Consider the following 115,343-nt stretch of genomic DNA (forward strand, 5'->3'; position numbering starts at 1 on the left):
TTAATTCGGCACCCGCAATTTTTAAACGAATCTGATGTGTGGTCTTATTTGAAAAGATACTCACACGACGCACAGAATTTAAAAACTGTGTTCTGTCAATATTTAATTTATTCGGATTTTCTTTCGGAATAACAGCCTCGTAATTAGGATATTTTCCGTCGATTAAGCGACATATTAATACAGAGTTTTCAAAAGTAAACTTAGCATTAGAATCATTGTATTCTATGGTTACAGCATCATCATTAGCAGCTAAAATTCCTTTTAATAAATTTAAAGGTTTCTTTGGCATAATAAATTCTGCCACCTGATCGGCTTTTACGTCTTCACGAGTATATTTTACCAATTTGTGAGCATCAGTTGCTACAAAAGTTAAACCTTGTGTCGAAAACTGAAAAAATACACCACTCATTACCGGACGTAAATCATCGTTTCCAGCAGCAAAAATCGTTTTGCTAATCGCTGTTGCTAAAATATCGCCAGCAATTGTAGTTGTACTTGGATTATCTAATTCTACAGCACTAGGAAATTCTGCACCATCAGCATACGCTAAGGCATATTTACCATGATTAGAGCTAATTTCTACAGTGTTATTTTCTTCAACAACAAAAGTTAAAGGTTGCTCTGGGAATGTCTTTAATGTATCTAATAATAAACGTGCAGGTAAAGCGATACTCCCATCGTTATCACTTTCAACATCTAGGGTTGAAGACATGGTAGTTTCTAGATCACTTGCCGAAACAGTTAACTTAGAGTCTTTTAACTCGAATAAGAAATTATCTAAAATAGGCAAGGTGTTTGAACTGTTGATTACACCACCTAACACTTGTAATTGTTTAAGTAAATATGTACTGGATACTATAAATTTCATCTCTATTCTTAATTGGTTTTTATAAACGAGACGCACCAAATTGCGTCCTACAAATATATCTTAAAGGGATTGTTTTATAAAACAAACTTATTAACATTTATTCTTATGAAAAGAAGCCGCTTTTTTATAAGGTTTCAGTACTATTTTGTGTAGCGCTTTCGTCTTAAATAGCCAAATGCGATACCAAAAAGACCGAGTATTACAAGTGGTACTGCAATATTAATAATTTGCCATTTCGATTTTTGAGCTTCTATTTTTTCTGAATCTAAAAACGCCAGTTTCACCTCTTTTGTTCGAATGTTTATAAGTCCGTCATCATTCAACAAGTAGTTCACCGCATTTTCCAGAAACTCTTTATTTCCAAATTTACGCTTGGTTAAAAATTCAAAACCTAATTCTTGAGGTTGATTTCTAATCACTTCATTTTTTATCACATCACCATCGGCAATCACAATCATTTTTGTTGGTACACTTTGGGTTTTATCATCGCTTATTTTAAAAGGTTTAATCCGCTTATCATAAACCGAAGTAAATGTACCTTCAAGTAAAACGGCTAAGCTTTGATGAGGCGTTTTGTAGGTTTCGGGATTGGGTTCTTGGGTGACAATCTCTAAACTTATTTCTTTAGGAATACCTTCTAATTTTGTAAGCTGTGAACTTCGTAATAAAATGGTTTTGTCGACTTCATTTTTGAGTGTATCAATCTGGCTGGCAAAATCAAATTTTACAGGATCAAGGTTGGTGGTGATAGGATGATTTGGGTTGCTGGCAGCTAGTGGAGAATATGGCCACTGTAACCTTTGAAGTTGAGCATTACTGCCTTCTCCCATAGATAAAACGATTGGCGCCGAGTAGAGGTCGTTAACAATAACGGGGTTAATTCTTACGCCATATTTGAAAAAGAAATCATTAAGATTAAGGTCATTAATTACCGCAATACCTTTCCCAGAATCATTCATTAAACTATCTCTGTCCATGATAATACTTTCGGTAAGCCACAGACTTTTACCGCCATTCATAGTGAATTGATCGAGCACATATTTTTCTTTTTCGGAAAAGGCCTCACTTGGTTTTGCAGAAATCACCAAATCATAATTCTTAATATCTTGTAAAGTTTTCTCTGGACTTTTTGCAACACTATCTAAGGTAAAAGGCGCTAAGTAATAATGCTCACCTAGTTTTTTCAGCAAGTCGGCAACATACACATCACGTAATTGTCCGTTACCACGTAACACTGCAATTTTTTTCTCTTTTGGATTTATCAACTTTTTAAAAGCTTCAGCGAAAGCATATTCCAAATTTTGAATAGATCCGTTGACTAATTCTTGATCGGTAGCGCCAATTTTGTTTTTTATAAGCGGAATAATTACCGTTTGCTCATTATAACTTGCTAATGCCCACGGAATGATAAGTTCTTGTGATGCTTTTCCGTTTTCCTGAATATTAATCTGAAATGGCTGTAATCCACGTTGTACCAGTTGCTGAAGTGTTTGGTCTCTGTTTTTTTCATCGGCTAAGGGATTGATAAAACCAAATTTCACCTGACGGTTTGAAACTGAAAATTCTTCTAAAAGTTGCTGAGTTTCATCGCGTAACCGTCTAAATTCAGTAGGAAATTCACCTTCTAAAAACACATCAATAATCAATGGAGAATCAATGTCTTCAACAGTCTGCAAAGCCTCATTTGAGAGTGTGTATCGTTTGTCTTGAGTTAAATCAAAACGCTTGAATACCTGATTAGAAATAAGGTTAATAGCAACGATAGCTACTAAAGTAATTACTATGGTAATGATATTTTTTTTAGTCTTCAGCATCAAATTTTATGGCTTCTTTATAAGGTGTTATACTTACAACGTTATCGTTTTTAAAAACAATTTCAATACATTCTTTTTCGGTATTAAAGGCTCCAGGCTCAATTCCTAAACTATAATTCCATCGGTTGTGATCATGCGCTTTTTTTTCATCATCCCAGGATAACCATTCGTAGGTGCCCAATTGGACTTCTACATCGTGTTTTGTCATGCCTATTAAAATTTCAGAATCCAGCATATCATCAGCTAATTCATAGCGTAATGACGGTTTTTCTTTCCACAACTCTGAAGAAAAATACTTTTGGTGATGGTAATTACTAAAAATATTAATCATAGGGTAAACCGCATAAAAATAAACCAACGGCGTTAATGCTAAACTGACTAATAAGGTAAGCCATTTGCGTCGGTCTATAGTTTTGACGAACAAAAACACTAGGACAAAAACCAAGCACATTATTATAATCAACGGTATGGTGATAATCATTTGTTGGCGCGTTTAATGTTTAATTTGGTCAATATAATAAACAAGGCTGTCAGACTTAAAAAGTAAATAATATCTCTGGTATCTAAAACACCACGACTCATACTTTTAAAATGAGCTTCCATGCCTAACTTTTCAATATAGAAAGCATCTCCAAATAGATTGTAATTGGATAAGCCTTCAAATCCGAAATAAAAAAAGAAACATATAAAAACGGCAATAATAAAAGCGACAATTTGATTATCGGAAAGACTCGATGCAAAAACACCAATAGCAGTATAAGCAGCCACAAGAAATAAGAGTCCGAAATACGACCCCATAATACTTCCAGTATCTAAATTACCTTCAGGGTTTCCTAGTTTTGATAGGGTATATACATATAAAAGCGTAGGAATAAGTGCAATAACAATAAGAACTAGGGCACCAAAATATTTACCTAAAACGATATGTAGGTGACTAATCGGTTTTGTGAGTAAAAGTTCGAGTGTGCCTTGTTTCTTTTCATCGGCAAAACTTCGCATTGTCACTGCTGGAACTAAGAAAATAAGAATCCATGGCGCCAATAAAAAAAAGGCGGATAAATCGGCAAAGCCATTATCAAGAATATTAAACTCACCTTTAAATAGCCAAAGAAACAAACCATTGAGTAATAAAAATACAGCAATCACCAGGTAACCAATAGGTGAGGCGAAAAAGGTGTTGATTTCTTTTTTAAGAATAGCTAGCATTAATTTTAGTTAAAAGATTAAAGAGGTTCCTCAGTGTGTTCAGAAAGTTAAACGGATGAGGATATTATACATTTTCAAAGTTAAAAGATTTTTGAACAACATTAGTCATTAATTCTCTATTCAATTTAGTGAAGCCAGTTTATCGACACTCCAAGCTTCAGGTTTTGCATTAAACATGGGTTTTGTTTTAGCCCAAATACCTTTAAATAAATCAGAATGCCTATATAGATCTAAATCGGTTTCACTCTGCCAATAACTATACGTAAAAAATAAGTTTGTATTGTGCTTATCGCGATAAAGCTCTAGAAATTCACAACCATTAAAGGCTCTAATTTTTTCTTTTTGATGCTCAAAATTATTCAAAAACTCTTTAATTCTTGACGGCTCCAAACTTAACTTAACGATACGGACAATCATATTCTAGGTTTTTGAAAAATTAATAGTTACTGTATCCATCACCTTTAATCCCATTAACGTAGACGCACTGCCCACAGTCGCATTATCACTTTTGTAAACCGCAATTTCTAAATAGCCCGAAGAGTTAAATACAACTAATCCTTTGCCTTCATCATAACGTTTCTCTTCAGGAATATCAAAATTGATAGCATCACTATATTTATCATAGATTGTTTTAAACTTATAACTTCGCGCCGAAATTTCATAATCTCGTGTCTTTTGTACACCTTCAAAAAATTGACGTTTGATATTGGTAATCACATTGCCATAGTTATCAATATAAATAACACTTCCAATAATTTGATTTTTTTCGTCGTTTACAAAAGGAATCAGATATTTAATCGGTTTAATCGTGTTAATCACTTTTCCTATAACTTCTAGAGTTCCACCACGAGCAATATGACAAGCCACATTTACAAAAACATCAAGCACAGGAAAACTGGTGGCGATGCGATCGTGAATATTTATTTCAACAATTTTTTGTGGCGCAATTTCAGAGCAAATCATACTCATGATGCCGTTATTGGCACAAATAAAATAATGATCGTCTAATTGTACTGCGATGTGTTTGTTTTCTGGATTGAGTTCAGAATCAATCCCAATCATATGAATGGTTCCCTTTGGAAAGCTACTATAAGCATTCTGAATGATATAAGCCGCTTCAGGTACGTTAAACGGAGCTACAGAATGTGAGATATCAACAATTCTCACATCAGGTAATTCACTATAAATAGCACCTTTAATGGCACCAGCAAAGTGGTCTTTTTCTCCAAAATCGGTTGTTAATGTGATGATTGCCATGCGCTAAGCAAAAGAATTTTATAGTTGATTTGTGCCTTTTTAAAACCTCAAACAAAACTGTTAAAAACTAATCATATTTTAACCTTATGGAAACCTTAAGAATAAAATAGTTTAATTATTTTTGATTTGAATGAGCCTCATTTTGTCTCATCACAAAGCTAATAAAACAAAACAGATTAATTTATAATTCCAGTCGCTTTTGAACGAACTTATTTTAGAACTAGAAGAAATTACTCCCAAAGAATTTTTCGGAGCTCAAAATGCCAATATTGTACTGCTAAAAAAATACTTTCCAAAACTTAAAATTGTTGCCAGAGGTAATAAAATTAAAGCTTATGGCGATGAAGATTTACTCGAAGAATTTGATCGGCGAATGAACATGCTCATGACGCATTTTGGGACGTATAATAAAATAGATGAAAATGTTATAGAACGCGTTCTTACGAGTCAGAGTAGCGACGACTACACCACCTCTGAGCAAAGCGGAGAAACCATCGTTCATGGCGTCAATGGAAAAATTATAAAAGCCCAAACGGTCAACCAGCGCAAATTGGTGGAGAGCATGCGAAAAAATGATATGGTATTTGCCATTGGTCCTGCTGGAACAGGTAAAACCTATACTGGAGTTGCTTTGGCTGTAAGAGCCTTAAAAGCCAAAGAGGTAAAGCGTATTATTTTAACTCGTCCAGCTGTTGAAGCTGGAGAGAATTTAGGCTTTCTTCCGGGCGACTTAAAAGAAAAGCTCGATCCGTATATGCAACCGCTTTACGATGCACTTCGCGATATGATTCCAGCTGAAAAATTGGCACATTTTATAGAAAACGGAACCATTCAAATTGCGCCTCTGGCTTTTATGCGTGGGCGAACTTTGGATAATGCCTTTGTGATTTTAGATGAAGGTCAAAACACGACCCATGCGCAAATGAAAATGTTCCTGACACGTATGGGGAAAAATGCTAAGTTTTTGCTTACAGGTGATCCTGGTCAAGTCGATTTACCGCGTCGTACCATTTCGGGATTAAAAGAAGCCTTACTCGTGCTTAAAAATGTTGAAGGCATTGGCATGATTTATTTAGACGACAAAGATGTGATTCGCCATAAATTGGTGAAAAAGGTGATTGAGGCCTATAAAAGTATAGAAAACAGAGATTAATTTTTTTAGGAGCTATTCCAGCTTTCGGCAGTCGCAATCTGCAAGGAGTTTCAACAAATGCCTCAAATGAGAAGCATTCACTGAAGACCAATAGATGTAAATGTGAACTGAAGTAATCTGGACTAGGATTTAGATAACAACACAACAAATTATTTATTCGTGGCAAATCAGAACCATACCATAACGCAATCCAATTTTAATTTTCCGAAGCAAAAAAGCGTCTACAAAGGAAAAGTAAGAGAAGTTTATAATATCAATGACGAAGAGCTGGTCATGATTGCAACCGATCGCTTATCTGCTTTTGATGTGGTGATGCCTAAAGGGATTCCGTATAAAGGACAAATCCTAAATCAAATTGCAACCAGCATGATGAAGGCTACCGAAGATTTGGTACCTAACTGGTTAACAGCAACACCAGATCCTAATGTGGCGGTTGGGCATCTCTGCGAACCGTTTAAAGTTGAAATGGTCATTCGTGGCTATATGTCTGGGCATGCAGCACGTGAATATAAAGCGGGACGTCGAGTACTTTGTGGCGTCGCTATGCCAGAAGGAATGAAAGAAAATGATAAATTCCCAGAACCGATTATCACACCTGCGACCAAAGCCGAAATGGGTGACCACGACGAAGATATTTCTCGTGAGGACATCTTAAAACGTGGGATTGTTTCCGAAGAGGATTATATTATTCTCGAAGATTATACACGTAAGCTCTTTCAACGTGGTACTGAGATTGCAGCCTCCAGAGGTTTAATTTTAGTGGATACGAAATACGAATTTGGAAAAACTAAAGACGGTAAAATTGTGTTGATTGATGAAATTCATACACCAGATTCATCACGATACTTCTATGCAGATGGCTATCAGGAGCGTCAGAATAACAACGAACCACAAAAGCAATTGTCTAAAGAGTTTGTACGCCAATGGCTCATTTCTAATAATTTTCAAGGTCTCGAAGGGCAAACAGTTCCAGAGATGAGTGATGCCTATATTGAAACAGTTAGTGAGCGATATATCGAACTTTACGAGAATATTATGGGAGAATCGTTTGTAAAGGCTGATGTGTCTGATATTCAAAACAGAATTGAAAAAAATGTTTTAGCATATTTAGATAAATAAGCATTAATACATTGTATTGGGATTCTTAGTCTTTTTAGGAATTTGCTGAATGCTATCCCAATGCTCGCAAATTTTTCCGTTATTATCAAATCTGAAAAAATCCATTGTGATATACTGGTCGTTTCCTGGCCATATTTGATGTGTATGTAAAGCGACTAAATCGTCTTCAGCAATACAACGTACAAATTCAATAGATTTATCGGGATATTCATTTTGCATACGTTCAAAATAGGCAATAAAACCTTCTGTACCATCAGCAACCTCTGGATTGTGCTGTATATATTCATTACCTACGTACATTTCCACAGCTTTTGTTGGGTTCCCTTCATACGCCATTTTATAAAACGCAATGGCCTTAGTTTTGTGGTCTTCTAAATTCATATTAGTTTTTAATTTTCCGAATTAACTTTCTTACATTTTTATAAATAAACGCATTGGTTTTTACATAGTGGAATGCTATTAAGCAAACCACAATCATAAATGCTATGGCACCTAGTATCGCTTCTGTTGGATTCAGTGATTTTGCAAAGAAATGTTTGAGTCCGAGTCCCGTAAAACTCCCAAAAATAATAATGAAATGAATCACATAAATCGATAGTGTTTTTTGTCCGATTTTTCCAATGAGAGATCCTTTTAAAAAAGGCTCAGCGGCATAAAATACGCCAAACAGCAACAGTACATTTCCGAAGCGTGTAAAGAGATAATTATAGTAAGCCGAAGATTTAAATAATGCGATGTCGGTCCAGTAATACAACTTCATCAAGAACCACGACGAACATTCAATAAGTAAGATGCCGCTAATAAAAAAAGACAAAACCGTAATTAACCGGAACTTATTTTTATGAGCATGGGAAAAGAAAACCGTAGCGAGAAATCCGCCAAAAGCAGTAAATCCAAACCAAGGTAAAATCGTAAAAACAGAACCGTTCGCTTTAGTCATATAATTGGCAAAAAACTTCGGGATATGATGCAGGTCTAATGTTCGGTACAGTGGTTCTGTTAAAAAGCATAGACATCCTAATACCAGTAGTAATAATGATAGAAGTTGGAGGTGTTTCCGAAGCAAAACATAGCATCCAATTAATAATATCAATGACAAACCTATGCATTGCAAGACATCAATAACAAAAATGTAAGTATTAAAATCACCGCGTAACCATCCAAAAATATCGACACGTAATGCATAGCCAATTCCTATTAATAGTAAACCGCGATATAATCCTTTTTTAATACGTGGTTGGTCATCGCCTTTAGCTTTTGCTCTTAAGAGTAAATATAGAAATACCAATCCGGAAATGGCAAAAAAAGTAGGAGCAGTGATCCCTCTAAAGTAAGACCATATTTGAAAAATCATATTGGATTTGTCTCTGTAAATAGGGTCGAGGAGTGTGTCGATAAAATGGCCTTGAAGCATCATTAAGATCGCGAAGGCACGCACAGCATCAATAAAAAAGAGTCGGTTGGTTTTCAAAAAAAGAGTTTTAAAATTTAAAGATAACTTTAATTTTTAAGGTGTACTAAATCGAAAGTAATATCTTAGAAGTCCAATTTAAAAAGTGCCAATGGAACAACTAAATGCTATTTCTGAAAAATTTTCTTCACTCGCTTGGGGAATTCCATTACTGGTTTTACTTATTGGTGGCGGACTTTATTTACTGGTGGCGTCAAGGTTTTTGCCATTTCGGCTTTTTGGTCATGCGATTCAAGTGCTTCGTGGTAAATATGATGACCCAAACGATCCAGGGGAAATCAGCCATTTTAAAGCCTTGACAACAGCCTTGTCATCAACCATTGGCATGGGGAATATAGCAGGTGTCGCTTTGGCAATTTCTGTTGGAGGTCCTGGTGCCATGTTCTGGATGTGGATAAGTGCTATTGTAGGTATGAGCACCAAATTTTTCACCTCAACTTTAGCGATTATGTACCGCGGAAAAGATACGAATGGTGACTTACAAGGCGGACCAATGTATTTTATCACGGAAGGACTCGGGAAAAACTGGAAGTTTTTAGCAGTGATGTTTTCGGTATTTGGCATGTTAGGCGCTTTACCTGTTGTTAATGTCAATCAATTAAAACAAGCTGTAAATGATATAATTTTAATACCCAACGGCATTGAAGTCAGTCTTAATACTAACCTGATTATTGCTGCTGTTTTAGTGATTTTAACGACTGTGGTAATTCTTGGCGGACTCAAACGAATTAGTACCATTGCGTCTAAAATGGTGCCTTCGATGGTGATTTTGTATTTTGTATTGGTGCTTATTATTCTCGGTATTAATTACGCAGATGTTCCTAAATATATAGCTCTAATTTTTACTGATGCTTTTGAAGCTAACTTTATTAAAGGCGATGCTGTTTTTGGTGGCATGTTAGGTGCTTTAATTTTATTAGGTATTAAGCGAGGTGCTTTTTCAAATGAAGCCGGAATTGGAACTGCGCCAATGGCTCATGGTGCAGCAAAAACTGACGAACCAGTTCGTGAAGGTCTGGTCGCTATGTTAGGCCCTGTGATTGATACACTAATCGTTTGTACGCTAACAGCTTTAGCTATTTTGGTGACTGGTGTTTGGGAAACTACATCAAATAATGGTGTGACCTTAACGGCTTCAGCGTTTCAAGATGCTATGCCAGGATTTGGACAATACCTATTGATGATATGTGTGTTCATTTTTAGTATTTCGTCGTTGTTTTCGTATGCTTATTACGGCACAAAATGTATGTCGTTTCTTATTGGAGCCAAACGAAAACACTATTACAACTACCTTTACATTTTAAGTATTATTCTTGCAGCGACGACACCCTTTAGTACCATGATTAATTTTATTGACGGTATTTTTGCGTTTATGGCAATTCCTACAATGCTAGCAACCATCTTAATGGCTCCAAGAGTTGTAAAAGAAATAAAAGCTTATAGAAAGCGTTTGAAGTCGACTAAACTTTAGTGATGGAGTTTTTAAACTGTTGTGGTGTCATCAGTTCCATTTTTTTAAACTGACGATTGAAATAACTCGTATTATTAAACCCAGATTTAAAGGCAATTTCAGACATCCTGAAATCTTTAGACTCTTTTATGAGCTTTTTTGAAAATTTAATTTTTTCAGAATTGATATAATCAATAGGGGAAATGCCCAAGGTGTTTTTAAACTGCTTATGAAAATGAGAGGTACTCATATACGCCTTTTTAGCTAATTGATCTACTGTAATGTCTTTATTGGTAAGGTTGTCTTTAATAAACTTTATAACTGTTCCTATTCTGGTATCATTAAAAACCTGATCTTGATCGGTTAATATTAACGACTTTGCTTTAGTTTGTAATAATCTTACAACCAGCTCTTGTATCATTAGATCCAACAAGACATCTTTAGACGTATTTTCATTAGTAGTAAACGTATGAGTTAGACGTTCGACAAGATGATTTACAGCTTCATTATTAATTAGATGGGATGCTGTTTCATCGAGCTTCCAGGTATTGTTTTCACGTTCAATAGCAACCTGATGATTAAATTTTTCTACAACTTCATTTATTTTATTGGTGTCAATACCCAATGCTAAACATTGAGTGGGAGCATTTTCCGTAGCTAAAGGAAAATCGATAACCATTTCTTTTTGAGTAGGCATTACTACCGATTCACCTGGAAAAAAATCAAACGAAGGTATCCCATCAATATGCATCACCTTTTTTCCTGTAAGCATACTGGCTATTACAGGAAAGTCAAATATTAAAGAGACTTGTTCAGCAAATGTATGGGTTTCGTAAATGTTGAGTTCGGCATATTCTGCACTATAAGTCGTTCTGTTCTCAACTAAAGTTGACAGTTTTCTATGACTTTTATGATGCTTTAATAAATGACTCATATACAATATTACAAAAAAAAATAGCCTAACTATAAGATATAATAGATATGTTCAAGATTATGATAAATATGTTCAATTGATTTGGAATTTGATAAAATATCTTTATGAAAATTATTTATACCATAAAATAAAGCATAAAAAAATAGGAATTTAACAGATTCTGATTTTTGCTTTTAATGTTTGATTTCGTGGTGAATATAAATATAATCATTAAAAATAATTAGCATATGAGTTATTCAAAACCACAATTTAAAGAGACTTATTCCAATTTTATTAACGGACAATTTGTTGCGCCTATTGGAGGTCAGTATTTTGAAAATAAGTCACCTATCGACAATAGTTTAATTGCCAAATACCCAAGGTCTCAAAAAGAAGATGTTGAGGCGGCTGTGGATGCCGCTAATGCCGCAAAAGAAGCATGGGGAAATACGTCTGCTACCCTGCGCGCTACCTTATTAAATAAAGTCGCCGATATTATTGAAGACAATCTGGAAGAATTTGCTTTAGTGGAAACCTGTGACAACGGTAAACCTATTCGTGAAACGCTTAACGCTGATATTCCGCTATGTGTTGATCATTGGCGCTATTTTGCAGCTTGTATTAGAGCTGAAGAAGGAAGCGCTACCGAACTCGATCAAAACACTTTATCTATGAATATTAAGGAGCCATTAGGTGTGGTTGGACAAATCATTCCGTGGAATTTCCCCTTACTCATGCTCTCCTGGAAATTACCTCCAGCACTAGCAACAGGAAATTGCGTGGTGTTAAAACCTGCGGAACAAACACCTTCATCAGCTACTTTACTCATGGAAAAAATTGCAGATGTCTTTCCTCCAGGTGTGATTAATATTATTCATGGCTTCGGACCAGAAGCAGGAAAACCTTTAGCTTCCAGTTCAAAAGTAGATAAAGTTGCCTTTACTGGTGAGACGACTACCGGACAATTAATTATGCAATATGCGTCTAAAAATCTTAATCCGGTAACGATGGAATTAGGCGGAAAATCACCAAATATTTTCTTTAATTCTGTAATGGATGAAGATGATGCCTTTTTAGATAAAGCCATCGAAGGTGCAGTACTTTTTGCGTTTAATCAAGGTGAAGTCTGTACGTGTCCGTCAAGAATCCTAGTACAAGAAGATATTTACGACCAATTTATGGAACGTGTGATTGCCCGAACGGAAGCGATTGTCCAGGATAATCCTTACGATGTGAATACGATGGTTGGTGCTCAGGCTTCAAACGATCAATATGAAAAAATCCAGTCCTATTTCAAAATTGGTAAAGACGAAGGTGCGAAAGTACTAACTGGTGGTGAAGCTAATCGATTGGAAGGGGATTTAGCCAACGGTTTTTACATCAAACCCACCTTATTAGAAGGTCACAATAAAATGCGTGTGTTTCAGGAAGAAATTTTTGGTCCTGTAGCCTGTGTGACCAAATTTAAAGATGAAGCCGAAGCTTTAGAAATAGCAAACGATACGCTTTATGGTTTAGGTGCTGGTGTATGGACACGTGATGCGCACCAACTATATCAAATTCCGAGAGCAATTAAAGCAGGTCGTGTATGGGTTAATTGCTATCACGCTTATCCTGCACATGCGCCTTTTGGTGGTTATAAAAAATCAGGTTTCGGACGAGAAAATCATGTGATGATGATGAGTCATTACCGACAAACAAAAAACATGTTAATCTCTTATGATAAAAATAAATTAGGGTTCTTTTAGGACATGAATTAATAGCAGATAAAGGCTGAATTATTAGTAGTTCAGCCTTTTCAATATATATAGATATGAAACGCGTAGAAATAACTGAAAAAGCGAGTAAAATTGTTAAGCAATTAAAAACGAAACATGGTGCATTGATTTTTCATCAAAGTGGCGGCTGTTGCGATGGTTCTGCTCCAATGATTTTTGAAAAAGAGGATATGTATCTCGATGAAAGTGATGTGCATCTTGGCGATGTAGAAGGCGTGCCCTTTTATATGAATCAAGATCAATTCAATTACTGGAAACATACACATTTAACGATTGATGTTACTGAAGGTCGTGGCGCTAGTTTTTCGTTAGAAATTCCTCTGGGACTCCGATTTTTGATCCATTCCAGATTGTTAACTAAAGATGAAGAAGCATTTTTTAATTCAAAATAGTTGCATTAACTTGCTAATGAAAAATAGAATATAATGAGTAATTACCATATAAAACATTTAGAAGAATACTATCAGGTCTATAGAAAATCGGTAAGAGAACCCCAAAATTTCTGGGAAGAAATTGCCGAAGAACATTTCCTCTGGCGAAAAAAATGGAATCGGGTATTACACTGGGATTTTTCTAAACCTGAAATCAAATGGTTTGAAGGTGCACAACTCAATATCACTGAAAACTGTATCGATAGACATTTGGCTACTCGTGGTGATAAAACAGCTATTCTTTTCGAACCTAATAATCCTAAGGAAGGTGCAGAACATATTTCTTACAGACAATTATACCATCGTGTCAACCAGTTTGCCAATGTGTTAAAAGCAAAAGGAGTCAAAAAAGGCGATCGTGTTTGTATTTATGTGCCTATGATTCCTGAATTGGCTATCTCTGTATTGGCTTGTGCGAGAATAGGCGCTATCCATTCTGTGGTGTTTGCCGGTTTTTCTTCAACAGCATTGGCTACTAGAATGAATGATTGCGATTGTAAAGTCGTAATTACGGCAGATGGTTCTTATCGTGGTGCTAAAACTATAGATTTAAAGGGTATTGTTGATGAAGCCTTAGAACAATGTGATGGTGTACAAACCGTTTTAGTCGCCAAGCGAATTAACTCTGAAGTTGCTATGAAATCAGGTCGTGATTATTGGTTGCAGCCTTTGTTAGATGCGGCTTCTGATCAATGTAATGCCGAAGTGATGGATGCTGAAGATCCACTGTTTATACTCTATACTTCTGGTTCTACGGGAAAACCTAAAGGCATGGTGCATACCACAGCTGGCTATATGGTATATTCGGCATATACTTTTAAAAATGCGTTTCAGTATAAAGAGGATGATGTTTATTGGTGTACTGCAGATATAGGCTGGATTACCGGACACTCATATATTGTTTACGGACCGCTAGCAAATGGTGCTACAACGTTGATGTTTGAAGGAGTACCGAGTTATCCGGATTTCGGACGCTTTTGGGATATCGTAGAAAAGCATAAAGTCAATCAGTTTTACACTGCGCCAACAGCGATTAGAGCTTTGGCAAAACAAGGTGTTGAACTCGTGGAAAAGTACGATTTATCATCGCTTAAAGTCTTAGGAAGTGTAGGCGAACCCATTAATGAAGAAGCTTGGCATTGGTATAATGATAACATTGGAAAAAATAAGAGTCCGATTATCGATTCATGGTGGCAGACAGAAACAGGTGGTATTATGATAACACCAATTCCGTATGTGACACCAACAAAGCCTACCTATGCGACCTTACCTTTTATTGGAATTCAGCCCTGTTTAATGGATGAAGATGGCGAAGAGCTTAAAGGAAATCAGGTCAACGGTCGTTTATGTATTAAATTCCCTTGGCCAAGTATTGCACGTACCATTTGGGGTAATCATCAGCGTTATAAAGATACTTATTTTTCAACCTATAAGAACAAATATTTTACAGGTGATGGCGCTTTGCGTGATGAAGTTGGATACTACCGAATTACAGGTCGTGTAGATGATGTCATTATTGTCTCAGGACATAATTTAGGAACAGCTCCCATTGAAGATGCTATTAATGAGCATCCTGCTATTGCTGAAAGCGCTATTGTTGGTTTTCCTCATGACGTAAAAGGAAGTGCCTTGTATGGATATGTGACTTTAAAAGATGCAGGCGAAACTAGAAATCATGATAATCTTCGTAAAGAAATCAATCAACTTATTGCGGATAGAATCGGACCAATAGCTAAGCTTGATAAGATTCAGTTTACTGAAGGCTTGCCAAAAACGAGAAGTGGTAAAATCATGCGACGTATTTTACGTAAAATTGCTGAAAAAGACACCAGTAATTTAGGCGATATTAGTACACTCTTAAATCCGGAATGCGTTCAGGATATTATGGATAATGCATTATAGACTTAAAAGAAAAGCATGCCAAAACCAAAAGGTCAAAAAAACGGAAAGAACAAAGCCAAACACTCTAAGTTAATGGCTCAAAAAAAGAATAAAATCAAAGCTGAAAAGGAAACCAGAAAAGAGCGTTTAAAAGCGATTATAAAAAAGGCAAAAGATGTTTAATCTTGCTCAATTGTAGTGATGTCTACAATGAAAAGCAGGTAAATTTACCTATTGTCAGGCGGTTAATTTATTTAGATATTTATACAAATTATAAAGTCAAATAGTATGGCTACAGATGGAAGTGCTCAAAGTGCTGTATGGCCTATGCCAAAGTTTAGATTTGAAGTCGATTTAGGCGATGGACTCAATAATGTGGCATTTCAAGAAGTCTCAGGGTTGGATGTAGAATCTCAAATCATAGAATATAGAAACAGCAACAGTAAATTGTTTTCTATTGAAAAGATGCCAGGACTTGCAAAGTATGGAAATGTCACAATGAAGGGAGGTGTTTTTGTTAATGATAATACCTTTTGGAATTGGCATAAACAAATCTCTATAAATACTATTAAAAGACGTACAGTTATTATCAAATTACTTGATGAAACTGGTCAGGTAACCATGCAATGGCTGCTTCATAATGCTTGGCCTACTAAAATTACATCTACCGATTTAAAATCTGATGGAAATGAAATTGCCGTAGATACTATAGAAATTGCGCATGAACAAATCGTTATTACTAATGGTTCGTAGGTGTTAAGCGTGTAGTAATTCGCGTCTGCGTTTCATCCATAAAAAGACAAGCATAGACAACACTCCAAAAATTGAGAACCCGATAAATAATGGTAATACCGAAGTTTTTACAAAGCTTCCAATATAGTTGGCAATTGGTACAGCCATAACTGTAGAGACAAAACCATTAATAGCTGCTCCAATACCTGCAATATGTCCTAAAGGCTCCATGGCTAATGATCTTAAATTTCCGAAGAGAAATCCAACAGCAAAAAACTGTAACAAGAAGAAGGTTACTAAAACATGTATACTCGGATTGTTTCCTGTATGAAATAATACAACATAAAGTACAGACACTACAACATAGGCAATAGTTGCAACATAAGCAATGTTAAATGAACCAAACCTAATCACAAGTCGGCTATTCGTAAACGTCGCAAACCCTACTGAAAATGCCGTGCTTGCAAAAATATAAGGAAATAGTTCACCTAGTTGGTATTGCTCCTGAAAGATTTGCTGCGATGTACTTAAATAGACCATAAATGATCCAGTAATAAAACCAGAAACCAGAGTAAAGGCAACCGCTTCTTTGTGTTTTAAAAACTCAACGGTTCCTGTAATAAAAATGGAAGGTGAAAATTTTATACGGTTTTTAGCTTCTAAGGTTTCGGGTTGCCGTTTCCAAAACCAGAGCACGATTAAAAGTCCTATAATTAAATTGACATTAAAGATGGCTTTCCAATCAAAAAAATCTAAGAGCAGTTGCCCAAAAGTTGGTGCCACAATAGGCACCAAAATAAAAAACATAACAATGATCGATAAAATCTTCGCCATAAAATCACCGCTATAGGTATCACGTGTCATGGCTATCGCTATGGTTCTTGGTGAGGAAAGCCCGATGCCTTGAAAAATACGTCCGGCAATCATCACGTTAAAATCATCGGTAGTCACACAAACAATACTGGCTATGACAAAAATGGCAAACCCGAAATACACCATAGGTTTTCTTCCGAAGCTATCAGATAAAGGGCCAAAAATCAACTGTCCAAAACCTAAACCTAAAAAGATCATGGTGATTAACTTTTGATTATCACTAGCTTTAAGCACATTTAAATCCTGTCCAATTTCTGGTAAAGCGGGAAGTAACGCATCAATTGAAAGTGCAACTATCGACATCAACGATGCCATGAGGACTACAAATTCAATTTTGAAGGTTGGTTTGTTTTGCATGCCGCAAAGGTAATTCGATTCCTGAAAAAATATGGGCTTACATGTTATAAAGTATTCTTAAAAGGGCATAAAAAAACTCCTGTAAAACAGAAGCCCTTTTATAATAAGTTCAATTGTATTATTTTTTTCGTGTATAGGTAATTTCCATCGTTTTAAATTCTTCTCCATTAGCAGTCATATACATTTCAAATAGATGTTTGTCATCGGTAATGTAAGTGAGTACTTGTTTTACTTTTATGGTCTCACCAGTCATTGGATCATCCATGGTTCCAGTAGTTGTTAGAATTTTTCCGTCTTTATCTACGTTGCCATCCATAATCATGATACCGCTTCCCATATTATCTATCCAAGTACTGATGAAGATTTTTTTTGAGTTGTCGTAACCAATTAATCCCTGACCTTTGAAGGGCCTGCCCATCATGATTCCTTCATGGGTAGATTTTTGATACAACCCATTCATTATCATCGTGTTTGTTGTACTCATCTTTGATGCTTGAGGTGGTTGTGAAGGATCCATCCACATTTTTACATCACCTGTCCAATCACCATCAAATGAGGCTAACCATTTGTGATACTTTCCAGGAGTCATATTGTCTTGCCACGCTTTCATCTGTTCTTGTGTCTGAGAAAACCCATAACTACAAAACATTGCAATAGCTATTAATAAGAGTAATTTTTTCATGTTAATTGAATTAAAATTAATGCTATTAAAGATACAAATTTTAAAGCAAAACAGGAGCGCTGCTCAAATCTTAAATATTAATATGCGTTTTTTGACGCTCAAAGTATAGTTGACATGCGAACTTGATAATTATTGATTAACTTTATAACGACTTAATTTGCCGAATTCGAATCACGCCCAAACCTAAAAATTAATATGCTAACAACGACATTAATCACTTTATTTACAAGAGATTTAAACAAGTTAAAACAAGAAATTAATGCCTATCAAAATGAAGAGCATCTTTGGATTTCTACCGGAACCATAACCAATTCTGCCGGAAATTTATGTCTGCATCTCGTAGGTAACCTCAATCATTTTATAGGTGCGACCATTGGTAATACCGATTATATAAGACAACGGGATTTAGAGTTTTCTCAAAAACATGTCCCAAGAGCAGAATTAATTAAACAGGTAGATGACACTATTGCAGTGGTTGAATCTACGCTGAAAAATTTAACAGCTGCCGATTTACAAACAGAATATAAACGTCGTGTTTTTGAAGATACCATGACAACCGAATACTTTCTGGTGCATTTGACGATGCATTTGGCGTATCATCTCGGACAAATAAATTATCACAGACGTATATTAGATGTTTAGCTTATGACGACTTTTGATCATTTTAATATTAACTTGCTGCAAGCTCATGAAGGTGATGCTTTCTATGAATTAATCAATTCGAATAGAGCACGACTCGAAGATTTTTTTGCAGGAACCGTTGCAAAGACTCAAACACGAGACGATACCTTAAAGTATTGTGAAGAGATTCAAGAGCGTATCAAAGCTAAAAGCTATTTTCCGTATATAATTACAGACACAAAAACTGATACTTTTGTCGGTTTGGTCGACCTTAAAAATATCGATTGGAATGTGCCGAAAGCTGAATTGGGTTATTTTATCGATTCCAATTATTCAGGAAAAGGCATTACATCTAAGGCTGTTAGCTTGATAATTGATATGCTCATTGAAACCTTTCAGTTTAAAAAACTATTGTGTAGGGTCGGAAGCAAAAATCTAGGAAGTATTAATGTGGCTTTAAAAAACAAGTTTGAATTAGAAGGCACCATTCGTAACGATTACCGAACAACAAAAGGTGAAATCGTTGATTTGAATTACTACGGACGCATATTTGACTAAAATGTTAAACAGCTATTAAATATAAGGACAAATTGCTACTGATGTGTAACTTTAAACTGTAAACACTAAACTATGAAACTTAAATCACCTATTCTCTTAGTATTGCTCACTTGTATGACTTTTTCATTAGTAGCACAAGACTTAACTTTTGAAGAATATAATCCAACATCAACTCTGGTTGTTCCCGGAAAAGTTATCAAACGTGCTAAATTCCCTTTTATCGATATACATGGGCACCAATACCAAATGCCAACACAAGATTTAACATCTGTTATTGCAGCTATGGATACCTTAAATATGGGAATCATGGTCAATTTAAGTGGAAGAACTGGAGATGATCTTATAAAATCGGTAGCTAATATTGACAAAAATTTTCCGAATCGTTTTGTGGTGTTTTGTAATATTAATTTTGAAGGTGCTGGAGCTGAAGGTTGGATCGAGGAGAAGGTAGCACAATTAAAAGCAGATGTAAAAAATGGGGCTCGCGGACTCAAAGTCTACAAGAGTTTAGGTTTACGGAATAAGGATGTCGACGGAAAACGTCTGGCAATTGATGATACGCGCTTGAACCCTATTTGGAAAACATGTGGCGAATTAGGTATTCCTGTGTTGATTCACGCTGCAGACCCGAAGTCGTTTTGGGATGATTTTGACGCCGATAATGAGCGATGGCTAGAATTAAAAACACATCCACGACGCAAACGCGATGCTGATAATCCTGCGCCTTGGGAGCAAATTATACAAGAGCAACACAATATGTTTAAAGCCCATCCCAATACGACTTTTATCAATGCACATATGGGCTGGTATGCTAATGACCTTGGTAAATTAGGTACGCTATTAGACGAGATGCCGAATATGAATGTGGGAATAGGGGCAATTATTGCTGAACTTGGTAGACAGCCACGTTTTGCTAAAGCGTTTTTTATCAAGTATCAGGATCGCATTCTCTTCGGAAAAGATAGCTGGAAACCAGAAGAATTTCCTACCTATTTTAGAGTCTTAGAAAGTGCAGATGAGTATTTTCCGTATCACAAAAAATACCATGCCTTCTGGCCTATGTATGGTTTAGATTTGCCAGATGAAGTCCTTAAAAAAGTATACTATAAAAATGCCCTACGGATAGTACCAGGTTTGGATAAAAGTAAATTTCCAGACTAATTACAACGGAATATTCCCGTGCTTTCGTTTGGGAGTGTCAATAACTTTATCTTCTAACATTGCAAAAGCCTTGATGAGTTTTCTACGTGTATCCTTCGGAAGAATAACTTCGTCAATAAATCCACGTTCGGCAGCACTATAAGGATTGGCAAACAATTGCGCATATTCGGCTTCTTTTTCTTTCCATTTTGCCTCCTTGTCCTCCGCAGCTTTAATGTCTTTTTTGAAGATAATTTCCGCAGCACCTTTAGCACCCATTACGGCAATTTCGGCACTCGGCCAGGCAAAGTTCATATCGCTACCAATATGTTTTGAATTCATTACATCGTAAGCGCCTCCGTAGGCTTTTCGTGTAATGACAGTGACTCTGGGTACAGTAGCTTCGCTGAAGGCGTACAATAGTTTCGCGCCATGAACAATAATCCCATTCCATTCTTGATCGGTTCCTGGTAAAAAGCCCGGGACATCTTCTAATACAAGCAACGGAATATTGAAACAGTCGCAAAAACGGACAAAACGAGCTGCTTTTTTGGAGCTGTTAACATCTAAAACACCTGCTAAAAATATAGGTTGATTGGCTACAATTCCGATGCTTCTTCCGCCTAAACGCGCAAAACCGCAAATGATATTTTCGGCGTGATCTTTATGAATTTCATAAAACGAATCTTCATCAATAATACCTTTAATAACTTCATGCATATCGTAAGGTTTATTCGCATTATCGGGTACGATATCGGATAAGCTATCTCTAACTTCGTCTTCCAATTTATATGCTAATAATTCAGGCGATTCTGTATTGTTTTGTGGTAAATAACTCAGCAAAGTCTTGACATCTTCTAAGCATTCTACATCATTTGATGAGGTTTTGTGAGCCACACCAGATTTTGTAGAATGTGTACTGGCGCCACCAAGTTCTTCACTAGTAACTTCTTCATTGGTGACTGTTTTTACAACATTCGGACCTGTAACAAACATATAGCTGGTGTCTTCTACCATAATCGTAAAATCGGTCATAGCAGGCGAATAAACGGCACCTCCAGCACATGGTCCCATGATGGCTGAAATTTGCGGAATCACACCTGAAGCTTGTACATTGCGATAAAAAATATCGGCATAACCACCAAGCGAACGCACACCTTCCTGAATTCTGGCACCACCAGAATCGTTCAATCCAATCACAGGCGCACCAACTTTAACTGCCAAATCCATGATTTTACAAATCTTTTCAGCATGAGTTTCTGAAAGCGAACCTCCAAAAACGGTAAAATCCTGAGCAAAAACGTACACGAGGCGACCGTCAATTGTTCCGTAACCTGTCACGACACCATCACCATAAAACTTCTGATTTTCCATACCAAAGTCTTTGGTTCTATGTGTTACCAAGGCGCCAATTTCTTCAAATGATTGGTCGTCTAAAAGATACATGACGCGTTCTCTTGCAGTGAGTTTTTTCTTTTGATGCTGTTTGTCAATTCTCGCTTGTCCGCCACCTAAGTAGGCCTGTTCCAGTTTGTCGTTTAGCGTTTTAATTTTTGAATCCATACGTTGTTTTTCGGATTTTATGACTCTGATTATAAATCAGAATGGATGTCTTAGTTTTATGATTCCGTGTCGCTTTCTATTACGTTTTTTGATACGGAATACCTGTTGTTTTTCTTAATTTAATTAGGAATGCGAAGTATTTTTTGTTCTTCTAAATACCGTTGCACAGCAATTAATGCTGCAATCTTAGCTTCATTTTGCTGCTGTTCTAATAACTTTTCAGCTGAATAATACTTCTTCACAAAATGCGTATCGAAATTTCCACTTCGAAAGGCGTCATGCTCACAAACATAAGTTCCAAAAGGTAAGGTGGTTTGGATACCTTCAATGTGATAATCATCAATTGCTTTCAGCATTAAGGCAATGGCTTCATCTCTGGTGTTTCCGTAGGTAATTAATTTCGAAATCATCGGGTCGTAATAAATCGGAATTTCCATGCCTTCTTCAAATCCGTTATCTACACGAATTCCATCGCCTTCGGGTAGTTTGTAAGTGTTTAATGTGCCGACGCTTGGTAGAAAATCATTTAAAGGATCTTCAGCATACACACGTAATTCCAGTGCATGACCATGAATTTTTAAATCGTCTTGCTTGTAAGGTAATACCTCACCACGAGCCACACGAATTTGCAATTCGACCAAATCGGTATTCGTGATAATTTCAGATACAGGATGCTCAACCTGGAGACGCGTATTCATTTCAAGGAAGTAGAAATTATGGTCGTCATCAAGTAAAAATTCGACGGTACCAGCACCAACATAATCACAAGCTTTGGCAACTCTAACGGCTGCTTCACCCATTTTAGAACGCAATTCGGGTGTTAATACGCTCGATGGTGCTTCTTCAACAACTTTTTGGTGGCGACGCTGGATACTGCATTCGCGTTCAAATAAGTGAATACTATTACCATGGGTGTCGGCCATAACCTGAATTTCTATATGACGTGGTGAAGTGACATATTTTTCAATAAATACAGAACCATCACCAAAGGCATTTACAGCTTCACTGATAGCACGATCCATTTGCGATTCAAATTCACTTTCTTTATCTACAATACGCATGCCTTTTCCACCACCACCAGCAGAGGCTTTTATCAATATTGGGAATCCAATGTCTTTAGCTATACTTTTGGCTTCAGCGATATCTGTTATGGCTTCATCTGTACCAGGAACCATAGGGATATCATAAGCTTTAACCGCTTCTTTTGCAGCTAATTTGCTTCCCATAATTCGGATGGCATGAGATTTCGGACCAATAAATGTGATGTTATTACTTTCGCATAATTCAGCAAAATCAGCATTTTCACTCAAGAATCCGTATCCTGGATGAATTGCATCGACATTTAAGTTTTTAGCAACCTCAATAATTTTATCACCTAATAAATACGATTGATTAGAAGGTGCTTCACCAATAAGAACAGCTTCATCTGCATATTTTACATGCGGTGATTGTCTGTCGATTGTTGAATAAACAGCAACCGTTTTAATTCCCATTTTTTTTGCCGTTCGCATAACACGAATGGCTATTTCTCCACGATTTGCAACTAATATTTTTTTCATGTTATTCAAACTCAATTAATAGTTGGTTTTTTTCTACAGCATTTCCTTTTTCAACAGAAATAGATTTAATGACACCTGTTCTAGGTGAGGTTAAAACGTTTTCCATTTTCATGGCTTCTAAGATTAAAAGCGGATCATTTTCATTGACTTCTTGTCCTGTTTTGACATTTATTTCAAGGATAAGACCAGGCATTGGCGCTTTGATGTTATTGACAATTTTTGAGCTTCCTATTTCAAATCCCATGTCTTTTATTAAAGAATCTAAAGCATTAAAAATGTTGACATTATAAGTGTTGTTGTTAACTTTTACTTCATATGATTTTTTATTAACATCTGAAGCGGTTATTTCAGCTTTATAAGATGTGTCGTCATGCAAAACATGATAGGTGTTAGCTGAAGTTTTTATGCTATTGAGTTTAGAACTGTCGGTTTCTGAAATATCAAAATCGAATGATGTATTGACATTTACTTTAAACGATTGACGCATTTAAATGAATTTTAAATTTTGGTAAAGGTAACGAATTATAACGTTTTCGTAAATGTGAATTTACGACCTCATATTTAGAAACTCATGACTTGTTTATTGATTATTATCTGGATTGAAATGTGAATCGTCCTGATGTTTTTTGATGGCTTTATGTGATAAAATAATACCAAGAATTAGAGATATGATGGCGCCTGTCCAGATGCCTGGAATAAAATCTATAAATAAGAAAAAGTCATAAAATCCATGAAATATTACTGCTAGGAGTAAGCCTAATAGATTAAGTCGGATTCTAGACTTAGAAAACTTTGCTTTCCCCATAAAATAGCCCATTAAAATTCCAAAGGTAGCATGAGCAGGAACCGCAGTAAATGCTCTTAAAAACCCAGTAATATAGCCGCTTTCTAAAACATAAAACACATTTTCTGTAGCCGCAAACCCCATCGATACCATGACGGCATACATAATACCATCAAAAGGCTCATTAAATGCTTTTTTAGGTTGAGCAAAAAACCTCACAATTATATATTTACTAAATTCTTCAGTAAGACCAACAACCAGAAAGGCTTTAACAAATTGTTGTGGCACACTAAAGCTATCATTTAGAGGTAATAAAATATCAAAACCCAGATAAATGATGGTTGTAACGATAATACTAACTATGGCGCCCAATAGGAAACTTGCCAGTAATAAACCTTTAGGCTCTTTGTCATATTTATCTTTAAAATAGACATAAAGAATGATGATAAAAATAGGAGCAACAGCTAGTAAGAGTAGATTAATCATAGGTAAAATATAGTGAAAATTAGCGCGTCATTCTGGTTTTAATGGCTGCAACTACAAATTCGTAATAAGATTTGTTACTTGAAACAAAATGATTATTAGTTTCAGAATGTTTTAGTAGTTGATTGAATTGGTCGATAGAGACAAATTTTAAGGCTTCAACTTCTTCTTTTTGAGGTTGAAGCGCATCTAGTTTTACCGCGACCTTAGCTATAAACGTATTATGAAATTCATTATCAATGATGCCGTTAGGATAGGATTGAAAACATTCAAATACACCAATTTTAATAAGCTGAGCTTCGTTAATGGAGATACCAATTTCTTCTTTCGCTTCTCTAACAGCTGCTTGTTCAGGGGTTTCTCCAGCATCAATATGACCAGCGACAGAAACATCCCAAAGTAGCGGACAAATAGCTTTTGAAGCCGCACGTTGTTGAAGAAGAATGTTTCCTTCAGCTGTATACAACCAAACGTGAGCTGTATTGTGCAAATGACCTTTGGCATGAATTTCAGACTTTAATGCTGAAGCACCTGTTGGTTGTCCGTTACGGTCTACGATGTCGATATATTCTTCCAAAACCTAATTTTTAAAGGATTGATTTAATAGCATTCACTAAGGTGTCAAAATCAGATTTAGTATTAAACAGATGGCAAGAAATGCGAATATAGGATCCTCTAAAGGATAAAAAAATGTTTTGTTCTTGAAGCACTGTTTTTAAGTCTTTAATATCAATATGCTCAGGAAGTTTTGCTCCAAATAAATGATGTGTCCGATAATCGGGATGTTCAATTTGAAAACCTAAACCAGTAAGTTCCGCTACGGCTTCATAGGATATCGATTTACAATACTCCTGAATAGCTTTTGGTGTCCAATCTATCACCTGTTTTAAGGCTTCGATTTGCATTTTCACATAAATGAAATTTCCACTTTCACCAACAGCATAGCGATTTGCAAACGGTTTGTATTGGGATTCATAATTGGTTAAATCAGATAATTTTTCACTGTGTAACCGGTTAGCCCAGTTATTTTCAATAGGTTCGCCATCGTCAAAATAACTGCTGTAATAGGCATAACCGCAACCATAAGGTCCGAATAACCATTTGTAACCTGCACAAATTAAAGCGTCAGGCTGAATCTCTTTAACAGAAAAAGGAAAGGCTCCAATAGTTTGACTGCCATCAACAATTAATAAAGCATCGTGCTTTCTGGTTTTAGCTCTGAGGGCTTTTAAGTCGAAAATTGTGCCGTTGGACCAATGGATATTTCCAAGTGCCACAACAGCCGTTTTGTTGGTGATTTGATCAAGAAGGTCTTGATTCCACTGTTTGGCGTTGTGTGTTTTTAAATTGGGGTTGGCAACAGTAATCAGTTTGGCATCATAGCTGTCAGCCAGTTTTTTCCAGGCATAATAATTACTCGGAAACTGCTCTTCAATGATTACTATTTCGTCTCCAGAATTGAGTTTAATATTATTAGTAACTGTCGCTATTCCGTAGGAAACAGAAGGAATACTGGCGATGCGTTCAGGTTCGTCAATATCAATAAGTTGGGCAAATAAGCCTTTAAGTTCAGTCACCGGATCAAAAAAGTCTGAAGACGGAATGGTATAAGGTTGGCTTTTTTGTAAAACCGCATCAATTCCAGCCTGCTCAACAGCTTTAAACGAAGGCGAGAGGCTGGCAGTGTTTAAATAGGTGATGTGATCTTCAATGTTAAAAAGATGCTTTTGATGTTTTAAAATCATGTTTTAATTATTCAAAATATGAAAATGTATCGCCATCTTTTATCTTCAGTAAGGTTTCATAAATCATCTTAATCACATTTTCAACATCATCACGATGTACCATTTCTACAGTCGTATGCATATAGCGTAACGGTAAAGAAATTAATGCAGAAGCCACGCCGCCATTGCTGTAGGCAAACGCATCAGTATCAGTCCCTGTAGCTCTCGAAAGTGCCGAACGTTGAAACGGAATTTTCTTAGCTTCAGCAGTATCAGTGATTAAATCTCGTAATTTTTGTTGCACAGCAGGAGCATAAGCCACTACAGGACCTTTTCCCATTTCAAGATGACCTTCTTTCTTCTTGTCAATCATAGGTGTTGTGGTATCGTGCGTAACATCGGTCACGATAGCAACATTTGGTTTGATGGTTTCAGTAATCATTTGTGCACCACGTAGGCCAATTTCTTCTTGAACAGAATTCGTAACGTAAAGTCCAAATGGCAAGGTCTTTTTATTCTCTTTCAGAAGACGCGCCACTTCAGCAATCATAAAGCCACCCATTCGGTTATCAAGGGCACGACAGACAAATTTATCTTTATTAAGAATATGAAATTCATCAGGATAGGTAATGACACAACCAACATGAACGCCTAGTTTTTCAACCTCTTCTTTTGTCGCACAACCACAATCGATAAAAATATTATCCGGTTTAGGTGGTTCTTCTTTAGCTTTGCTTCGGGTATGAATTGCTGGCCATCCAAAAACACCTTTGACAATTCCTTTTTTAGTGTGGATATTAACAACTTTACTCGGAGCGATTTGGTGGTCGCTTCCGCCATTTCTAATCACGTATATGAGTCCGTTGTCAGAAATATAATTCACATACCAAGAGATTTCATCAGCATGCCCTTCAATCACGACTTTATACTTTGCTTTCGGATTGATAACGCCAACAGCGGTTCCGTAGGTGTCTGTAATAAAATCATCAACATAAGGTTTTAGATAGTCCATCCATAATTTTTGTCCGTCCCATTCATAACCCGTAGGAGCTGCATTGTTTAGGTATTTTTCTAGGAAATCGAGTGATTTTTTATTCAGTATGCTTTTAGTTGCCATATATGTATTATTAGTATTTCTGTAAAAATAAAAGGATTTATTTTCTTTTTAATCGCTTCGGAAAACTTTTTGTAACAAAATGGATTATTTTTACACTTATCAGCTTATAAATATAACTTAAACTAGAACCGATGAAGCTAATCATTAACGATTTAACGAAAACATATAAAAATGGCGTCAAAGCTATTGATAATCTCAGTATTGAAATAGGAACAGGAATGTTTGGTTTATTAGGACCGAATGGTGCAGGAAAATCATCACTTATGCGAACGATTGCCACCTTACAAAGTCCGGATTCTGGTTCAATCACCTTTGGAGATATTAATGTTTTGGAAGATAAAATGGCATTGAGAAAGATTTTAGGGTATTTGCCTCAGTCGTTTGGTGTGTATCCAAAAATGTCTGCGGAAGCTTTATTGGATTATTTTGCGACGTTAAAAGGCGTGAGTTCTAAAAGTGACCGACAAACATTAGTTAAAGAAGTTTTAGAGATTACCAATTTGTATGATGTTCGTAAAAAGTATGTGGCAGGTTATTCAGGAGGAATGAAGCAACGTTTTGGAATTGCCCAATTGCTGTTAAACAATCCTAAGTTAATTATTGTAGACGAACCAACTGCAGGTTTGGATCCAGCTGAAAGACATCGTTTTTTGAATGTGCTTCGCGAAGTAGGAACCAATTGTACTGTGATTTTTTCAACGCATATTGTTGAAGATGTTAAAGAATTGTGTAATGAAATGGCCATTTTAAATGGTGGACGAATTTTAAAACAATCGACGCCATCAAAAGCCAGAGCAGAATTAGATGGGAAAATCTGGACCAAGATTATCGATAGAGATGATCTGGAAGCTAATGAAGCCCAATACAATATTTTATCATCAAATTATAATGAAGATAATTCGTTAAATATTAGAGTCTTTGCCGATAGTTTGCCAGGTGCTGATTTTAAAACCTCTGAGCCGCAATTAGACGACGTGTATTTTATAGCCTTAAAGCAGGATGAACCTGTTTTGAGCTAATTTAATTTTATTATAATTTAAAAAATACACTATGTTTTCTACTATATTTTTTCATGAGCTAAAGCATTGGATTAAAAAACCAGCTTTCTATATCTATATGGCGATTTTCTTTATGTTAGCGCTATTTATTTCTGCAACCAGTGCTGGTATTTTTGACAGTATTACTGCAACTACAGGCTCATCCCGAATTGTAAATTCACCAATGGGAGTGGCGAATTTATTTATTTCCTTGTCGATTTTTATTTTCTTTTTATTTCCTTCAATTATTGGAGTTTCTGTCTATCGCGATTATAAAAGTGATATGCACACGATTTTATATTCGTATCCTTTTACTAAAGCCAATTATTTACTGGCAAAATTTTTTAGTTCTATTCTTATCGTCACTTGTATTGTTTTAACCATTGGCATTGGCATGTTTATAGGTTATAGATTACCAGGTACCAATCCAGATATTGTTACAAGTTTTAGTTTTACAGCATATTTTAATGCCTATTGGTTGTTTATTTTGCCTAATATTTTGCTGTTTGGCGCTATTGTATTTGCAGTCGTAACGTTTACACGAAATATCGCTGCAGGATTTATAACCATTATCTTATTGCTTTTTGTTCAAGGACTTACAGAAAGTTTTTTATCTGATCCAGAATACCGTTATGTATCTGCATTAGTCGATCCTTACGGAGGAGCAGCTTTACAATATTATACGCGATACTGGACTGTTGCAGAGCAAAATGAATTGCATATCCCTATTAAAGAAGTGATTTTATACAACCGTTTAATTTGGTTGGGTGTGGCGAGTTTAGTCTTTGGTTTGGTCTATAAGTTTTTTACGTTTAGTCAGAATGCGATTTCATTTTCACTATTCAAAAAAGTTAAAGGTGAGCGTTCAACAAAGCGCAATTTTGGAGGGATTACTCGTGTAAATCTTCCAAAGGTGAATTTTGATTATTCATTGCTTCAGAATTTAAAAACAACATGGAAAATATCAAATGTAGAGTTTAAATACATTGTTAAAAGTTGGCCATTTATTAGTATCGTTTTGGTAGGCTTAATTATAGTTTTAATAGCGCTTGCAGATTTTGCCAATCCGTTTGGAACACCAACATATCCTAGAACTTGGCGTATGTTGCGTAGTGGGTCTGCATTTACGTTGGCTATAAATATTTGTACGTTTCTCTATGCAGGTATGTTAGTAAATCGCAGTAAAATTGCGCGAATGAATGGTTTAGAAGATGTAACGCCAGTACCAAGTTGGTCTTTGTTCTTGTCAAAATTTATAGCCATCATTAAAATGCAATTGCTCTTATTGTCGGTGATAATGGTTGCCGGAATTTTATTTCAGCTGTACAAAGGTTATTACGATATTGAGTTAGGCTTGTATATGAAAGAGCTTTTTGGATTACGATTATTAAACTATATGGTTTGGGCGTTTTTAGCATTGATGGTGCAAACCCTCATTCGAAATCCGTATTTAGGCTTATTCGTTTTGATTGTGATTTCTGCAGGAATACCATTTTTAACCCTAGCAGGCGTTGAAAATGATTTATTGAAATACAATGAAGGACCTGGATTTGGCTATAATGATATGAACGGTTATGGCGATTCATTAGGACGCTATTTATTGTATAAAACGTATTGGATTTTAGGTGGATTGATACTATTGGTCATAGCAGGATTGTTTTGGGTAAGAGGCTTACCGCATTCGTTTAAAGAGCGCTTATTTATTGCGAAATCCAGATTTAAGCTTCCTGTAGCGCTAACCTTTCTGGTGTTATTAATCGGATTTTTCTCTTTAGGTTTTAGTATTTTCCAAGAAACTAATATTGAGAATGAAAGTTATTCCTCTAAGGAAATTGAAAAATTAAGAGTCGATTGGGAAAAGACTTATAAAAAGTATGAAAATGCAGAGCAACCAAGAGTGGTTTCAGTAACAACCAATCTGGATATTTTTCCAAATAAAAGAGATTTTAAAGCTTCAGGAGAATACATATTAGTCAATAAAACAGATCAAGTTATTGATAGCATCTTTTTAAATCACAATGATTATCCGAGTACATTTGAATTTGACAGGCCAAATCAGTTGGTTGTTGAAGACACTTTATACGACTTTGATATTTATGAGTTAAGAAGACCGATGACTCCAGGAGATACAATGCGATTGCATTTTACGGTTAAAAATAAACCTAATACAATAATTACACGACATTCGCCAATTATAAAAAACGGAACTTTCGTCAATAATTTTCAGCTGTTTCCATCTTTAGGTTATTCTAGTAATCGAGAATTAACCGATGATAAAACACGTCAAAAGTACGATTTGCCTCCTAACAAATTAAAGCCGCATCCGAGTGATTCTTCGGCTTTGGGTAATACATATATTTCAAAGGATAGTGATTGGATAGATTTTGAAGCGACAGTGAGTACTTCCGAAGATCAAATTGCCATTGCTCCTGGATACCTTCAGAAGGAATGGGTAGAAGATGGTCGCCGTTATTTCCATTATAAAATGGATAGTAAAATCTTAAATTTTTACGCCTTTAATTCAGCACGATACAAAGTAAAACGCGATACATGGAAGGATGTCAATCTCGAAATTTATTATCACGAAGGACACGAATACAATCTCGATCGTATGATGGCAGGAATGAAAGCATCTCTAGCTTATAATAGCGAGAATTTTAGTCCGTATCAACACAAACAACTGCGTATTGTAGAATTTCCTAGCGGAAGTTTTGCGCAGTCGTTTCCAAATACAATTCCGTTTGCTGGAGATGCCGGATTTATTGCCGATGTAGACGATAGTGAAGAAGGTGGCGTGGATTATACTTATGCCATTACGGTTCATGAAGTAGCGCATCAATGGTGGGCACATCAGGTGATTGGAGCTGATGTTTTAGGGTCTACGATGCTTTCGGAAAGTCTTTCAGAATATGTAGCGCTTAAAGTGCTCGAGAAGGAAATAGGAAAACCGCAAATGCGTAAATTTTTAAAGAAAGCCCTCGATGATTACCTCACGGCAAGAACTTTTGAGGCCAAACGTGAAAAACCATTAATGTATAATGATGGCCAAGGTTATATTCGCTATCAAAAAGGTTCTTTAGTCTTTTATGCTTTGAGTGATTATATAGGAGAAGATGTGCTTAATAATGCACTTAAATCTTATGTAGAAAAAGTGAAATTTCAAGAACCACCTTATACAACTTCAATCGATATGGTCAATCATATTAAAGCAGTAACGCCAGATAGTTTGCAATATGTGATTAAAGATATGTTTGAAACCATAACCGTGTATGATAACCGAATTACCGATGTAACGACCACCGAGTTAGATAACGGAACGTATAAGGTAGATCTCCAGTTTAATGTTAGTAAATACAGAAACAACGAAAAGGGGAGACGTTATTATTCTGAAGTTGGACGCGATTCGATTTCGTATTTACAGGAAGGAAAAGAACGCCCGATTTTATCGCTTCAGCTAGAAGATTATATTGATATAGGAATTTTTACTGAAGATGATATAGACGGAAAAAAGAAAGAGCGTATTCTTTATTTAGAAAAGCATAAGGTCACAAAAATCCATAATTCTATTTCGATTATTGTAGATGAAAAACCAGTAGAAGTTGGTGTCGATCCTTATAATAAATTGATTGATACACGCTCTGATGATAACAGGCAAAAGATGTAATCTTAAAGGCTAGGGTTTAGGCGGTTTAGAAAATAACTGAATGAAAACACAATATTAATATGATTTTAAGGGTTTTCAATCTCTAAATAATTAATTTTACCAAGTATTTGGAATAGTTTTAGATAGTAACCTACACATGAAACAACTGTCATACATCTTACTTCTTTTTCCGTGGTATCTTTTGGCGCAAACGGAACCCGAGCCTCAAGACTCTACCTTGGTTGAGTATATTTATGTGAAAGGAGATTCAATTCCGAAGACTGCAATAGATTTAGATGAAGTTTTATTGCTGCATAAACTTAAGTTTGCCGATAAAGAAGAGCGTATTGATTACCTGATTTTAAAGCGTAAAACATTAAAAGTTTATCCTTATGCAAAACTCGCTGCTGACAGGTTAACGACCTTAAACGAACGATTGGCAACATTAAGCAGTAAACGAGCGAAGAAAAAGTATGCTAAGAAAATTCAGAAATATATTGAAGATGAATTTGCTGCAGAATTAAAAAAACTCACACGTACCGAAGGGCAAATTCTGGTCAAACTCATCCACAGACAAACAGGAAAAACGACCTTTGCCTTAATAAAGGAACTGCGAAGTGGCTGGCGGGCATTTTGGTTTAATAGTACAGCCAATTTATTTGATATTTCTTTAAAGCGGGAATTTAATCCGATGGAAAATAAAGAAGATTTTTTTATCGAAGATATCTTAGAGCGCGCCTTTCAGAATCGACAACTCGAACGCCAAGAACCTGCCATAGAGTTTGATTATTATGATTTGTCAGATAAATGGTTAAGTAATAAAGCAACTGCAGAGACTAAAAATTAATGCGAATCCAAACTCCTTTTGAAGAACGATTAAATGCATGGAGTCATGGCATAGGAGCCGCTTTAGGGATTGCAGGATTGGTATTGCTTATTGTGTTCTCTAAAGATACAGTCCCTTATTCCTTGTTTAGCGTTATTGTTTATGGTGTTTCTATAATTATTTTATTTCTGGCGTCTACATTTTACCATGCTGTTAAAGGCGATAAGCGTAAACACTATTTTCGTATTGTAGACCATATTAGTATTTACTTACTTATTGCAGGAACTTACACACCTGTACTTATTATTATGTTGCCCGATAGTTTAGGCTGGCCGCTCTTTTGGGTGGTTTGGGGTATTGCGGCTTTTGGTGTGATTCTAAAAATATTTTTTACCGGAAAATTTGAAACCTTTTCAACCTTACTATATCTCGTTATGGGATGGCTTATTGTATTTGATTATGCTACATTAGCCGATAGAATAGCGACTAACGGATTGTATTTATTGTTTGCTGGTGGTTTCTTTTATACCGTTGGAATACTATTTTATGCCATTGAAAAAATTCCTTATAACCATGTGATTTGGCACCTGTTTGTATTGGCAGGAGCCATTTGTCATTTCTTTATGGTGTATGGTTATGTGATTTAAACGTGTTGATCAACTAAAATCGCATTGCCATCGGGATCTAAAACCACAAAGCTAGCTGGTCCCGAAGTGGTTTCGTCGGCTTCAGTTTGTAAAGTAATGTTTTTGGATTTTAAATGCTTCTGAATGTCTCTCACATCAGTAAACTGATCTAAGGTTTGCGCGTTTTCATCCCAACCCGGATTAAAAGTCAGGATATTATTTTCAAACATTCCTTGAAATAAGCCCACTAAGGCATTTCCATTTTTCATAATGAGGTAATTGTGTTCCAGACTACCAGCAAACACCGAAAACCCTAAATTTTCGTAAAAGCTTTTTGAGACGTTAATATCTTTGACCGCTAGACTAATTGAAAAGGCTCCTAAATTCATATTATATTTTATTTAATGACGCTTAAAGGTAAGCATTTTAAAAAGTGTTTTTAGCGATTTTTCAGTTCTTAAATACGTTAAGCTGTCGTTTTATCCTACAAAAACGGACTTATAGCTACTTTTTTTTGGCTGATAATGAGTAAATTATATATTCGATTTCGCTTTTTATAAATTAGCTATGCGAACACCTAACCACCCAAGTACATATTTAAAAAGGGGATTTTATTATGTACTATTTTTATGTTGCGTTTTACCTTTAAGCGGACAAGAGTCTTGTTATAAAACATCTAAGGTAACTTCTCTAGTAGAAGATGATCGTACGTATCAAATCTTTGATATGATTGTTGATAGTTGTGATTCTAAACGAATAAAAACAGCTTATTTTGGACAAGATGCTTATAAAAAGTATAAAAAAATTCAAGACAATCATAACATTCATTTAGTCGCTTCGGCATCATTCACATCGTCATTTGATATGGAGGAAGGGCATCCTGTCGGATTTTGTGCTGAAAACGGAAAAGTTTTCAATAAAATGCCCAGTGATACTATGGACGGCCTCGTTTTACTTAATAATAATGAAGGCAAAATTGATACCATCGAAATCATTGATTTAGATGAAAACCTAGACGCTTGCAATCCTCAAAACTGTGATAAACATATTGCGCATTATAATTTGAGAGATAAACCTTCGGATACGTACCACTTTTTAAAATTTATCGATACTCATAAAATATCAAGTTTTCAAACCCAATTGGTGTTTTCAAAATATAAAACAGATGCTGAGAACTTCGCAGCATTAACACATGGTTTAAACGATAAAGGACGTCGGTTTTTAGCGATCTGTAGTAAAAATAATAGTTTACGCCATGTGATTGTAGATGATATCGAAGCCGATTATTTGATGAGTTCTGCAAAACGCGTTATCGGTCTGTTGAGAGAAAATGGTTATGATGTAGAATACATGATTAATCTAGACACCGGAAGTAAAGATATCATTCATGCAAGCAATGGGTATTCACTTCAAAACTTAAGACCCAACCCGCAATTGTCTTACGCTACACTAGAAAATGCAACAAGTTTATTGGTTTATTATTCTGAAAAGTAGTCGACACCCATGATGAAAAGTATTATATATTGTTTACTGTGTATTGTTTTATGGAATGGAACAGCGGATGCACAAAATATAGTGATGCCAGAAAACTTACCTAAAATTACTTCAGAAGCAATAGATACACTCAACTTTGAAACCTATACAGTCAAACAATTTTCTCAAGGCTACGATGTTGCTATAGTCATGATTAATGACACCCTAAATATTAACAATCAGATCAAAGGAACCAATCTATTGGCGGCTTTAGCTCGTGAACTTTCTTATAAAATTAAAAATAGAATAATCAATTTAGATGATACCTCTGTTGAGCTTCTCGTTAAAAAATTTGAATCTCAGGATTATTATATTAATCGTCCTGTTGTAAGCCAGTTTATTAAACTGATGAATTATACGTGCCAAGGTGACTACAGACATATTTTAGACCGATTTCTTAGTAGCCGTTTACGCTATCCTGTTCTAGTTTTTATGGGTATTTATATACTTTTATTTGTATTAAATAGCTTCGGAAAACTAAAATGGCGCTTCAAATCTCATTTTAATAAATGTACTTATGTGCTATTAATTACAGGGTTACTTGTTCTAATGATCTTTAAATTGACTTGCGAAGGGCAAATAGAAGATTATTCTTTTTATGGGTTTTCAATGTGATTTTGATGTTTTTTTAGTTGAAAAGCACAAAATATAATGGCGACAATAATCACGAACCAGTTAAGTGCAAAAACGGTATAGTGGACCACATCAAATAAGTTTCCAAAATTAACAGTACTCATATATTCAGTCATTGCCTTATCATCAAATAGTAGTTTAAGATGATAATCTGAAGCTTTTACAGTATAAAAATCTAAAGCAATAGCGATTATGAGTACCAGTAAAAATCCTGTTTTTGGTAGTTTTAAAGCCTTCTTCTTTTTTATGTTTTCATTTAAGATAAATCCTATAAAGAGTAATGTGATTCCGTAAATTATCATAGCAAATAACGGAATGTAAAAACTAAAACGCCTATTGGTATACTCATGCGTTAATCCGTAATGCATATACACATAAACTAAAGCTTCTAGCAAATGTGTTAGCGCAGAAACACTTACAAAGCCAAATAATAGCCATAGAAGATAGGTATAGTGTTGTGCTTTCATGATTTGGGTTTTAAATTCCAAGACGTTTCAGTCGGAATGTTGATTACATCACCAATAAAGATTTCTTCCGATAATATCATAGTGTATTCGTTGCTTTTTTTGCTTATTTTCACATTCAGAACAGATTGATTTAAAACCGAATCAAAATAGGACTTGGTTATAATGCCTTCCAGTGTTAAGTCGTGTTCTTTTTTAAAGGACCAATCTAAATTAGGACAAGAGTAATCAATGGCATTATCATGTTCGTCTACAGGCATTTGAATGATAATATGGTCGTTTTTTTTGAAAGCCGTTTGGTAAAATTTAGATTTGTATTTGAGGTCTTGATGGCAGGTTTCAATAGGTTCCCAGTAATTAATCACTTCTATAAGTTCTTTATCTATTGAAATATCTACTAGGTTTAAATAGTCATGGTACATATTAATTAAAATTCCAGATTGATCTTTGGGACGTCTTACTGCCAGAGAATCAAAAAAATGTTTCACATTAATCCATTCTTTTTTAGGAGTTTTTAGCAGCGAATCTATGCGGTCTTGAATTTTTGATTCGTGATAATAGGGAGGAAATCCTTTTTCAGAATAATTTTTGATTGCACTCACATCAGCAGGACTTAAATGTGTGTCTAAATAATGAAAAACAGGTGTCAGATCTTCAGGTACATATGAAGATTTAGTACAAGACACCAAAAGAATTAAACAGAACCAAAAATATTGAGTTTTCAAAACAAATCTACTTCGATAAATCTCCCTTTTGAAATTTAAATTGAAAGGTAATATACTAAAACCCAATAGATATAGAAAAAACTAACCGATGAGATGCCTTTAAAGCAGTTATAACTTTAACTAAAGTGATTTATAACTAGATTTAATTAATCAACACGTACAGCTTGCGTGGTAAACGACAATCCTTGTTTACCAATTGTAGAATTCATAACGCCTTCAAACAATGGTTCTGGGCAGGACTTAGGAATCGCCCAATTAAAAATAAAGTTAGAACCTGTGCCGCCTTCAACATCGACTTCGTCAATAATTATTTCGGTAGTTTCTAAAGGTGCTAAATATATAGGCTTGTCAAAATATGTTTTTACCAAAACGCCATGCGTATCATAATATTTTGCATTGAGAATATAGATGGTGTCTTTATCACTAACATTTCTCAGGCTGGCTAAAGCTGTTAAGTTGTGCGTTCTATGTTGTGTCACACTGTAAATTTGCGAGTAGATAGACAAATAAGATTTACCTTGGGATAGCGAGTCTAAGTTTTTAATGTTTTCCTGACGTTTACTCCAGTTTTCATAATGAATATCTTCATTTTTTTCAGGAGCTTCACAGGTGCTTATAAGAAGAATGCAAAGTAATAATCTTAGTGTGTTTTTCATATCGTGATTCTTTGATTTTAAAGATATGAATTCGTTTTCAATAATTAAAAACTGATGGGGAAGAAGTGTCACTATTTTTTAATGACCATTAAATATCAGGCTTCTAAAATGTCACGATAGTCTTCAAAAAAAGCTTCAAAGCGATCCATAGTCTGATTAAAAAACAGCATCACCTCCTGCCAGGTGTTTTTATTATGAATCGATACTTTTTGCTCTAAGAGAACATATATTCTTGAAATTTCTTTGCCGTTATCGAGAAAAAATTCTTCTTCAAAAATAGCCTCAGGTAAAAACTCATCTCTGAGAATTGTTTTTAGAGATTGCAACTTTTCCCAATAGGTAATCCGGTTTTCTAAATCGTCTTCCAAATCTAAAGCCACCAAAGCCGATTTGGTATCGAAATGGAATTTAAAAGAAAATCCTTTGATTTTAGTATCGTATAGAATCCATTTTCTAGGAAATGACTTTCCGAAGCTGGTCCAAAATTCCTGTCTTAATTGTCGGCTTTCTTCTTTTGAAAACATAGTGATTAAATCATATAAGCAATCCCAATACCTAAAATAATTGCTACTAATTTGGAGAGGTTAAACTTATGACCTTCGCTACTTTCAAATAAAATTGTTGTAGAAATATGAAAGAAAATACCAATAACGATAGCGTTTATCATCGTAAGGTATTCAATATTTATGGCAGTGGCGTTAGAAATGTATGTCCCTAATGGCGTCATTAAAGTAAATACAGTTAAAAAACCGATGACTTGTAATCGCGAAAAATTAGATTGTAATAAAAATGCTGAAATAAGTGCAGCAATTGGAATTTTATGAACCAACACACCATACACCATATCATTGTGTTCGTGTATTGGGAAGCCTTCTAAAAAACTATGCAAACATAAACTCACAAATAATAACCAAGGGAAAGCGGTTTCATTTTTGTGAATATGAACATGGCCATGCTCTGCACCTTTAGAGAAAAACTCTAGAATGATTTGCAATAAAATACCACACATAATGTATAGTCCTGTCGCCTTGGCTTCAAGGTGATGATAGACTTCAGGTAGTAAATCAAAGAGAGTTAAAGCTAATAAAAAAGCACCACTAAACGATAGTAATAGTTTGGTGTAAATTGTTTTTTTGTGTTTGGTTATTAAGGCTAAAACTATACCAATTCCAACGGCTAATATGGGCAGTAAATACGATTGCATTATTTAAAAATCATTATTAAACGTTCTGAAGTTTTTGTGTCAAATTTTCTAAGGCGATAATCTCCAAAAACATCCAGTAAATGAACACCTGCTTTTTCAAATAGTGTTTCAAAATCTTTGAGTGTAAAAGCTTTGACACGCTCTTGAAATTTGAAATCTTGGCCTTCAGCAGCAAACGAAATATCTTTTATAATATAACCATCCTCAACATATCGTTGCTGTTTAAAATCTATGCCTTCTACAGTTTTTGTATTTTCAGCAACCAATTGATCAATCACATAGTTGCTATTCATAAAGTCGATGACACCAAAGCCAAATTCATTAAGGTTGGCTTTAATCGCTTTAATGGTATTTAGGTTGTCGTCTTCGTTGTCAAAATAACCAAAACTTGTAAAGAGATTAAAAACGGCATCAAACTGTTTTTTGTAAGGCTTGCACATGTCATGTACCTCAAAATGAAGGGTCTCATTTTCAAACTGCTTGGCATAAGCTATGCTGTTTTCAGATAAGTCGACACCAGTGACCTGATATCCTAAACTATTGAGATATATGGAGTGCCTGCCTTTTCCACAAGCTAAGTCTAAAATAGAGCCACCTTCCGGAATATTGAGGTATTCGGTGAGATTATCCATAAATATTTGGGCTTCGGTATGGTCTCTATCTTTATATAAAATATGGTAAAATGGTGTGTCAAACCAGGACGTATACCAATGTTGTGTCTTTTTTGTCATATGTGTTTCCTACCAAGAGCGGAATCTCTTTATTCAAAAATGCCTTAAGTTGCCACAAAAATACTTTATTTTTGCAATCTATTAGACGTAGTACATGGAGAATAATTATAAAATGGTTGCAAAAACCTTATTTGGTTTTGAAGATTTATTGGAGAGAGAGCTTATTCAATTAGGAGCAATGGAGGTGAAAAAAGGGGTGAGAAATGTGAGTTTTGTAGGAGATAAAGGTTTTATGTATAAGGCAAATATTGCTTTACGTACGGCAATTAAAATCTTAAAGCCTATTAAAACATTCCGTGTTGTTAACGAACAAGATTTGTATGACCAAGTGTATAAAATGTCATGGAATCAATACCTTAAACCTTCTGGTAGTCTTGCTATTGATGCAACCGTTCACTCCAAAAATTTTACCCATTCAAAGTATGTTGCGCTTAAATGTAAAGATGCTATCGTCGATAAGTTTAGAGCTACGGATGGGCAACGACCTAATATAGATTTGCGGTTTCCAGATTTAAAGATTAATGTACATATAGACAGGCAAGTCTGTACGATTTCTTTAGATAGCTCAGGCGAATCCTTACATAAACGCGGTTATAAAACAGCGACTAATATTGCACCAATAAATGAAGTGTTAGCTGCTGGTTTGGTGATGCTTTCGGGATGGGATGGACAATCCGATTTTATGGATCCTATGTGTGGTAGTGGAACTATTCTAGCTGAAGCTGCGATGATTGCATGTAATATTCCGCCAAACCTGATGCGTAAAGAGTTTGCTTTTGAGCGTTGGGAAGATTGGGATGTGGATTTGTTTGAAAAGATAGAAGAATCGCTTCTTAAAAAAACACGTGATTTTCATCATAAGATTATAGGATATGATAAATCGCCTAGTGCAGTATCTAAAGCCAAAGCAAATATTAAAAATGCACACTTAGATGAGTTTATAAGTATTCAGCATGAAGATTTTTTTAAAACACAAAAAGCTGGTGAAAATAAACTCCATATGGTTTTCAATCCGCCATACGGTGAGCGACTGGATATCAATATGGAAGTGTTTTATAAAGAAATTGGAGACACCTTAAAGCAAGGTTATCCGGGAACTGACGCTTGGTTTATTACGTCAAATCTTGAGGCATTAAAACATGTTGGTTTACGACCTTCTCGAAAAATTCATTTGGTGAATGCAAAATTAGAATCGCGTTTTGTCAAGTATGTGATGTACGAAGGAAGTAAGAAAGGTAAATATATGAACGATTAAACACGTAAAGATGATAAAAAGAGTAGTAATTGTCGCATTGTTTTTAGGGTGCGGAATGGGTTTCGCCCAAGATTTAAAGTGCAAAAAATTTAAAACAGGAACATTTATTATTCCGGGAGATTCTATCGTGCCGCAATCGACACTTAAACGAAGTAAGGCCGTTCAGGTTGAATCTATTTCAGCTAAAGAATCAATGACTTTAGATATTGAATGGATTGACGACTGTAATTATGTTTTAAAACTTAGTAAATCCACGCCAGAAGAAGATATTTCAGAAATCGAAAAAATGATTGATGCAGAGGGCGGACTCCGAATTCAAATGCTAAGAACAGTAAAAGATACCATGTATTTTAGAGCAAAAGCGACTATAAAAGGTGTTGAGTATCCTGTAAATGGCTACCAGATTAAAGTGAGTAAAGATTTTTAGAACCTGTTCCTTATCAACCGAGCATAAAGATGCTTTGGTCTATTAGTCTAAAAATTTAATGGATTTAAGGACGTTTAGACCTTCTTCAACGGTAATAGTATAGCAGTATAATGCAATGTCGTAGTATTTCTTTTTGTCTTCACGATAAATAACAGCATTGAGGATATACTCTTTATATTCTTTGTCATAGCATACCGAATAATAGCTTTTATAACCATCTAAAAAAGTACCACCTTTAGATTTTAATTCTAATTCCATATCAAGACAACCTTGGCTCGAAGAGTATTCTAAATCTTTATACCTTCTAGAAAGTTCTGAAGATTTTATGATTTCCATGTTTATTCCAACATCATCATTGCCAGCGTCATAATCGGTTTCATCTTCGTCACCTTCACTGTCTACTAATGTTTTTGTAACAAAGGTTAGGTGGCCATCTTTCCAGATGTTTGTTTGTTGTGCCTGGATAGCAAGCTGAAATGAAAACAATACGAGTAAGCTAAGTAATGCGTTTTTGATGGTCATCATAATTGGTTTTATTTAAATAAAATTAAGTTAATTTTCGGTTTCAACAACCACTTTTTTATCTTTTTTGTAAATCGGTATGAGGTAAGACAAGGTGTATCCAAATCCAATACCAAAACGACCACTGTCATAGGTTCTGTTAAATCCAGGAATGTATAAATTCTCAAAACCAACAGGTTGGTCTTGAGTGATATTACTTTTGAGTTGCATGTTAATACCTGCGTAGAAGTTTGTAAACAATTCGGCTTTTAATCCAACAACTAATTCAACCCATAGCGCTGTGAGTCCGTTAAATTCATCACCAGTATTTTCAGTAAAAGGCGCATTCCAGTATTGATCGGTATTGTAAATAGTAATGCTGTTTTCGGTTTGACTAAAACTGCTAATACCAACTCTAAATCCGGTATAAATCATGTTTTGCATATCTAGCCAATTGGTATAGGTATTGTAATCTATTCCAGCTTTAAAATAGTTGCCTTTTGCTGTAACGTCAAGAAATTCATTAGCAATTCGACGTTCTTCGGTTCCTAATTCTCCTGCGATATATAACTTTTTTGTGAGTCGGTAATCACCATTAATCTCAAAACCAGTATAATCGTCATCGACGGCAGAACGTACTAATTTCCCAATATCACCACCAATTCTCAATCCGTATTTTTGTTTGTATACTAAAGTGTCTGATGTGGTTTCTTCAGTTTCAGTTTGGGATTGCGATGCTAAGGGAAACAGCATCACAACGATCAAACTAATGATAAATAATGATGTGTGCTGCGTTTTCATTCTCAATGGTTTCGTTTAAAATTTCAGTATTTACAATCCAGTTATCAGAATCTATATCTTGTGTAATACCTCCAGGGTTTCTTAAGTTAAAAATACTTTTATAGCCACAAGCTCTAGATACATAAATAAACTCTGGTGTATAAGTGATTTCAATAAAATCAATATTTGAATCATTACTATCGTCTGAATTATCAGCAAAGTCGGCATCTTTTTCTAACTGAAAACGGGTGATAGTTTCTACATTTTCATTTGCAAAACGCAAGGGTAAAACAATAGAATCTGTGTTGGTTCTACTAAGAATGGTTCCCATAGACTCGCCATCGTCATCTAAGCCGTCAATCTCTAATTGGCGCACTTGTTTGGTTTCGTCTTGATTATTAATATCGTAAAACCTGATGATTAAATGCGGTGTGGTAGGTGTGTCTTCTGAACAGATATCGTCACGTTCACAGCTCCAAGCAATAATAGCAACTAATGCTGAAAGACTAAGTAGAATTATAATTCGTTTCAAGGTCAATATTTTAATTATCGTTTTTCTAAAAGCACAACATTTTCAACATGATGCGTTTGCGGAAACATATCCACAGCTTGAGTTTTTACAATTTTATAGAGGTCTTTCAATAAGGCCAAATCCCGAGCTTGTGTTGCGCTGTTACAACTTACATAAACTATTCGTTTTGGAGCAATATTTAGTATTTGATTAACAACGTCTTTATGCATACCATCTCTTGGTGGATCGGTAATAATCACATCAGGATGCCCATTTTGAGCAATAAAAGCATCATTAAACACATTTTTCATATCGCCAACATAAAAGTCAACGTTTTCTATACCATTTAATTGTGCATTTTCTTTAGCAGCACTAATGGCGTCTGGGACAGCTTCAACACCAACGACGTGCTTAGCTTGTTTAGCAACAAACTGCGCAATGGTTCCTGTTCCTGTATATAAATCGTAAACAAGTTCTTCACCTTTAAGTCCTGCAAAATCACGTGTGATTTTATAAAGTTCGTAGGCTTGACTCGAATTGGTTTGATAAAAGGACTTAGCGTTAATTTTAAACTGTAAGCCTTCCATTTCTTCAAAAATATGATCTTCACCTTTGTAACAAATGACCTCTTGGTCGTAAATCGTGTCGTTTGCTTTGCTGTTTATAACATATTGTAAGGAGGTAATCTGCGGAAATGTATTTGCTATAAAATCGAGTAATAACTCTCGTTTTTCTTTGTCTTCTTTAAAAAACTGAATAACAATCATAATGGCTCCTGTGGATGACGTTCGAACCATCATTGTACGAAGAAAACCCGTTTGATTTCGCGTATTAAAAAACTCTAAATTATTGTCAATTGAAAATGATCTTACAGCATTTCTAATGGCATTAGAAGGATCTTCTTGAAGCCAGCAGGTATTGATGTTAAGGATTTTGTCCCACATACCTGGGATATGAAAACCTAAGGCATTTCTGTCGCCTAAATCCTTGTCGGATTCTATTTCTTCCTGAGTTAACCATCGGCTATCACTAAAAGAAAACTCCATTTTGTTACGATAAAAATATGGTGCTTCGGAACCAAGAATAGGAGTAACATCTGGCAGTTCTAAATGACCAATACGCACTAAATTATTAGTGACTTCTTTCTGTTTGTATTCTAACTGAAACTCATAGGCCATATCCTGCCATTTGCAGCCACCACAAACACCAAAGTGTTCACATTTAGGTGTGGTGCGTTTTTCAGATAATGTATGGAATTTAATGGCCTTTCCTTCAAAATAGGCCTTACGCTTTTTAAAGGTTTGCACATCTACCACATCACCAGGAACAGCATTTGGAAGAAATATAACGCGACCATCTGGAGCCTTGGCAATAGTTTTGCCTTTTGCACCTGCATCAATCACTTCAACGTTTTCAAACACCAGTCTTTTATTTTTTCGTCTTGCCATGATGCAAAAATAATAATCGATAGATATAAAATATGCGGAATTAGAATTATATTTAAAAAACTTTTAAAAATTATTAAACCTTTTACGATTTTAAATGTCTTAGTAAAATTAGAAGTGTAATAGTGAATTATGAAAGTGAAAAATAGGCACAAGCGCATCATTCAAGAACCTATTGAAAATGTGTCTGAATTATTTAAAACTTTAGCGACACCGGAAGATAAGATATGGCCTAAAGATTATTGGCCTGGCATGTATTTTAAAGATGGGTTAAAAGTAGGGAATCAAGGAGGTCATGGAATAATTCGCTATACAGTTGAAGAATTTGAAGAAGGTCGTAGCGTTAAATTTAGATTCACCAAACCAGATGGTTTTGTTGGAACACATGAATTAAGCATATATCCAGTTTCTAAAAGAAGTACTAAAATCATACATGTCTTAAAAATGAAAACTAGTTTTAAGGCTAGTATTTTTTGGTTAGTAGCTTTGCGTTGGTTGCACAATGCATTAATTAAGGATGCTTTTGATAATGTAGAAAATTATTTCTCAATGGAGTCTGCCAACAAATCTAATTTAGTACCGAAACATACTTATAGTTTTTGGGTTCGGTTTTTACGCGACTTGTATAAACCAAAGAAAAGACTTCACGTTTAAAAAATATCTTCTAATAAATGATACTAATGGTTAACTAGTAAAAAGACACTTTCTTTTTTAAAACCATTACCTAGAAAAATTTCGAAAAAAGATTTTTAATCAGTAATTTGCAGGCTCTAGGGATGATTTCTCTCCCACGCTGCTTTTTCAGCTTCTCTGAAAGAATAAAGGTAATGAAGGAATGGTTATTTTAGATATCCATTTGTTTGGATATAAACTTTAAATTTTTTTAAAATGGCTGTTTTAGACCAATTAACTTCGCAACAAGCGATCGATTTAGAAAACAAGTATGGTGCACATAATTACCATCCTTTACCAGTAGTATTGAGTAGAGGAGAAGGTGTGTATGTTTGGGATGTTGAAGGAAAACAATATTATGATTTCCTTTCTGCTTACTCTGCTGTAAACCAAGGACATTGTCATCCGAAAATTGTCAATGCCATGACAACTCAAGCGCAAACATTGAGTTTGACATCCAGAGCATTTTATAATGATATGCTCGGAACCTATGAGAAATTTGCTTCAGAATATTTTGGTTTCGACAAAGTATTACCAATGAACACAGGTGCCGAAGCTGTTGAAACGGCTTTGAAACTCTGTCGTAAATGGGCTTACGAGGTTAAAGGTATTGATGAAAATAAAGCCGAAATTATCGTATGTGAGAATAATTTCCACGGAAGAACAACAACGATCATTTCGTTTAGTAATGACCCTATTGCTCGTAAAAACTTTGGTCCTTATACGGACGGGTTTATTAAAATAGAATACAATAATCTTCAAGCTTTAGAAAACGCCTTAGAAACCAATAGTAATGTTGCTGGATTTTTAGTGGAACCTATTCAGGGCGAAGCAGGTGTTTATGTACCTAGTGAAGGATACTTAGCTAAGGCAAAAGCTTTATGTGAAAAATATAACGTATTATTTATTGCAGACGAAGTACAGACAGGAATAGCGAGAACCGGAAAGTTATTAGCAGTAGATCATGAATCGGTAAAACCAGATGTTTTAATTCTAGGAAAGGCCTTATCAGGTGGTGCCTATCCTGTAAGTGCTGTATTGGCAAATGACCCTATCATGAATGTGATTAGACCAGGAAATCACGGTAGTACTTTTGGAGGTAATCCTATTGCGGCTGCTGTTGCAATGGCTGCCCTTGAAGTTGTTCGCGATGAAAAACTGGCAGAAAACGCAAATGAACTAGGTATATTGTTTAGAAGTGAATTAAATGCCTACATCGAAACCAGTTCTATTGTAAATCTTGTGAGAGGAAAAGGCTTGTTAAACGCCATTGTTATTAATGATGACGAAGATAGTGATACGGCTTGGAATATTTGTCTGGCTTTACGTGATAACGGACTTCTAGCGAAGCCAACCCATGGAAATATTATTCGCTTTGCGCCTCCGTTAGTAATGAACAAGGAACAATTGTTAGATTGTGTCTCTATCATTATTAAAACTTTAAAAACTTTCGAAGTTTAAGAACTTCATAATTGCACATAAAAAAAACCTCAATATGAACTATTGAGGTTTTTTGTTTTATATCTCTGTATTATTTATCCGTTAGCTTTCATTTCTTCTAAGCGTTCCATCATTAATTCTGGATCTCCAAAAACTTCCCATCCAATTTGAGAGAAAATCCAAACGATATAACATAAAAATAAGATGTTTAAGATAAGACCAATGATTGCCAATATTTTACCAGCTTTCATGTTTTGATAACCCGAATATTGTTCAGGGTTTTCTAAGTACGTCTTTTTAGCTTTTCCTGCTAATACAAGCGCTACGATTGCTAAAGGAATACCGATGATTCCGTAGCACCAACATAATACAATTGATATGATTCCGAAGACTAATATTAAGGTCGAATTAGGTAATTGTTGCTTTTCCATTTTAGAGTTTTAGTTAATAAAAAGTTTTTATAATAAAATTGCCAAGTATTAAAACAAGGTTAATAATAGCCAAAGTAATAATTATTTTGGAACTGTTTTTAAAATTCATAAAGTAATTTATAATCACAAATCCAATTAGAGCAATTAGTGTGTAAATTGCAGGATACATATAAAACGCGCCAATGAGGTCGCCTTGGAGAATAAGAGCTAAAGAGCGTTGCATACCACAACCCATACAATCTAAGCCAAAAAGCTTTTTGTTGAGACATGGTAGCATATAATCTTCTGGAGACATCATAAAATCATACTATAGTCTCACAAAAATAGTAAAAAATTAAAGCTTGCTTAGTTTTTAATAAGGACCTTTTTTGTAACCGTTACTGTGTCGTCAATACTAATCGAAGCTACATAAATTCCATCGCTTAGTGATTTGGTAGAATAGTTGTATTCGCTTTGATTTCCAATAGATGTTTCGTTGATGACTCGCTTACCAGAGACATCAAACAAAGCCATTGATTTGATATTTAAACCATTTGGATTTAAAATAGTGAGTTCGTGGTTTTTAGTGTTTTGAAATACAGTTAATGCATCATCTTCAACAATATTGGTTGTTAAGGTGTTTTGACGGAAAGTAATTTCAAAACGATTGGTATAGTGACCAGCTTCTAAAGTCAATTCGTAAGCTTGTTCTTGTAGATTGATATACAGCCCTGTTTGTTTATCGTGTAAATAAATAGGTTGATTATGTTCAAAATTTTGAACATCAAGAATGCTAAACCTGCTGAGTTGCTCATTTTCAATTTTTACAATTAATGGAATTTTTAAGTCTTCATCATAAGGTAAAGCTTGTATTAAATAAGGAGCATCGTTGACGGTCCAATGCGCATCAGACTCTAAATCTCCTCCGCCTTTAGCTTCAAAACCATAATCAAAACCTTCTGTTGTTGAATGGTGAAAATTCATTAAGAGTTGTCTTGTATAGGATTCAATACCATTATTGTCAAAGCCAATATTTATTCTGAAACGCTTTAAGTCATTAGGAACAACGCTGTAACCATCTTCAGTATATTGAACCGTATTAACAGCTTCAGCGGGATGAATGCTGTCAGAATTTGAAGCATTAGCATCTGTTCTGAAAAAATAACTATCTGTTCCAGATTCTCTGTAAAAAGCTCTTTGTGAATTTCTAAATGTGACTGTGCCGTTTGTATTGCCTTCAATCATAAACCCTTGTCCTATTGGGATATAGCGTCTTGCCGTTTTAACTCCTGTGCCCACTGGAGCTCCAGAAGCAGGAGTTCCATCTAGTAAATACATATAAAATGTAGCAGGAACAAATGATTCTACAATAGTATCGTCTGAAAGATCTGCCGGTGTACCATTATCGTTAGTCGTGGCATTTGTATAATGAGCATAACCACCAACATAATTAGATAAGACATGAGATGATGAGCCAGCATGTTGCTCCCAATATTTTAAAACTCCTGTAAAGTAAGGATTGTCAATAGGATCATATTCATCAGCAATTCCTGTGTTTAAAGGATCGTGTATAAAATAATAAGCGTCTAAAGCACTAGGATAAGGATTACCAACAAGTGTTTCTTGTCCGTTAAGAATGTTTGCAGTAATAGTACCATTGTGAGGCTTACCTCTAAAATCATATAGTTGCGCGCCACTAGGGTTACCTTTCATTGTAAAACCATACCCAGCGTCAACGGTTCCAGTTTCAAAAATAGCATCCCAATCACTATAAAGTGTTCCAGGATCATAAGTGTATAGCCAGAAACTAGAGATGACCAAAGGAGCCGAAGAGCCGTCATAAGCAGTAGTAAATGTAGCAGGATTACTCGTTATTGGAGCAGTGACCACATCATAGAAATTAGCATTTGCTCTAAAAGATCTATTGCCAGTTGTGTTAGTATCTGTATTTCCAACGGGAGAAGACCAATAATTATAAATATAAGTGTTAGCGGTTCCAGTTTGATAGACACTTAGCTTACCAAGGCCAGTGTTTCCTACATTATTACCTTGTACGAGTTGTGCGTCATCACGGAGGTATAAATTAGCTGTGCTTTCTTGTAAGTTGACGTCATCTGTTACGTACAGAACTTCATCAGTTACAAAAACATATGCATTTTGTCTAACAGTTAACTGAGCGAAGGAAAATGCAGTTGCTAAAAGGGTAATTATGAGGAAGGATGTGGTTTTCATATTGGATTAATTTTGGTTTGGGTAAACCTTAATTGGTTACTAAACCCTAGAAATAAAATTGGTTAATCAATATCATTATCATATTTAAATCTTTTTAAGTCAATTGATTAATAAATAAATATAAACAATAAGAAAAAAAGTTATGTTCATTTTTTATTTTTTATATGTATTTTCGATGAATCGTAAAATATTATCGTTAACATTCTATATATGTCAAGAAAAATCAGTTATATTTTAGTTCTAATTGGCGGAATTGTAGCTATTTACGCTCAAGCAGGAGAGGCGCAAAGCCCTTTTGTTTTGATTGGTGGAATTGCTATTTTAATGATAGGTATTTATAGTCTTTCACGCGGTATTCCTAGTAAAAACGATTCTGAAGACGACAATAGTCAAAATACTTTATAATGTCTTACAAAATAGGAGATAGGGTTTCGGTTTTAGATGAAGATATTTCAGGTCTGATTACTGAAATTTTCGACCAAAGAATTATTATAGAGACCGAAGACGGTTTTGCTATGGAATTTTCTGTTTCCGAAGTCATCCCAGAGAAACCGTTATCAACTCAACTTTTTGCTGATACAGATCTTACATCTGTTATTAATGAAAAAGAACATTCTCATAAGCCGAAATCTGTAAAAGTAAAGCCTAAAGAACGCAGTCTTCCTGCTATGGAAGTAGATTTGCATATTCACCAAATTACTACTTCTCGTAAGCATATGAGTAATTATGAGATGCTCAATCTACAATTAGATACGGCAAGACATAAACTTGAGTTTGCTATAAGAAAGCGTATTCAAAAAATTGTGTTTATTCATGGCGTTGGTGAAGGTGTTCTTAAAGCTGAACTGGAGTATCTTTTTGGACGTTATGATAATGTAAAGTATTATCCAGCCGATTACCAGAAATACGGGCTAGGTGCAACAGAGGTGTATGTATATCAAAATGTGAAGCCGTAATTACAACTCTGTAAGTGTTAGAGTTGGAACACTGTATGTTCCTAAAAATATTTCATCAACACTAAGAATGTCAATATTTGCATTTAAAATAGTGACTTGCACTTCTACATTTCTTGAAAATTCGGTAACAATAAACGCATCTTGAATGTATTCATCGGTAGCATTGTCATCTAAGTAGCGAGGTGTGGTATTGACGCCATTGGACTCATCAAAATCATCCAGAGGCGATAAATCACCATCTTCATCTTCATTTCGAGTTAAAACACCGTCGTCATCGTCGTCATTGTCTAAATAATCTGGAGTACCATCACCATCTGTGTCTTGAGCATTTTCTAAACCGTCAGTGTCATCATAATTGGGATTTTCAGCTGAAGTTAAAATGTTATCATTATCATCATCTTCGTCTACATAATCTGGCAAGCCGTCGCCATCGGTATCAATAGCATCTGGGTAAGAGCCGTCTTCAGCTTGTGCGCCTCTGCCTTCAAATTCTGAAGGAATCCCATCATTATCATCGTCTTCATAAGTCGATACAAATCTTGCAATAGCACCAGATTCGGCTTCATAATCATTGGTAATAGTTGTTCCAGGAATTGGGATATCTTGACAAATTAGATTTTCAGCTACACCATCGTAAGTTCTGTAATTAAAGGTAACTGTGGTGCCATTTATAGTTAAATCAAAAGGGTCACCAGTATTATTATCCGGATTGAAATACACACGTGTACTCACATTTACAGGAAATAACAAGGTTAGTGATTCGCTAGGATCTGTTCTTGTGTCGTACAAAACATAATTGTCGCTCTCATCGTCTCCACAGCGTTCCAGTTCTTGGTCAAATTCTAATTCGACCTCAAAAACGTCACCATCATCACAAGAGAAGGTTAAAATACTGAGTAGGCATATGTAAAGAAAATATCGCATCATCATAGATTTTAAACAAAAATAAAAGAATTGATTGTTTAATTTGACCCTTTAACAAATAATTTTGACAAGAGATAGATGCAGTTTTATAAACCCTAATAATGTTGCATCTTTGTACTTTATTTTAATTGGTTATGAAGACTGTTTATTTTGATAATGCTGCAACGACACCTATGCGAGAAGAGGTGGTTAATCGCATGGCTGAAGTGATGAAATTAAATTTTGGAAATCCTTCATCAACACATAGTTATGGACGTCAATCTAAATCTTTAATTGAGTCTTCTAGAAAACGGATAGCATCACATTTTAACGTTTCTGCTTCCGAAATTGTTTTTACATCTGGAGGCACAGAAGCCGATAATTTAATTCTAAGAAGTGCCGTAAAGGATTTGGGTGTTTCTGAAATTATCACTTCAAGAATTGAACATCATGCCATCTTACATACTTTAGATCAGCTGATCAAAGATTTTGATATTTCGGTCCGCTATGTCAATATCAATAGCGACGGTGATGTCGATTTAAAGCATTTAGAAAGTCTGCTTCAAAGTAACACAAGGCAGCTCGTAAGTTTAATGCATATCAATAATGAAATTGGTAATATTTTAGATTTAAAATATGTGGCCGACTTATGTAAAGCGCATCAAGCTCTGTTTCATAGCGATACGGTTCAGTCTGTGGGGCATTATCAGCTTGATTTGCAGCAAATTCCTATTGATTTTATAGTGGCTAGTGCTCATAAGTTTCATGGACCTAAAGGTGTTGGTTTTGCGTTTTTAAGAAAGAATAGCGGATTAAGAGCTTCTATTTTTGGAGGCGAGCAGGAGCGTGGTTTACGAGCAGGAACAGAATCTATACATAATATTATTGGCTTAGATGAAGCTCTCAACTTAGCTTATAAAGATCTGGAGACTGAGCGCACATATATTCAGGATTTGAAAGCTTATTTTGTTGCACAATTAAAGGCTGTTTCTTCAAAAATACAATTCAATGGCCAGTCGGGAAATCCAGATCATAGCACGTATACATTAATGAATGTTTGTTTGCCTATGGCGCCAGATAAAGCGGGATTGTTGCAATTTCAATTGGATTTAAAAGGAATTGCTTGTTCTAGAGGAAGTGCTTGTCAAAGCGGAAGTTCTCAGAACTCTCATGTATTAACCGAAATTTTAGACACTGAAGACTTAAACCGACCATCAATTCGTTTTTCGTTTAGCGCCTTTAATACAAAAGACGAAGTGGATTATGTGGTTGAAGTTTTGAAAGAATTTATCTAAGTATCAAAACGGGTTTGCTAAAACACAACACCGCTTTTTAGTGAGCTGTACGACTTCCTAATTCTTTAACAATATCGATTACTGAATCGGCGCCAGACTCTCCCAAAAGTGAGATATAATTACCATTTTTTGTATTAATAACAACAAAGCTATTGCAAGGGTAACTGTGTTTGAAAAATAGTTTTTCAATCATTTGATTAGCGTCTAATTGCCAATCAATACCTTTTGCTCTATGAAAATCTAATGAGGCATCATACTTATGAACCCAGTAGGTTTTATGGTTATACTTTTTTAAGGCTCTTTTTATGAGTCTTATATTATAGATATTATTTCTTATACCGTTATAATCCATATTTCCATTATTACAGCCATCTCTTCCGGGATGGTATGAAATTGTGATTAATTTTTCGTTAGAGCCCTTAGTATCTGCATTTATATTGCTCAAAAGTTCTTTGAGTTTAGAATCTGTTAAACGTCCGTAGTTTTTCCTTTTAACTAATTTCTTAATATGACAGGTGTCGTTTTTAAAGGTCACCGAAAAATAGCGTTCATTAATAGGTTTATCAACTGATGATTTTTCAAGAAACACACGCTTTTCAATGATATAACCATTGACATCGGCATAGTAAGTGGGTTTAATTGATTGACCTAAACTCGAAAGGCATGTCAGTAAAAAAATAAGTGATACAAAAGACTTCATATTAGAATCGTGTTGATAGTCTCACATTAAAAACGCGAGGTGTTAAAAAGTTTGGAATTGCAAATTGACGTTTGCTATATACATCACGCACCCAAGTGTTTGTGATAGTATTTTGAGCATTAAACATATTAAAAATTTCAATACCTATCGATAGCTCTTTAAATTTTTGCTTCCATTTGGATGTATAGGTTTTGTTGGCATCTACAAGTACATAAGAGATCCCTAAATCTGCACGTCGGTAATCACGTAATCTGGTTTGAAAATCGTAAGGATCGGCATAACTTGGCGAACCTCCTGGAACTCCTGTATTGTAGACTAAATTTAAATACATTTTTAAATCAGGAATATTTGGTACATAATCCTGGAATAGAATTCCAAACTTTAAGCGTTGATCGGTAGGCCTTGCTATAAATCCGCGATCATCAATATTCTCTTCAGTTTTTAAATATCCAAAGCTAAACCAACTTTCGGTTCCGGGAACAAACTCTCCGTTGAGTCGTAAATCGAGTCCGTAGGCATAAGCTTTAGCATTGTTTTTAGCTCTGTAACGTATTCTGACGTTTTCTAAGGTATACGGATTAACATCACTGAGATTCTTATAGTATGCTTCGGAAACAAGCTTAAAAGGGCGATTCCACATTTCGAAACTGTATTCATTTCCTAAGACAATATGAAACGATTTTTGAGCTTTAACATCAGGTTGAACAACCCCTGAAGAATCGCGTAATTCACGATAAAAAGGCGGCTGGTAATAGACGCCTCCGGCAATACGGAATAACATATCTTTTTCCCAATTTGGTTTTATAGCGAATTGAGCTCTGGGGCTAAACACTACCTGGCTGGAGTTTGAAACACCATTCTGATTGGGAACCTCGCTATTAACAGTCCAGCTATGCGCTCTAACACCTGCATTATAAAACACTTCGTGTTCACCTAACATGCTGCGTTTGCTCCATTGTACATAGGCTTGAAGTCTGTCAATGGTAACTGCGTTTGTCGCTCTCACATTTTGAAATGCTACTAAAGGACCTTCAAAGGGTTCATAAGGTTGATTATTTGGAATATCAAAAATAGGAGGTCTTACCGAAAAACCTGCGCTATCAATAACTTCCCATTCTACTAACCGGTCTCTTATATCTTCATGAGTGTATTTTAGCGACCATTCTAAAGTGCTTTCTTCATCGATTTTATAATCTCCTTTATGCTCAACGTTAACAATTACGGCATCTAAGTCATTTCTCGCATGTGTTAGCTGTGAACCAATACCTTCAGAAAATTCAACTTCTCCCAGATTTTCATCGCCTATATTACTGTTCACTTCTCCTAGTCTGTACTGTGCTAAAATGTCAAAATATTCTTCTTCAGTAGTATGGTAAGCCGAAGCAATCAACTTTAAGGTTAAATCGTCAGAAGCAAAATAATTGGCTTTAAAAGCGCCAAGAGTTGTTAGGTACTCATCTTTTTCTTGTCCGTCATAAAACACCAAAAGCGCCACAGGTTCGTCAATGGTTCCAAAATTGGTTTGTCTATTTTTCGGTCTGAACGTGTATTTATTAAGCGAGACATTTCCGAGGAAATTTAAATGAAATTTATCCGAAAACTTATACGTTAAATAGGTTTGAGCATCAGCAAAAACAGGTCTTACATTGGTTTCGGTTTCTAAAGAATTAATAAGCAGGCTATTATCTCTGTAGCGCAGGCCAACGATTCCTGAAAACTTAGAATCTTTACTAGCCGTTTCTACAGCAACGCTTCCACCAAGTAAACTAGCATCAGCTCTCACGCCAAAACGTGTTGGATTACGATAGGTGATGTCTAAAACAGAAGACAGTTTATCACCATATTTAGCTTGAAATCCGCCCGCAGAAAAATCGACATTTTGAACCAAATCGGTATTGACAAAGCTAAGCCCTTCTTGTTGCCCTGAACGAATTAAAAAGGGACGATAGACTTCAATTTCGTTGACATACACTAAGTTTTCATCAAAATTACCACCACGAACTGAATATTGCGTGCTTAATTCGTTGGATACGTTGACGCCTGGTAATGTTTTTAAAATATTTTCAACACCAGGTTGTGCTCCTTTAATAGTTCTTAAAACTTCGGGAGTAATTGTTGTTACACCATCAACTGATTGTCTTGTATTGGTATTGATGACCACCACACCAATTTGTTCGACATCAACTTTCATTACAGGGTTGAACTCTATTGTTTGACCGCTTTTTAAATTAAATGTTTGCGTTACCGATTGATGAGATAGGTGCGTAAATATCACAGTAACATTAGTGTTTGCAGGGATTTTTAATTCATAAAATCCGTTTTCATTAGTGCTTGTTCCGTTATCGCCAGCCTTAATGTTAACACCTGAGATGGGTTGTTTTGCATCATCTAGTATAACACCTTTAATGGTTCCTGTTTGTGAGATTCCGAAGAAAGAAAAGCCGATTAAGGCAATGAGTAGTGTGATGTTTAGCTTCAAAAGGTCAATTTTTATTTTCTAAAAAAGGTTGCTTCAAATGTAGTACTATTTCCAACATTATCAGTAACAATTATTTTAAGATTGTTTTCAGTATCAGAAATAACAGCATCATCAAAATCATAGGTCAAGGTGTCTTTTTTGTAATCATACTCCATTAAAATCCATTGTCCGTTGATGGTTGCCCTATAATTGCTAATCCCAGAAAGATCGTCATCAATTTTCACTTTGAGGTGGTTTAATTTGCTCAGCCATTTTCCATCTTGAAAATTCACAGGTGTGATGGTCGGGCTCACAGTATCACTTGTTAAAGCAAAGGTTCCCAGCGATTTTGTTCTTGCCGATAGCTTGTTACCAATCCGTTTGGTGCTTATATAACTCGGTTTTTGGTAATAACCGTATAGCGAAGCGATAAATAATTTACTTTTATCATCATCACTATAGTTGGTGATATCGTAATTAATAGTATAATATTTTTGTAGCGGAATAATATCTTTATGAAGTTTTAAGGTGTCGTTTCTAACGTTGAAATCGATATAGAAGTCTTCATAAAAGGTGTTTTTTGGAAAGTTGACCGTCACGTTTTCCTTTTCCAGTTCGGTGACCTGGTCGGCATAAATATAATCGATAGGCTTAAGTTCGGGAGCTTCTAAAATTTCTTTAGCAGGTTTTCCTTTTATCGGGATAGAAAGCCAAGATTCATTTCCCGAAAAATCTCTTAATCTCACTTTGTAAACAGTGCTTGTGCTGTCTTCAACTTTGATATAACCGTTAGCATCAACATCTTTTAACATGCTTAAGGTGTTTCCAGGCTGCACAAACAATTTCTGAACTCTTGACTTTTTTTCTTTAAATATTTCAAAATCGATATAGCGATTGATGTGTTTAGATTCGTCAAAGCTGAAACGTTTAAAATCCATTTCAAAACTTTTATTACCATTATAAAAGGCTTGAATATTACTCAATCCGTTTTTGTTATTCGCTAAATCCTGCTGATCGTAGCTAACAATTCCAAAGCCAATAGCGCCTAAAGCCTCAACAGGTTCGGTGCTGTAATCACCATTTTTATGCGGAATTAGACGTAATTCTGTTCTGGTTTTTATATCATTAATATGGGAGTTCCTGTCTTTAGGATAAGCGTAAACACCTAAGAGAAAAGGGCGTTTGGTGTCTTTAATATCGATACCAAAGAGCATCGGATTTATAGGGCGTTCTTCGTTATCGCGAATTTCAAAATGCAAATGTGGACCACCTGAACTTCCAGAGTTTCCTGAAAAAGCCACAATTTCATCAGCAGTTACAGGAAGTTCATCGGGTGTTGGAAAGACCTCTACTTCGTAACTTTCCTTATCGTACTGACAATTTTTAATATAAGCCTCAATTTTTGGTGAATATTTACTCAAATGTGCATAGACGCTTACATAGCCGTTTGGGTGTGTAATATATAATGCTTTTCCGTAGCCATAATGAGAGACTTTAATACGACTCACATAGCCTTCGGCAACGGTATAAACATTTAAACCTGTTCGTTGTTGCGTTTTAATGTCTAATCCAGAATGAAAATGATTGGAGCGGAGTTCGGCAAATGAACCCGAAAGAATAAGTGTGATATCAAGAGGATTTCTAAAATAATCTTGCGGATAAGGAGATTGGCTAAAACCAAATTGAAAGCTAAAAATAAATACGATAAGATATTTCATAAGAGGGTATATTACGTTAAACTTCTTCAACGTAAAAATATTGTTTTTAATTTAATATAGAAAATAGTCTATATGTAATTTTGCTATTTAAAGAGTCAATATCCTTAAAAAAGTAAAAATAACAAACAAAAATTTAGAAAAAGACTAAGATTTTATTTTATAAATAGTTTAGTAAGAGTGATTATGCTTAGAGAACTGTTCTTATTTTAAAAATAATAGCAAAACTATTGTTATTTTTCGGTGAGTATGTTAACTTTGTTACATCAGTATTGAATTTTGTAAATGAGTAAAATTGAAGATGTTGTAGATTCTTTAGAGAATAAAATCAGTAAAGTTTTGCATAGACTTGAAGTTTTAAAGCAAACGAATGCTAAGATTTCTCAAGAATTAGCAATACAACAGCAGAAAAACATTCAGCAGCAAGAAGAGATAAGTTCTTGGGTTGAAAAATATGAATCGCTCAAAGTTGCAAATTCACTACTGGGCAGTGACGAGAATAACAGAGAAACTAAGCTCAAAATAAATACATTAATTAGAGACATTGATCATTGTATTGCGCAATTATCTGAATAATGTAAATTAGATGATATGGCCGAACAGCTTAAAATAAAGCTATCTATAGCTAACAGAGTATATCCTTTAACGATTGCACCAAGTCAGGAAGAAGGATTACGTAAAGCAGCTAAGAAAATAGAAGCCATGATTAGTCAGTTTGAGCAAAACTATTCTGTGAGAGATAAGCAAGATGTATTAGCCATGTGTGCGTTACAATTTGCATCTCAAGTAGAACAGAAAACAATAGATAAAGCCAGTGTTAGCAAAGAAGTAGAGGAGAAGCTCAATGCTTTAGATCAATTGCTTCAAGAGCACATAAGCGCATAACGTTCTTTTAAATAAACAATAGGTTACTGCCTACATTAGTTATTATTTTTTGATAAACTCAACGTTAATTCTTTAAAAAGGGTGAGTTTAAGTTGTAAAACCGTGCTACTAGTACAGATGTATTTCTGTATTCAGGTAGATTTTTGATCAGCTTGTTAGCCCTAAACTTGTATTTAAGGAGTTTATACAGAATCCAAAACTGATGTAGGCTTTTTTTATACAATAAAACTAACTAAACATGGACACGAACACAATTTTAATGATTGTTGGAGGCCTCGTACTGGGAATAGTACTTGGATATATTATAGCAAAAGCATTAGAGAAAAACAATGCATCAAAGCTTATTAAAGAAGCAAAAAATGAATCAGATTCAATTATAAAGCAGGCGAAAAGCGAAGGCGAATCTATTAAAAAAGATAAGATCCTTCAAGCTAAAGAAAAATTTATAGAACTCAAGGCTGAACACGAAAAAGTCATTTTGTCTCGAGACAAAAAAATGGCGGAAGCCGAAAAGCGTACACGTGATAAAGAATCACAAATCTCTAGCGAATTAGCTAAAACTAAAAAGGCAAATCAATCCTTAGAAGACAAAATAAAGGATTATGATTTCCGATTAGAATTTTTAGAAAAGAAAAAAGACGAAGTCGAAAAAGCGCATAAAAGTCAAATCAAACAACTGGAGGTAATCTCAGGATTATCTGCTGAAGACGCCAAATCGCAATTGGTTGAATCTCTAAAAGGTGAGGCAAAAACCGATGCAATGAGCTATATTCAAGATACCTTAGAAGAAGCGAAATTAACAGCGCAGCAAGAGGCGAAAAAAGTGATTATTAATACCATTCAGCGTATTGGTACCGAAGAAGCTATCGATAATTGTGTGTCTGTTTTTAATATCGAATCTGATGATGTTAAAGGGCGAATTATTGGTCGTGAAGGACGTAATATTCGTGCCATTGAAGCAGCAACAGGTGTTGAGATTATTGTTGATGATACACCCGAAGCGATTATTTTATCCTGCTTTGATTCGGTAAGACGTGAAATTGCACGTTTATCACTTCACAAATTAGTAACCGATGGAAGAATCCATCCAGCACGTATTGAAGAAATCGTTAAAAAGACACAAAAGCAAATCGAACAGGAAATCGTCGAAGTTGGTAAACGAACAGTCATCGATTTAGGAATCCACGGATTGCATCCCGAGTTGATCAAATTAGTAGGACGTATGAAATACCGTTCGTCTTACGGACAAAATTTACTGCAACACTCCCGTGAAGTGGCAAAACTTTGTGGTGTGATGGCAGCCGAGTTAGGTTTAAATCCGAAACTAGCTAAACGAGCTGGTTTGTTACATGATATTGGAAAAGTACCATCATCTGAAGCGGATATGGAAACGCCACACGCGATCTTAGGAATGCAATGGGCAGAAAAACACGGTGAAAAACCTGAGGTTTGTAATGCTATTGGTGCCCACCACGATGAAATAGAAATGACCACTTTACTCTCGCCAATTATTCAGGTGTGTGATGCTATTTCTGGTGCAAGACCAGGCGCAAGACGTCAAGTTTTAGATTCATATATCCAACGTCTTAAAGATTTAGAAGAAGTTGCCTTTGGGTTTAATGGTGTCAATAAAGCTTATGCGATTCAAGCCGGACGAGAATTACGTGTGATGGTCGAAAGTGAAAAAGTTTCCGATGAACAAGCTGCCAACTTATCGTTTGAAATTTCTCAAAAAATCCAAACCGATATGACTTATCCTGGTCAGGTTAAAGTGACTGTGATTAGAGAAACCCGAGCGGTGAATATTGCGAAATAAATGAAGTAAACATTAAAATTTAAAGCACTCTATTTAGAGTGCTTTTTGTTTTTTAAAACTAAGTATAAATGTTGTGCCTTCATTAAGTTTGCTTTCAACATTGATACTACCGCCAATAGCTTCAATTTGCGTTTTGGTGATGTATAGGCCTATACCTCTGGAATCTTTTCGGTCTGTGCCATGAAAGGTTTGATACATCTCAAATAACTGATTTTTGAATTTTTGAGTATCGATTCCAATTCCGTTATCAGATACTAAAATTTTAAGTTCATTTTTAGTATGTATAGATTGTAAAATGACCTTAGAATGTCGTTCTTCAGATTTGTATTTAATACCATTTGAAATTAAATTATGAAGTATGCTCTCTAAATAAGATCTATTGGCTACCAGAAAATCATCTTGACGAATCGAATTATAGATAGCAACTTCATTGTTTGCAATTTCAATTTCAAGACTATTGATTACTTTTTCTGCACAATTAAAAAGATGAACTCTTTCGTTTAACTCGTTGGTTTCAGACTTTGATTTGATGTTGATAATGTCGTCTAAATCGATTATGGTAGATGTTAAGGTTTCAGAAATGGTGTTAAGGTGCTCTATAAGCTCTGCTTTTTCACTTTCAGAATCAGCCTCCTCATAAAACTCGAGTATGTTTTTGAAATTACCAATATGAGTTTTTAAATTATGAGACACAATATGTGTGAAATTATGAAGTCTTTTATTCTGACTGGTAATGAGCTGAAGGTGTTTTTCAGATTGCTCATCTTGTTTTTTTCTGTAGGTAATATCGGTATGAGTACCAATGATGCGCTTAGGCTTTCCTTTGGCATCTCGTTCCACAATTTTTCCTTTGTCTAGAATCCATTTATAGGTTCCATCATTACATAAAACGCGGTGTTCGTTTCTGTAAACTTCGAGCAGACCATTGATATGGGCATTGAAATCTTTAAAATAACGTTCCAAATCTTCCGGATGCACTCTTTTATTCCATTCTATTGGCGAGTTGGAAAGCTCATGATCGTTGTAACCAAGTATGTGTTTGGATTCTTTGGAATAAAATACCACATCTTTTTCGACATTATAATCCCATTGACCAACTTCTGAATTCTCTAAAGCAATTTTCCATTTAAGCTGATCCAGCTGATTTTCATTTTCTTGATTGTTGGATGTGCCTGACTTTAAGCTTTTAATTTTTTTCCACAGCATATTCATAGTGACATTTATGAATTAGACCCTTTGTATTTGAATCTGTCACTTAAATCTTACAAAAAAAACAGATTATTTTCTGGGATGATGTTTTAAAAGGACGTCTTTAAGGTGTGAACGATCTAAATGCATGTATATTTCGGTAGTGGTTATGCTTTCATGACCTAGCATTAATTGAATCGCTCTTAAGTCGGCACCATTTTCTAAAAGATGAGTCGCAAACGAATGTCTAAATGTATGAGGTGAAATGACTTTATTGAGGTTGATGGCTTTAGCAAGATTTTTTATAATGGTAAAAATCATAGCTCTTGTCAATTGTTTACCACGATGATTTAAAAAAAGAGTGTCTTTATATTCGGACTGAATATTGATTTTAGCACGTTCGCTCTTCCAGATATTTATATACTTCTGAGTGTTGGGACCAATAGGAACAAAGCGCTGCTTATCGCCTTTACCTGTGACTTTTATAAAGCCTTCATCAAAAAACAAATCAGATAGTTTTAAGTTAATGAGTTCACTCACCCGCAATCCGCAACTATATAAGGTTTCTAAAATAGCTCGGTTGCGTTCGCCTATACATATATTATTATAGGTTTTACTTAAATCTATAGCTAAAATAAGTGTGTCGATTTCATCAATAGAAAGGGTGTCTGGAAGTTTTCGTCCAATTTTTGGAGATTCAATATGATCTAGCGGATTGGTCGTTCGGTAATCTTCAAAAACGAGATAGGCAAAAAAACTACGCAACCCAGAGATAAGGCGCGACTGCGATCTAGCGTTTAGTTGTTTTGAAGTTGTATATATAAAAGACTGAACAGTGTCATAATCAATTTGAACTGGTGAAACGTTTATCGAATTGATTTCTAGATAATTGATTAGCTTTTCAATATCTAATTGATAGTTTATGATAGAGTTTTCTGATAAGCCTCGTTCAATTTTGAGATAATATTTATAATCGTTTAATGCATTAAGCCATTTCATATGTTTAAATTATACCCTTAATTATAGTTGAATAGGCTAAAAATACTATAAATATTTGGCTTAAAACCAAGCATTTACATACGACAAATGTCGTATTTTTATAAAAATTGTTAATAACTTTTGTTTTTAATACATTGAAAATCAATTGATTAATTTTTAATGTGTATAAAATTGTTAATAAGATGTAAAAAAATGTTCATTATCTAAAAAAAAAGTATTTAGTTTGTATCAATCAATTTTAAAACTTTTATTATGAAAAAATTAATGTTATTAGCTGCAGTTGCAGTTTTTGGATTAACAAGCGTAAATGCACAAGATGATGACAGTAATGCATTGTCTGAAGGAAGTATCGTTATTGAAGCGAACACAGGTTCTTGGACTACAGGTAGTACAGCAATCTCTTTAACATCCATTGATGGAGAAACACAATGGTCTGCAGGTGGTGAAGTAGGATATTTCATCAAAGACAACTTAGCGATTAAAGCTGGTTTAGGATACTCAGATTTAGGAGAAGACTTTTCAGTATTTAGTTACAAAGTAGGAGCTAAGTACTATATTGGTGGTGAATTTCCAGTGGGAGTTGATTATACAGGATCTAGCATTAAAGATGCTGAAGAGAATCCTTCTTACGTAGGTGTTGAAGGTGGTTACGCATGGTTTCCTGCATCAAATGTTAGCATCGAGCCTAAGTTACGTTACAATGTCTCAATGAACGATGAGTTTTATGAAAGCGCATTTCAATTCTTAGTTGGATTTGCAATTCATTTCTAAAATCACAAAAATAGTTTAAAAAAGGAAACCTTTATGGTTTCCTTTTTTTATGCAATAAATCGTTGAAACGTTAAATATTACCGATTAAAAGCATAAATATATGTTATTTTTCTTGTTTGATTAAAAAAATAGGTCTATGTTTGCCGACCAATTATTAAAAATATAAACCCAATTTTTAAACTTAATTATTATGAAAAAAGTATTACTTATGGCTGCAGTAGCAGTATTCGGATTTACAAACGTAAATGCACAAGATGAAAACACAACAGGTGGTTTTACTAAAGGAGATGTATATGTTTCAGGAACAGTTGGATTTGATAGCCAGTCTCAAGATGAAGCAAAAAATAACAACCTTAACTTTTCACCTTCAGTTGGTTATTTTGTATCAGAAAACATTGCATTAGAATTTAACTTATTATTTGGTTCTCAAAAGCAAGAAGTTGGAGATTTTGAACAAAAACAATCTCAATTTGGTGCTGGATTAGGTGCAACGTATTTCTTTACACCAGGTAGCCAGTTTTCATTTACTGTTGGTGCTGGAGTTGCTTATGTAAGCTCTAAAGAAGAAGAAGATGGTGTTGATGATGATTTTAAAGTGAATAGCTTCGGAATCGCAGTTTCTCCAGGTGTAAACTACTTTGTTTCAGATTGTTTTGCTTTAAGAGCATCAATTGGAGCATTATCTTACACAAGCTCTAAAGCTGATTTTGATGGAGCTGAAGCGCTTAACACTTTTGGTTTAAACTTAGATTTATCTGATATCAACTTTGGTATCACTTACAAGTTCTAAGCCTCACAAAATAGTTATAAGAACCGAAGCTCACGCTTCGGTTTTTTTATGCCCAAATTTTAATATATTTACTCTATGAAGAAATTTATCATTATTAATGGTCCCAATATTAATTTGCTTGGCAAACGTGAAACGTCAATCTACGGAACGGAAACATTTTCAGATTTTTACGATACACTGGTCAATAAGTTTCAAAATATAACGTTAGAACATTATCAATCTAATATCGAAGGCGAATTGATAGATAAGATTCAGGAGGTTGGCTATTCTTATGATGGAATCATTCTTAATGCTGCCGCTTATACGCATACGTCTGTAGGAATAGGCGATGCCGTTAAAGCTATTGAAACGCCTGTTGTTGAAGTCCATATTTCTAATACGTTTTCAAGAGAAGCGTTTAGACATCAATCTTACATTTCTCCTAATGCCAAAGGTGTCATTTTGGGTTTTGGCTTACAAAGCTACGTATTGGCTTTGCAAAGTTTTTTGGATGAGATCTAACAAACGCGTTCAAAATATTACAACTATGAAATCTTTCGTATTGTTTTTAATAGGTTTGGTTTTTAGCTTTAGCTCTAAAGCTCAAACGGCTACGGATTTTGGTGTGAAAGGCGGACTCAATCTCACGTTTTTTAAAGTTACTGAAGCTAATTTTGGTCCGCGTGTTCAAACTGAAACTGGTTATTACGGAGGCATTTTTGTAGACTTTCATGTTAATGATTCCTTTTCGTTTCAACCTGAAATACTCTACATTGGCTTAGGCGAATTTAAATTTTTAAATGCACCTTTATATGCCAAATATGAAATGGCTCATAATCTGGACATCCTTTTAGGACCTAGTCTTAATTATTTCTTCGATTTTTTTACCAATAAATTTAAGATTCGAGGTGATGTAAGTTCCGCATACCATATCACTGAAGCTTTAGATGTGCATATAAAATACACGCTTGGCTTTCAGGAAATTTCTCCTAACGGACTCTTCTTCGGAATTGGATATAGGCTATAAAAAAAATGCGACTCGTTGAGAATCGCATTTGTATAGTAGTATGTTTTTTTGATTTTCTTATAAGTGAATCACTTCATCATAAGCATCAGCAACAGCTTCCATAACCGCTTCACTCATAGTTGGGTGAGGATGTATGGCTTTTAAAACTTCATGTCCTGTAGTTTCAAGCTTACGTCCTAATACGGCTTCAGCAATCATATCGGTCACACCTGCGCCAATCATATGGCATCCTAACCATTCGCCATATTTAGCATCAAAGATAACTTTAACAAAACCTTCTTTGTTTCCTCCAGCACTGGCTTTTCCAGATGCAGAGAACGGGAACTTTCCAACTTTAATATCTAGACCTTGTTCTTTTGCTTGCTTTTCGGTTAAACCTACACTTGCAATTTCTGGCGTACAATAGGTACAACCTGGTACATTTCCGTAGTCGATAGCTTCAACATGCTGACCAGCAATTTTTTCAACACATAAAATACCTTCCGCCGAAGCAACGTGTGCTAGAGCTTGTCCAGGTGTTACATCACCAATAGCATAGTAACCTGGAATGTTGGTTTGGTAGTAATCATTGACTAAAATTTTATCTCTATCTACAGCAATACCAACGTCTTCTAATCCAATATTTTCGATGTTAGACTTGATGCCTACAGCAGATAAAACCAAATCAGCTTCTAAAATTTCTTCTCCTTTTTTAGTTTTAACAGTCGCTTTAACACCTGTTCCTGAGGTATCAACCGAAGTTACTTCTGCAGAAGTCATAATTTTGATTCCGCTTTTCTTAAATGAACGTTCTAATTGCTTAGATACATCTTCATCTTCAACAGGTACGATACTAGGTAAATATTCAACGATAGTGACTTCAGTACCTATAGAATTGTAGAAATAGGCAAACTCAACACCAATAGCTCCAGAACCAACTACAATCATTTTCTTTGGTTGTTTCTCCAGAGACATGGCTTGTCTGTAACCAATAACTTTTTTACCATCTTGAGGTAAACTTGGTAATTCACGAGAGCGCGCTCCAGTGGCAATGATGATATGATCTGCACTGTAATCTTTTCCGTCGACTTCAACTTTTTTTCCAGTTTTAAGCGTACCGAAACCTTCAATGACATCAATCTTGTTTTTCTTCATTAAAAATTTCACACCATTACTCATGCCTTCAGCAACACCACGACTACGTTTAACGACAGCAGTAAAATCTTTATCATATTCTTTAACTGATAGTCCGTAATCTTCAGCATGCTTTAAATATTCAAAAACCTGAGCAGATTTAAGTAAGGCCTTCGTTGGGATACAACCCCAATTTAGACAAACACCACCTAAACTTTCTTTCTCAATAACGGCTGTTTTAAATCCTAATTGAGATGCTCTAATTGCTGCAACGTAGCCTCCAGGACCACTACCAAGTACTATAATATCGTATTTACTCATGAGTCTTTTTTTGTCTTAATTTTAAGGTTACGAAGTTACAAAACCTAATTGTAATATTAAAGGTCATCGGTAAAATGTCTGCGACCTTTTTCTTTACTGAATTTTTCTTGGTTATAAGTTGCTGATTTTCCTTTAGGAATAGATAGGGATTTCCAATTCTTTCCTTGGTTTAACTTTCCCAAAAACACTAATTGTCCCACATGATATGCGTAATGTGCCAATTGCCTGTTAATCGCTTCAGTTACCGTGTGTCCTTGATTCCTTATATATATGATGCGCTCCAAATCATTTGCAGTTAATGGTGTGATGGCGTCAAATAAACAAGCCCATCCATGGTTCCAGTAATGTAAAACTTCTGCTTTGCTTTTAAAGGAATCTTCAAATTCTGCATCGCGTTGTCGCCATTCTTTTTCACCATCTTCAGTTAAAAAATGGGTCCATCTGCTTAACATATTTCCAACCATATGTTTAACAATAATGGCAATAGAGTTGGAGTCTTCAGCAAATTCATGCTTAATTTCATCAAATGTCAAAGCAGTAATGGTTTTGTCTCCAAGTGATTTATAATATTCAAATTGTTTGGTGACACTTATTAGATAAGAATTTTCCATAACACTTAATTTATAAGCATAAAAATAGCACTACAAAATCTTAAAAACGATGTTTAACGATAGTTAGATTTTATAATGCTATTGTATAATTTTTTATGAGTACTTACTTCTCAGGTACAAATATGAGGGCAACACCATTAATACAATGACGCTTTCCTGTGGTTTGTCTTGGTCCATCATCAAACACGTGTCCAAGGTGTCCGCCACAAGTCGCACAATGTTCTTCAACGCGTGTATAACCTAAATGGTTGTCGGTAGAATAAGCAACATTACCTTTGATTTCACGATCAAAACTTGGCCAGCCTGTACCCGAATCAAATTTGTGTTTGCTTTTAAATAATGCCGTGTTACAAGCCGCACAATGAAAAGTACCTTTTCGGTATTCTTTATTAAGCGGACTCGTAAAAGCGCGTTCGGTACCAGCTTCTCTTAAGACGTAATATTGTTCGGCAGTTAATTCTTTTTTCCATTCATCATCAGTTTTTGATACAGGAAAGGTTGCTTTCACTTTGGCTTCTTTTTTTTGTGCTGACGAATTGCAGCTAAAAAACATGCTGAGTGTAAGTAATATTATTATCTTTTTCATGGTATAAAAATAAGGTGTTTTTTGAATATTTTAAGTCGGAATAAAAAACCAAAACTTACGAAAACGTTGTAAATTCAAATATCGCACTATATTAATACGAGTTGCCACTAAATTTATTAATTTCACAATCTTAATACTAATTAACCAACAATATGCAAAACCAAAGTCGTGTAGTCATAGATGCGGTTTCTCCTCAAATTAATGGCGGAGAGTTTTTTATCAAACGCGTTCTTAATGAAATTGTAAATGTAGATGCTCATGTTTTAGTAGACGGCCATGATGTGATTGCCGCATCTGTTTTGTACAAACATGAGAGTCAGCGTAAATGGAATGAAGTACGAATGCAGCCTGTTGAAAATGATGAGTGGAAGGCAGCTTTTTTTGTTGAGAAACAAGGGTTTTATGCTTATAAAGTGCAAGGTTGGGTTGATTATGCACTCAACTGGCAACATGGTATAGAACGCAAGATTGACGATAATCAACATGTAAAATCTGAACTTTTAGAAGGGATAACGCTTTTAGAACCTTTATTAAAAAAAGCCTCTAAAGAAGAAAAGGAGTTTTTGCAGTCCTGTATCAATGATTTTGCTTCTGAAGCCAATTATGATGCCGCTGTGAATGCTGCTAAAAGTCAGGAGCTTCATCAGATTTTTGTGAAATATCCTGAAAAGCACCTTGCGAACGAATCAAAAACGTTTGAGATTTATGTCGATAGAAAAAAAGCAAGGTTTAGTACCTGGTATGAATTTTTTCCACGTTCTGCTTCAGAAGTTGAAGGGCAACACGGAACCTTTAAAGACTGTGAACGCTTATTGCCAAGAGTGGCGAAAATGGGGTTTGATACCTTGTATTTTCCACCAGTGCATCCCATTGGAGAAGTAAACCGAAAGGGAAAAAACAACACGACCGAAGCTCAGGACGGCGACGTGGGTTCTGCCTGGGGAATTGGTTCTAAACATGGTGGTCATAAAGATTTACATCCGCAATTAGGATCGGTAAAAGATTTTAAAAGTCTGATCAAAAAAGCGAAAGATCTCAATATTGAAATTGCCATGGATTACGCTTTGCAGGCTGCGCCAGATCATCCATGGGTAACCTCGCATCCCGATTGGTTTAAATGGCGTCCCGATGGGACTGTTCAATATGCAGAGAATCCTCCAAAAAAATACCAAGATATTTTGCCTATTTACTGGGAAAGTAAGGATTATAAAAACCTCTGGGAAGAATGTTTAGATGCAATGCTCTATTGGATTGATTGTGGAATTCATGTGTTTCGCGTTGATAATCCGCATACAAAACCTTACTATTTCTGGAACTGGCTCATTTCCGAAGTCAAGAAAAAACATCCAGATGTGATTTTTCTGGCAGAAGCATTTACCAAACCTAAAGTGATGCAACGTCTCGCTAAAGAAGGATATACACAGTCTTACACTTATTTTACTTGGCGAGATAATAAGCATGAACTGATGACTTATATGAATGAGTTAACGCAGACTGAAATGCGTGACTATATGCAGCCAAACTTCTGGCCAAATACTCCAGATATTAATCCGTTTCATTTACAAGGTGCTAACGAGTCAAAATACCTTCAGCGTTATGCTCTGGCAGCAACACTGAGTTCTAGTATTGGTATTTACGGACCAGTATTTGAGCAAATGATTAGTGATGCTATTCCTGGAAAAGAAGAATATTATATGTCTGAGAAATTTCAACTCAAACATTACGATTGGTTCAAGGACAATAAACTAACCTTATTGATTTCAAAAATCAATACCATTAGACATGAAAATGAAGCCTTGCAACAAACCAATAATATTAAGTTTTGCACTATTGAAAATGATAATTTGCTGGCGTTTTATAAGTGGAATCAAGACCGTTCGAATGAGTTGTTAATCATCATTAGTCTGGATCAATACTATTCGCAACAGGCGAATGTGCAACTACCATTACAAGACTTAGGTATTCATCACGGACAACAACTTCGTGTTGAAGATTTGGTAACAGGAAGTAGCTATAACTGGCACAGTGAATGGAATTTTGTAGAGTTGCATCCAACGCTTCCATTTCATATCTTTAAGATAAATAAATAAAATGGCTAAAAAAGCAACGCAACCGACAACATTACAACCACCTTATAATTTTGATGATAAGTGGGAAGAGCTTCTTGAAAACAAACAGTTTATCAAGGTGTTTTTGTCGGATGTGTTAGAAGATTATATTATCAAGCAACGTTGGTATGGCGGCAAAGCCAGTCAGCTTAAATACATTGAACTGGCTGAATATTTTAGAATTCAGCAGCATGGCGAAGTCTATTACGGACTCATTTTAGAAGTCAATTTTACCGAAGCCTTTTACCAGCATTATTTTTTACCAATTGCTTTTGTCTCCGACGAGAATTTTGCGCAAGACGATCGTATTTTGCCTATTAGTATTCAAGATCAGGAAGGTTTCATTATAGATGCTATGAACCTGGAAGCCTTTAGAAAAGTTGTCTTTGAACGTATTTTAACAGCGCTACCTAAAGATAAAACGCGAGTACGTTATCATAAAAGTGAACTGTTTAAAGATTGCCAGTACGAGTCTTCACGATTCATGGGAATGGAGCAAAGTAACACCTCAATCGTTTATAACGAAAAATATGTATTGAAGTTTTTCAGACGTATTTATGCCGACCGTAATCCTGACTATGAAATGAGTCGGTTTTTATCAGATAAGAAAGATTTTAAAAACACACCAGCTTATTTGGGAAGTATTCAGATTAAAGATCAGGAAAACACCAATATTACTATTGGATTAATGCAAGAAATGGTCGAAAATCAAGGCGATGCTTGGGAATACATGCTATCCGAATTTCATAAAGTATTTTCAAACTTAGAATACAAGAAAATCAAGGTTTCAAAATTACCAAGAACCGAAGATTTTGGTCGCCTTCAAATTATAGATGTACCGCCAGAAATTATAGATTGGGTAGGACTAAATGTATTTACTAAGATTCAAACACTGGCAAAGCGTACAGCAGAAATGCACATTGCTTTAGGGAGTGAGTTTGAAGATACAGCCTTTACACCAACACATTTTAATGGCGATTATACGGTTTGGTTAAAAAATAGGTTGCTCTATCAATTTCAAAACAGATTAAATACCATAGAGAATAGTTTGCATAAACTAGACGGATTGGCTTTAGAGTTAGCGCACGAATTTCTGGATAAGAAAAATGAAATCAGAAAGCGGTTTGTTAATTTCGACTGGACCAAATTAAAAGGAGAACGCATACGTGTTCATGGGGATTATCACTTAGGGCAAGTATTGGTTAAAGATGATGACTTCTATATTCTCGATTTTGAAGGAGAACCCGAAAGCACCATCCGTGACCGGAAAGTGAAGCAACCACCATTAAAGGATGTTGCCGGTTTGTTTAGGTCATTTCATTATGCTATTTATGCGACAATTTTTAACAATATTGAATTGTATAAACAAGAACAAGCAGAACTTTTTGAAGCAGGTGAAATACTTTACCAATACTTAAAAGGGGTCTTTTTAGGAACTTATATTATCAAAATTCAAGAAGCCAATTTAAATATTGGTTATAATCAAGAGCGTATATTTTTACTAAAATATGCAATGCTCGAAAAAGCAGTCTATGAATTAGGCTACGAACTAAATTCACGTCCGCGTTGGGCAGTCATTCCCTTAAAAGGAATTTCAAATATCATTAATAACTAGCTTATGGCAAATGTAATTGCACACAGTCTTTTCACCGATTTTGATATTAACTTATTCAAATCAGGAAAGCATTATAAACTCTACGAAAAAATGGGGTCACACATTCTGACTTTAGATGGAATTGAAGGCACCTATTTTGCGGTTTGGGCACCAAGTGCAAAAATGGTTTCGGTGATTGGAGATTTCAATTTTTGGGTTGAAGGCGAACACAAACTTAATGTACGCTGGGATGAAAGTGGTATCTGGGAAGGGTTTATACCAGGAGCCGGAAAAGGGAGTGCTTACAAGTACAAAATACAAAGTCATAATAATGATATAAAAACTGAAAAAGCCGATCCTTATGCGAGACGTTGTGAGCATCCACCAAAAACAGCTTCAATTGTTTGGGACGAACCTTACAAATGGAAGGATAGCAAATGGATGAAAAAGCGTAAAAAGCATAATGCTTTAAATGCGCCTTATTCAGTATATGAAGTACATTTAGGATCCTGGAAACGCAAACTTGATAACGAATTTTTAAGCTATGAAGAACTTGCTGATGACTTAGTGAGCTATGTCAAAGACATGAATTTTACGCATGTTGAATTGATGCCAGTTATGGAATATCCTTACGACCCGAGTTGGGGCTATCAGCTCACAGGTTACTTTGCGCCAACGTCGCGATTTGGGTATCCTGAAGCGTTCAAGTTACTTGTTGATAAATTGCATCAAAATGATATCGGAATCATCCTCGATTGGGTGCCTTCTCATTTTCCAGAAGATGCACACGGATTGGGATTTTTTGATGGTTCGTGTTTGTATGAGCATCCCGACAAACGCAAAGGCTATCATCCCGATTGGAAGAGTCTTATTTTTAACTACGGAAGAAACGAAGTCAAATCATTTTTAATTAGTAATGCCATTTTTTGGTTAGAACAGTATCATGCTGATGGGTTACGGGTTGACGCAGTGGCATCGATGTTATTTCTAGATTACAGTAGAGATGAAGGCGAGTGGGAACCCAATATGTATGGTGGCCGCGAAAACCTAGAAGCCATGTCGTTTTTAAGAGAAATGAACGAGGCAGTTTACAATATGTTTCCTGATGTGCAAACCATTGCTGAAGAATCTACGTCGTTTCCAATGGTCTCAAAACCTACATTTTTAGGAGGTTTAGGCTTTGGAATGAAATGGATGATGGGCTGGATGCACGATACCTTACAGTATTTTGCAAAAGAACCTGTTTACAGAAAACACCATCAGAATGATTTGACATTCTCAATGACTTATGCGTTTACCGAAAATTTTATGCTGCCTTTAAGTCATGATGAAGTGGTTTATGGTAAACATTCCATATTAGGTAGGATGCCTGGAGATGAGTGGCAACGTTTTGCTAACTTACGATTACTCTACAGTTATATGTTTACGCATCCAGGAACTAAGTTGTTATTTCAAGGTGCCGAATTTGGTCAAAGCGAAGAATGGAATTTCCAACAGAGTTTAGACTGGCACTTACTTGAATATAAACCTCATAAAGGAGTCCAAGAATTACTTAAAGACTTAAACGCTTTTTATAAGTCAGAACCTGCTTTACACGAGAAACAATTTTCAGCTGAAGGCTTTGAGTGGATTGATTATAATGATGCCGAAAATTCGGTTTTAGTCTATATCCGAAAAGGAGAGAAGCGAAAAGACGACATTATTATAGCTTGTAATATGACACCAGTTTCAAGAGAAAACTACAGAATAGGGCTTCCGAAGAAAGGCAAACTTAAAGAGGTATTTAATAGTGATCAAAGGGCCTATTTTGGTAGTGGTGAATTTCAGAATAAACCCTTAACATCGCAAAAAGAAGCTTGGCAATTTAGAGATGATTCCGTAGAAATAACAATTCCACCTCTAGGGATGGTTGCTTTTAAATACGTTTAGTATTACATAAAAAAGCAGCAGTTTTTTTCTTTTATTAATAATATTGATAACCGAAATCGTTATAGTTGATAATTCGTTGTAATTACTAATTACATTCCTTTTTTTCGTCCTAATTTTTCCGTTTTTTTACATGACTTTTGCAAAAGAAATTACCATATGATTGTAAATACAGAATTAGAAAGTAAAGGAAATTTATTTCCTTCCAATATAATAGATTTTAAAAAAGACGTTGACACCTTATATTTTACTACCGAAAATGAAGTCATCTTACAGTTAACCGTTGTAAGAGATAGTGTGTTACGCTTTCGATATACCACCACCGGAAAATTTGAAAATGATTTTTCGTATGCCATTACCAAATACGCCAGTCGCGGGTACAATAAATTAGAGATTGAAGATTTAAAAACCCATTATAAAATTTCGACATCTAAACTCATTTGTCATATTGATAAAGACACCTTAAAGGTACAATTGTTTGATGCTGCTGATGGCTTAGCCATTAGCCAGGATGAAATAGGATTTCACTGGGAAGAAAGCTATGAGCATGGCGGAAATATCGTGAAAATGAGTAAAGTGTCTAATGATGGCGAAAGTTATTTCGGCTTAGGAGACAAACCCAACCATTTAAATTTAAAAGGGAAACGCTACGAAAACTGGGTAACCGATTCGTATGCTTACGGAAAAGATACCGATCCTATTTATAAGGCGATTCCTTTCTATACAGGATTACACCACAACAGAGCTTACGGCATCTTTTTCGATAATTCGTTTCGTTCGTTTTTTGATTTTGCACATGAACGTAGAAATGTCACAAGTTTCTGGGCTCAAGGTGGTGAAATGAATTATTATTTCATTTATGGACCACAAATGACCGAAGTGGTTGAAAGTTATACCGATTTAACAGGAAAACCTCATTTGCTACCGCCATTATGGGCCTTAGGGTTTCATCAATGTAAGTGGAGTTACTATCCTGAAAGCAAAGTTAAAGAGATTACGTCTACATTTAGAAAACTTCAAATCCCGTGTGATGCAATCTATCTAGATATAGATTATATGGACGGGTTTCGCTGTTTTACATGGAATAAAGACTACTTCCCTGATCCGAAACGTATGGTGAAGGAACTGGCTGATGACGGATTCAAAACTGTCGCCATAATAGACCCAGGAATTAAAATTGATAAAGATTATTCGGTATTTAAAGAAGCCTTAGATAACGACTACTTTTGCAAGCGAGCAGATGGTCCTTATATGAAAGGTAAGGTATGGCCAGGCGAATGTTATTTCCCAGATTATACAAAACCTGAAGTTAGAGATTGGTGGTCTGGATTGTTTAAAGAACTCATCGAAGATATTGGAGTTAAAGGTGTTTGGAACGATATGAACGAACCAGCTGTCATGGAAGTGCCTAATAAAACATTTCCTGATGATGTACGTCATGATTACGATGGAAACCCTTGTAGCCACCGAAAAGCCCACAATATTTACGGGATGCAGATGGCAAGAGCTACTTACCAAGGTCTTAAAAAGTTCTCCTATCCAAAACGTCCGTTTGTAATTACACGTTCGGCATACTCGGGAACACAGCGTTATACGTCTACATGGACAGGCGATAATGTGGCTACTTGGGAGCATTTATGGATTGCTAATGTGCAAGCACAACGTATGGCAATGTCTGGATTTAGTTTTGCTGGAAGTGATATTGGCGGATTTGCAGAACAGCCGCAAGGAGAATTGTTTACACGCTGGATTCAATTAGGAATCTTTCATCCTTTTTTTAGAGTGCATTCTTCAGGTGATCATGGCGATCAAGAACCTTGGGCTTTTGATACCGATGTGACAGATGTTGTGCGTAAGTTTATCGAAATTCGTTATGAATTATTACCGTATTTATACACTGCGTTTTGGCATTATGTAGAGCAGGGCACACCATTATTAAAGTCATTAGTACTATACGATCAAGAAGATGTGCAAACTCATTATAGAACGGATGAATTTATCTTCGGAAATCAGATTTTAGCATGCCCAGTATTAGAACCAAATGCAAAAGGACGTCGTATGTACATCCCCAAAGGGAATTGGTTTAATTTCTGGACAGATGAAGTTATAAAAGGTGGAAAAGAAATGTGGGTTGATGCCGATATTGATAGCATGCCTATTTTTGTAAAAGAAGGGGCTATTATTCCAAAGTATCCAAAGCAACAATACGTTGGAGAGAAGCAAATTGAATCGGTTATTTTAGAAGCATATTTTAAAACAGGAAAAGAAAGTTCTCAGCTGTTTGACGATGCACACGATGGTTATGATTATACAAAAGGACGTTACAGTTACCGAACCTTTAAATTATTGGGTAAATCGAACGAGCTCATTATTCAGCAACATAAAGAAGGAAAATTTAACGCCAGCTATAAAACCTTTGAATTACGAATTCATGGTTTACCTTTTGAAATTAAAGAGATTCAGTTAGATAATGTTATCATTCCTCTTGATCATGTCAAATCAAATGGCATCTCTACAATGACCATAGATAAAGAGTTTACAGAGCTACATTTAATAGGGAAATAAAAATCTTCGTTTTTTTTGTGACAAAATATTAATGTATTGTGTCAAAATTATAGAGATTCATTTCGTAAATTTAGCTTACATTAAAACTAATAACTATGAGTATTAAAAATAAAATTGTAGCGATCAGTGCTTTAGCACTATTTTTATCATGTGCTACAAATCCATTTACAGGAAAGAAAACCTTAGCATTGGTGCCTAATTCGCAGTTGTTTCCAACTGCATTTGCTCAGTACGATCAATTTTTGACCGAAAATAATGTCGTTACTGGTACTGCCGATTCTGAAATGATTAAACGCGTGGGACAACGAATTGCTGTCGCAGCAGAACGTTGGTTAAATGCTAATGGTCATCAAGGTTATTTAGATGATTACAAATGGGAGTACAATTTGGTGAATGATAAAACTGTGAACGCTTGGTGTATGCCTGGCGGAAAAATTGTGTTTTATACTGGAATTTTACCAATCGCTCAAAATGAAACAGGTATAGCTGCTATCATGGGGCACGAAGTTGCTCATGCCTTAGCAAACCATGGTCAACAACGTATGAGTGCCGGAATGCTTCAGCAATTAGGAGCCGTTGCAGGAAACGTTGCTATAAAAGATGAACAAACCCGCGGCATTTTTAATCAAGCCTATGGCATTGGAAGTAATGTTGGTGTGATGTTACCTTTTAGCAGAAGCCACGAAACACAGTCGGATGAAATCGGATTATATTTAATGGCCATTGCTGGCTATAATCCAGATGAAGCTGCAGAGCTATGGAAACGTATGAAAGCAAATAGTGGAGGAGAAGCACCACCTGAGTTTTTAAGCACACATCCATCTAATGATACGAGAATTAGTAATTTACAACAATGGGCTCCAAAAGCAAAAGCTGAAGCTAAGAAATTTGGTATTGATTCATTTAGACCTTTAGGTAACTTTTAATTGTATTGATTAAAAATTATAGTAATTTAGAAGCTGTCCAATCAAGGGCAGCTTTTTTAATTTATAATTATGGCAAACCTAGAAAAAGGAAGTAAAAAACTTCTTAATGCTTGGGCATTTTATGATTGGGCAAATTCTGTTTATACTTTAACCATTGCGTCTTCGATATTTCCATTGTTTTATTCAACACTTTTTTTAACAGATGATGAAACGATAAGAGCATTTGGATTTGACTTTGATCACACAGCCTTAATTTTTTATGTCACAGCCTTTACTTTTTTAGTCGTTGCATTTACTTCGCCAATTTTATCAGGTATTGCAGATTATGTCGGAAATAAAAAGAGCTTTATGAAATTCTTTTGTTATACTGGTGGGTTGGGATGTATTGGTTTGTATTGGTTCAGCAAAGACACTATTTATTTAAGTCTCATTTTTTATTTCATGGGCTTGATTGGTTATTGGGGAAGCCTTGTATTTTATAATTCATATTTACCAGATATAGCTTTCGAAGATCAACAAGATAGTATCAGTGCAAAAGGGTTTTCTATGGGTTATATAGGAAGCGTAGTACTACTCCTTTTAAATTTAGGAATGGTTATGTATCCAGATCTTTTTGGTTTCGATATTGGAGAAACAGAAGCTGATAAGAACGCAGCATCGGTTGAAGCGATGAGAACGTCTTTTATTACAGTTGGTGTTTGGTGGATTTTGTTTAGCCAATATACATTTTATATGTTGCCTAAAGGTGTATCAAAAGGGCATAAAGTAACTAAATCTGTTGTGTTTAATGGTTTGAAAGAATTGAAACTAGTATGGTTACAATTAAAAGAAAATTTGCAGTTAAAAAGGTTTCTCTATGCTTTTTTTATATATAGTATGGCAGTACAAACTATTATGCTAGTAGCAACTTATTTTGGAGAACAAGAAATTGCTTGGGATGATAGTAGTCATAAGACTTTCGGGCTTATTATTAGTATTTTAGTGATACAGATTGTTGCAGTTTTTGGAGCCTTCTTGACCTCTAGGGCCTCTTCTAAATTTGGAAATATTAAAACCTTAATCGTTATCAATTTTATTTGGATGGCTTTATGTGTTTTTGCCTATTTTGTAACATTACCTATTCATTTTTATATCACAGCTGCTTTTGTAGGACTAGTTATGGGCGGAATTCAATCTTTATCGCGTTCTACATATTCAAAATTTTTACCAGATACAGAAGATACGACGTCGTACTTTAGCTTTTTTGATGTTGCTGAAAAAATAGGAATTGTTATAGGTATGGCCATTTATGCAACTACTGTACAACTTAGTACCATGCGAAACGCCATATTATTCCTTTTTGTTTTCTTTATGTTCGGAATTATTTTATTGTACCGAGTTCCTAAGCAAAACAAATAAATTAGTATGTTTGTTAAACAACGAATCCATTTATATAACATGAAAAAATATAGCTTACTATTTTGTTTATTTATGCTCCTATGTGCATTTACTTGTGAAAATGAACCTTTAGAAGGAGATTTCACTAATGAGAACACAGATACTAATCCGTCTTCATTATTGGGTACTTGGTCTTTAGTTGAATTTAATGCAGATATTATTTCAGAATCTAGCTTTGCTGGACAAGAGTTTATTGTAGATTTTACTACTGAAGCTGTAAGTTCTGATTATGAGTTGGTGTTTTCAGAATCTAGCTATACCGTTGAGGGAGACTATGAATTAATGTCCTCAACTACAGTTGATGGAGAGACAACAAGTTATACCGATTCTTATACTAACGTAAGTGGTTCTGGCGTGTATTCTACAAGTGGAAATATAATGACGATTGATGGTTCTTTTTTTGAATTAGATATCGAAGGCTCGCCCACAGAAGTTGCCCAAGGAGAACAAATGGCAGAGTTTGAATTAAGTGCCGACGGACAAACATTAACCTTTTTTCAAGATGAAGTTCAAATTGAAGATGAAAGTGGTTTTGTAGTTACAATTTCTACTGTGTCATCATCGGTTTGGCAAAAAACATTATAAATACAAATTCAAAATATTATTAAAAAAAGACCATAATTTTTCTGGTCTTTTTTTTATGCGTGCTTCTAACTGCTTTAAAATTTGTTATAAATTAGTATGTTTGTAGAAACCCAATTTTAATTTATTATGAAAAAAATACTTACATTGTTTTTGTGTGCTACAATATTATCATTTGTGTCATGTGAAGATGAGCCTTTAGAAGGTGATTTTGTAACTGGAGGCATAACTTGTGAACAAGCGACCATTAATACTGCCGAAGCTGCTTTAAACTTTTTAGGTGTAAATGATGATAATTACCAACAACTTTGTGTGGCTTATAAAAATGCTTTGGATGATCAAATTCAAGCCTGTGGTGATCCAGATGGAACACTTGAAGCTGCGGTTAATGCCTTGGGAGATTGTAGTACTACCGTTGTAAATGATTGCGATTCTGCTACCGATGCCGTAGATGCTGCTCAATTGGCTTTTGCAAATGCTTCCGATGAAGAGTATACAAATTTATGTAATGCTTATAAAGCAACATTAGAAAACCAAATCACGCAATGTGGTGATGACGATGGAAGCATCCAGTCAACAATTGATGATTTAGGAGATTGTACACAGGCAACACTTGAAGTTGAAATTAGTTTAACAGCAGGAACATTACCTATTGATTTTGATATTGTAGATGTTGTTATTGATGGCGACTTATTAAAAGTTACTGGAGAAACTTCCGCAGCTAATAACTATACCATTTATTTTGAAGTTGGTCAAGGCCAAACTGGTGTTGATGTGATTAATCCAGCATTTGAATTAACTTTAACCTCTGTTTTCTTTCCTTCAACGCAAGGATTTGATGATTTTACATCTGAAATCACAGTTAATACTGATGGCACATTAACAGGAACTTTTTGGGGTATTGTAACCAATGCTGATGGTGGTGATTTAAGCTTAACCTCTGGGATGATTAATATTACTTATTAGTAGTAAAGAATAGATAATTAAAAAGCCACTAACTTAAAAATTAGTGGCTTTTTTTATTTTGATTGATGAATTAAAGTTTTAGTTTTCGATACTTCCTGATCCAGAAACCTTCGTGTCTTTTTTTGAAGGATTGCCTCGGTATTCAATGTCACCAGAACCTGTAACACGAGCTTTTAAAAGCCCAGTACATACAACTTCTGCATCTCCCGACCCGGTTACAGAAACATCGGTATTTACAGCATTTAAATTAAATCCGTGAAAATCCCCTGAACCTGTAACACCTGCTGTTAAATCGGTCGTTGATCCTTTTAATGTTATATCGCCAGAACCTGCAATTTTTCCTGAGACCTTTTGTGTTTGAACCTCTAAAACAATATCTCCTGAGCCAGCTAAAGAGACCTCTAAGTTCGTTGTGGTAATTCGATCGGTGTTCCATAAGTCTCCAGATCCTGCTAATGAGACTTTACGAATGTCTTTGAATGGAATGGTTACTTTTATGGTTTTGTTAAAACTTGGATCTAGATTTTTACCTTTTTCCGTTTTAATAATTAGTTTTCCGTCTTTTACTTCGGTAATTACATATTGTAAAAGATTAGATTCTCCTTCAAGGGTTATGTTGCCTTCTGTTCCTGCAACAAGGACGTAGTCAAAACTACCTGCACAGCTAATGGCATCGTAATCTGAAGTGCTTCTTGTTTCAGTAGTCATGTTGCCGTTACCTTTTACTTTCTTATTTCCCCATTGAGCCTGAGAGAATGTAAAGCTTAATAATGCGACGATTAGTACAATTGTTTTTTTCATGATGTTTCTATTTTATATAGTTTTTATTGTCTTTTAAATGTGACGCTACCATATTCGGATTTAATTCTTATCAGGTTGCCGCTATTTGCGCTTCCGTAGTAGCCTTGGTAATATTTATCTGTAGATTCGATTCGTTTTGTGGTAAATTCAAAATCATCGGCATTGCGTAAAGACGCATATTCTAAATCAATATCGAAGCTAAATTGATACGCTGGATCGTAACCTATAGTGATACCATTATAATCGGATTCAATATCAATATTTCCAGCATTTGCTGCCATTTTATCAATTTTTATCGATCCGTAATCGGCTTTAATATTTACATCTTTATAGATAGTACCTAATCGTAAGGTCAAATAGTCTCCATTACCATTAATACGGTTGGCATTATTAACTTTCAGTGATCCGTAATCACAGTTATAGCTAATGTCTTCGGCAATTTGAATTTCAGAATCCGTATAATCGGCATTAATATCCAGACGGTTTGCTTTTTCTATTGTAAAACTACTGTAATCGGCATTAATTTTTCCGCTTTTTATATATTCAAAGTAGCAATTGTTTGTATAATCAAACGATAATGAATTGTTATCGGCCATAAGTTCTTTTGTTGTAATTTTTCCGTAGTCACAGTTAATATTGGCACGACCTTCTAGTTTTTCTAAATCTATATTTCCGTAGTCATTGTTTAGATCAACATGATTCGTAATTGGCATTTTAATAATGTAATTGATTTCCATATTAACATTATTATTTTTTCCCCAACTCCACCAGGATTTCGATTTGTTTTTACTGAAATGTGTTTTTGCTGAAACCATAGATGATGATGCATTAAACTCTACGTTGATATCGTCTAATTTTTTTTCAACTTGTTCTAAATCATTTCCATTGGTTTTGATTTTAACTTCAAAAGAAATGGTAGAACCTTCATAGGTGGTGATACTAATATTCCCGAAGCTGTTATTCACTTTTAAAGTGGCATCAGCAGTCACCTTAAATTCTTTTTTGATGGTCTTCTCTTTGGTGTGCTTGCCATTCCATTTATCATGAGTGTTTGAAAATGCTAATGAAGGAAGGAGTACAAAAGCGAAGATTAATTTATATAGTAATTGTGTTTTCATTTTGGTTGTTTTTAAAATTTTTAACTTCTTCAATATGTTCTAAAACAGCTTTTAAGACATTAATACGGTTTTGAAAATTGGTAATCATTGCATAAATAACACGCTTATCATTACCGCTTTCGGTTAAATCTAATTGTAGCGATTCATAGTCGACTTCAAGAACCTTAAGGGCTTTCATAGCGTCGTTAATCATGTTTTCAGTTTCTGGAGAACGTTGGGCTTCAATTGCGATTAATTCCTGTTCAATAGCAGTTGTAAAAAAGGATTGCGTTTGTGATAATTCTGGAGACACACTCGCTAAATCCAAAGGTTCAGAATTTTGTTGTTGCATCACAGTAAAAATGCTGAAACATAATACTATAGTTGCAGCAACCGCTAAAAAGGGTTTCCAGTGGTTGGTTTTTTTAGAGCTGTTAACAACAGTGTTGTTTTGTTGCTTTAGTTTATCTAAAAACCGGTGTTCATGACCCGAGTTTGGTATTTCGGTGTCGAAATCATGTTCTAGGGTTTTAAACAACTTATCTATAGTATTTTTATTCATCGTTCTTTTTGTTTTATTAATAGTCTGCTAAAGGCGTTAATCTTTGCCGTAAACTATCTTTAGCGCGCGAGATCATCGTTCTGCAGTTTCCTGGTGAAATATCCATGATCTCACAAATTTCTTCATAATCATAACCTTCAATTAAGTGGAGTGTTAACCCCATTCTATAATTATCCTTAAGCGTATCCATAGTCTCCAGAACTTGTTTTGCTTTTAGATTACTAAAGTCATAATCTTCGGTTATATCGGTATAGTATTCAACTTTATATAGTACATCATCTAAAGGCACATCTTGATATTTACTGTTTTTTTTATAATGATGTATGCTGTTATTGATGACGATTCGTTTGAGCCAAGATCCAAATGTTTTAATCTCTTTAAGACTATCCAACTTTGTGAATGCTGTCAAAAACGAATCTTGCATGATGTCTTCCGCCTCAAAACTGTCTTTTACAATTCTGTGGGCCGTGTTATACATCGCCTTGTAATATCGTTTGTAAACTTCCATTTGCGCTTGCTGGTTGTCTGATTTACAAAGCTGCAATAACTGCTCTATATTTTGATTGGTTAGTGTCAAAAAACAAATGCTTTATTATAGAGATGGCAGACATTTCTATTTGTTACACTTTTAGTAAAAAAAGTTTTTGCAGATCTAAAAGGTAATGGCATAACTATTGGAATTATATAAAGGTATATAATTACTTTTATTTGTTAATCTGTTGATATTCAGTTAAAAATGTAATTATTAAGTTGTATATAAATCTATAGTTTTGTTGTTTTAATGACAGAATGACTAAAAAAATAATATGAAGAAGTCTAAATTTTTAAAGCTTGACAGTTTGTCATTTCAGGATTTTGATGAAAATTCAGAATTAATTCCTTTAATGACTCCAGAGGATGAAGCAGAAATAAATAATGAACTCCTTCCAGATTCGCTCCCTATTTTACCATTGCGTAATACCGTATTGTTTCCTGGTGTAGTAATTCCGATTACTGCTGGCCGAGACAAATCGATAAAACTCATAAAAGATGCGAACAGTGGAAGTAAAGTCATAGGAGTTGTCTCTCAAAAGGATGAGTTAGTTGAAGATCCTTCAGCTAAAGATATTTTTAAAAAGGGTACTGTAGCTCGGATCTTAAAAGTGCTTAAAATGCCAGATGGCAATACGACCATCATTATTCAAGGGAAAAAACGTTTTGAAATTCAAGATGTTGTTTCTGAAGAACCGTATCTAACCGCTACAGTTAAAGATGTTCCTGAAGCGAAGCCTGCTGTAGATAATGAAGAGTTTTCGGCAATTATAGAATCGATCAAAGATTTGTCTTTGCAAATTATAAAAGACAGTCCGAATATTCCAACCGAAGCTTCTTTCGCTATTAAAAACATTGAAAGTAATTCGTTTCTGGTCAATTTCGTATCGTCTAACATGAACCTTTCCGTAAAAGAAAAGCAAGACTTGTTAGAGGTTAACGATTTAAAAGAGCGTGCATTGGCGACATTAAAACTGATGAATGTTGAGCTTCAAAAGCTAGAACTTAAAAATGATATTCAGTCTAAGGTTCAAAGTGATATGAACCAGCAGCAACGTGAGTATTTCTTACATCAGCAAATGAAAACTATTCAAGAAGAACTTGGTGGTGGTGTGTCTTCTGGAGAAGAAATAGAAGAGATGCGTCAACGGGCGAAAACTAAAAAATGGAATGAAAAGGTTGCCGAACATTTTGATAAAGAATTATCAAAAATGCAACGAATGAATCCGCAAGTTGCAGAGTATTCGATTCAGCGTAACTACTTGGACTTATTTTTAGATTTGCCATGGAACGAATTTAGTACCGATAAATTCGATTTAAAACGCGCGATGAAAATCTTAGATCGTGATCATTATGGTTTAGACGATGTTAAAAAACGTATCATAGAATATTTGGCGGTTTTAAAATTGCGTAACGATATGAAATCGCCTATACTTTGTTTATATGGACCTCCAGGTGTTGGAAAAACATCATTAGGAAAGTCTATTGCCGAAGCTTTGGGGAGAGAATATGTACGTATGTCGTTGGGTGGTTTACGTGATGAAGCTGAAATTCGCGGCCATCGTAAAACCTACATTGGAGCGATGCCTGGACGTATTATTCAGAATTTAAAAAAGGCAGGCACCTCAAACCCAGTCTTTGTTTTAGATGAAATAGATAAATTGTCAAATTCTAATCAAGGTGATCCTTCATCGGCTTTATTGGAAGTTTTAGATCCAGAGCAAAACAGTGAGTTTCACGATAACTTCTTAGAGATGGGCTTTGATTTGTCTAAAGTGATGTTTATTGCGACGTCTAATAGTTTGAATAGCATTCAGCCTGCATTGATGGATCGTATGGAAATTATCAATGTTACCGGTTATACTATTGAAGAAAAGGTTGAAATTGGAAAGCGTCATTTATTGCCTAAACAATTAAAGGAACACGGTTTATCCGACAAACATCTTAAAATTGCCAAGCCGCAATTAGAAAAAATTGTGGAAGGTTATACCAGAGAATCTGGAGTTCGTGGTTTAGAAAAGCAAATTGCTAAGATGGTTCGCCACGCTGCAAAAAATATTGCTATGGAAGAAACCTATAACCTAAAAGTCACTAATGAAGATGTGATTGAAGTTTTAGGAGCTCCTAAATTAGAACGCGATAAATATGAAAATAATAATGTCGCAGGTGTGGTAACAGGTTTGGCCTGGACCAGAGTAGGAGGCGATATTTTATTTATAGAATCGATTTTATCGAAAGGTAAAGGCAATTTAACCATTACTGGAAACTTAGGAAAAGTGATGAAAGAATCGGCAACCATTGCGATGGAATACATCAAAGCAAATGCTGATGAATTTGGTATAAAACCTGAAGTTTTTGAAAATTATAACGTCCATATCCACGTTCCTGAAGGTGCCACTCCAAAAGATGGACCAAGTGCAGGTGTGACTATGTTAACTTCTTTAGTATCTTTGTTTACACAACGTAAGGTCAAAAACAGTTTAGCAATGACTGGTGAGATTACGCTTAGAGGTAAAGTTTTACCAGTTGGCGGTATTAAAGAAAAGATACTTGCAGCTAAACGAGCAAGAATTAAAGAGATTTTACTTTGTGAAGATAATAAAAGAGACATCGATGAAATAAAGCCAGAATATTTGAAAGGCTTAACGTTTCATTATGTGAAAGACATGAGCGATGTCTTGAAACTTGCGTTAACCAATCAAAAAGTAAAAAATGCAAAGAAACTTTAAATTATGGATTACAGTTTTAATCGCAGCAGCTTCAAGTTTAGGAGCTGTTGCTCAAACTGAAAAAGACGTTGTTCTAGACGGTAAACCTGCAAAACTAAATGTAAAGACAGGAGAAGTAAAATTAGTTGATCTTAAAACCATTAAAGGAAGAAAAACAGATTCAGATACAACTGCCAATACAGTAATTAAAGCCAATCTTATAACTAACAGTTATACAACTAAAAAAGTTGACAGCACAAAAATCATCACTACAACCAGGCCAGATACTCTCAGTCAATCTTACACTACAGTTATTGATACTTCAGATCAGGTGAAAACGGCACGCTTGCTAGTCACTTCTGAAAACGCTACAACTATAGATGACCTAGCAGTTGAAGATAATCTCAACGAAGTTAAAACGACAACGGCTCATCAAGCCGAAAAAGCTACGACTTTAGTGTATGACACCTCTTCAACATCGAATACTGAAGAAAAAAACAGTTCAGATTATCACAAAGTAGCCAAAGGTGAAACCCTTTATTCCTTATCTAAATTGTATAAGGTCACTTTAGCCGATTTAAAAAAGGCGAATAACTTAGAAACCACACTCATTAAAGTGGGGCAATATTTACAAGTTAAAAACTTTGATAAACGCTATTCTTCCGAAGTGTGGATAGTCTCAAAAGGTGATACGTTATATAGTATTGCTAAGCGAAATAACACGACAGTTGCTGCCATCAAAACGCTAAATGGCTTGCATAGTAATTTGATTATTCCTGGTCAAAAGATTCAATTGAAATAGAATAATAACATTTCAAAAAAATAAAATAGACATACATTCGTTTTAAGATAGATTTAGTTACTTTGCAAACTTATATGCTAAAGAAGATTACTACGATATTTTGTCTGTTGATGACCTCTACATTGTTTGCTCAAGTAGGAGGAGAATCGACCTATCAATTTCTTAATTTAGTGTCTTCGCCACGCCAAGCTGCCTTAGGTGGAAAAGTCATCACCAACTACGATTATGATGTCACAGGTGGTTTATTTAATCCCGCCACAATTAATGCCGAAATGGATAATCAGCTGGCTCTTAATTATTCGAGTTATTTAGGCGGAATTAGTTACGGGACTGCTGCTTATGCTTATACATGGGACCGACACGTGCAAACTTTGCATATTGGTATGACCTATATCAACTACGGAACCTTTGATGGTTACGATCTTAACGGTGTTTCTACAGGAACCTTTACAGGAAATGAAGCGGCTTTATCTGCAGGTTATGCGTATCAAATTCCGTATTCTGATTTTTATATTGGTGCCAATTTAAAATTAATAACCTCAAAATTAGAACAGTATAACTCTATTGGAGTGGCTGCCGATTTTGGAGCTATGTACATCAATGAACGCTTAGATTTTCATGCGGCTTTAACCATTCGAAATTTGGGAACTCAAATAGTGACTTACGCTGGTTTAAATGAAAAACTACCTTTTGAAGTTAATCTTGGGTTGTCACAAACTCTTGAAAATATGCCCTTACGTTGGCACTTAACGTTTGAAAACCTACAGACTTGGCCTATCGGATTTTCTAATCCGTCACGAGCAACAACCGATTTAGACGGTAATCAAACTCAGGAAAAAGTAGGGTTTTTAAATGAAGTGTTGCGCCATACCATTATTGGAGCCGAGCTGTTTCCGGAGCGCGGATTTAATATCAGATTGGGTTATAATTTTAGACGTTCTGAAGAGTTGCGTATTTTGGAGCAGCGTAATTTTTCCGGACTATCATTTGGTTTGGGAATTAAGCTCAATAAAATGAGGTTTAATTATACACATGCAAGATATTCGGGTGCCAGTAATGCTAATTTCTTCGGAGTACAAATCGATTTGACAAAATGAGAAAAATTACCATAGCTATAGACGGTTTTTCATCTACAGGAAAAAGTACAGTTGCTAAGCAATTAGCCAGTGCTTTGGGATATGTTTATGTTGATTCTGGAGCCATGTATAGAGCTGTAACTTTGTATGCGATGCAAAACGGATTTATTGATGCCGATTGTTTAGATGCCGAAGGACTTGTTGCTCAATTGGATCAGATTAAAATCGATTTTCAATTTAATAAAGATTTGGGGTATGCTGAAGTGTATCTCAATGGAAGCAATGTAGAGAAAGCCATCAGAAGCCTAGAAGTTTCACAATGTGTGAGTCAGGTAGCCACCATTTCTGAAGTCAGAGAACAGCTGGTCAAACAACAACAAAATTTTGGAAAAGATAAAGGCGTTGTTATGGATGGTCGTGACATAGGAACGGTTGTATTTCCCGATGCTGAGTTGAAGTTGTTCATGACAGCTTCTGCAGAAAAAAGAGCTCAGCGTCGTTACGACGAATTAATAGAAAGGGGTGATGAGGTAACGTATGAAGAGGTGCTTAAAAACGTGCAATCGCGAGACCATATAGATTCTACACGAGAAGATTCACCATTAAGTATGGCAAACGATGCTGTAAAAGTGGATAATTCAAAAATGAGTTTAAACGAACAATTCGAGTTTGTTTTAAAACTATCTCAAGAAAAAATTAAAGCTTAGCATAAAAAAAAGCGACTTGCGCATTCAACAAGTTGAAGTTCAAGTCACTTTTTAAAAGTTATACCCTAGATCTTATAAATTAGGGATAATTAATTCTTGATCTGGATGAATTAAATCTGGATTTTTTAAGATATCTGAGTTCGCTTCAAAAATAGCTTGATACTTCGCAGGGTTTCCATAATATTGCTTTGCAATTTTCCCTAATGTTTCTCCACTTTTTACAGTATGTCTTGTATATACTGAAGTATCTGCAACTTTAATATCGGCCATAATATCAGATGGGCTATCGCCTCCTGCTTTTTTTATAGCATCCCAAAGTAAGTCTTTTTCATACTGTGTTTTTGCGGTTCCCCAGATTTTTAATTTACCATCTTCTACTTTAACATCACCATCTTGTATGTTAAGTGTTTCTCCTAAGTCTAATACGTCTTGGTATTTTGCTCTGACCATAATAATGTGTTTTTTAATTTAGTGTTAATACTATCGTAAATATACCAATTTATGTGCCAAAAATTTAAATATGTTAATAAAAAAACGGACCAACTAATAGAATTTTAATGATAGATTTTGAGGTTTTAAAATAGACATTTAATGGAGAGAATTTGAATGCATTCAATATTCTAAGCGTTCGTGCTAACCATTTCTCAGACAACAAACGAAAGGATTATATTTCAAAAAGTAGCACTAAACCATAACATAAGATAGTATCGTTCTGCAAATAAAAGGTTTAGAAGCATGAATTTTGTAAGGCATAAATTTGCTAATTGATTAAAAATCATTAATTTTGCACTCCTTTTAGCGAGACTTAGAAAGATAGAAGGAATAAATCATTTATAATCAATAACGCTTCTGCGTGTTATCGCTTAATCCTTTCTAAACATGCAGAATACAAATTTTAATTCAGCACATGTCTGAAAAAGAAACAAAACAAGCTGAAGTAGCAACTACTGAAGCTGCAACTGTAGAAACTACAGAAACAAAAACTGCTAACGCTCCTCAAGTTTCTGAGGCTCAAGCAAATCCAGAAAAATTCTTAAAAGATTTCAATTGGCACAATTACGAAGAAGGAATTGATCCTGTTGATGACAAACAATTAGAAGAATTTGAAAAATTAGTATCAGAAAATTTCGTTGACACTTTAGATGACGAAGTTGTAGAAGGAGAAGTAATTCATATTACAGATCGTGATGCTATTATTGACATTAACGCTAAGTCTGAAGGTGTAATTTCTCTTAATGAGTTCCGTTACAATCCAGATTTAAAAGTTGGTGATAAAGTAGAAGTATTAATTGATGTTCGTGAAGACGCAACGGGTCAATTAGTATTATCTCACCGTAAAGCTCGTGTAATTAAAGCATGGGATCGTGTAAACAATGCACATGACACTGGTGAAATCGTAAACGGTTTTGTAAAATGCAGAACTAAAGGTGGTATGATCGTTGACGTATTTGGTATAGAAGCATTCTTACCAGGTTCTCAAATTGATGTGAAACCTATTAGAGATTACGATCAGTATGTAAATAAAACAATGGAATTTAAAGTTGTGAAAATCAACCACGAATTCAAAAACATTGTAGTGTCTCATAAAGCGCTTATCGAAGCCGATATTGAAGAACAGAAAAAAGAAATCATTGGTCAATTAGAAAAAGGTCAGGTATTAGAAGGTATCGTTAAGAATATTACATCTTACGGTGTGTTTATTGATCTTGGTGGCGTTGACGGATTAGTTCATATCACAGATTTATCTTGGTCTAGAATTAACCATCCAAACGAAATCGTAGAATTAGACCAGAAATTAAACGTGGTAATCTTAGACTTTGATGAAGATAAGTCTAGAATCCAGTTAGGTCTTAAGCAATTAAGCAAGCATCCTTGGGAAGCTTTAGGTGATACTGTAAAAGTAGGCGATAAAGTAAAAGGAAAAGTGGTTGTTATTGCTGATTACGGTGCTTTTGTAGAAGTAGAAGAAGGTGTAGAAGGATTAGTTCACGTAAGTGAAATGTCTTGGTCAACACATTTACGTTCTGCTCAGGATTTCGTATCTGTTGGAGATGAAATCGAAGCAGTAATCTTAACTTTAGATAGAGAAGATCGTAAAATGTCTCTTGGTATTAAGCAATTAACACCAGATCCATGGACAGATATTACATCTAAATATCCTGTAGGTTCTAAACATTCAGGTATCGTACGTAACTTTACAAACTTTGGTGTTTTTGTTGAATTAGAAGAAGGTATTGACGGATTGATTTATATTTCTGATTTATCTTGGACTAAGAAAATCAAGCACCCAAGTGAGTTTACTAACGTAGGTGATACTTTAGAAGTTGTCGTATTAGAATTAGATGTTGAAGGACGTAAATTATCTTTAGGTCACAAACAAACAACTGACAACCCTTGGGATAAGTATGAAACTGAATTTGCTCTAGGTACTACGCATACTGCTGAAATTGGAGAGATTGTTGACAAAGGTGCAACTATCGATTTCAATGAAGATATCGTTGCTTTTGTACCATCTCGTCACTTAGAAAAAGAAGACGGAAGCAAATTGAAGAAAGGAGAATCTGCAGAATTCAAAATCATTGAGTTCAATAAAGAATTCAAAAGAGTTGTAGCATCTCATACAGCGATCTTCAAAGAAGAAGAAATGGCAAATGTAAAAGCAGCTGTGAAGAAGCAAGAAGCTCAAGCAGCAGAAGCAAAACCAACTTTAGGTGATGCTAATGACGCTTTACAAGCGCTTAAAGATAAAATGGACGGGAAGAAATAATTCCTAAATTCCTTTGAAAAAAGGAATCTCATTATTCTATATTAAAAAGCCTCTCGAAAATCGAGAGGCTTTTTTTATGTGTCTCAAATTTTATACCAAAAAATTTGTTCGACAATCTGATTTTTTTTGTAAGAATTATAAATAAATTTTAACATTTCAAAATAAAATCACAATAATTTTAAAGTAAAATAGCTGTAAATATTATATTTTTTGTTAAATTAATGGATAATATTTAAAAATATTAGTAAAAACATGAAAATAATTTATTTTGATAATAAATAAGCATAATTAGTTCTCCCTAAGTTTTAGTAGCTTTTTATTAACCCAAATCTTTTAAATTATGAAAAATTTTTTACTATGCGTAGCATTATTTGTGCTACAACAAGTTAGTGCTCAAGATGGAGACACTATCAACGATGCAATTTATGTTAATGGAGCCAATGTGTCTGTCAATGTCTTAGACTATGACACAGCCACTAAATCTGAATTAGAGCCGGCATGTAGTTCTGAAGAAGATGTGTTTTATCAACACCCTGTTCTAGCAGGAGAGAATAAGGTTACTATTGGTATGGCGAGTGCTGGTGTCATTTTGCTTACTCAATTCAATTATCAAATTTTAGTTGCCCCTGGAGGAAATCTTTTAAACCTACAAGAGATTACTTGCGATAATTATGTGGTGCCTATTTTAGCTAATGCAAATTTTGAGTTAGTTATTGATAATGTTAATCCAGGTGATGTTTATTATTTGAGAGTGTATAAGCCTGATGGACTAGGGGGCTTACTAACAGGATTATTATCTGGAACATTGATAAGTATGACGAGCGAGTTTGATGCTACGTTATCAACTTCAGAAGTCGAAAGAGATCAGTTCGATTACTTTGTTAATAATCAAAAAATCAAATTATTTAATATTAATTCTACTCTAAACTATAAGATTTATAATTTGGAAGGAAAGTTGATTCTGAAAAATGATAACCAGAAGCAATTTAAATCTATAGATATTTCTACACTTTCTAAAGGTTTATATGTGTTAAACATTGAACATCAAAACTTAAATAAAGTATTTAAGTTTGTTAAGTACTAATTACATCGTATCTCACCAGATAAAAAAAGGAAGTTCGTTAGAACTTCCTTTTTTATTAATAACACTAATAAACCAATTGCAAACCCTAATTTTTTAACTTAACTTTGTTCTCCAAATACGTTTGGAAAGCTATATGAGTCAAAAAGTATTACTTAATGCTAAAGAAATAAACATCATTCTTCATCGATTGGCTTGTCAACTTATTGAAAATCACAACGACTTTTCTAATACTGTTCTAATAGGATTACAACCTAGAGGGACGTTCTTGGCTAATCGTTTAGCTGAAATACTAACGACAGATTACAAGATTAAAAACATTGAATTAGGCCATCTAGATATCACGTTTTTTAGAGATGATTTTAGAAGAGGTGAGAAAATTCTTGAAGCTAATACCACAGACATTAATTTTATAGTTGAAAATAAAAACATTGTATTTATTGACGATGTTTTATATACCGGACGAAGCATAAGAGCCGCATTAACGGCTATCCAATCCTTTGGAAGACCTAATGAAATTGAACTATTAACTTTAATCGACAGACGTTTTAGCAGACATTTACCAATCCAACCCAATTACAGAGGTCGGCAAGTAGATGCAATTAATGAAGAAAAAGTCAAAGTAAATTGGTTTGAAAATGAAGGCGAAGATGCCGTATACTTAGAGAATAGTTAAAAGCGAATAATTAAAGTGCATCTGAGTTTAAGATGCCATCTGAATACTAAAAAAATGAGCGAATTAAGTGTTAATCACTTATTGGGAATTAAATATCTTAACGAAAAGGATATTCAATTGATTTTTGAAACGGCAGATCATTTCAAGGAAGTGATTAATAGACCCATTAAAAAAGTGCCTTCGCTTAGAGATATTACCATTGCCAACTTGTTTTTCGAAAATTCGACACGTACAAAATTGTCGTTTGAATTAGCCGAAAAGCGACTTTCAGCAGATGTTATTAATTTTTCAGCCTCTCAATCTTCAGTAAAAAAAGGAGAAACCTTAATTGATACGGTAAATAACATTTTATCTATGAAAGTAGATATGGTGGTTATGCGTCACCCCAATCCGGGAGCTGGTGTGTTTTTATCACAACATGTCGATGCAAGTATTATTAATGCTGGCGATGGCGCTCATGAGCATCCAACCCAAGCCTTGTTAGATAGCTATTCGATACGAGAACGTCTTGGTGACGTTAAAGGTAAAAACGTGGTTATTGTTGGTGATATATTACACAGTAGAGTAGCGCTTTCAAACATTTATGCCTTGCAATTACAAGGTGCCAATGTGATGGTTTGCGGACCCAAAACCTTGCTTCCAAAATACATTAAGGATTTAGGCGTGAAAGTAGAAACCAATTTACGTAAAGCGCTTAATTGGTGTGATGTGGCTAATATGCTTCGTGTTCAAAATGAGCGTATGGATATTAGTTATTTTCCTTCAACCCGAGAATACACGCAACAATACGGCGTTAATAAAGCATTGCTAAATTCTCTGGATAAAGATATTACGATTATGCATCCCGGACCAATAAACAGAGGTGTTGAGATTACAAGTGATGTAGCAGATTCTGATCAAGCCATCATTTTAGACCAAGTTCAAAACGGAGTAGCTATACGAATGGCTGTCATTTATTTATTAGCTTCTAAAATAAAACATTAAGCATATGATTTTTGATAACGACGGAAATACCACCATAATTACCCAGGAGAAAGCATCTATTGTAGAGCTTGTAAAGAAAATTGACGTTTTATATGAGCGTTTTAAAAACAATAATATCATCGTAAATATAACCAAATTAGATGTGGTTACACTTTCTGATATTGTTGAATTTTTACAATTATCAAATAAACATCGTAAAGCCAAACATTCTTTTGTCATCGTGTCTAACAGCGCAAATCTTGATGAAATGCCAGATGAAATTGTCGTAGTGCCAACAACTAAGGAAGCCTATGATATTATTGAAATGGAAGAGATGGAGCGTGATTTAGGTTTTTAAAAAGAATGTACTGAGTCGTTTTTTTGATAAGTTGTTTCGACTCTGCAACAAACAACGTTACTGTATAAATGAAATTAACCATATTAGGCTGTTATAGCGCTACACCTCAATTACATACCAATCCTACAGCTCAGATTTTTGAGATTAAAAATCATACGTTTTTAATAGATTGTGGTGAAGGCACTCAGGTAGAACTCCGCAGGCATAAAGTCAAATTTGGGAAAATCAAACACATATTTATTTCGCATTTACACGGTGACCATTGCTTTGGTCTGGCTGGCTTAATTTCAACATTTAGATTGTTAACTCGTGAAGCCGATTTGCATATCTATGCACCAAAAGGCTTAAAAGAAGTGATTACACTTCAAATGAAACTATCACAATCCTGGACCAATTATAAGCTTATTTTTCATGAATTATCGTCTACAACTTCGGAACTGATTTATGAAGATGATAAAGTTGAAGTGCATACCATTCCTTTAGATCACCGAATTTATACCAACGGATTCTTATTTAAAGAAAAACCAGGAGAACGTAAATTAGATATCAATGCGGTTTTAAATGCCGATATCGATGTGGCTTATTATCGAAAACTAAAGCAAGGTGCTGATGTTCCTAATAATAACGGAACTATTGTAAAAAATGAAACGGTAACTCGAGATCCACAACCGCCAAAAAGCTATGCCTTTTGTAGTGATACAGCTTATAACGAAGCGATGCTTCCAATTATTAAGGATGTTGATGTCTTATACCACGAATCGACATTTATTGATAAGCATGAAGATTTGGCGTTACCTACGAAGCATTCTACAGCAAAACAGGCAGCTACTATTGCAAAGAAAGCCAATGTAAAGCAATTAATTCTCGGGCATTATTCGACGCGATACGACGATTTAACAGCATTTAAAACTGAGGCTGAAACAATTTTTAAACCTGTAGAATTAGCTAAAGACGGGAAAGTATTTGATTTTTAAAGTGTTGTAGATTCTGTATAATCTTTAAACAGAACCATTCATTTGTAGACTTGTTCTATATAATCGCCTTGGTAAAAATACCCAGTGGTGCTTTTATGATAATATCACAATTAAATCTCATTTACCGATTTCTCTTTATTGTCTTTTGAAATTCATCTAAGGCCATCATCCATTCGATAGCATCATCTAAATTATGACAGCGTTTCAAACTTTTCTTAAAAAAATGCTTTTCAAGAGAGGAATTTAGGTAACTAAAATCATTATAGGATACAACAGCACTAGCAACCAAAAAGTCATATTCATTATTAAAATCGAGCCACAATTGAGGTTCAAAGGAGTAGGAGTTGATTCGGTTGGCTATGTATCCAATTCTTAAACCTTTTTTGATGTCTTCAGAAAAGGCACTAATTAATTCACTTACGAGATTATAATCAACGTGAATGCCTTCGTTTAATTCTGAAATAACAAAATGCTTTGTAGTATAGAGCGTTCCGAAGGGAAACTCTACTTTTTTATATTCTAAACTTTTAGAATATTTACTGGTTTCAAATTTCATTAGTAGGGATTATTCCCTAAATTTATATGAAATATTTGAGGCTAAAAAAGATTAAGCCTATTAAATGCGATAATCGATTCTAATGAATACAGACTTAGGCAATTACAGAAAGTCATACGAAAAACAAGAATTACTTGAGGCTAATGTGAGTGATAATCCGTTGGAATTATTCCAAAAATGGTTTCATGAAGTAGACAAAAACTTTGATGTAGGAGAAACAAATGCAATGACATTAAGTACTTTGGGACTGGATGGTTTTCCGAAGAGTAGAGTAGTGCTCTTAAAAAAGTTTACCTACGAAGGCTTTATTTTTTATACCAATTATAATAGCGAAAAAGGTCAAGCGATTCTCAATAACCCCAAGGTGTGTTTGTCATTTTTTTGGCCTGCTGCAGAACGTCAAATCATTATTAAAGGTCAAGCCGAAAAAATTGCTGAAAATTTAAGTGATGGCTATTTCGAATCTCGACCAAGAGGAAGCCAGTTAGGTGCTTTAGTTTCTCAACAGAGTGCCACCATTCCTGATAGAGCAGTTTTAGAAGAACGCTTAAAAGAACTGGAAGCCGCTTATGAAGGTAAAGACATTCCGCGACCTGAATCTTGGGGCGGATTTATTGTCAAGCCTTTTGAAATCGAATTTTGGCAAGGACGTCCTAACCGACTGCACGATCGCTTACGTTATCAATTGGATAAAGATCTTAATTGGAACTTAGACCGCTTATCACCATAATAGTATATGAAGTGCCTTTTAGTTGTATGTATGTTTATAATCTTATACTCTTGTAAAGAGAAGGAAACTCCTATTCTTAAGCATCCAGATTTATTAGGATTTAAAGTAACGACACTAGCCGACTCCGATGAGGACTTATTTGACGTCATTGAAAAAAAGGAACAACAAGGTTTCATTGAAACCAAATATATCAACGATATATTATATGTTTCAACCTTTCAAATTTTAAATGCTTGTGGAAATTATGAAGGCAATATTGAAACTTCAAACGACACAATAAGTCTTCAGCTTAAATTAATATCTGAAGAGGTTTGTACTTCAGAATCTGCTCGAAGAGTAACGTATTTAATATATAATCCAACTTCTAAAAAAAGAATAATTATCAAGTAGAATTTCTATATTCTGATATGTAAAAATATCGACGAAATACATTTATTTTCCGTTTAAAAGTCATTTTAACATTTTAAATTGTGTATTTCATCGATGTTTTACATATATTTTCGACGAAATGCATGTTATTCATCGATTTTAACAATTCATTAACATTTTTTACATAAAGAGGTCTCTATTTTAGTAATCCCAAATCATAAATAACCCTCTTATGAAACCTATTAAATTCTTGCCTTTTATGGCATTATTAGCTTTGTTAACGTTTTCATGTTCAAGCGAAGACTTTCCAGACGAGACTATTGATAGTATGTCATTACCAGTCCCTCCAGTTGCCAAAACAATTGAAATTGAAATTTTAGAGCTTATCAATGCGCACCGAATTACTGAAGGCTTAAATCCTTTAGCCAATCACAGTATCATAAAGTCTGTGGCATTTACACATACCGATTATATGGTTGAAGTAAATAATGTTTCACACGATAATTTTTTTCAACGTAGAAATAGTTTAATTGACAATGCCAGTGCAACTAAAGTCTCAGAAAATGTGGCTTATGCGTTTAGTTCTGCGGAATCTGTCGTTAATGCCTGGTTGAATAGCGAAGGTCATAGAGAAAATATTGAAGGTGATTTTACCGATTTTGATATTTCAGCTGAGCAAAACGCTGAAGGCAAGTGGTACTTCACCAATATTTTTATAAAACGATAGAAAATATAAAAAGTTTAAAATTGATTAATAGCAAATAATTAGTTTAAAACCACAATTAGAGATCATTCTAATTGTGGTTTTTTTTGTTTTATAAGTATATCATTCGTTTTATAAACTCAAGAGACTTCCTTATTAGAATACGTGTGCTGCACAGTTAATAAGCGCTTAAGTATTGATATTTTATAATTGATAAATTCATGCGATTTAGACAATGATAGAACTGTGTTATTGATCTTATAATTTATATATTTCTAGCTTCTTAAAAGCGTTCTTTTGCTTTTTTGACTAAGGTTTATATCAAATTGATATATCAAGAAAGAAGTCTATAAGAAGTTTTACTATAGCTAAAGTGTAATCTTCAGACTTAAGGTATGTTTTCAAAATCGACTCCTAAAAAAATAGTAAAATAAAAAAAGCAGACTCATAACAAGTCTGCTTTTTCAAGTTTAGTTTAGAGGGTAATATGGTTATTCTTTCAGTATATAGAAGTAAGAACGTCTGTTCAACTGGTGCTCTTCTTCGGTACATTTAACACCATTTGAACACTTGTTAAGTAATTGGTATTCGCCATAACCAATGGCGCTTTCTATACGTTCACGAGCAATACCTCTGGAGATAATATATTCCATCGTTGATTTTGCTCTTCTATCTGATAATTTTTCGTTGTATTTATCACGACCACGACTATCGGTATGCGATTCAATTTTAATCACCATCGTTGGGTGCGCTCTCATTACATCTACGATGTTTTCAAGCTCATATTGCGCGTCTGTTCTAATATTGGATTTGTCAAAATCAAAGAAAATAGGATTGATTACAATCTGACTTTCAAAAATTAATGGTTCCAAGTATAAATCGGCTTCAGTTACTTTTTCATGCTCATTATCTGTAGTTACCTTCTTTTGATCTTCTTTGTAATCTTCTTTGCTACCAATAACGGTATACGTAGCATTACAATCGGCAGTAAATTCATAACTTCCGTCGTCACCTGTTTCAACTTCAGAAATCACTTTGCCTACTTCATTGATGAGTTTCACTGTAACACCAGCTAAAATTTCATTCGTATTTAAATCTCTTGTAATTCCTTTGATGGTTTGAATACAAACAGAGGCATCAAAACCATAAATATCATCACCACCTTGGCCATCTGGACGGTTAGAGGAGAAGTATCCGGTGTGTTCGTTTTCTGCTTCGGAATCATTTTTGAAATACGCAAAATCATCGTAACCACTATTGTATGGCGCTCCTAAGTTTTCAGGCTGCGCTGTTTTGTCTTTTAACAGATTAGATTTAAAAATATCTAAGAATCCTAAGTTTAAATGACCATCTGAAGAAAAGTAAAACGTACTGTCTTTAGCAACAAACGGAAACATTTCACGACCTTCAGTATTAATCGTTTCGCCGAGATTTCTAGGTTCAGAATAACTGTTTCCGCCTTCAATATCAACAACATAAATATCGGTATTTCCAATGCCGCCTTCACGATCTGATACAAAGTATAATTGTTTGTTATCCGGACTTAAAGCTGGGTGACCAGTTGAAAATACCTCATCATTAAATGGTAACTCTACAATGTTTGTCCATTGCGTATCCACTAAAGTCGCTTTGTATAATTTAAGGTGTGTGGTTCCTTTTTTATCGTATTTTACTTTCTTATTGCTCTTTCCTACATTATCTCTGGTGAAATACATGATTTTACCATCGTTTGTAATAGCAACAGATGCTTCGTGGAAATCGGTATTTATTTTTTCTGCTGAAATAAAATCTGGTGTCCCATAAGTTACAGAATCAACATCCTTGTTGACTTTAACCTGATAAATATCTAAAAAAGGTTCTTGATTCCAGCTGTATAATTTTTTGCCGTCGGTATTTCTGGCAGAGGCAAAGTATAGCTGATCTTTATGAACATAAGACCCAAAATCGGAATACTTAGTATTAAAAGGAAGATTTTGAAGTTTTACAACTTTGTTTTTTTCTGAACTTGCCAATTCGTTGTATTTAGCAATGTTTTCAGGATTATAATCTTTAATACGAGAATCATTATTTTGAATTTCCATGAATGTTTTCATCCATGTATCGGCCTCTTCATAATGTCCTAAACTACGTAGGGATTGAATGTGCTTATAAATATATTCTGGATTGATTTTATCTTTACCATATTTGTCTAAGGCTTTGCCATACCAGAAGGCAGCTTTTTCAGATTTAGAATTGTTATAGTAACAATCACCTAAACGTGTAAGTACATGAAGGCTTGTATCTCCTTTTTTGAGAACTTCTTCATACAGTTCTGTGGCTTTTACATACCCAAAATTGCTAAAAAACTTATCGGCAAGCTTTTCTTGGGCAATCATAACTGAGCTACTAAGCACAACTATTAATATTAAAAACTTTGATTTCATGTGTGTCTTTTTATTTTTTTCAATGGTCACATGGAACATCCCAGCATCATGGTTCATTATATCATTAAATTCAGGTAGAAGAGGACGTTTCATCATTGATTTGTTTTTAGAAGTATCTCGGGGATTTAATTCGCTTGCTTTTAAATATTTCGAACATCAATAAAACTTCGTGAGTCCCGCTTGTATAAGGTCTTAAGTCGGAAATAGGATATTCGTAAGCATAACCTATTCGTAATTGTTTCGATATCTGAAAATCGGCCAAACCACCAATCGCAGCTGCTTGTTCATTGATTCTGTAACCAGCACCTACCCAGAATTTTTCATAAAATAAAAAGTTAGCAGTTAAGTCAAAAGACAAAGGCGCACCATTGGTCGCTTTTAAAAGCGCAGCAGGTTTTAGTTTTGTATTTTCACTTAAATCGAATACATAACCACCAGTAAAATAGTAGCTAATACGTTCTAGAGCTTGAAATTCTGCATCACCAGTATAATCGGTATTCAATATTCTTGGAGCTGAAAGTCCGAGATACCATTTTTGACTGTGCCAATAAACACCCGTTCCAATATTAGGTTTCCAACGGTTTTCAAATCCGAAAATAACCGGGTCATTTGATTGGGATTGTTGAAAATCGGCATCCAAACTATAGCTTGTAAATCCGGCTTTTATTCCGAAGGCTAACTTACTGTTTTCACCTGTAGGAATCGTATATGAAAAATCACCATACAAATAAGAAAAGTTTTGATACCCGAGTTCGTCATTAATAAACGACACCCCTAAACCAACACGTTCGTTTCTCATTGGAGCGTGAATAGAAAGTGTTTGTGTTTGCGGGCCACCTTCAAGGCCAACCCATTGACTTCTATGTAAGCCAACAACACTCAAGGTTTCTCTACTTCCAGCATAAGCGGGATTTATAGCAATGGTATTGTACATATACTGCGTAAACTGAGGAAGCTGCTGTGCAACGCCCATCCAGCTACTGAACAGTATAAATGCGATTATATTAAACTTGACAAATTTCATATAGGTTAAGATTTATTTTGTTGAAACGTAGATTGGTCCTGTAATTGGTTTTAATTCTAATTCACCAGTACTATCTATTAATTTAATAACATAATAATAAGTTCCAGTTGGTACGAAGTTTGAATTTCCTACCGAAGCATTTGAAGCCGTACCATTCCAATCATTTTGATAATTTGGATTGTCGTAGATCTTTGCTCCCCAACGGTTAAAGATTTGTAATTCTATAACGAAACCACATTCTTCAATACCGCTAATGGTAAAGTATTCATTAATACCATCAAAGTTAGCTGTAACTGCTTTTGAGATGACAACATCTTCTTGACCACATGGTAAAACCACACACTCGTCGTGAACTGTTATTGTAATTTCGGTTTCGCTTGGGCAATCGCTATCTGTTAAAACATATTTAACGACATATTCGCCAAGGTCTACGGTTGTTGGATCAAAGAAGCTTCCATTTAAAGTAACATCTCCAGAAACAACTTCCCAAGTACCAGTTGGATCGTAATCACCACTTAAAGTATCAAACAAGTCGAATACTGTATCTTCAATACAAAGTGAGATATCAGAGGCTATTATGGTATTTTGAGTTGTAACATTAATGGTTTGTGTAAATACATCTTCATTTCCACATTCGTCACTAACAATCCAATCTCTAATAATCATATAATCTGCTGCAGTTCCATCGGCTGTAGATGTTTCGTTAAATTCGACAGTCATATTTGTAGAACAAGCATCTTCAAATACTAATTCAGGAACTTCAGGGATATCTGTACAAACGACATTTATCACTTCTTCAAGTTCACCGACTAGCGTAGGTGCTGTAGTATCTTCAACAGTAATCATCTGTATTAACGCAGTAGCATTATCACATTCATCAACAAGTGTCCAAACTCTAGTAATAAAGAATTCATTCGGACAATTACCTTCTGAGATTTCATCAGCATAAGTTGCTTCTAAACCAGTAGAGCAATTATCAGCTTCATCAGTTACGTAACCTGTTAAACTTAAATCGGTGGCATCCTGATCACATTCTATGGCAATATCTCCAGGAACCGTAAACGTAGGCGCTGTAGTATCTTGTACAGTAATAGTTTGAACTAACGTTGTTGTATTATCACAGTCGTCAGTTAAGGTCCAAGTTCTAGAAATGACATAAGCATTAGCACAATCACCATCGGTAATGGCATCGGTATATGTTGCTTCTAAATCGGTAGAACAGTTATCAGCTTCATCAGTTACATCACCAGTTAAGCTTAGATCATTCACATCAACATCACATTCTAAACTGATACTTTCAGGAACCGTAAACGTAGGCGCTGTAGTATCTTGTACAGTAATAGTTTGAACTAACGTTGTTGTATTATCACAGTCGTCAGTTAAGGTCCAAGTTCTAGAAATGACATAAGCATTAGCACAATCACCATCGGTAATGGCATCGGTATATGTTGCTTCTAAATCGGTAGAACAATTATCAGCTTCATCGGTTACATCACCAGTTAAGCTTAGATCATTCACATCAACATCACATTCTAAACTGATACTTTCAGGAACCGTAAACGTAGGCGCTGTAGTATCTTGAACAGTAATAGTTTGAACCAGCGTTGTTGTATTGTCACAGTCGTCAGTTAAGGTCCAAGTTCTAGAAATGACATAGGCATTAGCGCAATCACCATCAGTAATGGCATCGGTATATGTTGCTTCTAAACCAGTAGAGCAATTATCAGCTTCATCCGTCACATCACCAGTTAAGCTTAAGTCATTCACATCCGCATCACATTCTAAACTGATACTTTCAGGAACCGTAAACGTAGGCGCTGTAGTATCTTGAACAGTGATAGTTTGAACCAGAGTTGTTGTATTATCACAATCATCAGTTAAGGTCCATGTTCTAGAAATGATATAAGCATTTGCACAATCACCATCTGTAATGGCATCGGTAAACGTTGCTTCTAAATCGGTAGAACAATTATCAGCTTCATCCGTCACATCACCAGTTAAGCTTAAGTCATTCACATCAACATCACATTCTAAACTGATACTTTCAGGAACCGTAAACGTAGGCGCTGTAGTATCTTGTACAGTAATAGTTTGAACTAACGTTGTTGTATTATCACAATCGTCAGTCAAGGTCCAAGTTCTAGAAATGATATAAGTATTAGCACAATCACCATCGGTAATGGCATCAGTAAACGTCGCTTCTAAATCGGTAGAACAATTATCAACTTCATCGGTTACATCACCAGTTAAGCTCAGGTCGTTGACATCCGCATCACATTCTAAACTGATACTTTCAGGAACAGTAAACGTAGGCGCTGTAGTATCTTGAATAGTAATAGTTTGAACTAACGTTGTTGCATTATCACAATCATCAGTTAAGGTCCATGTTCTTGTAATAAAGGATTCATTTGCACAATTTCCAAAAGCTACAGAATCACTATAGGTTGCTTCAAGTATGCTATTTGAACATACATCCGTTTCATCGGTCACATCACCTGTTAGAGATAAATCTGAAGGATCTTGATCACATTCGATAGTTATATCACCAGGAACCGTAAACGTTGGAGCAGTTGTATCTTCAATGGTTAATGTAGCTTCTAAGGTTGCAGCGTTTCCACATTCATCAGAAATGGTATAGAGAACCGTAAGCGTTCCACTTAATCCACAAGCTTCAACAAAATTTTCATAATCGTAGTTAGAAGTCACAGTAATCGCTAGATCATCAGCACAAGCTTGTAAGGTTACAATATTGTTGTCATTCCAATCACTAGCTAAAGTTTCATTTTCATTTCCTGCACATTCAATGGTTGTATCTTCAACATTACAGTTAGATAAATCTGGAATAGTTTCATCTCCAAAGGTTAAAATGGCTGTTACTATAGTTGCATTTCCGCAATCATCTGTAATAGTATAATTGACACTTATTGTTCCACAAGGACCACAAGTTGTATTTAAGTTGTTGAAATCATAATCTGAAGTCACCTGACCTGTAAAATCGGTATCACATGCATCTGCAGCACAAGCTTCAAGCGCAGCAATATTTGCGGCATTCCAGGCATCAGCAAGTGATTCATTATCGGTATCAGAACATTCTAAAGTTGTATTTTCTACAGCACATCCTGTTAAATCTGGAACCACAGTATCTTCAAGCGTTAAAGTTGCATTTAAAGTCGTCGCATTACCACAGTCATCGGTAATCGTATAAACCACATCAATCGTTCCACCTTGACCACAAGTTGACACTAAGTTTGAGTATGCAAAATCCGAAGTCACCTGACCGTTAAAGTCTGTATCACAAGTATCGGCACCACAATTTTCAAGCGCAGCAATGTTCGCCGCATTCCAATCGTTGGCTAATTGTTCGTTATCATCACCCGAACATTCAATTGATGTATCTGTCACTGAACAGTTATCAAGGTTAGGAGGCGTAGTATCTTCAAGCGTTAAAGTTGCGTTTAAAGTCGTCGCATTACCACAATCATCTGTAATCGTATAAATCACAGCGATGGTTCCACCTTGACCACAAGTTGACACTAAGTTTGAGTAGGCGTAATCCGAAGTCACCTGACCGTTAAAATCGGTATCACAAGTATCAGCACCACAATTTTCAAGGGCAGCGATATTTGCCGCATTCCAATCGTTCGCCAATTGCTCGTTATCATCACCTGAACATTCGATAGACGTATCTGTAACTGAACAGTTATCAAGGTTAGGCGGTGTTGTATCTTCAAGCGTTAAAGTTGCGTTTAAAGTCGTCGCATTACCACAATCATCTGTAATGGTATAAATCACAGCAATCGTTCCACCTTGACCGCAAGTTGACACCAAGTTTGAATAGGCGTAATCCGAAGTTACCTGACCGTTAAAATCGGTATCACAAGTATCGGCACCACAATTTTCAAGGGCAGCGATGTTCGCGGCATTCCAATCGTTGGCTAATTGTTCGTTATCATCACCCGAACATTCAATTGATGTATCTGTAACTGAACAGTTATCTAAGTTAGGCGGTGTTGTATCTTCAAGTGTTAAGGTTGCCGTTAAAGTCGTCGCATTTCCACAATCATCTGTAATGGTATAAATCACTGTAATGGTTCCACCTTGTCCGCAAGTAGACGTTAAGTTTGAATATGCATAGTTGGAAGTTACAGTAATTCCAAGATCATCAGCACAATTTTCTAAAGCTGTGATATTAGCAGCATTCCAATCGTTCGCTAGTTGCTCATTATCATCACCAGAACATTCAATGGATATATCTTCAACAGTACAGTTCGATAAATCAGGAATTGTTCCATCGTCGAACGTTAATGTTGCAATTAAAGTCGTCGCATTTCCGCAGTCATCTGTAATGGTATAAGTTACGTTTAATGTTCCACAAGGACCACAAGTTGTATTTAAGTTATTGAAATCATAGTCTGAAGTCACCTGACCTGTAAAATCGGTATCGCAGGCATCTGCAGCACAAGCTTCAAGCGCAGTAATATTAGCGGCATTCCAGGCATCAGCAAGTGATTCATTATCAGTGTCAGAACATTCTAACACTGTATTTTCTACAGAACATCCTGTTAAATCAGGAACCACAGTATCTTCAAGCGTTAAAGTTGCGTTTAAAGTCGTCGCATTACCACAATCATCTGTGATGGTATAAACCACAGCAATCGTTCCACCTTGACCACAAGTTGACACTAAGTTTGAATAGGCGTAATCCGAAGTCACCTGACCATTAAAGTCCGTATCACAAGTGTCAGCACCACAATTTTCAAGGGCTGCGATGTTTGCCGCATTCCAATCGTTCGCTAATTGCTCGTTATCATCACCCGAACATTCGATCGACGTATCCGTCACTGAACAGTTATCAAGGTTAGGTGGTGTTGTATCTTCAAGTGTTAAGGTTGCGTTTAAAGTCGTTGCGTTTCCACAGTCATCTGTAATGGTATAAATCACAGCAATCGTTCCACCTTGACCGCAAGTTGACACTAAGTTTGAGTAGGCGTAATCCGAAGTCACCTGACCATTAAAGTCCGTATCACAAGTGTCAGCACCGCAATTTTCAAGCGCAGCGATGTTTGCCGCATTCCAATCGTTGGCTAATTGTTCGTTATCATCACCCGAACATTCTATTGATGTATCTGTTACTGAACAGTCATCAAGGTTAGGAGGCGTAGTATCTTCAAGTGTTAAGGTTGCGTTTAAAGTCGTCGCGTTTCCACAGTCATCGGTAATCGTATAAACCACAGCAATCGTTCCACCTTGACCACAAGTTGACACTAAGTTTGAGTAGGCAAAATCCGAAGTCACCTGACCGTTAAAATCGGTATCACAAGTATCGGCACCACAATTTTCAAGGGCAGCAATGTTCGCCGCATTCCAATCGTTGGCTAATTGTTCGTTATCATCACCAGAACATTCTATTGATGTATCTGTAACTGAACAGTTATCAAGGTTAGGAGGCGTAGTATCTTCAAGCGTTAAAGTTGCGTTTAAAGTCGTCGCATTACCACAATCATCTGTTATGGTATAAATCACAGCAATGGTTCCACCTTGACCACAAGTTGACACTAAGTTTGAGTAGGCGTAATCCGAAGTCACCTGACCATTAAAGTCCGTATCACAAGTATCAGCACCACAATTTTCAAGCGCAGCGATGTTCGCCGCATTCCAATCGTTCGCTAGTTGTTCGTTATCATCACCAGAACATTCTATTGATGTATCTGTTACTGAACAGTTATCAAGGTTAGGTGGTGTTGTATCTTCAAGTGTTAAAGTTGCGTTTAAAGTCGTTGCATTACCACAGTCATCTGTAATGTTATAAATCACAGCGATGGTTCCACCTTGACCACAAGTTGACACTAAGTTTGAATAAGCGTAATCAGAAGTCACCTGACCATTAAAGTCCGTATCACAAGTATCAGCACCACAATTTTCAAGCGCAGCGATGTTTGCCGCATTCCAATCGTTGGCTAATTGCTCGTTATCATCACCAGAACATTCTATTGATGTATCAGTTACTGAACAGTTATCTAAGTTAGGCGGTGTTGTATCTTCAAGTGTTAAGGTTGCCGTTAAAGTCGTCGCATTTCCACAGTCATCTGTAATGGTATAAATCACTGTAATGGTTCCACCTTGACCACAAGTTGACACTAAGTTTGAATAAGCGTAATCAGAAGTCACCTGACCATTAAAGTCCGTATCACAAGTATCAGCACCACAATTTTCAAGCGCAGCGATGTTTGCCGCATTCCAATCGTTGGCTAATTGCTCGTTATCATCACCAGAACATTCTATTGATGTATCAGTTACTGAACAGTTATCTAAGTTAGGCGGTGTTGTATCTTCAAGTGTTAAGGTTGCCGTTAAAGTCGTCGCATTTCCACAGTCATCTGTAATGGTATAAATCACTGTAATGGTTCCACCTTGTCCGCAAGTAGACGTTAAGTTTGAGAACGCATAGTTGGAAGTTACAGTAATTCCAAGATCATCAGCACAGTTTTCTAAAGCAGTGATGTTAGCAGCATTCCAATCGTTTGCCAGTTGCTCATTATCATCACCTGAACATTCAATTGATTGATCAGTAACTGAACAATTCGACAAATCAGGAATTGTTCCATCGTCAAACGTTAATGTTGCAATTAAAGTCGTTGCGTTTCCGCAGTCATCTGTAATGGTATAAGTTACGTTTAATGTTCCACAAGGACCACAAGTTGTATTTAAGTTATTGAAATCATAGTCTGAAGTCACCTGACCATTAAAATCGGTATCACATGCATCTGCAGCACAAGCTTCAAGCGCAGCAATATTAGCGGCATTCCAGGCATCAGCAAGTGATTCATTATCAGTGTCAGAACATTCTAACACTGTATTTTCTACAGAACATCCTGTTAAATCAGGAACCACAGTATCTTCAAGCGTTAAAGTTGCGTTTAAAGTCGTCGCATTACCACAGTCATCTGTGATGGTATAAACCACAGCGACCGTTCCACCTTGACCACAAGTTGACACTAAGTTTGAATAGGCGTAATCCGAAGTCACCTGACCGTTAAAGTCCGTATCACAAGTATCAGCACCACAATTTTCAAGGGAAGCAATGTTCGCCGCATTCCAATCGTTCGCTAGTTGTTCGTTATCATCACCCGAACATTCTACTGATGAATCTGTAACTGAACAGTTATCAAGGTTAGGTGGTGTTGTATCTTCAAGCGTTAAAGTTGCGTTTAAAGTCGTCGCATTACCACAATCATCTGTAATGGTGTAAATCACAGCGATGGTTCCACCTTGACCACAAGTTGACACTAAGTTTGAATAAGCGTAATCAGAAGTCACCTGACCATTAAAGTCCGTATCACAAGTATCAGCACCACAATTTTCAAGCGCAGCGATGTTCACCGCATTCCAATCGTTGGCTAGTTGTTCGTTATCATCACCAGAACATTCTATTGATGTATCTGTTACTGAACAGTTATCAAGGTTAGGTGGTGTTGTATCTTCAAGGGTTAAAGTTGCGTTTAAAGTTGTAGAGTTGCCACAATCATCTCGAATGGTGTAGAGAACAGCAATGGTTCCACCTTGCCCGCAAGTAGACGTTAAGTTTGTAAACGAATAATCTGATATGACCGTAATTCCTAAATCATCAGCACAGTTTTCTAGTGCAGTGATATTAGCAGCATTCCAATCGTTTGCTAATTGCTCATTATCATTACCAGAACATTCGATAGATTGATCGGTAACAGTACAGTTAGATAAATCTGGAATAGTACCATCATCAAAAGTTAAAGTGACTGTAACAGTTGTAGCATTGCCACAATCGTCGGTTACCGTATACGTTACACTTAATGTCCCACAAGGACCACAAGTAGAATTTAAATTATTAAAGTCATAATCTGAAGTCACTTGACCAACTAAATCAGTATCACATGCATCTGTAGCACAGGCTTCTAGAGCAGCAATATTAGCCGCATTCCAGTCGTTAGCCAATTGTTCATTATTAGTATCGGTACATTCTAGCGTAGTGTTTTCAATAGTACAGCTAGAAATATCTGGTGCAATAGTATCTACAATTGAAATGGTTTGTACATCAGAAGTTGTGTTTCCACAATCATCAGTAGCCGTCCACGTTCTTGTAATGGTTTCGGTATTACCACAGGCATCTACAGAAGCATCAATAAAAGTCACTGTAGCATTTCCGCAGGTATCTGTAGCCGTAGCGTTACCAGTGTTTGCCGGATCTGTACTTTCTGTACATTGAATTGTTGTGTCAGCTGGTATTGTTAATGTTGGAGCAGTGGTGTCTTCAACTGTAATGGTTTGAGTTTCAGAAATTGAATTTCCACAAGCATCAGTAGCAGTCCAGGTTCTTGTGATAATTTCCGTGTTTCCGCAATCAGCAACAGAAGCATCTGTAAAGGTTACGGTTGCACTTCCGCAGGTATCATTAGCAGTAGCATTACCAGTGTTTGCCGGATCTGTACTCTCGTTACATTGAATTGTTATATCTGAAGGCACATTAAGTGTAGGTGCACCAGTATCTTCAACAGTAATTGTTTGTACATCAGAAGCAACATTTCCACAAGCATCAGTTGCGGTCCATGTTCTGGTAATAATTTGTGTGTTTCCACAGTTAGAAACAGTCGTATCTGAATAATCGATGGTTACATTTCCACAATTATCAGTCGCTGTAGCTGTTCCTGTATTTGGCGGGTTTGTATCTTCACCACATTCTCTAATTTTATTCGTAGGAATCGTTATCACTGGCGCAGTAGTATCAACGACAGTAATGGTTTGTGTATTAGAAGTTTCGTTACCACAATCGTCGGTAGCGGTCCAAGTTCTAGTAATAATTTGTGTATTACCACAGTTATTTACAGAGGTATCAGAATGTGTAATGCTGACAGCTCCGCAAGCATCTGTTCCTGTTGCATAACCTGTATCTTGAGGCGCTGTACTTTGTCCACATTCTACACTTATATCCGCAGGAAGCGTAAGTGTTGGGTTAACCGTATCAACTACTGTAATGGTTTGAATATCTGTAGTAGTATTGCCACAATCGTCAGTTAATGACCATGTTCTTGTGATGGTAAACTGATTGTCACAACTTCCAGCTGTAATAGCATCTGTATACGTCGCTTGGAAGTCTGGAGATGCTGCTGTACACGCATCGAATTCGTTAGTTACATCGCCAACAACATTTAAATCACTAGCGTCTTGATCACATTGTATTGTAATGTCGGCAGGAGCAGTGAATGTTGGAGCTGTAGTATCTTGAACATTAATAATTAAAGTTCTAACGGTTTCATTCCCACAATCGTCTGTTGCTGTCCAAGTTCGTTCTAAAGTATAATTGTTATCGCAATTACCATCGGTTCTTGTTTCTTCAAAAGTTACAGTAGCATTTCCGCATTCGTCTGTAGCTGTTAAGGTTTCTGCAGCTTCTAATTCACTACATTCGATAGTAATTTCATCGGTTGTTGTATCTGGATTTGTATAGTTTGAAATACACGTAAATTCAATATTGTGTTGTCTTCCAGACCCAGAAACATTAGCTCTTCGTGCTTCAACACCTAATCTGAATCTATAAGAACTCGAATTGGTGTTTCTTGTTGTGATATTAGATTGTGGGTTTACACTTGTAACTCCTGTATATTCAGTTGTACCAGCAGTAGCAACTATCCATGAGCCTTCTTCAGTAATTGTTAAATCTGTAGGATCATTTACTGTATAACTTGAGGTAAATTGTGTCCAGTTAACTTCACCATAATTATTACCACCATCAATATCATTAAAGTTGGTATAAAATTCAGGTAAGCTTACAGGGTCACCAGTAATTGCATCTACAAAATCTATTCGATATTCTGTATAGGCACGATCTCCAATATTTGTAAGGCTGAATGCTGTTCTTGGTTTAAGTGCATTAGGTCCAGATGAATTATCATCCAATACAGGAATGGTAGTATTTACAGTTTCTACAATGGTTAGTAAGGCATCAACATTTGTAGAGACATCACTAAATCTAAAGACTTCGCCTTCAAGGAAAGTAGAATTATTACCATCTCCAGATTCTTCCTGGTAATTATTAAATGCTAAAACAGGCACATTAACACACGATGGAATATCATTATTTACGTCTGAAGGAAAACCAACAATTGTTGGACCTACAGTATCTTCAATGGTGAATGTAGCTGTTGTTTCAATGGTGTTTCCACAGTCATCAGATGCTGTAAAAGTCACTGTTGCCGAACCTGTTTCACCACAACCATCTGAAAGTCCGCTAAAATTATTTGACCACGTTACATTTCCGCAGTTATCAAAAGCAGAAGCACTTCCGTTTGATGTTAACCAATTATCGAGTGCTGCTGCACTATTTTCGTTACATTGAACAGTTAAATCAAAAGCATTGGCATCAAGAGTAGGAGGTGTGGTATCTTGAACAAAAATATTTTGCACATAGGTTTCTATAGTTACGCCACATTCGTCAGTAAACGTCCAGGTATTCGTATAAGATCCGTTATAAGGGCAATTTGGTTCTGCAACAAAATCCCCAGAAGTTTTGGTTAGAGTAAAATCACAAATATCTGTTTCGGGCTCTAAATTTTGCGCATTATTTATAGCAGACGTATCAGAACATTCTATAGTTCTATCTAAAGCACCAGGCGCAGTGGCCCACATAACTTCAGGTTGAATAACATCGATTTCGAGAGGTAATAAATCCCCTTGATTACAATCTTTAATAGAAGCAGAACTTAGAGTTGTTTGCTCATTTGTGTTTTGAACACCTGTGTAAGTGGCTGTAAATTGAAGTTCAAATTCTAAATCACAGTTGGTTTGTAAAAAATAGCAAGCATCTTGCATTTCAAGATTAAATTGAACTTCTAAGGCATTATCACCAACATCTAGCATACCATCTTCAAAGCTAAATACGGCTTCGTTGGTGTTTGAATCAAAATTAAGTGTAACACCAGAAGGTAAATTTGTTGCGGTAATATTAGCAATTTGTGGAGGTAAGATTCCAGACACAGTTAAGTTTCGTGCGTCATCATTTCCACGGTTATACATGTCAAAACTGAATCCGAGTGAAGTTCCCGGCGTTGCTGGATTGGTACCTGATTCGAGTACAATGTCGATAGGCGCTAAATCTGGAGCCCATACATCGACAGCAAAACCAAGTAAGTATAATCCATAAGTTTCTTGATTAGAAGTTAATCTAAATGTAGCCGACGATTGATTATTTGCAATAACCGTATTTAATGGGTTACTCAAATTAAAGATACCAGCATCAAATCCTAAGGTATTAGTACTTGCCGGATTTCTATTGGTAAAATTTGAGTTTCCATCAGTAATGCTACTATTAAAAAAGTTATTGGAAGATCGTGGAGGTGCTGAAATATCAACAAAAGTTCCTAGTATATTTTGTATTTGTAATTTATCACCCGAAAGATCCTGATCTCCTTCTAAAGCTCCAATTATAATGTCAGCATTCACATTTCCGATAGGAATCGTTTGAAAACCATCAAAAAGAATATCAAAATTATTAGTTGAAGAGGTGACTTGTGCATAACCATCAAATAAACTGATGTTTTTTGAAGGTAGTTTCGGGCTTTCATAAACGAATACAATTTGCCATCCGCCAGAAGTACCTATGTTAAGTTGGTCATGACCGGTGAGGCTACCTACTTTTGCTTCTACATTTGCTACTTGATATTTACCATAAGGGGACACTAAATTTTGTACTTGCGATGTAATATCTTTAAAGCAAATGTATGGATCGTTATCAATATGTGTTTGTCGGTCCCTTCCTCTATAAACTACTTGATCAGCAGTTAATGTTGTATAGGTAGTTTGCCCAGGAAGCATGAGTTTAACGTCGTTATAATTCCAGTTTGGCTGATTTTCAGAATTAATATCATTTGTCGGTTCTCGATCTGCTGCTGCCCAATAGAGATAAACTCTATACATAGAGACACAAGCCAATTGAGGTTCTGGGTTAACTAAGTTAGCACTACTGGAATTAAATGTAGTATTATCTGAGTCGATATCTACATATACGTTGTTTGTAAAGTCGTGATTACCTTGATTGCCAGTATAAGCAGTGGTAGCAGTTCTAGACAACATATTATTTGCAATCATGCATACATCTCCTTTTACAGTTTCGTTAAAACGAGCTTCGAAGGTGTCTAATACTTGAGCATTTGCAGCGAACCCGCAACATACAACAAGTAAAGTAATAATATGTTTTAAAGTATTATGATTAATAGCAGTTTTCATAAATACGGATTTAGTTTACAATTAACTATTACTAGTTAAACCTTTTGTAGGATTTGGGGTTAATGTTTTTATTAATTTTGAGCTTACACATAAACTATTTTTAAAAATAGCATATATAGCTTCGTTTTTTTCTTTTAACACAGTTCGTCCATAAGTGATTAACTTATTCAGAACAACAAGTATTACCTTCGTAATTCTTTTCATAGTTTATAACTATATAAGTCGCTTAGCGATGTTTAAAAAACTAAAATCTACTGATAGGAGCTTTGTAGGCCTAAATCAGATGTAAATTTTTTTAGTGAGGGAAGAACATTGGCAACCAATGCTTGGTAAATGGATTTATTAATATATTTTTGATTTGGGGTCATTAAACATAAATTTAACTTAACAAATGAACTGATTACTAATACGTTTGACAAATTTAAATGATAAAGAGGGCAAAATACTCGTTAAAACGGAATTATACAACATTTTATCGATAAAAAATGCTTTTAATCGAATAATTATGAAAACACTTATACTCACCAGGCATGCAAAATCATCATGGGAATATGATGTAAGCGATAAAGAAAGACCATTAAAAAAACGAGGTGTTAACGATGCTAAGCTCGTTTCTAGTGCGTTCAAGGAACGATTGTTATCACCAGAAACAGTTTTTTCTAGTCCTGCTAACAGAGCGTTATCTACGTGTAAGATTTTTATGAATACACTCAATATCCCTGAAACTGATATTGAAATAATTCCAGATTTATACGATTTTGGAGGCGAGCAGGTGATTCGTTTTTTAAAAAAATTAGATGAAGATTATAAAAATGTTATGATTTTTGGTCATAATCATGCATTCACATCTATTTGCAATATATTTGGAGATAAATTTATTGATAATCTACCAACAAGTGGTTTGGTAGTTATTGATTTTAATGTTAATTCTTGGTCTGACATCAAGAATGGAACCACAAGATTTATGATTTTCCCTAGAGATTTAAAATAATGACAAAAGACAAAAACAGTTATGTAAATAGAGAATTAAGTTGGCTTCAGTTTAATGAGCGTGTATTGCAAGAAGCTGCAGATGAAAGTGTTCCATTGATTGAACGCTTTCGTTTTTTAGGAATATTCTCCAATAATTTAGATGAATTTTTTAAGGTAAGATATGCTACCGTAAAGCGTATTGATGAAGCTGGAAAAGGCGGAAAAAGCGAATTAGGAATTAAAGCCGATGAGCTTTTAGAAATTATCACTCAGGTTGTTATCAAACAGCAGAGTAAAAGCTTAGATATTCTGAGTGCTATTCAAAAGCAATTAGAAAACGAAGATATATTCATCATTAATGAAACCCAAGTTGATGACGAGCAACATTCTTTTATCAAAAACTATTTCATTCAGCAAGTAAGTCCGGCTCTAGTCACCATAATTTTAAATGATTCTGTAGAGTTGCCTTTATTAAAAGATAGTGCAGCATATTTAGCTGTTAAAATGGAATTGGCTAATGAGAAAAATCAATATGCTCTCATCGAAATCCCTAAGTCAATGGACCGCTTTGTAGTGCTTCCGTCTAAGGATGACAAGAGCTACATTATGATATTAGATGATTTGTTGCGCTATTGCTTAGATGATATTTTCAATATTTTTAATTATAACAGTATTTCTGCCAATATGATTAAAATCACCAGAGATGGTGAGTTGGATTTTGATAGTGATTTAAGTAAAAGTTTTATTGAAAAAATATCAGATAGTGTTAAAGACCGTCAAATTGGAGATCCTGTTCGTTTTGTTTATGATAAAACAATCGACGATGAAACGCTTGAATATTTGATGACAAAAATGGGAATCGATTCTAAAGATAGTGTCATTCCTGGAGGTCGTTATCATAACAGGAGAGATTATATGGATTTTCCAAGTCTTGGCAGGCAAGATTTACTTTACAAAAAGATTAAACCTTTGCAAATTAAGGGTTTAAGTTTAGAGAGCAGTATTTTTACGACTATTGTTAAAAAAGATTATTTACTTCATACACCATATCAAACATTTTCTTATGTGGTTAAGTTTTTACGTGAAGCAGCGCTTGATCCGCAGGTTAAAACTATTAAAATAACCATTTATCGATTAGCTCAAATTTCACATATTGCCAGCTCACTTATTAATGCTGCAAAGAATGGTAAAAAAGTAACCGTCGTTATTGAGCTCAGAGCACGTTTTGATGAACAAGCTAATATTGATTATGCCGAGCAAATGCAAGATGAAGGTGTGAATATGCTGTTTGGAGTGTCGGGCTTAAAAGTTCACAGTAAAATTTGCGTCATTGAACGTGAAGAAGACGGCAATTTAAAGCGTTATGGTTTTATAAGTACGGGGAATTTTAACGAGTCAACAGCCAAGATATATACAGATTTCACCTTATTTACTGCCAATCAAAAGATCTTAAAAGACATCAATAAAGTGTTTAATTTCTTTGAAACGAATTATCGTATCTACCGACATAAACACATCATTACGTCACCACATTATACAAAATCAAAATTATTCGCACTTATAGATACTGAAATTGAGAATGTTAAAAAAGGGAAGCCTGCTTTTATCAAACTGAAACTGAACAGTATTTCGAGTTATAAAATGGTTGATAAGCTCTATGAAGCGAGTCGTGCCGGTGTGAAAATTCAAATGATTGTTCGAGGCATATG

Annotated in this window: 104 protein-coding genes and 1 other RNA gene (2 of these 105 only partly in view); 55 read left to right on the forward strand and 50 right to left on the reverse strand. The window is 35.3% G+C overall.

Features of this window, described 5'->3' with window-relative positions; translation table 11 throughout:
* The 6 genes from dnaN to N4270_RS07390 form a co-directional block, all read right to left on the reverse strand.
* Positions 1-868 carry the 5' portion of a DNA polymerase III subunit beta gene (gene dnaN, locus N4270_RS07365; protein ID WP_260096380.1) on the reverse strand. It extends 251 nt beyond the left edge of the window, so the window shows 868 of its 1,119 coding nt (coding positions 1-868); the start codon lies at positions 866-868; its stop codon lies off the left edge, out of view.
* Positions 869-1,008: 140 nt separating this feature from the next.
* On the reverse strand, positions 1,009-2,682 hold the full coding sequence (gldG, locus tag N4270_RS07370; RefSeq protein ID WP_260096381.1) for a gliding motility-associated ABC transporter substrate-binding protein GldG: 1,674 nt from the start codon (positions 2,680-2,682) through the stop codon (positions 1,009-1,011).
* The gene (locus tag N4270_RS07375; RefSeq protein ID WP_260096382.1) at positions 2,669-3,013 is read right to left on the reverse strand and encodes a hypothetical protein; all 345 of its coding nucleotides are present in this window, start codon (positions 3,011-3,013) and stop codon (positions 2,669-2,671) included. The genes gldG and N4270_RS07375 overlap by 14 nt, the downstream gene beginning before the upstream one ends.
* 146 nt (positions 3,014-3,159) lie before the next feature.
* Positions 3,160-3,888 (reverse strand): gliding motility-associated ABC transporter permease subunit GldF, encoded by a 729-nt coding sequence (gene gldF / locus N4270_RS07380; protein WP_260096383.1) that lies wholly within the window; start codon positions 3,886-3,888, stop codon positions 3,160-3,162.
* A gap of 120 nt (positions 3,889-4,008) precedes the next feature.
* Positions 4,009-4,305 (reverse strand): putative quinol monooxygenase, encoded by a 297-nt coding sequence (locus N4270_RS07385; protein ID WP_260096384.1) that lies wholly within the window; start codon positions 4,303-4,305, stop codon positions 4,009-4,011.
* 3 nt (positions 4,306-4,308) lie between these two features.
* Positions 4,309-5,145 carry an S-adenosyl-l-methionine hydroxide adenosyltransferase family protein gene (locus tag N4270_RS07390; protein ID WP_260096385.1) on the reverse strand — a complete coding sequence of 279 codons (837 nt, stop codon included), beginning with the start codon at positions 5,143-5,145 and terminating at the stop codon, positions 4,309-4,311.
* Between the two features lie 199 nt (positions 5,146-5,344).
* Between N4270_RS07390 and N4270_RS07395 the strand changes: the two genes are divergently transcribed.
* Positions 5,345-6,298: a PhoH family protein gene (locus tag N4270_RS07395; RefSeq protein ID WP_260096386.1), complete on the forward strand. Its 954-nt coding sequence runs from the start codon at positions 5,345-5,347 to the stop codon at positions 6,296-6,298.
* A 159-nt stretch (positions 6,299-6,457) separates the two neighbouring features.
* Complete coding sequence (locus tag N4270_RS07400; protein ID WP_260096387.1) at positions 6,458-7,417, forward strand: phosphoribosylaminoimidazolesuccinocarboxamide synthase; 960 nt, start codon at positions 6,458-6,460, stop codon at positions 7,415-7,417.
* 3 nt (positions 7,418-7,420) lie between these two features.
* Here N4270_RS07400 and N4270_RS07405 read toward each other — a convergent pair whose 3' ends face one another.
* Together N4270_RS07405 and N4270_RS07410 are read right to left on the reverse strand one after the other, a co-directional pair.
* Entirely contained in the window at positions 7,421-7,798 is a 378-nt protein-coding gene (locus N4270_RS07405; RefSeq protein WP_260096388.1) for an ester cyclase, read from the reverse strand.
* Position 7,799: 1 nt separating this feature from the next.
* Entirely contained in the window at positions 7,800-8,888 is a 1,089-nt protein-coding gene (locus N4270_RS07410) for a DUF1624 domain-containing protein (protein ID WP_260096389.1), read from the reverse strand.
* Positions 8,889-8,979: 91 nt separating this feature from the next.
* Between N4270_RS07410 and N4270_RS07415 the strand changes: the two genes are divergently transcribed.
* A complete protein-coding gene (locus N4270_RS07415; protein WP_260096390.1) occupies positions 8,980-10,359 on the forward strand; it encodes a sodium:alanine symporter family protein in 1,380 nt (459 codons plus the stop codon).
* Here N4270_RS07415 and N4270_RS07420 read toward each other — a convergent pair.
* On the reverse strand, positions 10,349-11,272 hold the full coding sequence (locus tag N4270_RS07420) for an AraC family transcriptional regulator (RefSeq protein ID WP_260096391.1): 924 nt from the start codon (positions 11,270-11,272) through the stop codon (positions 10,349-10,351). The genes N4270_RS07415 and N4270_RS07420 overlap by 11 nt on opposite strands.
* 227 nt (positions 11,273-11,499) lie before the next feature.
* Between N4270_RS07420 and N4270_RS07425 the strand changes: the two genes are divergently transcribed.
* The 5 genes from N4270_RS07425 to N4270_RS07445 all read left to right on the forward strand — a co-directional run bounded on the left by N4270_RS07425 (position 11,500) and on the right by N4270_RS07445 (position 16,094).
* Positions 11,500-12,999, forward strand: coding sequence for an aldehyde dehydrogenase family protein (locus N4270_RS07425; protein WP_260096392.1), 1,500 nt, complete (start codon positions 11,500-11,502; stop codon positions 12,997-12,999).
* Between the two features lie 65 nt (positions 13,000-13,064).
* Positions 13,065-13,421 carry a DUF779 domain-containing protein gene (locus N4270_RS07430; protein ID WP_260096393.1) on the forward strand — a complete coding sequence of 119 codons (357 nt, stop codon included), beginning with the start codon at positions 13,065-13,067 and terminating at the stop codon, positions 13,419-13,421.
* 33 nt (positions 13,422-13,454) lie between these two features.
* Entirely contained in the window at positions 13,455-15,362 is a 1,908-nt protein-coding gene (gene acs / locus N4270_RS07435; protein ID WP_260096394.1) for an acetate--CoA ligase, read from the forward strand.
* 15 nt (positions 15,363-15,377) lie between these two features.
* Positions 15,378-15,524, forward strand: a complete 147-nt coding sequence (locus N4270_RS07440) for a hypothetical protein (RefSeq protein ID WP_260096395.1) — start codon at positions 15,378-15,380, stop codon at positions 15,522-15,524.
* Between the two features lie 105 nt (positions 15,525-15,629).
* Complete coding sequence (locus N4270_RS07445) at positions 15,630-16,094, forward strand: phage tail protein (protein ID WP_260096396.1); 465 nt, start codon at positions 15,630-15,632, stop codon at positions 16,092-16,094.
* Between the two features lie 3 nt (positions 16,095-16,097).
* Here the strand turns inward: N4270_RS07445 and N4270_RS07450 are convergent, their stop codons facing one another.
* Together N4270_RS07450 and N4270_RS07455 are read right to left on the reverse strand one after the other, a co-directional pair.
* Positions 16,098-17,303 (reverse strand): multidrug effflux MFS transporter, encoded by a 1,206-nt coding sequence (locus tag N4270_RS07450; protein WP_260096397.1) that lies wholly within the window; start codon positions 17,301-17,303, stop codon positions 16,098-16,100.
* Between the two features lie 118 nt (positions 17,304-17,421).
* Entirely contained in the window at positions 17,422-17,985 is a 564-nt protein-coding gene (locus N4270_RS07455; RefSeq protein ID WP_260096398.1) for a DUF1579 domain-containing protein, read from the reverse strand.
* Between the two features lie 195 nt (positions 17,986-18,180).
* Between N4270_RS07455 and N4270_RS07460 the strand changes: the two genes are divergently transcribed.
* From N4270_RS07460 to N4270_RS07470, 3 genes are all read left to right on the forward strand, one after another.
* Entirely contained in the window at positions 18,181-18,627 is a 447-nt protein-coding gene (locus tag N4270_RS07460; RefSeq protein ID WP_260096399.1) for a DinB family protein, read from the forward strand.
* A gap of 3 nt (positions 18,628-18,630) precedes the next feature.
* The gene (locus N4270_RS07465; protein WP_260096400.1) at positions 18,631-19,164 is read left to right on the forward strand and encodes a GNAT family N-acetyltransferase; all 534 of its coding nucleotides are present in this window, start codon (positions 18,631-18,633) and stop codon (positions 19,162-19,164) included.
* Positions 19,165-19,236: 72 nt separating this feature from the next.
* Positions 19,237-20,325, forward strand: coding sequence for an amidohydrolase family protein (locus N4270_RS07470; RefSeq protein WP_260096401.1), 1,089 nt, complete (start codon positions 19,237-19,239; stop codon positions 20,323-20,325).
* Here N4270_RS07470 and N4270_RS07475 read toward each other — a convergent pair whose 3' ends face one another.
* The 7 genes from N4270_RS07475 to N4270_RS07505 all read right to left on the reverse strand — a co-directional run bounded on the left by N4270_RS07475 (position 20,326) and on the right by N4270_RS07505 (position 27,534).
* Complete coding sequence (locus N4270_RS07475) at positions 20,326-21,867, reverse strand: acyl-CoA carboxylase subunit beta (RefSeq protein ID WP_260096402.1); 1,542 nt, start codon at positions 21,865-21,867, stop codon at positions 20,326-20,328.
* Between the two features lie 119 nt (positions 21,868-21,986).
* Complete coding sequence (gene accC, locus N4270_RS07480; protein WP_260096403.1) at positions 21,987-23,426, reverse strand: acetyl-CoA carboxylase biotin carboxylase subunit; 1,440 nt, start codon at positions 23,424-23,426, stop codon at positions 21,987-21,989.
* A 1-nt stretch (position 23,427) separates the two neighbouring features.
* A complete protein-coding gene (locus tag N4270_RS07485) occupies positions 23,428-23,913 on the reverse strand; it encodes an acetyl-CoA carboxylase biotin carboxyl carrier protein subunit (protein ID WP_260096404.1) in 486 nt (161 codons plus the stop codon).
* A gap of 93 nt (positions 23,914-24,006) precedes the next feature.
* Positions 24,007-24,693 (reverse strand): PrsW family glutamic-type intramembrane protease, encoded by a 687-nt coding sequence (locus tag N4270_RS07490; protein WP_260096696.1) that lies wholly within the window; start codon positions 24,691-24,693, stop codon positions 24,007-24,009.
* A gap of 22 nt (positions 24,694-24,715) precedes the next feature.
* Positions 24,716-25,270: an NUDIX domain-containing protein gene (locus N4270_RS07495; protein ID WP_260096405.1), complete on the reverse strand. Its 555-nt coding sequence runs from the start codon at positions 25,268-25,270 to the stop codon at positions 24,716-24,718.
* A gap of 10 nt (positions 25,271-25,280) precedes the next feature.
* Complete coding sequence (locus N4270_RS07500; protein WP_260096406.1) at positions 25,281-26,438, reverse strand: aminotransferase class V-fold PLP-dependent enzyme; 1,158 nt, start codon at positions 26,436-26,438, stop codon at positions 25,281-25,283.
* Positions 26,439-26,445: 7 nt separating this feature from the next.
* The gene (locus N4270_RS07505) at positions 26,446-27,534 is read right to left on the reverse strand and encodes a M42 family metallopeptidase (RefSeq protein ID WP_260096407.1); all 1,089 of its coding nucleotides are present in this window, start codon (positions 27,532-27,534) and stop codon (positions 26,446-26,448) included.
* Positions 27,535-27,665: 131 nt separating this feature from the next.
* Between N4270_RS07505 and N4270_RS07510 the strand changes: the two genes are divergently transcribed.
* The 4 genes from N4270_RS07510 to N4270_RS07525 all read left to right on the forward strand — a co-directional run bounded on the left by N4270_RS07510 (position 27,666) and on the right by N4270_RS07525 (position 33,687).
* Complete coding sequence (locus tag N4270_RS07510) at positions 27,666-28,553, forward strand: ABC transporter ATP-binding protein (RefSeq protein ID WP_260096408.1); 888 nt, start codon at positions 27,666-27,668, stop codon at positions 28,551-28,553.
* 31 nt (positions 28,554-28,584) lie between these two features.
* Positions 28,585-32,235: a M1 family aminopeptidase gene (locus tag N4270_RS07515; protein ID WP_260096409.1), complete on the forward strand. Its 3,651-nt coding sequence runs from the start codon at positions 28,585-28,587 to the stop codon at positions 32,233-32,235.
* Between the two features lie 136 nt (positions 32,236-32,371).
* Complete coding sequence (locus tag N4270_RS07520; RefSeq protein ID WP_260096410.1) at positions 32,372-33,061, forward strand: DUF4294 domain-containing protein; 690 nt, start codon at positions 32,372-32,374, stop codon at positions 33,059-33,061.
* On the forward strand, positions 33,061-33,687 hold the full coding sequence (locus N4270_RS07525; RefSeq protein WP_260096411.1) for a hemolysin III family protein: 627 nt from the start codon (positions 33,061-33,063) through the stop codon (positions 33,685-33,687). Before N4270_RS07520 ends, N4270_RS07525 begins: the two co-directional genes overlap by 1 nt.
* Here the strand turns inward: N4270_RS07525 and N4270_RS07530 are convergent.
* On the reverse strand, positions 33,684-34,055 hold the full coding sequence (locus N4270_RS07530) for a VOC family protein (RefSeq protein WP_260096412.1): 372 nt from the start codon (positions 34,053-34,055) through the stop codon (positions 33,684-33,686). The genes N4270_RS07525 and N4270_RS07530 overlap by 4 nt on opposite strands.
* A 178-nt stretch (positions 34,056-34,233) precedes the next feature.
* Between N4270_RS07530 and N4270_RS07535 the strand changes: the two genes are divergently transcribed.
* On the forward strand, positions 34,234-35,160 hold the full coding sequence (locus N4270_RS07535) for a hypothetical protein (protein WP_260096413.1): 927 nt from the start codon (positions 34,234-34,236) through the stop codon (positions 35,158-35,160).
* Between the two features lie 12 nt (positions 35,161-35,172).
* A complete protein-coding gene (locus N4270_RS07540) occupies positions 35,173-35,814 on the forward strand; it encodes a hypothetical protein (RefSeq protein ID WP_260096414.1) in 642 nt (213 codons plus the stop codon).
* On the opposite strand, the gene N4270_RS07545 is transcribed toward N4270_RS07540, so the two are convergent.
* The 6 genes from N4270_RS07545 to N4270_RS07570 all read right to left on the reverse strand — a co-directional run bounded on the left by N4270_RS07545 (position 35,796) and on the right by N4270_RS07570 (position 39,612).
* Complete coding sequence (locus N4270_RS07545) at positions 35,796-36,299, reverse strand: hypothetical protein (RefSeq protein WP_260096415.1); 504 nt, start codon at positions 36,297-36,299, stop codon at positions 35,796-35,798. The genes N4270_RS07540 and N4270_RS07545 overlap by 19 nt on opposite strands.
* Positions 36,296-36,982, reverse strand: coding sequence for a hypothetical protein (locus N4270_RS07550; RefSeq protein ID WP_260096416.1), 687 nt, complete (start codon positions 36,980-36,982; stop codon positions 36,296-36,298). Before N4270_RS07550 ends, N4270_RS07545 begins: the two co-directional genes overlap by 4 nt.
* Positions 36,983-37,167: 185 nt before the next feature.
* The gene (locus tag N4270_RS07555) at positions 37,168-37,677 is read right to left on the reverse strand and encodes a DUF3124 domain-containing protein (protein ID WP_260096417.1); all 510 of its coding nucleotides are present in this window, start codon (positions 37,675-37,677) and stop codon (positions 37,168-37,170) included.
* A gap of 95 nt (positions 37,678-37,772) precedes the next feature.
* Positions 37,773-38,201, reverse strand: a complete 429-nt coding sequence (locus N4270_RS07560; RefSeq protein ID WP_260096418.1) for a DUF4268 domain-containing protein — start codon at positions 38,199-38,201, stop codon at positions 37,773-37,775.
* A 5-nt stretch (positions 38,202-38,206) separates the two neighbouring features.
* The gene (locus N4270_RS07565) at positions 38,207-38,881 is read right to left on the reverse strand and encodes a ZIP family metal transporter (RefSeq protein WP_260096419.1); all 675 of its coding nucleotides are present in this window, start codon (positions 38,879-38,881) and stop codon (positions 38,207-38,209) included.
* The gene (locus N4270_RS07570) at positions 38,881-39,612 is read right to left on the reverse strand and encodes a bifunctional 2-polyprenyl-6-hydroxyphenol methylase/3-demethylubiquinol 3-O-methyltransferase UbiG (RefSeq protein WP_260096420.1); all 732 of its coding nucleotides are present in this window, start codon (positions 39,610-39,612) and stop codon (positions 38,881-38,883) included. The genes N4270_RS07565 and N4270_RS07570 overlap by 1 nt, the downstream gene beginning before the upstream one ends.
* Before the next feature lie 94 nt (positions 39,613-39,706).
* Between N4270_RS07570 and N4270_RS07575 the strand changes: the two genes are divergently transcribed.
* A complete protein-coding gene (locus tag N4270_RS07575) occupies positions 39,707-40,867 on the forward strand; it encodes a class I SAM-dependent RNA methyltransferase (RefSeq protein WP_260096421.1) in 1,161 nt (386 codons plus the stop codon).
* A gap of 10 nt (positions 40,868-40,877) precedes the next feature.
* Positions 40,878-41,294 (forward strand): hypothetical protein, encoded by a 417-nt coding sequence (locus N4270_RS07580; RefSeq protein WP_260096422.1) that lies wholly within the window; start codon positions 40,878-40,880, stop codon positions 41,292-41,294.
* A gap of 42 nt (positions 41,295-41,336) precedes the next feature.
* On the opposite strand, the gene N4270_RS07585 is transcribed toward N4270_RS07580, so the two are convergent.
* Genes N4270_RS07585 through rlmD form a run of 4 tightly spaced genes read right to left on the reverse strand, consistent with a single transcriptional unit; the run spans position 41,337 to position 44,534 of the window.
* Positions 41,337-41,819: a hypothetical protein gene (locus N4270_RS07585; protein ID WP_260096423.1), complete on the reverse strand. Its 483-nt coding sequence runs from the start codon at positions 41,817-41,819 to the stop codon at positions 41,337-41,339.
* Positions 41,820-41,846: 27 nt separating this feature from the next.
* On the reverse strand, positions 41,847-42,596 hold the full coding sequence (locus N4270_RS07590; RefSeq protein ID WP_260096424.1) for a DUF6048 family protein: 750 nt from the start codon (positions 42,594-42,596) through the stop codon (positions 41,847-41,849).
* Positions 42,562-43,107 carry a DUF6452 family protein gene (locus N4270_RS07595; protein WP_260096425.1) on the reverse strand — a complete coding sequence of 182 codons (546 nt, stop codon included), beginning with the start codon at positions 43,105-43,107 and terminating at the stop codon, positions 42,562-42,564. Before N4270_RS07595 ends, N4270_RS07590 begins: the two co-directional genes overlap by 35 nt.
* 14 nt (positions 43,108-43,121) lie before the next feature.
* Entirely contained in the window at positions 43,122-44,534 is a 1,413-nt protein-coding gene (gene rlmD, locus N4270_RS07600) for a 23S rRNA (uracil(1939)-C(5))-methyltransferase RlmD (protein ID WP_260096426.1), read from the reverse strand.
* A gap of 129 nt (positions 44,535-44,663) precedes the next feature.
* Here rlmD and N4270_RS07605 point away from each other — a divergent pair, with 129 nt between their 5' ends.
* Both N4270_RS07605 and rocD read left to right on the forward strand, forming a co-directional pair.
* A complete protein-coding gene (locus tag N4270_RS07605) occupies positions 44,664-45,185 on the forward strand; it encodes a hypothetical protein (protein WP_260096427.1) in 522 nt (173 codons plus the stop codon).
* A gap of 234 nt (positions 45,186-45,419) precedes the next feature.
* Complete coding sequence (gene rocD / locus N4270_RS07610) at positions 45,420-46,664, forward strand: ornithine--oxo-acid transaminase (protein WP_260096428.1); 1,245 nt, start codon at positions 45,420-45,422, stop codon at positions 46,662-46,664.
* Between the two features lie 74 nt (positions 46,665-46,738).
* Here rocD and N4270_RS07615 read toward each other — a convergent pair whose 3' ends face one another.
* Genes N4270_RS07615 through N4270_RS07625 form a run of 3 tightly spaced genes read right to left on the reverse strand, consistent with a single transcriptional unit; the run spans position 46,739 to position 49,285 of the window.
* Entirely contained in the window at positions 46,739-47,074 is a 336-nt protein-coding gene (locus N4270_RS07615) for a CCC motif membrane protein (protein WP_260096429.1), read from the reverse strand.
* Between the two features lie 13 nt (positions 47,075-47,087).
* A complete protein-coding gene (locus tag N4270_RS07620) occupies positions 47,088-47,372 on the reverse strand; it encodes a DUF2752 domain-containing protein (RefSeq protein WP_260096430.1) in 285 nt (94 codons plus the stop codon).
* Positions 47,373-47,419: 47 nt separating this feature from the next.
* The gene (locus N4270_RS07625; RefSeq protein WP_260096431.1) at positions 47,420-49,285 is read right to left on the reverse strand and encodes a T9SS type A sorting domain-containing protein; all 1,866 of its coding nucleotides are present in this window, start codon (positions 49,283-49,285) and stop codon (positions 47,420-47,422) included.
* Positions 49,286-49,495: 210 nt separating this feature from the next.
* Between N4270_RS07625 and N4270_RS07630 the strand changes: the two genes are divergently transcribed.
* Both N4270_RS07630 and N4270_RS07635 read left to right on the forward strand, forming a co-directional pair.
* Positions 49,496-49,690 carry a hypothetical protein gene (locus N4270_RS07630; RefSeq protein ID WP_260096432.1) on the forward strand — a complete coding sequence of 65 codons (195 nt, stop codon included), beginning with the start codon at positions 49,496-49,498 and terminating at the stop codon, positions 49,688-49,690.
* The gene (locus N4270_RS07635; RefSeq protein ID WP_260096433.1) at positions 49,690-50,241 is read left to right on the forward strand and encodes a Smr/MutS family protein; all 552 of its coding nucleotides are present in this window, start codon (positions 49,690-49,692) and stop codon (positions 50,239-50,241) included. Before N4270_RS07630 ends, N4270_RS07635 begins: the two co-directional genes overlap by 1 nt.
* On the opposite strand, the gene N4270_RS07640 is transcribed toward N4270_RS07635, so the two are convergent.
* Complete coding sequence (locus N4270_RS07640) at positions 50,242-51,165, reverse strand: hypothetical protein (RefSeq protein WP_260096434.1); 924 nt, start codon at positions 51,163-51,165, stop codon at positions 50,242-50,244.
* A gap of 134 nt (positions 51,166-51,299) precedes the next feature.
* Here N4270_RS07640 and N4270_RS07645 point away from each other — a divergent pair, with 134 nt between their 5' ends.
* The gene (locus N4270_RS07645; RefSeq protein WP_260096435.1) at positions 51,300-52,439 is read left to right on the forward strand and encodes a cysteine desulfurase family protein; all 1,140 of its coding nucleotides are present in this window, start codon (positions 51,300-51,302) and stop codon (positions 52,437-52,439) included.
* A 37-nt stretch (positions 52,440-52,476) separates the two neighbouring features.
* Here N4270_RS07645 and N4270_RS07650 read toward each other — a convergent pair whose 3' ends face one another.
* The 3 genes from N4270_RS07650 to N4270_RS07660 are packed head-to-tail and all read right to left on the reverse strand — an operon-like array spanning position 52,477 to position 57,315.
* Positions 52,477-53,139 carry a hypothetical protein gene (locus N4270_RS07650; RefSeq protein ID WP_260096436.1) on the reverse strand — a complete coding sequence of 221 codons (663 nt, stop codon included), beginning with the start codon at positions 53,137-53,139 and terminating at the stop codon, positions 52,477-52,479.
* A gap of 1 nt (position 53,140) precedes the next feature.
* Positions 53,141-55,618: a TonB-dependent receptor gene (locus N4270_RS07655; protein ID WP_260096437.1), complete on the reverse strand. Its 2,478-nt coding sequence runs from the start codon at positions 55,616-55,618 to the stop codon at positions 53,141-53,143.
* Positions 55,619-55,629: 11 nt separating this feature from the next.
* Positions 55,630-57,315, reverse strand: a complete 1,686-nt coding sequence (locus N4270_RS07660) for a M23 family metallopeptidase (RefSeq protein ID WP_260096438.1) — start codon at positions 57,313-57,315, stop codon at positions 55,630-55,632.
* A gap of 282 nt (positions 57,316-57,597) precedes the next feature.
* Between N4270_RS07660 and N4270_RS07665 the strand changes: the two genes are divergently transcribed.
* The 4 genes from N4270_RS07665 to rny all read left to right on the forward strand — a co-directional run bounded on the left by N4270_RS07665 (position 57,598) and on the right by rny (position 60,013).
* Complete coding sequence (locus N4270_RS07665; RefSeq protein ID WP_260096439.1) at positions 57,598-57,888, forward strand: hypothetical protein; 291 nt, start codon at positions 57,598-57,600, stop codon at positions 57,886-57,888.
* A 15-nt stretch (positions 57,889-57,903) separates the two neighbouring features.
* Positions 57,904-58,197, forward strand: a complete 294-nt coding sequence (locus tag N4270_RS07670; protein WP_260096440.1) for a cell division protein ZapA — start codon at positions 57,904-57,906, stop codon at positions 58,195-58,197.
* Between the two features lie 56 nt (positions 58,198-58,253).
* Positions 58,254-58,381: non-coding RNA, 6S RNA (gene ssrS, locus N4270_RS07675), on the forward strand.
* A gap of 54 nt (positions 58,382-58,435) precedes the next feature.
* The gene (gene rny, locus N4270_RS07680; RefSeq protein WP_260096441.1) at positions 58,436-60,013 is read left to right on the forward strand and encodes a ribonuclease Y; all 1,578 of its coding nucleotides are present in this window, start codon (positions 58,436-58,438) and stop codon (positions 60,011-60,013) included.
* Between the two features lie 33 nt (positions 60,014-60,046).
* Here rny and N4270_RS07685 read toward each other — a convergent pair whose 3' ends face one another.
* Entirely contained in the window at positions 60,047-61,219 is a 1,173-nt protein-coding gene (locus tag N4270_RS07685) for a PAS domain-containing sensor histidine kinase (RefSeq protein WP_260096442.1), read from the reverse strand.
* Positions 61,220-61,291: 72 nt separating this feature from the next.
* Complete coding sequence (xerA, locus tag N4270_RS07690; protein ID WP_260096443.1) at positions 61,292-62,200, reverse strand: site-specific tyrosine recombinase/integron integrase; 909 nt, start codon at positions 62,198-62,200, stop codon at positions 61,292-61,294.
* A gap of 252 nt (positions 62,201-62,452) precedes the next feature.
* Between xerA and N4270_RS07695 the strand changes: the two genes are divergently transcribed.
* The 4 genes from N4270_RS07695 to N4270_RS07710 all read left to right on the forward strand — a co-directional run bounded on the left by N4270_RS07695 (position 62,453) and on the right by N4270_RS07710 (position 64,767).
* Positions 62,453-62,971: a hypothetical protein gene (locus N4270_RS07695; RefSeq protein WP_260096444.1), complete on the forward strand. Its 519-nt coding sequence runs from the start codon at positions 62,453-62,455 to the stop codon at positions 62,969-62,971.
* A gap of 190 nt (positions 62,972-63,161) precedes the next feature.
* On the forward strand, positions 63,162-63,761 hold the full coding sequence (locus N4270_RS07700) for a porin family protein (protein WP_260096445.1): 600 nt from the start codon (positions 63,162-63,164) through the stop codon (positions 63,759-63,761).
* A gap of 75 nt (positions 63,762-63,836) precedes the next feature.
* Positions 63,837-64,262 (forward strand): type II 3-dehydroquinate dehydratase, encoded by a 426-nt coding sequence (aroQ, locus tag N4270_RS07705; protein ID WP_260096446.1) that lies wholly within the window; start codon positions 63,837-63,839, stop codon positions 64,260-64,262.
* Positions 64,263-64,287: 25 nt separating this feature from the next.
* Entirely contained in the window at positions 64,288-64,767 is a 480-nt protein-coding gene (locus N4270_RS07710; RefSeq protein ID WP_260096447.1) for a hypothetical protein, read from the forward strand.
* A gap of 57 nt (positions 64,768-64,824) precedes the next feature.
* On the opposite strand, the gene lpdA is transcribed toward N4270_RS07710, so the two are convergent.
* From lpdA to msrB, 3 genes are all read right to left on the reverse strand, one after another.
* Complete coding sequence (gene lpdA, locus N4270_RS07715; protein ID WP_260096448.1) at positions 64,825-66,201, reverse strand: dihydrolipoyl dehydrogenase; 1,377 nt, start codon at positions 66,199-66,201, stop codon at positions 64,825-64,827.
* Between the two features lie 56 nt (positions 66,202-66,257).
* A complete protein-coding gene (locus N4270_RS07720) occupies positions 66,258-66,812 on the reverse strand; it encodes a DUF1572 domain-containing protein (protein ID WP_260096449.1) in 555 nt (184 codons plus the stop codon).
* Positions 66,813-66,915: 103 nt separating this feature from the next.
* Positions 66,916-67,398: a peptide-methionine (R)-S-oxide reductase MsrB gene (gene msrB, locus N4270_RS07725; RefSeq protein ID WP_260096450.1), complete on the reverse strand. Its 483-nt coding sequence runs from the start codon at positions 67,396-67,398 to the stop codon at positions 66,916-66,918.
* 152 nt (positions 67,399-67,550) lie between these two features.
* Between msrB and N4270_RS07730 the strand changes: the two genes are divergently transcribed.
* The 8 genes from N4270_RS07730 to N4270_RS07765 all read left to right on the forward strand — a co-directional run bounded on the left by N4270_RS07730 (position 67,551) and on the right by N4270_RS07765 (position 79,502).
* Positions 67,551-69,488, forward strand: a complete 1,938-nt coding sequence (locus tag N4270_RS07730) for an alpha-1,4-glucan--maltose-1-phosphate maltosyltransferase (RefSeq protein WP_260096451.1) — start codon at positions 67,551-67,553, stop codon at positions 69,486-69,488.
* A gap of 1 nt (position 69,489) precedes the next feature.
* Entirely contained in the window at positions 69,490-71,121 is a 1,632-nt protein-coding gene (locus tag N4270_RS07735; protein ID WP_260096452.1) for a trehalose synthase, read from the forward strand.
* Between the two features lie 3 nt (positions 71,122-71,124).
* The gene (gene glgB / locus N4270_RS07740) at positions 71,125-73,029 is read left to right on the forward strand and encodes a 1,4-alpha-glucan branching protein GlgB (protein ID WP_260096453.1); all 1,905 of its coding nucleotides are present in this window, start codon (positions 71,125-71,127) and stop codon (positions 73,027-73,029) included.
* Positions 73,030-73,185: 156 nt separating this feature from the next.
* The gene (locus tag N4270_RS07745; protein WP_260096454.1) at positions 73,186-75,591 is read left to right on the forward strand and encodes a glycoside hydrolase family 31 protein; all 2,406 of its coding nucleotides are present in this window, start codon (positions 73,186-73,188) and stop codon (positions 75,589-75,591) included.
* Between the two features lie 95 nt (positions 75,592-75,686).
* On the forward strand, positions 75,687-76,517 hold the full coding sequence (locus N4270_RS07750) for a M48 family metallopeptidase (protein WP_260096455.1): 831 nt from the start codon (positions 75,687-75,689) through the stop codon (positions 76,515-76,517).
* Positions 76,518-76,586: 69 nt separating this feature from the next.
* Entirely contained in the window at positions 76,587-77,915 is a 1,329-nt protein-coding gene (locus N4270_RS07755) for an MFS transporter (RefSeq protein WP_260096456.1), read from the forward strand.
* Positions 77,916-77,954: 39 nt separating this feature from the next.
* Entirely contained in the window at positions 77,955-78,539 is a 585-nt protein-coding gene (locus tag N4270_RS07760) for a hypothetical protein (protein WP_260096457.1), read from the forward strand.
* Between the two features lie 126 nt (positions 78,540-78,665).
* Positions 78,666-79,502, forward strand: coding sequence for a hypothetical protein (locus N4270_RS07765; RefSeq protein WP_260096458.1), 837 nt, complete (start codon positions 78,666-78,668; stop codon positions 79,500-79,502).
* Positions 79,503-79,580: 78 nt separating this feature from the next.
* Here N4270_RS07765 and N4270_RS07770 read toward each other — a convergent pair whose 3' ends face one another.
* The 4 genes from N4270_RS07770 to N4270_RS07785 are packed head-to-tail and all read right to left on the reverse strand — an operon-like array spanning position 79,581 to position 82,539.
* Positions 79,581-80,303: a head GIN domain-containing protein gene (locus N4270_RS07770; protein WP_260096459.1), complete on the reverse strand. Its 723-nt coding sequence runs from the start codon at positions 80,301-80,303 to the stop codon at positions 79,581-79,583.
* 23 nt (positions 80,304-80,326) lie between these two features.
* Entirely contained in the window at positions 80,327-81,421 is a 1,095-nt protein-coding gene (locus tag N4270_RS07775; protein ID WP_260096460.1) for a hypothetical protein, read from the reverse strand.
* A complete protein-coding gene (locus N4270_RS07780) occupies positions 81,399-81,962 on the reverse strand; it encodes a hypothetical protein (protein ID WP_260096461.1) in 564 nt (187 codons plus the stop codon). Before N4270_RS07780 ends, N4270_RS07775 begins: the two co-directional genes overlap by 23 nt.
* 16 nt (positions 81,963-81,978) lie before the next feature.
* Positions 81,979-82,539 carry an RNA polymerase sigma factor gene (locus N4270_RS07785; protein WP_260096462.1) on the reverse strand — a complete coding sequence of 187 codons (561 nt, stop codon included), beginning with the start codon at positions 82,537-82,539 and terminating at the stop codon, positions 81,979-81,981.
* Between the two features lie 229 nt (positions 82,540-82,768).
* On the opposite strand from N4270_RS07785, the gene lon reads away from it, so the two are divergent.
* From lon to cmk, 4 genes are all read left to right on the forward strand, one after another.
* A complete protein-coding gene (gene lon, locus N4270_RS07790) occupies positions 82,769-85,222 on the forward strand; it encodes an endopeptidase La (RefSeq protein ID WP_260096463.1) in 2,454 nt (817 codons plus the stop codon).
* Positions 85,206-86,003: a LysM peptidoglycan-binding domain-containing protein gene (locus tag N4270_RS07795; protein ID WP_260096464.1), complete on the forward strand. Its 798-nt coding sequence runs from the start codon at positions 85,206-85,208 to the stop codon at positions 86,001-86,003. The genes lon and N4270_RS07795 overlap by 17 nt, the downstream gene beginning before the upstream one ends.
* A gap of 74 nt (positions 86,004-86,077) precedes the next feature.
* Positions 86,078-87,100: a type IX secretion system protein PorQ gene (gene porQ, locus N4270_RS07800; RefSeq protein WP_260096465.1), complete on the forward strand. Its 1,023-nt coding sequence runs from the start codon at positions 86,078-86,080 to the stop codon at positions 87,098-87,100.
* Positions 87,097-87,786 (forward strand): (d)CMP kinase, encoded by a 690-nt coding sequence (gene cmk / locus N4270_RS07805; protein ID WP_260096466.1) that lies wholly within the window; start codon positions 87,097-87,099, stop codon positions 87,784-87,786. The genes porQ and cmk overlap by 4 nt, the downstream gene beginning before the upstream one ends.
* A gap of 72 nt (positions 87,787-87,858) precedes the next feature.
* Here cmk and N4270_RS07810 read toward each other — a convergent pair whose 3' ends face one another.
* Positions 87,859-88,236: a LysM peptidoglycan-binding domain-containing protein gene (locus N4270_RS07810; protein WP_260096467.1), complete on the reverse strand. Its 378-nt coding sequence runs from the start codon at positions 88,234-88,236 to the stop codon at positions 87,859-87,861.
* Between the two features lie 457 nt (positions 88,237-88,693).
* Between N4270_RS07810 and rpsA the strand changes: the two genes are divergently transcribed.
* The 6 genes from rpsA (at position 88,694) to N4270_RS07840 (ending at position 94,605) form a co-directional block, all read left to right on the forward strand.
* On the forward strand, positions 88,694-90,553 hold the full coding sequence (gene rpsA / locus N4270_RS07815) for a 30S ribosomal protein S1 (protein ID WP_260096468.1): 1,860 nt from the start codon (positions 88,694-88,696) through the stop codon (positions 90,551-90,553).
* A gap of 340 nt (positions 90,554-90,893) precedes the next feature.
* Complete coding sequence (locus N4270_RS07820) at positions 90,894-91,637, forward strand: T9SS type A sorting domain-containing protein (protein ID WP_260096469.1); 744 nt, start codon at positions 90,894-90,896, stop codon at positions 91,635-91,637.
* Between the two features lie 133 nt (positions 91,638-91,770).
* Positions 91,771-92,310 (forward strand): bifunctional pyr operon transcriptional regulator/uracil phosphoribosyltransferase PyrR, encoded by a 540-nt coding sequence (gene pyrR, locus N4270_RS07825; RefSeq protein ID WP_260096470.1) that lies wholly within the window; start codon positions 91,771-91,773, stop codon positions 92,308-92,310.
* Between the two features lie 54 nt (positions 92,311-92,364).
* Positions 92,365-93,294 (forward strand): aspartate carbamoyltransferase catalytic subunit, encoded by a 930-nt coding sequence (locus N4270_RS07830; protein ID WP_260096471.1) that lies wholly within the window; start codon positions 92,365-92,367, stop codon positions 93,292-93,294.
* 4 nt (positions 93,295-93,298) lie between these two features.
* Entirely contained in the window at positions 93,299-93,631 is a 333-nt protein-coding gene (locus N4270_RS07835) for a ribonuclease Z (RefSeq protein ID WP_260096472.1), read from the forward strand.
* Between the two features lie 68 nt (positions 93,632-93,699).
* Positions 93,700-94,605 (forward strand): ribonuclease Z, encoded by a 906-nt coding sequence (locus N4270_RS07840; RefSeq protein WP_260096473.1) that lies wholly within the window; start codon positions 93,700-93,702, stop codon positions 94,603-94,605.
* Between the two features lie 121 nt (positions 94,606-94,726).
* Here the strand turns inward: N4270_RS07840 and N4270_RS07845 are convergent, their stop codons facing one another.
* Positions 94,727-95,161 carry a hypothetical protein gene (locus tag N4270_RS07845; RefSeq protein ID WP_260096474.1) on the reverse strand — a complete coding sequence of 145 codons (435 nt, stop codon included), beginning with the start codon at positions 95,159-95,161 and terminating at the stop codon, positions 94,727-94,729.
* 82 nt (positions 95,162-95,243) lie between these two features.
* Between N4270_RS07845 and pdxH the strand changes: the two genes are divergently transcribed.
* From pdxH to N4270_RS07860, 3 genes are all read left to right on the forward strand, one after another.
* Positions 95,244-95,891 (forward strand): pyridoxamine 5'-phosphate oxidase, encoded by a 648-nt coding sequence (pdxH, locus tag N4270_RS07850; protein WP_260096475.1) that lies wholly within the window; start codon positions 95,244-95,246, stop codon positions 95,889-95,891.
* Positions 95,892-95,921: 30 nt separating this feature from the next.
* Positions 95,922-96,281, forward strand: coding sequence for a hypothetical protein (locus tag N4270_RS07855; RefSeq protein ID WP_260096476.1), 360 nt, complete (start codon positions 95,922-95,924; stop codon positions 96,279-96,281).
* 211 nt (positions 96,282-96,492) lie between these two features.
* Positions 96,493-96,987: a CAP domain-containing protein gene (locus N4270_RS07860; protein WP_260096477.1), complete on the forward strand. Its 495-nt coding sequence runs from the start codon at positions 96,493-96,495 to the stop codon at positions 96,985-96,987.
* 467 nt (positions 96,988-97,454) lie between these two features.
* Here the strand turns inward: N4270_RS07860 and N4270_RS07865 are convergent, their stop codons facing one another.
* Genes N4270_RS07865 through N4270_RS07875 form a run of 3 tightly spaced genes read right to left on the reverse strand, consistent with a single transcriptional unit; the run spans position 97,455 to position 112,662 of the window.
* On the reverse strand, positions 97,455-99,482 hold the full coding sequence (locus tag N4270_RS07865) for an OmpA family protein (RefSeq protein ID WP_260096478.1): 2,028 nt from the start codon (positions 99,480-99,482) through the stop codon (positions 97,455-97,457).
* A gap of 10 nt (positions 99,483-99,492) precedes the next feature.
* The gene (locus N4270_RS07870; protein WP_260096479.1) at positions 99,493-100,410 is read right to left on the reverse strand and encodes a type IX secretion system membrane protein PorP/SprF; all 918 of its coding nucleotides are present in this window, start codon (positions 100,408-100,410) and stop codon (positions 99,493-99,495) included.
* 12 nt (positions 100,411-100,422) lie between these two features.
* Positions 100,423-112,662, reverse strand: coding sequence for a gliding motility-associated C-terminal domain-containing protein (locus N4270_RS07875; RefSeq protein ID WP_260096480.1), 12,240 nt, complete (start codon positions 112,660-112,662; stop codon positions 100,423-100,425).
* A gap of 505 nt (positions 112,663-113,167) precedes the next feature.
* On the opposite strand from N4270_RS07875, the gene N4270_RS07880 reads away from it, so the two are divergent.
* On the forward strand, positions 113,168-113,653 hold the full coding sequence (locus N4270_RS07880) for a histidine phosphatase family protein (RefSeq protein ID WP_260096481.1): 486 nt from the start codon (positions 113,168-113,170) through the stop codon (positions 113,651-113,653).
* Positions 113,653-115,343, forward strand: partial view of a polyphosphate kinase 1 gene (ppk1, locus tag N4270_RS07885; protein WP_260096482.1) — the 5' portion only. It continues 361 nt past the right edge of the window; only the first 1,691 of its 2,052 coding nucleotides appear in the window; its start codon is at positions 113,653-113,655; its stop codon lies beyond the right edge, outside the window. The genes N4270_RS07880 and ppk1 overlap by 1 nt, the downstream gene beginning before the upstream one ends.

The sequence above is a fragment of the Psychroserpens sp. SPM9 genome, assembly GCF_025153525.1.
In the GTDB taxonomy this organism is placed as follows: Bacteria; Bacteroidota; Bacteroidia; order Flavobacteriales; family Flavobacteriaceae; genus Psychroserpens.

What these genes read in the sequence shown, in the direction of transcription:
- gldG (WP_260096381.1), bottom strand. Translation starts at nt 2,682, where the DNA reads ATGCTGAAGACTAAAAAAAATATCATTACCATAGTAATTACTTTAGTA.
- N4270_RS07375 (WP_260096382.1), bottom strand. Translation starts at nt 3,013, where the DNA reads ATGATTAATATTTTTAGTAATTACCATCACCAAAAGTATTTTTCTTCA.
- gldF (WP_260096383.1), bottom strand. Translation starts at nt 3,888, where the DNA reads ATGCTAGCTATTCTTAAAAAAGAAATCAACACCTTTTTCGCCTCACCT.
- N4270_RS07385 (WP_260096384.1), bottom strand. Translation starts at nt 4,305, where the DNA reads ATGATTGTCCGTATCGTTAAGTTAAGTTTGGAGCCGTCAAGAATTAAA.
- N4270_RS07390 (WP_260096385.1), bottom strand. Translation starts at nt 5,145, where the DNA reads ATGGCAATCATCACATTAACAACCGATTTTGGAGAAAAAGACCACTTT.
- N4270_RS07405 (WP_260096388.1), bottom strand. Translation starts at nt 7,798, where the DNA reads ATGAATTTAGAAGACCACAAAACTAAGGCCATTGCGTTTTATAAAATG.
- N4270_RS07415 (WP_260096390.1), top strand. Translation starts at nt 8,980, where the DNA reads ATGGAACAACTAAATGCTATTTCTGAAAAATTTTCTTCACTCGCTTGG.
- N4270_RS07420 (WP_260096391.1), bottom strand. Translation starts at nt 11,272, where the DNA reads ATGAGTCATTTATTAAAGCATCATAAAAGTCATAGAAAACTGTCAACT.
- N4270_RS07425 (WP_260096392.1), top strand. Translation starts at nt 11,500, where the DNA reads ATGAGTTATTCAAAACCACAATTTAAAGAGACTTATTCCAATTTTATT.
- N4270_RS07430 (WP_260096393.1), top strand. Translation starts at nt 13,065, where the DNA reads ATGAAACGCGTAGAAATAACTGAAAAAGCGAGTAAAATTGTTAAGCAA.
- acs (WP_260096394.1), top strand. Translation starts at nt 13,455, where the DNA reads ATGAGTAATTACCATATAAAACATTTAGAAGAATACTATCAGGTCTAT.
- N4270_RS07440 (WP_260096395.1), top strand. Translation starts at nt 15,378, where the DNA reads ATGCCAAAACCAAAAGGTCAAAAAAACGGAAAGAACAAAGCCAAACAC.
- N4270_RS07445 (WP_260096396.1), top strand. Translation starts at nt 15,630, where the DNA reads ATGGCTACAGATGGAAGTGCTCAAAGTGCTGTATGGCCTATGCCAAAG.
- N4270_RS07450 (WP_260096397.1), bottom strand. Translation starts at nt 17,303, where the DNA reads ATGCAAAACAAACCAACCTTCAAAATTGAATTTGTAGTCCTCATGGCA.
- N4270_RS07455 (WP_260096398.1), bottom strand. Translation starts at nt 17,985, where the DNA reads ATGAAAAAATTACTCTTATTAATAGCTATTGCAATGTTTTGTAGTTAT.
- N4270_RS07460 (WP_260096399.1), top strand. Translation starts at nt 18,181, where the DNA reads ATGCTAACAACGACATTAATCACTTTATTTACAAGAGATTTAAACAAG.
- N4270_RS07465 (WP_260096400.1), top strand. Translation starts at nt 18,631, where the DNA reads ATGACGACTTTTGATCATTTTAATATTAACTTGCTGCAAGCTCATGAA.
- N4270_RS07470 (WP_260096401.1), top strand. Translation starts at nt 19,237, where the DNA reads ATGAAACTTAAATCACCTATTCTCTTAGTATTGCTCACTTGTATGACT.
- N4270_RS07475 (WP_260096402.1), bottom strand. Translation starts at nt 21,867, where the DNA reads ATGGATTCAAAAATTAAAACGCTAAACGACAAACTGGAACAGGCCTAC.
- accC (WP_260096403.1), bottom strand. Translation starts at nt 23,426, where the DNA reads ATGAAAAAAATATTAGTTGCAAATCGTGGAGAAATAGCCATTCGTGTT.
- N4270_RS07485 (WP_260096404.1), bottom strand. Translation starts at nt 23,913, where the DNA reads ATGCGTCAATCGTTTAAAGTAAATGTCAATACATCATTCGATTTTGAT.
- N4270_RS07500 (WP_260096406.1), bottom strand. Translation starts at nt 26,438, where the DNA reads ATGATTTTAAAACATCAAAAGCATCTTTTTAACATTGAAGATCACATC.
- N4270_RS07505 (WP_260096407.1), bottom strand. Translation starts at nt 27,534, where the DNA reads ATGGCAACTAAAAGCATACTGAATAAAAAATCACTCGATTTCCTAGAA.
- N4270_RS07510 (WP_260096408.1), top strand. Translation starts at nt 27,666, where the DNA reads ATGAAGCTAATCATTAACGATTTAACGAAAACATATAAAAATGGCGTC.
- N4270_RS07515 (WP_260096409.1), top strand. Translation starts at nt 28,585, where the DNA reads ATGTTTTCTACTATATTTTTTCATGAGCTAAAGCATTGGATTAAAAAA.
- N4270_RS07520 (WP_260096410.1), top strand. Translation starts at nt 32,372, where the DNA reads ATGAAACAACTGTCATACATCTTACTTCTTTTTCCGTGGTATCTTTTG.
- N4270_RS07525 (WP_260096411.1), top strand. Translation starts at nt 33,061, where the DNA reads ATGCGAATCCAAACTCCTTTTGAAGAACGATTAAATGCATGGAGTCAT.
- N4270_RS07530 (WP_260096412.1), bottom strand. Translation starts at nt 34,055, where the DNA reads ATGAATTTAGGAGCCTTTTCAATTAGTCTAGCGGTCAAAGATATTAAC.
- N4270_RS07535 (WP_260096413.1), top strand. Translation starts at nt 34,234, where the DNA reads ATGCGAACACCTAACCACCCAAGTACATATTTAAAAAGGGGATTTTAT.
- N4270_RS07540 (WP_260096414.1), top strand. Translation starts at nt 35,173, where the DNA reads ATGAAAAGTATTATATATTGTTTACTGTGTATTGTTTTATGGAATGGA.
- N4270_RS07545 (WP_260096415.1), bottom strand. Translation starts at nt 36,299, where the DNA reads ATGAAAGCACAACACTATACCTATCTTCTATGGCTATTATTTGGCTTT.
- N4270_RS07555 (WP_260096417.1), bottom strand. Translation starts at nt 37,677, where the DNA reads ATGAAAAACACACTAAGATTATTACTTTGCATTCTTCTTATAAGCACC.
- N4270_RS07560 (WP_260096418.1), bottom strand. Translation starts at nt 38,201, where the DNA reads ATGTTTTCAAAAGAAGAAAGCCGACAATTAAGACAGGAATTTTGGACC.
- N4270_RS07565 (WP_260096419.1), bottom strand. Translation starts at nt 38,881, where the DNA reads ATGCAATCGTATTTACTGCCCATATTAGCCGTTGGAATTGGTATAGTT.
- N4270_RS07570 (WP_260096420.1), bottom strand. Translation starts at nt 39,612, where the DNA reads ATGACAAAAAAGACACAACATTGGTATACGTCCTGGTTTGACACACCA.
- N4270_RS07575 (WP_260096421.1), top strand. Translation starts at nt 39,707, where the DNA reads ATGGAGAATAATTATAAAATGGTTGCAAAAACCTTATTTGGTTTTGAA.
- N4270_RS07580 (WP_260096422.1), top strand. Translation starts at nt 40,878, where the DNA reads ATGATAAAAAGAGTAGTAATTGTCGCATTGTTTTTAGGGTGCGGAATG.
- N4270_RS07585 (WP_260096423.1), bottom strand. Translation starts at nt 41,819, where the DNA reads ATGATGACCATCAAAAACGCATTACTTAGCTTACTCGTATTGTTTTCA.
- N4270_RS07590 (WP_260096424.1), bottom strand. Translation starts at nt 42,596, where the DNA reads ATGAAAACGCAGCACACATCATTATTTATCATTAGTTTGATCGTTGTG.
- rlmD (WP_260096426.1), bottom strand. Translation starts at nt 44,534, where the DNA reads ATGGCAAGACGAAAAAATAAAAGACTGGTGTTTGAAAACGTTGAAGTG.
- N4270_RS07605 (WP_260096427.1), top strand. Translation starts at nt 44,664, where the DNA reads ATGAAAGTGAAAAATAGGCACAAGCGCATCATTCAAGAACCTATTGAA.
- rocD (WP_260096428.1), top strand. Translation starts at nt 45,420, where the DNA reads ATGGCTGTTTTAGACCAATTAACTTCGCAACAAGCGATCGATTTAGAA.
- N4270_RS07615 (WP_260096429.1), bottom strand. Translation starts at nt 47,074, where the DNA reads ATGGAAAAGCAACAATTACCTAATTCGACCTTAATATTAGTCTTCGGA.
- N4270_RS07620 (WP_260096430.1), bottom strand. Translation starts at nt 47,372, where the DNA reads ATGATGTCTCCAGAAGATTATATGCTACCATGTCTCAACAAAAAGCTT.
- N4270_RS07625 (WP_260096431.1), bottom strand. Translation starts at nt 49,285, where the DNA reads ATGAAAACCACATCCTTCCTCATAATTACCCTTTTAGCAACTGCATTT.
- N4270_RS07630 (WP_260096432.1), top strand. Translation starts at nt 49,496, where the DNA reads ATGTCAAGAAAAATCAGTTATATTTTAGTTCTAATTGGCGGAATTGTA.
- N4270_RS07635 (WP_260096433.1), top strand. Translation starts at nt 49,690, where the DNA reads ATGTCTTACAAAATAGGAGATAGGGTTTCGGTTTTAGATGAAGATATT.
- N4270_RS07640 (WP_260096434.1), bottom strand. Translation starts at nt 51,165, where the DNA reads ATGCGATATTTTCTTTACATATGCCTACTCAGTATTTTAACCTTCTCT.
- N4270_RS07645 (WP_260096435.1), top strand. Translation starts at nt 51,300, where the DNA reads ATGAAGACTGTTTATTTTGATAATGCTGCAACGACACCTATGCGAGAA.
- N4270_RS07650 (WP_260096436.1), bottom strand. Translation starts at nt 53,139, where the DNA reads ATGAAGTCTTTTGTATCACTTATTTTTTTACTGACATGCCTTTCGAGT.
- N4270_RS07660 (WP_260096438.1), bottom strand. Translation starts at nt 57,315, where the DNA reads ATGAAATATCTTATCGTATTTATTTTTAGCTTTCAATTTGGTTTTAGC.
- N4270_RS07665 (WP_260096439.1), top strand. Translation starts at nt 57,598, where the DNA reads ATGAGTAAAATTGAAGATGTTGTAGATTCTTTAGAGAATAAAATCAGT.
- N4270_RS07670 (WP_260096440.1), top strand. Translation starts at nt 57,904, where the DNA reads ATGGCCGAACAGCTTAAAATAAAGCTATCTATAGCTAACAGAGTATAT.
- rny (WP_260096441.1), top strand. Translation starts at nt 58,436, where the DNA reads ATGGACACGAACACAATTTTAATGATTGTTGGAGGCCTCGTACTGGGA.
- N4270_RS07685 (WP_260096442.1), bottom strand. Translation starts at nt 61,219, where the DNA reads ATGCTGTGGAAAAAAATTAAAAGCTTAAAGTCAGGCACATCCAACAAT.
- xerA (WP_260096443.1), bottom strand. Translation starts at nt 62,200, where the DNA reads ATGAAATGGCTTAATGCATTAAACGATTATAAATATTATCTCAAAATT.
- N4270_RS07695 (WP_260096444.1), top strand. Translation starts at nt 62,453, where the DNA reads ATGAAAAAATTAATGTTATTAGCTGCAGTTGCAGTTTTTGGATTAACA.
- N4270_RS07700 (WP_260096445.1), top strand. Translation starts at nt 63,162, where the DNA reads ATGAAAAAAGTATTACTTATGGCTGCAGTAGCAGTATTCGGATTTACA.
- aroQ (WP_260096446.1), top strand. Translation starts at nt 63,837, where the DNA reads ATGAAGAAATTTATCATTATTAATGGTCCCAATATTAATTTGCTTGGC.
- N4270_RS07710 (WP_260096447.1), top strand. Translation starts at nt 64,288, where the DNA reads ATGAAATCTTTCGTATTGTTTTTAATAGGTTTGGTTTTTAGCTTTAGC.
- lpdA (WP_260096448.1), bottom strand. Translation starts at nt 66,201, where the DNA reads ATGAGTAAATACGATATTATAGTACTTGGTAGTGGTCCTGGAGGCTAC.
- N4270_RS07720 (WP_260096449.1), bottom strand. Translation starts at nt 66,812, where the DNA reads ATGGAAAATTCTTATCTAATAAGTGTCACCAAACAATTTGAATATTAT.
- msrB (WP_260096450.1), bottom strand. Translation starts at nt 67,398, where the DNA reads ATGAAAAAGATAATAATATTACTTACACTCAGCATGTTTTTTAGCTGC.
- N4270_RS07730 (WP_260096451.1), top strand. Translation starts at nt 67,551, where the DNA reads ATGCAAAACCAAAGTCGTGTAGTCATAGATGCGGTTTCTCCTCAAATT.
- N4270_RS07735 (WP_260096452.1), top strand. Translation starts at nt 69,490, where the DNA reads ATGGCTAAAAAAGCAACGCAACCGACAACATTACAACCACCTTATAAT.
- glgB (WP_260096453.1), top strand. Translation starts at nt 71,125, where the DNA reads ATGGCAAATGTAATTGCACACAGTCTTTTCACCGATTTTGATATTAAC.
- N4270_RS07745 (WP_260096454.1), top strand. Translation starts at nt 73,186, where the DNA reads ATGATTGTAAATACAGAATTAGAAAGTAAAGGAAATTTATTTCCTTCC.
- N4270_RS07750 (WP_260096455.1), top strand. Translation starts at nt 75,687, where the DNA reads ATGAGTATTAAAAATAAAATTGTAGCGATCAGTGCTTTAGCACTATTT.
- N4270_RS07755 (WP_260096456.1), top strand. Translation starts at nt 76,587, where the DNA reads ATGGCAAACCTAGAAAAAGGAAGTAAAAAACTTCTTAATGCTTGGGCA.
- N4270_RS07760 (WP_260096457.1), top strand. Translation starts at nt 77,955, where the DNA reads ATGAAAAAATATAGCTTACTATTTTGTTTATTTATGCTCCTATGTGCA.
- N4270_RS07765 (WP_260096458.1), top strand. Translation starts at nt 78,666, where the DNA reads ATGAAAAAAATACTTACATTGTTTTTGTGTGCTACAATATTATCATTT.
- N4270_RS07770 (WP_260096459.1), bottom strand. Translation starts at nt 80,303, where the DNA reads ATGAAAAAAACAATTGTACTAATCGTCGCATTATTAAGCTTTACATTC.
- N4270_RS07775 (WP_260096460.1), bottom strand. Translation starts at nt 81,421, where the DNA reads ATGAAAACACAATTACTATATAAATTAATCTTCGCTTTTGTACTCCTT.
- N4270_RS07780 (WP_260096461.1), bottom strand. Translation starts at nt 81,962, where the DNA reads ATGAATAAAAATACTATAGATAAGTTGTTTAAAACCCTAGAACATGAT.
- lon (WP_260096463.1), top strand. Translation starts at nt 82,769, where the DNA reads ATGAAGAAGTCTAAATTTTTAAAGCTTGACAGTTTGTCATTTCAGGAT.
- N4270_RS07795 (WP_260096464.1), top strand. Translation starts at nt 85,206, where the DNA reads ATGCAAAGAAACTTTAAATTATGGATTACAGTTTTAATCGCAGCAGCT.
- porQ (WP_260096465.1), top strand. Translation starts at nt 86,078, where the DNA reads ATGCTAAAGAAGATTACTACGATATTTTGTCTGTTGATGACCTCTACA.
- cmk (WP_260096466.1), top strand. Translation starts at nt 87,097, where the DNA reads ATGAGAAAAATTACCATAGCTATAGACGGTTTTTCATCTACAGGAAAA.
- N4270_RS07810 (WP_260096467.1), bottom strand. Translation starts at nt 88,236, where the DNA reads ATGGTCAGAGCAAAATACCAAGACGTATTAGACTTAGGAGAAACACTT.
- rpsA (WP_260096468.1), top strand. Translation starts at nt 88,694, where the DNA reads ATGTCTGAAAAAGAAACAAAACAAGCTGAAGTAGCAACTACTGAAGCT.
- N4270_RS07820 (WP_260096469.1), top strand. Translation starts at nt 90,894, where the DNA reads ATGAAAAATTTTTTACTATGCGTAGCATTATTTGTGCTACAACAAGTT.
- pyrR (WP_260096470.1), top strand. Translation starts at nt 91,771, where the DNA reads ATGAGTCAAAAAGTATTACTTAATGCTAAAGAAATAAACATCATTCTT.
- N4270_RS07830 (WP_260096471.1), top strand. Translation starts at nt 92,365, where the DNA reads ATGAGCGAATTAAGTGTTAATCACTTATTGGGAATTAAATATCTTAAC.
- N4270_RS07835 (WP_260096472.1), top strand. Translation starts at nt 93,299, where the DNA reads ATGATTTTTGATAACGACGGAAATACCACCATAATTACCCAGGAGAAA.
- N4270_RS07840 (WP_260096473.1), top strand. Translation starts at nt 93,700, where the DNA reads ATGAAATTAACCATATTAGGCTGTTATAGCGCTACACCTCAATTACAT.
- N4270_RS07845 (WP_260096474.1), bottom strand. Translation starts at nt 95,161, where the DNA reads ATGAAATTTGAAACCAGTAAATATTCTAAAAGTTTAGAATATAAAAAA.
- pdxH (WP_260096475.1), top strand. Translation starts at nt 95,244, where the DNA reads ATGAATACAGACTTAGGCAATTACAGAAAGTCATACGAAAAACAAGAA.
- N4270_RS07855 (WP_260096476.1), top strand. Translation starts at nt 95,922, where the DNA reads ATGTTTATAATCTTATACTCTTGTAAAGAGAAGGAAACTCCTATTCTT.
- N4270_RS07860 (WP_260096477.1), top strand. Translation starts at nt 96,493, where the DNA reads ATGAAACCTATTAAATTCTTGCCTTTTATGGCATTATTAGCTTTGTTA.
- N4270_RS07865 (WP_260096478.1), bottom strand. Translation starts at nt 99,482, where the DNA reads ATGATGAAACGTCCTCTTCTACCTGAATTTAATGATATAATGAACCAT.
- N4270_RS07870 (WP_260096479.1), bottom strand. Translation starts at nt 100,410, where the DNA reads ATGAAATTTGTCAAGTTTAATATAATCGCATTTATACTGTTCAGTAGC.
- N4270_RS07875 (WP_260096480.1), bottom strand. Translation starts at nt 112,662, where the DNA reads ATGAAAACTGCTATTAATCATAATACTTTAAAACATATTATTACTTTA.
- N4270_RS07880 (WP_260096481.1), top strand. Translation starts at nt 113,168, where the DNA reads ATGAAAACACTTATACTCACCAGGCATGCAAAATCATCATGGGAATAT.